Here is a 114,009-nt window from a genome sequence, read left to right as displayed (position 1 = left end):
CCGCGCTGGACAAGGTGGACCTGCTGGGCAAGGCCATGTGCGAACCGCTGGAACTGTCCGGTGGCGAGCAGCAGCGGGTGGCCATTGCACGGGCCATCGTCAACCGTCCGCAGATCATCCTGGCCGACGAACCGACGGCCAACCTGGACCGCGCCAATGCCAACAAGGTGCTGGCGGCCCTGAAATCCTTCCATGGCGTGGGCGTGACCTGCCTGATCTCGACCCATGATGAGCAATTCCTGACCGGTGCCGACCGCATCGTCTACCTGGACCGTGGCCGCATTGTCGATGGCTGGCACAACGGCGTGGCCAATCCGGTGGAGGTATCGCCATGAACTGGTTGAGACAGCATTTCGCCGCCATTGCCGACGCCTTGCGCCACCTGCTGCGCTCGCCGGGCAACTTCGTGCTCAACGTGCTGGTGGTCTCGATTGCGCTGGCGCTGCCCTTCGCGGGCCTGTCGGCGCTGGAAAACGTGCGCCCGATCTCGGACCAGATGTCGGTGGAGCCGGAAATCAGCATCTTCATGAAACCCGAGGCCAGCCGCGATGCTGCACTGGCAGTGGGCAAGACCATCAACCAGGTGTTGAAGGACGGCAACACCAACGGCAAGGTCGAGTTCATCCCGCGCGAAAAGGCCTTCGATGCCTTGAAGAGCAAGACCGGCCTGGCCGATGTGCTCAATACCCTGGGCAGCAATCCGCTGCCGGACAGCTTCGTGGTGCGCCTGCCGGGCTTCGAGAACGCCATGAATGCCGGCCGCGTCGATGACATCGCGCAGCAGCTGAAGAAGCAGGCCGGCGTGGATACGGTGCAGATCGACTCGGAATGGGTCAAGCGGCTGGCGGCGTTGCTGCGCATCCTGCGGCTGGTGCTGCTGTTCCTCGGCATCACGCTGGGTGCGGTGGTGGTGGCGGTGGTGTTCAATACGATCCGCCTGCAGGTGATGACGCAGCGCGACGAGATCGAGGTGTCGCGCCTGTTCGGGGCGACCAATTCCTTCATCTACCGGCCCTTCTATTACACCGGCGCCCTGCTGGGCGGATGCGCCGGACTGGTTGCGCTGGGGCTGGTGGTGGCGGCACAGCAACCGCTCAATGCGGCCATCCTCGATTTCGCGCACCTGTATGCGTCGGAATTCCAGCTGGCCCTGCCCAGCCCCATGGCCATCGCCCTGCTGCTGGCGGTGAGCGCCCTGCTGGGCCTGTTCGGGGCGATGCTGTCGGTGCATCGGCAGCTGGCCCGCAAGGCTTGAGGCTGTTCCTGGCCCCTCCAGATCGAAGCCCGCAGCAGCGGGCTTCGGCTTTTCTGGCATCGGAAACGTCGGTGGAACTCCTCGCCCTGCAATAATTCCAAGTCTCGTACGTCTTCCCAAGGGTGCTCGCCGGCCTTGCCGGCAAGGCGGCACTTCTGTCTGTGCTCCCTTTTTTGCCCTGGCGTCTGCCTCTTTCCAGCCCCGTGGCGCGCTGCAAAAATTGTTACAAGTTTCTCGCCTGCTTTTGACCCGCATCGCAACTTTTGTCGCCCAAAGGCGACTAATATGAAGGGGAAATAATGCAATCAGGGACTGACCAGCAATAGTCGTCGGCTATCAACGCTTCCCAATCATGCTATTAGCACTCTGGGGTGACGAGTGCTAGAATACCTTATCGAATTGCTCCAGTTTTATGTGAGCACTGCAACAAACCGAGACGATGCGCGCCCGCTGCGCATCTGCCGCGCCAAGCCACCGGCGCCGGCCCCCAAGCTTACCGCTTCATACTGTTTCCGCTAGGAACGAGGAGAATCCATGAAAACTGCGTCTGCACAAACTGCACTCATGCCTGCCGAGTCCAATGCACTCGCGCTGGGTTTTTCCGGCAGCCTGGGCAATATCGACGCGTATATTTCCGCAGTGAACCGCCTGCCCATGCTGACCCACGAGGAAGAAATCAAGCTGGCCCGCGACCTGCGCGAAAAGAATGACCTGGGCGCCGCCCAGAAGATGGTGTTGTCGCACCTGCGCCTGGTCGTCTCGATCGCCCGTGGTTACCTGGGCTATGGCCTGCCGCACGCCGACCTGATCCAGGAAGGCAACATCGGCCTGATGAAGGCGGTCAAGCGTTTCGATCCGGCGCAGAACGTGCGTCTGGTGTCCTACGCCATGCACTGGATCAAGGCCGAGATCCACGAGTACATCCTCAAGAACTGGCGTCTGGTGAAGGTTGCTACCACCAAGGCCCAGCGCAAGCTGTTCTTCAACCTGCGCAGCCACAAGGAAGGTCTGGACGCGATGACCCCGGCCCAGGTCGAGGCGCTGGCCAAGACCCTGGACGTCAAGCGCGAAGAAGTGATCGAGATGGAAACCCGTCTGTCCGGTCGCGATATTGCCCTGGAGTCGCCCACCGATGATGAAGATGACAAGTTCGCACCCATCGCCTACCTGTCCTCTGACAATTCGGAACCGACCCGTGTGATCGAGGCCAAGCAGTACGATCGCCTGCAATCGGAAGGTCTGGAAGCCGCACTGTCCAAGCTGGATGACCGCTCGCGCCGTATCGTCGAAGCCCGCTGGCTGGCCAATGACGATGGTTCGGGTGCCACCCTGCATGAGCTGGCTGATGAGTTCGGTGTATCGGCCGAACGTATTCGCCAGATCGAAGCGGTCGCATTGAAGAAGATGAAGACGGCGCTGCAGGCCTATTCCTGAGCCGGCTGATCCGGCTGATCCGACTGATCCGTATCGCAGCAACAAGAAAGGCGCCCTCGGGCGCCTTTCTTTTTTCCAGCTCTGGATGAGCTCTGCGGCTCAGTTCAACAGCAGCTTGATGTCATGCGTTAGGGTCTGCGGTCCCTGGCCGTGCTTGACGAACAGGCGGATGTGGCCCTGGGTATCGAACACATAGCTGCCGGCCGTGTGGTCCATGGTGTAGCTGCCGGGCTGCTTGCCCGGTACCTTCTGGTAGAACACCTTGAATTCCTTGGCGACCTTCTCGGTCTGCGGCAGGTCACCGCGCAGGCCCAGGAAACGCTTGTCGAAGGCTGGCACGTATTGCGACAGCACTTCCTGCGTATCGCGCTCGGGATCGACGGTGACGAAGAGCACTTGCACCTTGTCCGCATCCGGCCCCAGTTCCTTCATGACATTGGCCATCTCGATCATGGTGGTCGGGCAGACGTCCGGGCATTGGGTGTAGCCGAAGAACATGACCACCACCTTGCCCTTGAAATCGGCCAGGGTGCGCGGCTTGCCGTTGTGGTCGGTCAGGGCGAAGTCTTTGGCGTAGTCCAGGCCGGTGACATCGGTATTGTTGAACTTCAGCTCAGGCTTGGACGGGCCGCAGGCCGCCAGCAGCGTTGCGCAGCCGGCCAGCAGCAGTGCCGAGAAAAATCTTTTCATGGGCTCAGAAACCGCGGAACAGGAAATAGTGATCCACCAGCAGCACCGCGAACAGGATGGACAGGTAGACGATGGAATAGGCGAAGGCCTTGCGCGCGATCAGGTCGGTGTAGCGGCGATAGATCTGCCAGGAATACCAGAAGAAGATCGCGCCCAGCACGACCGCCGTGGCCAGATAGATCAGGCCGCTCATGCCGATGGCGAAGGGCAGCAGGCTCACGGCGAAGAGCGCGATGGTGTACATCAGGATGTGCAACTTGGTCACATCCATGCCGTGCGTGATGGGCAACATGGGCAGGCCAGACTTGGCGTAGTCGTCACGGCGGTACATGGCCAGCGCCCAGAAGTGGGGTGGCGTCCAGATGAAGATGATCATCACCAGCACCCAGGCCTGCATCGGTACGTCGTTGGCGATCGCAGCCCAGCCCAGGGCGGGTGGCATGGCGCCGGCCAGGCCGCCGATGACGATGTTCTGCGAGGTGGCGGGCTTGAGGATGATGGTGTAGATGATGGCGTAGCCGACGAAGGTGGCGAAGGTCAGCCACATGGTCAGCGGATTGACCAGGTTGTACAGCACCCACATGCCCAGGCCGCCGAGTACGCCAGAGAACACCAGCGTCTGCGGCACCGTGATTTCGCCGCGCGCCAGTGGCCGGCGGGCGGTGCGGGCCATGCGCGAATCGATCTCGCGCTCGACCAGGCAGTTGATGGCGAAGGCGGCCCCGGCCAGGAGCCAGATGCCGACCGTCCCGAAGATGACCTTGTGCCAATCCGGCAGATCAGGCGTGGAGAGGAACATGCCGATCACGGCACAGAACACGGCCAGCTGCGTCACACGCGGCTTGGTCAGTGCCCAGTACTGGGCGATGCGGTTGGGTTGGGCGGTCAGTGTGGTCATGGCGTGACGGGCCGGGCGGATGCTGGTGGAGCAGCGACGGCCAGGCCGGAGGGTGCGTAACGGACCTTGTAGTTTAACATGACCATGAGGATGACCAGCAGCGCCGCGCCGCCGTTATGGACCACGGCAATGGCCAGCGGCCAGTTCAGATAGATGGTCGCCAGACCGGTACAGAGCTGCAAACCCAGCACGATCAGCATCCAGCGGGCGGTCTTGCGCAAGCCCTCGTCACGCAGGGCGCGGTGTGCCAGCCATACAACATACAAGATCACGACAAAGGCAAAACTGCGGTGCACCCAGTGGATCGCGGTCAGCGCTTCGACCGGCAGGTAGTCGCCGGCCGAGGTCATACCGAGGTGGCGCCACAGGGTAAAGCCGTGCTCGAAGTCCATCTGCGGTACCAGCTGGCCATTGCAGAGCGGGAAATCGGAACAGGCCAGCGCTGCATAGTTGGTACTGACCCAGCCCCCCAGCGCGATCTGCAGCGCCAGCAGGGCGGCGCCGATGGTAGCCGGCACGATCAAGGCGCGCCCGGCCGCAGAGACCGGCACATGGGTCTCCTGCCGCGCGCCCAGCCAGGCCAGCATGGCCAGCAATGTCAGGCCCAGCAGCAGGTGAATCGTGACGATGACGGGTTGCAGCTTCATCGTCACGGTCCAGGCACCGAAGGCCCCCTGCAGGCAGACGAAGCCCAGCAGGGCCGTAGGGAACCAGGGTCGGAACTGCAGCTCGGTCCTGCCCGATCTGATCCAGCGCCGCCACCCCGTCACCATCAGCACGATGATCAGGAAGCCTACCGCCATGGCGAAATAACGGTGGATCATCTCGATCCAGGCCTTGGCCCAGGTGACCGGGCCGAAGGGCATGGCTTCCTGGGCGGCATTGATGTGTTCATGCGCCAGCAGCGGATTGGCGTGGCTGTAGCAACCCGGCCAGTCGGGGCAACCGAGGCCGGAATCGGTCAGGCGCGTGAAGGCGCCGAACATGATCAGGTCGAAGGTAAAGAACAGCGTCACCCACACCAGCTTGCGGTATTTGTTGGCCACGCCCTGTGCGCGCGAGACCAGCGCCAGGGGGATCAGGGCGACCACGAGCCCGGTCAGGCCCAGTTGTATCAGCGTCGTTGCATTCATCTTGATTCAAACTTGCGTCAGCATGCGTGCTGGCCCGGGCATCACCCGATGGCCGAAGCGCGCAGCAGCTTGGAAATGTCCTTCTTCATCTTGCCGGGATCGGGGTCCTTGGGGAAGCGCATCATCAGATTGCCCAGCGGGTCGATCAGGTAGATGTGGTCTTCGACCGAGCTACCGGCATCGACCGGCAACCAGGACTGCAATTTGCCGGCGTCAACCCGAAGGATATCGGTTCCGTCGTATTCGCGCAGGAGCAGGGTCTGGATGGGTGCGCGATCGGTCACCAGCCAGACGCGTTCGACGCGCTCCATCTCCTTGCCCTGCATCAGCCGCAGCTGGCGCATGGTCAGCAGTTTCTGCTGGCAGGGCGCGCCGCATTCGCCGCGATCCACCTGCAGCATCACCCACTTGCCCTTGTAGTCCTCAAGCCTGGCGGGGCCGCCATCGATGGCGCTGCTGCCCAGGTCCGGAATCGGATACTGGCGCGGGTCGATCAAGGCGCCGTAGTTGTTGCGGCTCTGCGGCTTGATCACGTAGTAGGTGAAATAGGAGGCGATCAGCGGCGCAGCACAGACCGCCACGATGGCCAGCATCTTCCAGCGACCGAGGCGGCGACGGCGCGCATCTTCCAGGGACGCCGGCTTGGCCGGGACTTCAGGCTTTGTCATGACGACCACGTTTGTATCCTGTCACGATGAAAAAAATCAATGCCATGGCGGCCAGTGCATACCACTGCACCGCATAGCCGCGATGGCGGTCGATGCCCAGCGAAGGCGCGGGCCAGTCGCGTACCAGCGCATCACCGGGCTTACCGCCCTGCTCTATCACCAGCGGCGAAAGCGCCATGCCGCTGGCCTGCGCCAGTGCGGGGATGTCCAGATTCTGCAGGATGGCCTGCGGCCGGGGCGCATCGGCCTGGCCCAGCTGCAGCACGTGGCCGGCATCATGGCGCAGCACGCCCTCCACTTCCGTCATACCCGCAGGTGGTGCCACCTGCGGTACCCGCGTGCGATCGGCCGCATCACGCGGCGCCCAGCCGCGCGCCACGACCACGGCCTGCGGGCTGCCTTCCGGCTTGAATAGCGTCAACACGTGAAACCCGACGGCGCCATTGTAGGGACGATTTTCCAGATAGAGCGTCCACTGCGGAACGAACTCTCCACGCAGCTTGATATGGCGGAATTCCATATCGCCTGCGACCGCGTCCGCAGGCAGGGTCAGCAATGGCGTTTCGCTGGCACGCGCCTGCATGCGCTGCTGCAGGGCGGTTTTCTCCGCCGCCCGATGACTCTGCCACTGGCCCAGCGCGATACCGGCGGCGGCCACGATCAACGTGGCGCAGAAGGGGATGAGGCGAAAGCGGAATCTGGTCGGCATCGATGAAGTTTGGCCTTACAATGGCCTCGGAAACGGGATGCAAAAACTAAGTAAACCAACGCAGCATACCGCAAGCCAGCGGACCGAGACAGGAATTCTACCGCCATGAAAATCATCGTCGCCATCGCCTTCATCCTGATCCTGGCCAGCCTGGCCTCGGCACTGATCTTCCTCATGCGCGACAAGGGCAAGAGCAATCGCACGGTCCAGGCGCTGACTTTGCGGGTGGGCTTTTCGGTGGCGCTGTTCCTGTTCATCCTGCTGAGCTACAAGCTGGGCTGGATACAGCCGACCGGCATCCGCTGAAACCTTCCCTCACATGAAAAGGCCGCACCGAAGTGCGGCCCTCACCTGACTGGACTACCTGGATTGCCAGGAATTCACCAGGCTTACAGCCAGTACACCACCACGTACAGTCCCAGCCACACCACGTCCACGAAGTGCCAATACCAGGCCGCACCCTCGAAGGCGAAATGGTGGGTCGGTGTGAAGTGCCCCCGCAGCAGGCGATACAGCACCACCGACAGCATGATCGCGCCCATGGTCACGTGGAAGCCGTGGAAGCCGGTCAGCATGAAGAAGGTGGAACCGTAGATGCCCGAGGTCAGCTTCAGGTTCAGCTCATGGTAGGCGTGGATGTATTCGTAGGCCTGGAAGCCCATGAAGACCGCGCCCAGCAGGATGGTGAGGAACAGCCACACCGCCGTCTGCGTACGATGACCGGCGCGCAGCGCATGGTGCGAAATGGTCAGCGTCACGCCGGAGGTCAGCAGCAGCAAGGTGTTGATGGTGGGAATGGGGAACGGTCCCATGGTGGTGAAGTTCTCCACCGTTCCCGCCGGGCCGACATTGCCCCACTGACCGGCGAAGTCGGGCCAGATCAGCTTGTGATCGAGGTCAGCCAGCCAGGGCATGGTGATGCTGCGGGCATAGAACAGCGCACCGAAGAAGGCGGCGAAGAACATCACCTCCGAGAAGATGAACCAGCTCATGCTCCAGCGATAGGAGAGGTCGATGCGCTCGCTGTAGAGACCGGACTCGGATTCGCCGATGGCGTCGCCGAACCAGTAATACAGCACCACCAACACCATCAGGATGCCGAGGATGTTGACATAGGGCGCCCACGACACCCCGTTGACCCAGGCCGAGGCCCCGATCATGGTGATGAGCATGGAAATGCCTGCCATCATCGGCCAGCGCGACGGGCCTGGAACGAAATAATGGGGCGCCTTGGCTTGCTGAGAACTCATGTTCTTCTCCCGGTACGAAATCCGATTACGGTTGCCTGGTCTGGTGCTGCATTCATCTGTGGTGAATGCCATTGCGTTCCAGGTTCACTTTTTCCTAATGCTCAAATCCATCGCTGCCTCTGCCGGCCCGCTCAATGGCCACCCACGTCCCATGCGCCTCCCCACCCACCTAGCCACCCGCCGCACTGGCCACCACCAGCTTGACGATGGTCACCAGGATGGCAATGAAGATGGCCGCGCCGAGGATGCCGGCGATGATCACGTGCACCGGATTGAGCCTGGCGGCATCCGATTCGTAATCCTTGCGCTTGCGCACGCCGAAGAAGGACCAGAACACCGCCTTCATCGTCGCGCCGAACGAGGCCTTGCGCTGCGCCGCCTGTTTCAGCTCATCGTCCAAACCGTCTCCTCGCAGGGCCAACCCTGCTTCAGCCTGCCGTCTTGTCCTTGCCGTTGATCTCGAAGAAGGTATAGGACAGCGTGATCGTGGTCACCTCCTTGGGCAACTTCGGATCGATATAGAACACCACCGGCATCTGCTTGGCCTGGTTGGGCCCCAGCGTCTGCTGGGTGAAGCAGAAGCACTCCACCTTCTTGAAGAAGGCCGCCGATTGCTGCGGCGCATAGCTGGGGATGGCCTGGGCGTCGACATTGCGCGCCTGGGTATTGACCACCTCGTAGGTGACTTGCGTCATCTCACCCGGATGTACCTGCATGCTGGTCACCGTCGGCCGGAAACGCCACGGTCCCTGGGCATTGCCATCGAACTCCACCGTGATCGTGCGCGTCTTGTCGATCTGCGTATTGGCCGGCGCCTCTACCGTCACGTCCTTGGGGGTGAGGAAATTCACCCCGGTCACCTCACAGATCTTGCGATAGACCGGGATCAGCGCGTAACCGAAACCGAACATCAGTACCGCCACCACGACCAGCTTCCTGAGCATCGTGCGGTTCAGGCCACGCTCTTCTGCTTGTTGCTCCTGATCCGATGGACGAGTCATTTGGCGAACCAGATACGGTTGATGAAAATACCCACGAAGAAGGCCAGCGCCACCAGCCCCAGCAGCAGGCCGGTACGCAGGTTGTTGGGCTTCTTGCGTTCGCTCATGGCGGCTCCGTTGACGTAGGTTGTCTTGTCCACAGGCGCTTACTTCACCACCGGCGGTTCTTCAAAGGTGTGGAAGGGCGCCGGGCTGGGCACGGTCCACTCCAGGCCTTCGGCGCCATCCCAGGGCTTGGCTTCGGCCTTCTGGCCGCCCTTGATGGACGGGATCACCACGAAGAACAGGAAGTACACCTGCGACAGGCCGAAACCGAAGGCCCCGATGGAGGCGACCATGTTGAAATCGGTGAACTGCGCCGGGTAGTCGGCATAGCGACGCGGCATGCCGGCCAGACCCAGGAAGTGCATCGGGAAGAAGGTCACGTTGAAGGTGATCAGCGAGGCCCAGAAGTGGAACTTGCCGCGCCATTCGTTGTACATGTAGCCGGTCCACTTAGGACCCCAGTAGTAGTAACCGGCGAAGAGCGCAAACAGGGAACCGGCCACCAGCACGTAGTGGAAGTGGGCCACCACGTAATAGGTGTCCTGCATCTGGATGTCGATGGGCGTGACCGCCAGGATCAGGCCGGTGAAGCCGCCCATGGTGAAGACGAAGATGAAGCCCACCGAGAACAGCATCGGCGTCTCGAAGGTCATCGAGCCGCGCCACATGGTGGCGATCCAGTTGAATATCTTCACGCCGGTGGGCACGGCAATCAACATGGTGGCGTACATGAAGAACAGCTGCGCGGTCACCGGCATGCCGGTGGTGAACATGTGGTGCGCCCAGACGATGAAGGACAGGATCGCGATCGAGGCGGTCGCATACACCATTGAGGCATAGCCGAACAGCGGCTTGCGGGCGAAGGCCGGGATGATCTGCGAGACGATGCCGAAGGCCGGCAAGATCATGATGTAGACCTCGGGGTGACCGAAGAACCAGAAGATGTGCTGGTACATCACCGGGTCACCACCGCCGGCGGCGTTGAAGAAGGAGGTACCGAAGTGACGGTCGGTCAGCGTCATGGTGATGGCACCGGCCAGCACCGGCATGACGGCGATGAGCAGATAGGCGGTGATCAGCCAGGTCCAGCAGAACATGGGCATCTTCATCAGCGTCATGCCGGGCGCACGCATGTTGAGGATGGTGACGATGATGTTGATCGAGCCCATGATGGAAGAGGCACCCATGATGTGCATGGCGAAGATGCCCATGTCCATGCCCGGCCCCATCTGGGTCGACAGCGGCGCATACAGCGTCCAGCCGGCGGCGGTGGCGCCACCCGGCACCAGGAACGAACCCGCCAGCAGCAGGGCGGCCGGTGGCAGCAGCCAGAAGGAGAAGTTGTTCATCCGCGCAAAGGCCATGTCGGAGGCGCCGATCTGCAGCGGGATCATCCAGTTGGCGAAGCCCACGAAGGCCGGCATGATCGCGCCGAACACCATCACCAGGCCGTGCATGGTGGTCAACTGGTTGAAGAATTCGGGACGGAAGAATTGCAGACCGGGATGGAACAGCTCGGCCCGGATCAGTAGCGCCAGCACCCCGCCCGAGAGCAGCATGGTGAACGAGAACCACAGGTAGAGCGTGCCGATGTCCTTGTGGTTGGTGGCGAAGAGCCAGCGCCGCCAGCCGTGGGGGTGATCGTGCGCATGATCGTGGTGATCGTCGTGAGCATGCCCATGCCCGTGATCGTGATCGTGGGAATGGTCGGGGGCGTGGTCGACAGTGGTAGTCATGTCCGGTTCTCCAAACGATTACTTGCGGGCGGCCAGCACTTCGGCCGGCTGCACGATGTTTTCCGCGGCCTTGTTGGACCAGGCGTTGCGCGTGTAGGTGATGACGGCGGCGATCTCGGTGTCGTTGAGCGAGCCCTTCCAGGGCGGCATGGCGTTCTTGCCGTTGAGCACCAGGTGGATCTGGTCAGCCCTGGGGCCATTGACCACCGGGCTGCCATCGAGCGCCGGGAAGGCGCCCGGCAGACCCTTGCCGTTGGCCTGGTGGCAGGTCACGCAGTTGGCGGCATAGACCTTTTCGCCACGCTGCTTCAACTCGTCCACGGTCCAGGTCTTGGTGGGGTCATCGGCCTTGGCGGCCATTTCCTTCTTCTTTTCGTCGACCCACTTCTTGTAGTCGTCATCACTGACCACGTTGACCACGATGGGCATGAAGGCGTGATCCTTGCCGCACAGTTCCACGCACTGGCCGCGATAGGTGCCGATCTTCTCGGCACGGAACCAGGTATCGCGCACGAAGCCGGGGATGGCATCCTGCTTCACGCCGAAGGCGGGGATGGTCCAGGAGTGGATCACGTCGTTGGCGGTGGTGACGATGCGCACCTTCTTGTTGACCGGCACCACGACGGGGTTGTCCACCTCGATGAGGTAGTTGTCGTTCTTCTTCAGCGAGGGATCGGTGATCTGCTCGCGCGGCGTGGCCAGGTTGGAGAGGAAGGAAATGCCTTCCCCTTCGCCCTTGAGGTAGTCGTAGCCCCACTTCCATTGCATGCCGGTGACCTTGATGGTGAGGTCGGCGTTGGAGGTGTCCTTCATGGCGACCACCGTCTTGGTCGCCGGCAAGGCCATGCCGATCACGATCAGGAATGGCACCACGGTCCAGGCGATTTCCACGGTCGTGCTTTCGTGGAAGGTGGCGGCCTTGTGGCCGACCGATTTGCGGTGCTTGATGATGGAATAGAACATCACCCCGAACACCGCCACGAAGATCACCAGGCAGATGATCAGCATCAGGATGTGCAGGTCGTAGATCTGCTCGGCGATCTTGGTCACCGGCGGCTGGAAGTTCATCTGCAGCACGGCCGGTCCCCCCGGACTGTCCACCACTGCCCAGGCCGGCAAGCCGGCTGCCAGCAGCGAGGCACCGAGGGTCAGGGATTGAAGGCGCTTCGCAAGTTTCATGGATTTCCTCAAAAGCCCAAAATTATAAGAATGAGAGTGCAGCCGTCCCGCCGGCCCTGGCGGAGAGTGCGCGCTCCAGCTCCTGCGCGAATTCGTATCGCTTCCACTCGCTCATGAACCGTCCCACTTCCACGCGCTGCCCCCGGCTCTCCAGGGCCACCAGTGCCTGGCGTCCTGCTGGAAAAGCGATGCGCATGCCATGCAACTGCAATTTGCTGCGATGCCGATGACTACCCTGGAAGAGTTCGACCACCAGGCCATCATCGACCAGCATCACTACTTCGCGATCCGTGGCGTGACGGGCGTAGACCAGCATGGCCGCGCCCACCGCCAATAATTCAATGACTGAAAAAAACAGGATGGTCCAGGCGCCGTGGAGCGTGAAGCCCAGCGCGACCGTGAGTGAAACCGTACAAAGGATTGCGAAGACCCACGCCAGCTGACGTGGCGCAATCGAACAATTGCGCTTCAATATCCATTCCCGCGTCTCCATAGCACCTCGCCAGCATGATTGTCGGTCGAGCGTGTCTCTGTTTCGATCCGCTGCAGGATCACTCACTGGATGGCGGGGGCGGCCCGGTCTTGCTGGGTGGCCTGCCTGGTCTTGGCGCTATCCGTGGCTATCCGTTTTGCGGTCTTTATTTATTCTTGCTATTTGTTCGTGCTGGAATTTCTTTGTGTGAATTTTTTTACCCATTTGAGTATAAGGGCTAACGTCGCCATGGATCAAGCACGCACCGCCGCATTGACAACGGCGGCGCTGGCGGCCGCACCAGCGCACCCCGCCGCCTTCCGCACAGCGGCCATGGGCCTGGCTTGGCGGGCAGCAACAGGATATGCAGAGGTGAGGCCGGGCGTCACGATACAGCAACTATGCGCACAGCCAGATAGTGCTGTGCGACTAAGCCTTATATGAAGCAACGGATAAAGTGGCGGACCAAGCGCCTATCGCGGGGGCCGTTCGAAACGGATGATGCTCTCCCCGGCCGCCGTGGTCTTGGGGACCGGACGGAAGGCGTGGCCATAGACGATCTCGAAGGTCAGCGGGATCTTGCCGTCGGGCTTGCGCATGGCGTCGAAGGCCGCCAGCAGGCGCTGGTACTGATGGCGGCTCATCATGCTGCGGCGCCGCGATTCGAGGGGATTGCCGCCCCAGGCACGCACGTCTTCCAGCAGGCGCTGAGGGGTTTCATAGGTCACGGTAATGGTCTCCATGTCCATGACGGGCGTGGAGAAGCCGGCATTGACCAGCATGTCGCCAAAGTCGTGCATGTCGACGAAGGGCAAGGTGTGCGGTGCAAGATCGATGCTCTCGAAGGCGCTGCGGACCTCGCGCAGGGTATCGGGACCGAAACAGGAAAACATCAGCAGCCCTTCCACCCGCAGCACCCGGCGCCACTCGGCAAATACCCGGTCGGGCTGGGGGTGCCAGTGCAGGGCCAGGTTGGACCAGACCAGGTCCAGCGCATTGGCGGCCAGCGGCAGCTGGGCGAAATCGGCGCAGGCCAGTTGCGGACCGTTGGCGCCGGCACCAGGGCCAGCGCCCAGCCATTTGTTGATGGAGCCGAAGAGCCGGTTCATGGCCGTCTGCGCACCACGCTGGTGCTCGGCGGCGCGGGCCAGCATGCCGTAGGCACCATCCAGGCCGATCACGCTGGCCTCGGGGTAACGCTTCTGAAGCACCGGCAGGTCGGCACCTTCGCCGCAACCGGCGTCGAGTACCTCGCGCGGTTCTATCTTCACCAGGGCCAGGCGCTCCTGCATGCGCGCCGACACTTCGCGACGCAGGAAATCGGACTCGGCCACCCGTTGCGGCTGGCCGAAACGGCGACGCACCAGGGGCAGATCGATGGGAGCGCTCAGCTTGGCGCTGGCTGTAGGCGGCGGCAGGGACATCGGGATCGGGTGTAGGGAAACAGAGGGGCAGCAGATCCGGGAGGGCTGATGCGATAATGCGCGTAGTTTAGTCGAAATCCATTTTTCCCGGGCGCCGCACGCATGGACCCCAAACCGCCAACTTCCCCTGCCAAACCGGCCCAGGCCAAGCCTGCCGGCGCTTATCGCGCCGTCACTGGTAAGCCGCTGACGTCGTCGAAGCCGTCCATGTCGTCGAAACAGTCGAAACCGTCGAATTCGGGCAAGCCGGCCGGTCCCGGCTGGCTGCAGCGGCTGCTGGCGCAGATGCCGCAGTTGCTGCCCTCGTCCTGCGCGCTGTGCGGCGCGGCCGGGCGCGAGACGCTGTGCGCGCCCTGTCACAAGCGCTTCTATACCCGCCAGCACCGGCGCTGCATCCAGTGCGCCCTGCCGATGCCGGTGACCGGCAAGGAACTGCGCTGCGGCGCCTGTCTCAAGGATCGCCCGGCCTTCGACGCCACCATTGTCGCCACCGATTACTTCGCGCCGTCCGACCAGCTGGCGCTGGCCCTGAAATTCGGCGCAGACCTGCGCCTGGCGCCCTTGCTGGCCCGCCTGATCTTTGACTCCTCGCGTCGCAACCCGGTCCCCGGCAGTGATGTGCAGCTGGCCATGCCGGTCCTGCTGGCACCGGTACCGCTGGGACTGGCACGGCTGCAGGAGCGCGGCTTCAACCAGGCGCTGGAGATTGCCAAGCCCCTTTCACGGATGCTGGAGATCCCCCTCAATGGCCGCCTGCTGGAGCGCAAGAAGGAAACCCAGGCGCAATCAGCGCTACCGGTAGGCGCACGGGCCCGCAACGTACGCTCGGCCTTCGCCCTGCCCTTCGCAGCGATGGACCAGGTACGCGGCCTGCACGTGGGCATCGTCGACGATGTCATGACCACCGGCGCCACCTTGAATGAAGTGGCGATCGTGCTCAAGCGGCACGGCGCGCGCCGGGTGACCAACCTGGTCTTTGCACGCACCCTGCCGACCTGAGCGGGCTGTTCCCCTTATTCCCTTTATTGCTTGTCCCATTTCCCCGCAGGAGAGTCTTTTGTTCCACGTCGTCCTGGTCGAGCCGGAGATCCCTCCCAATACCGGCAACATCATCCGCCTGTGCGCCAATACCGGCGCGCAACTGCATCTGGTCGAGCCGCTCGGCTTTCCGCTGGACGACGCCAAGATGCGGCGCGCCGGGCTGGACTATCACGAATACGCCAACATGCAGGTGCACCCCGACTGGGACAGCTTCCTGGCGCACCGGCGTGAAGACCCGCAGTTCGATGAAACCCGCATGTTCGCCATGACCACCCATGGCTCGACGCCTTTCGCCGGGCTGGCCTTCCGTCCTGGCGACACCTTCGTCTTCGGCTCCGAAACGCGGGGACTGGCGCCGGAGCGGCGCGAATCCTTCCCCACGACGCAACGCATCCGCCTGCCGATGCGCCCGGGCAATCGCAGCATCAACCTGTCCAATACGGTGGCGGTGGTGGTCTATGAGGCCTGGCGACAGAATGGCTATGACGGCGGTAGCTGATTACCGCTCGCGCCCATGAAAAACGGCTCCCGAGGGAGCCGTTCTCGTTTGCAGCGTCAACTACCGGGGATCACCCCAGCAGCAGGGCATCGTCGGAAAGTTTCTCCCCGCGCGTCTGCTCGAACATCTTCAGCAGGTCCGGCACGTCCAGCCCGGCGCGTTCCGGACCGGAGACGTCCAGCACCACGCGCCCCTGGTGCAGCATCACGGTGCGGTCGCCGTAGTCCAGCGCCTGGCGCATGCTGTGGGTCACCATCATGGTGGTCAGCTTGCTCTCGGCGACGATCTTGGCGGTCAGCTCCAGGACGAAGGCAGCGGTCTTGGGGTCCAGCGCGGCAGTGTGCTCGTCCAGCAGCAGGATGCGCGAGGGTTGCAGCGACGCCATCAGCAGGCTCACCGCCTGGCGCTGGCCGCCGGAGAGCAGGCCGATGCGGTCGGTCAGGCGATTCTCCAGACCCAGGTTGAGAATGGAGAGCTTCTCGCGGAACAGCTCGCGCATCTTGCCGCGAATGGCGAAGTGGAAACCGCGACGGCGACCACGCGCCATGGCCAGGGCCATGTTTTCCTCGATGGTCAGCGCTTCGCAGGTGCCGGCCATCGGGTCCTGGAAGACACGCGCCACCAGACCGGCACGGTCCCATGCCTGCTTGCGGGTGACATCGGTGCTGTCGATCTCGATCTTGCCGGTATCGACCAGCAGGTCACCGGAGATGGCATTGAGGAAGGTCGACTTGCCGGCACCGTTGGAGCCGATCACGGCCACGAACTGGCCGGTCGGGATTTCCAGCGAGAGGCCGCGCAGGGCCGGGTTCTCGATGGGGGTACCGGGATTGAAGGTGATCTTGAGATCGGTGGCTTTCAACATCTCAGGCTCCCTTTCTCAGCAGTTTGAGCTTGCGCTTGCCCATGGGCAGCACCAGCGCCAGCATCACCAGCACGGCCGTCACCAGGTTCAGGTCCTGCGCCTGCAGGCCGATGAAGTCGCTGTTGAGCGCCAGGGCGATGAAGAAGCGATACAGGATGGCGCCCAGGATCACCGCCAGGGTGGTCCACACCAGGCGGCGCGCCGGCAGGATGTTCTCGCCGATGATCACGGCCGCCAGGCCGATGACGATGGTACCGATGCCCATGGAGATATCGGAGCCGCCCTGGGTCTGGGCGAACAGCGCGCCGGCCAGTGCGACGAGGGCGTTGGCCAGCGCCATGCCGGCCAGCGTGGCGCGGCCGGTGGCGATGCCCTGGGCGCGCGCCATGCGGGCGTTGGCGCCGGTGGCACGCATGGCCAGGCCGATCTCGGAGGAGAAGAACCAGTCCAGCATCAGTTTGGCGATGGCCACCACCACCAGCAGGATCAGCGGACGGGCGACGTAGTCGGGGATCGCCTCCGGCTGCAGGATGGTGAAGATGGTCGGCTCGGAAATGAGCGGAACGTTGGGCTTGCCCATCACGCGCAGGTTGATCGAGTACAGCGCGATCATCATCAGGATACTGGCCAGCAGGTCCATGATCTTCAGGCGCACGTTCAGCCAGGCGGTGGTGAAACCGGCCAGGGCGCCGGCCAGCAGCGCCACGAAGGTGGCCAGGAAGGGATTGAAGCCGGCCGCGATCATCGTGGCCGCCACGGCGCCGCCCAGCGGGAAGGAGCCATCGACGGTAAGGTCAGGAAAAACCAGAATGCGGAAGGAAATCAGCACTCCGAGGGCCACCAGGCTGAAGATCAGGCCGATCTCCAGGGCGCCCAAGAGGGTATACAGCGACATAAAAAGGCTTTCTTAAAAAACACATTCGGCACGGCGCGATACGCCATGCCGAATGTCTTCTGCGTTACGCCGGCCGCGGCAAGGGTGATGCAGCCGCCGGCGGTGCATGTCCGGACCGTCAGGACAAGCTTAGTTGAGCACCTTGGTGGCCGACTTCAGGAACTCCGGCGACAGGGTCACGCCCTGCTTTTGCGCCGCCGAGGTATTGACGTACAGCTCCAGGTTCTTGACGGGCGACGAGGCGATATCGCCGGCCTTCTCGCCCTTCAGGATACGTGCCACCACCTTGCCGGTCTGGCGGCCCATATCGTAGAAATTCACGCCCAGCGCCGCCACGGCGCCGCGCTTGACACTGCCGGTATCGGAGGCGATCAGCGGGATCTTGGCATCGTTGCAGACCTTGGCCAGCGACTCGAAGACCGAGACCACGTTGTTGTCGGTGGTGGTGTACATCACGTCGATCTTGCCGATCAGGCTCTTGGCGGCCGGGGCCACGTCCACCGAGCGCGGTGCAGCGGCTTCCACCAGGGTGAAGCCGGCTTTCTGCAGCTCGCCCTTGAGGTTGTTCAGGGCCGACACGGAATTGGCTTCGCCCGGATTGTAAACCACTCCGACGCGCTTGGCCTCGGGCACCACGCGCGTGATCACCTCGACCTGCTTGACCGGGTTCAGCATGTGCGACAGGCCGGTCACGTTGGTACCGGAGGGCTTCCAGTCCTTGACCAGCTGGGCGGCCATGGGGTCGGCGATGGCCGAATAGACGATGGGGATGCTCCTGGTGGCGGCCACCATCGGTTGTGCCGACGGGGTGCCGATGGCGACGATCACGTCGGGGTTGTCACCGACGAACTTCTTGGCGATCTGGCCGGCGGTACCGGCATTGGCCTGGGCACTCTGGAAATCCCACTTCAGGTTCTTGCCGGGCTCGAAGCCTTCGGCGATCAGTTCGTCCTTGGTGCCGTCGCGCACGGCGTCCAGCGCCGGGTGTTCGACGAAGGAAGTGATGGCCACCACCTTCTCGGCAGCCAGGGCCGAGGCACATACGGCGCTCAGCGCCAGCGCACCGGCGATGGCGCGCAGGGATTGGGACAGGGCAAACATGTTCATCTCCTCATGATGGTAGTCGGTGCCTCGGCATGATCGTGGCCGGGCATCCTGTTCGTTCTGGTCGCAGGCAGCAGGGCGCCTGATGTGCCGATCCCGCCTTGCAGCGGGATCGACAGGTTCACTTTATTGCTTGATGACGGTCTTGGCCGAATTCACCAGTTCCGGCGAGAGGGTCACACCCTGCTTCTGCGCGGCGGCGGTATTGACGAACAGCTCCAGCTTGCTGCTGGTGGCCGAGGCGATGTCGCCCGGCTTTTCACCCTTGAGGATGCGGCCGACCACCTTGCCGGTCTGGCGACCCAGGTCGTAGTAATTCACGCCCAGGGCGGCGATGGCGCCACGCTTGACGCTGTCGGTGTCGGAGGCCACCAGCGGGATCTTGGCATCGTTGCCGACCTTGACCAGTGCTTCATAGGCCGAGACCACGTTGTTGTCGGTGTTGGTATAGATCACGTCGACCTTGCCGATCAGGCTCTTGGCGGCCGAACCGACGTCCACCGAACGCGGTGCAGCGGCTTCCACCAGGGTCATGTTGGACTTGGCCAGCAGCTCCTTGAGGGCCTTGACCACCACGGCGGAGTTGGCTTCGCCCGGGTTGTAGACCATGCCCACGCGCTTGGCATTGGGCACTACGCGCTTGATCAGGTCGATCTGCTTGTCCAGTTCCAGCAGGTCGGACACGCCCGTGACGTTGGTGCCGGAGGCCTTCCAGTCCTTCACCAGCTGGGCCGCGACCGGATCGGTCACGCCGGAATAGACCACCGGGATGCTCTTGGTGGCGGCCACCAGGGCCTGGGCCGACGGGGTGGCGATGGCGACGATGACATCGGGCTTGTCACCGACGAACTTGCGGGCGATCTGGGCGGCGGTGCCGGTGTTGCCCTGGGCGCTCTGGTATTCCCACTTCAGGTTCTTGCCGGCTTCGAAGCCTTCTTCCTTCAACTCGTCCTTCACGCCGTCACGCACGGCATCCAGGGCCGGGTGTTCGACGATGGCGGTCACCGCGACCGACTTGTCGGCAGCCATGGCCGGGGCTGCGCAGACGGCAGCCAGGGACAGGGCGGCGACCATTGCGCGCAGTGTCAGCTTGTTGTTGTAGGACATGCAGTCTCCCTAGAAAAATGTGGATGGATTACCCAAAAACCCGAAAGACGGTAAGTCTAGCCTAGCGGATGTGAACAATCAATTTGGAACGGCGCATAAAAGACGCATGTTTGGCCCGCTCCAGAGGCGGCCGTCGGCCCTGCCTGTTGGCAGGATCCGCGCCCGCGAGTGACACACTCGCATTCGTTATGCAGACACCCTGAGCAATCCTGGCGACGCACAGACAGTGCATCAACCGTTGTTATAATCGCAGCCCATGTCTTCGCGCCCTTCTCCATTGACTGCATCGGCTGCATCGCGCCGCCCCTGGCTCGCGGCATGGGCCTGCCTGTCATTGGTGTTAACCATGGTCGCGGCGCCCTGGTGGCAGCAGGCGATGGCGCGCACCGCCCGTGAAGCGCCGGCCATGGCCATCTGCAGCGTGGGCGGCAACACCGGCAACGGCCCCGCCCACCTGGCCGCCAGCCATTGCCCGCTGTGCTGCGGCAGCCAGCATGCGGCGACCGCACCGACCGCCGCCTTCCACGCCGATGCCGTGCCGGGCATCAGTTACCCGCTGGCACTATTGGCCTCCACCGGGCGCTCGGCCAGTCCGACGTCACTGACTCCGCAGGCGCGCGCGCCTCCGGCCTGATCGGATTTCCCCGTACCAGGCTTTCTTACGCGGGCCATGCCATCACGACACGGCTAGCCCGCCCGATCAGGATTCAAATAGGAAAAAAGGACTAAACAATATGAAACATTTCTTCCAACGCTGCGCCGGCCTGGCCCTCACCGCTGCCCTGCTGGCCGCTGCGCCCCTGTCGCAGGCCCACAGCTTCAAGCTGGGCCAACTGGAAATCGGCCATCCCTACGCGCGGGCCACGGTACCCGGCCAGCCGGCCGCCGGCGCCTACATCAGCATCGAGAACAAGGGCAGTGCTGCGGACCGCCTGGTGGGCGTTTCCTCGCCGGTCGCCAAGAGTGGTGAAATCCACACCATGGCCATGGAAGGCAATCTGATGAAGATGCGCGAAGTCGATGGCGGACTGGAAATCAAACCCGGCCAGAAGATCGCCATGCAACCCGGCAATGGCTACCACATCATGCTGATGGGCCTGTCCAAGCCGCTCCAGGCGGGCGAAAAGATCCCGCTCACCCTGAGCTTCGAGAAGGCCGGCAAGATCGAGGTCGTCGTCAATGTCGAGGACCCTGCGGCGGCTGGCGCCAAGGATGACATGAAGGGACACATGCACCACTGAGCCACCCCGGCCCGGCGGGCCATCGCCTGAAACGACAAGGCCGGCAGCGAGCGATGCTCCTGCCGGCCTTGTCGTTTACGTTCTTCAGTGGCGGATTCAGCCGGCCAGCTTGCGCACCTTGGCCAGCAGCTTGCTGGTGGAGCGGTCATGTTCGAAAGCGATCGCCAGTACCTGGCCGCCATAGGCCGCCACCGCCTGGCCTTCGGGGATGGCGTGCATGTCGTAGTCGCCGCCTTTGACATAGATATCCGGATGCGCTTCCTGCACGGCTTCCAGCGCCGTGTCTTCGTCGAAGGGCACCACCAGCGCCACCGATTCCAGCGCCGCCAGCACCGCCATGCGGTCTTCGCAGCTATTGATGGGACGGTCATCCCCCTTGCCCAGCCGCTTGACCGAGGCATCGGTATTGGCCGCCACGACCAGCGAAGCACCCTGGGCGCGGGCCTGGGCCAGATAGGTCACATGGCCGCGATGCAGGATGTCGAACACGCCATTGGTCATCACCACCGGCTTGGGCAGTTGGGCCACGCGGGCCTTGAGTTCTTCGCGGGTGCAGAGTTTGGATTCGAAATCGGCCATCGTGGTGAGCTGGGTTGGCTGTGGGGTGGATCAGATGGGCGCGCCGTGGAGCGGAAGGCGGCGCATCCCATGAAAAAAGCCGCAACCTGGGTTGCGGCTTGCGATTGTACTGCCTGTGCTACCCGGTGTGCTGCATCCGCACTCAGGCTGCGGCAGCGCCCGCCGGCAGGATGCGCTGGGTCACTTCCTTGCGGTAGCGGTTCAGCTCCTGGACGTTGCTGAAGGTACGTTCGAACAGCAGCGACATGTTGTGCAGGATGCGGTCCACGACCTTCTTTTCCCATTCGCCGTCGAACTTGATCTGGTTGTCCAGCCAGCGTTCCAGCCATTCCGGATCGGGCAGGCGGCTTTGCACGGTGTCGTTGGGGAACAGCGCCTGGTTCACGTGCAGGTTGGTCGGGTGCAGCGGCTTCTCGGTGCGGCGGGCCGATGCCATCAAGACACCGATCTTGGCGAAGGCCGCACGGGCCTTGTCGCCCACTTCGTTCAGGGCCTTCTTCATGTAGCGCAGATAGGCGCCACCGTGGCGGGCTTCATCCTGGCTGATGATCTTGTAGATCTGCTTGATGACCGGTTCGGTGTGCCAGTCGGCGGCGCAGCGGTACCAGTGGTTCAGGCGGATCTCGCCACAGAAGTGCAGCATCAGGGTTTCCAGCGGCGGGGCGGGATCGAACTCGAAACGCACGTTGTGCAGTTCTTCTTCGGTCGGGCACATGTCCGGACGGAAACGGCGCAGGTATTCCATCAGCACCAGCGAGTGCTTCTGTTCCTCGAAGAACCATACCGACATGAATGCCGAAAAATCGCTGTCCCCGCGATTGTCGCGCAGGAACATCTCGGTCGCCGGCAGTGCCGACCATTCCGTGATGGCATTCATGCGGATGGTCTGCGCCTGTTCGTCGGTGAGCAAGGAAGCGTCGAACTTGTCCCAGGGAATATCCTTATCCATATTCCAACGGACCTGCTCTAGCGATTTGAACAATTCTGGGTACAGCATCTCAGTAGGGACCTATATGCGTTAAGTGTTTGATTTTAACAAGATTTTCCTGAACCATACTAAAACGCTCAGGTTTCAGCAATATGACAGCCGGCCGGACGCGTCTGCGCCCAGGGCCAGGCAGTGCCATGGCGAGGATCAGGGGGAGATTGGCTTGCGGGAGGCTGGCTTCTTGTTTTGCCGGGATTGTACAACAGCCGTCCGGGCCGGGGCGCTCGTATTTACCGCGCTCTTCGGGGCTTTCTTGACCGGTGGCTTCTTCGGCGCCGCCTTGACCGCTTTGCCAGCCTTGGGAGCGCCAGCCGGCTTGGCTTTGGGGCTGGCCTTGGACTTTGGTGACACTGTCTTATTTTCGCTACGCTTGGCCGGCTTGGGCGCCTTGGCGGGCTTCAACAAGGGCTCCTGGTCGGCCTGGGCGCCGGCCATCACATTGCCGACGGCATGCGTGAATTGCTCCTGCAACACATTCCACCAGGCGTTGGGATTGGCGATGGCGGACTGGAAATCGGGCGCGGGCGGGATAGTGAAACCGCCCTCTTCCCCTGGCGTGGCCGTTTCGGGCTGGCGGTCTGGTCCTGCTGCAAGCTCGGGCTCCGCCTCTGCCGGGGCTTCCTCGGGCTCGTCGGCTGCGGGCTCAGGCTCGGCGTCAGCAGCATCAGCAGCAGCAGCGGCACCGGGCCACAGGGGGAAGCCAAAGGGGAACGGCGGCGGCGTGGCCGCCTCCTCATCGGCATCGTTGCCGGCGGCGGCTTCCGGGGTTCCGCGCGAGGCCATGATGGCGCTCATGGCCTGCAGGGTGGACAAGGTGGCGCTCTGCACTTCCAGGGTCTGGATGGTGGCCTTGAGCATGTTCAGGTTCAGCTCCAGCCAGGAGGCGACGGTCTTGAGGTCGGAGATCTTCTTGTTGATATCCTCCACCGAAAGCGAGGGCGTGGCCATGGCCGGGGCGCCCATGCTGCTCCACATCTTCTTCATGAATTCGATGGTATCGCCTACCGAGCCGGCGCCCGGCATCTTGTCGTGGTTCAGCATTGGTCGCTCCTGTTGTCGTGTTCTGGTCGTCAGCGCGGCGGGCGCTGCATCCGGCATGAGCTCGGCAGTGCGGTCTGCTCGGCCGGGATGAAGCGCTCGGTACGGAATCCATAGCCGCTGCCCTCATTGTCGAAGCGGATGCCGCCGCTATCGGCACGCTGCATCTGCATCAGGTACAGCGGCTGGATCAGCTGGTGATCCTCGGCCCGCATCGTGGCCTGGTGGAAAGCGTTCTGATAATGCGCGCCTTCCAGGGCATATGCAACCGCCTTGGGATCGGTGCTCCTGGCCTTTTCGATGGCCTTGACCAGCATCTCGATCATGACCTGCATGCGCAGGTAGAGGTAGTCATCCTTGGGCTGGGGATAGCGTTTGCGGAATTCCTGATAGTAGGCATCGCTGGGCGAGCCGGGGTTCCCGCCCGCATTGGGATGCCACTCCGCCACCGCCCGCACCACGCCCACGCCGGCCTCGCCAATGGCCGCCGGCGCGCCCAGGCTGTTGGCATAGAAGGTATAGAACTTGGCCTTGAAGCCGGCATCGCGCGCGGCCTTCACCAGCAGGGTGAGGTCATTGCCCCAGTTGCCGGTGATGACGGCGTCCGCCCCGGCGCTGCGCATCTTGGCGATGTAGGGGGCAAAATCCTTGATCTTGCCAATGGGGTGCAGCTCATCGCCGACGATGGCGATGTCGGGCCGCTTGGCCGCCAGTTGCTCACGGGCGGCCTTGGCGACCTGGCGCCCGAAGCTGTAGTCCTGGCCGATCAGGTAGACCTTGCGGGCCGCGGGATCGGCCTTGATGGCCTCGGTCAGGGCCTGCATGCGCATGTCGGCGCTGGCATCGAAGCGGAAGTGCCAGAAGCTGCACTTCTCATTGGTCAGCGTCGGGTCCACCGCCGAATAGTTCAGGAACAGCACGCGGCGATCCGGTTCACGCTGGTTGTGCTTGTTGATCGCGTCGATCAGGGCCGCCGCCACCGCCGAGCTGTTGCCCTCGATCAGGAAGGGGATGCGCTCGTCGGTCAACTGGCGCAATTGCACCAGCGAGTCTTCCACGCCGAGCTTGTTGTCGAAGGTGGAAAGCTGCAGCAGGTGCTTGCCATCGGGCAGGCTGACGCCACCGCGCGCGTTGATCCGTTCGATGGCATAGCTGATATTGCGCACCACGGCCTCGCCGGCATTGGCAAAGGGGCCGGAAAGACCATCGATCATGCCGATGCGTACCGGTGGCAAGGCAGGCGTGCCCTGTACGCCCTGCACTGCATGTGCCGGCGATGACAGTGAAAGCGAGGACGCGAGCAGCGCCGCGAGGGAGAGCAGACGGAAGGACAAGGACAGGTTCATCATTCGAAAGAGACAGCGTCAACAGAACAAAGGCGCAAACGCGCATTGTACGTTGTTTGAATGGCCGCTCTTTTGATCTCCGCCCCCACGACGCTGCCGGCGTGATCCGATAAACTGGCGCACATGAGCGAAGTTTCCCACCCACCCCGGCGCTGGCCGCGCCTGCTGCTGCTGATCGCACTGAGCCTGGCGCTGCACGCCCTGCTGGTGGACTGGGGCCGGCGCCAGATCATCCTGCCGGGTGCCACGCAGGAACAGGCCATGACCGTGGAACTGCGCCCCCTGCCGCCCCCCGAGCAACCGGTGGCGCTGCCGGTTCCCAGACCGACGCAACCGCGTGCAGCCAAGCCGGCCAGTCGTCCAGCCGCGCCGGCGCGTCGCAGCGAGCCCTCCATCGAACCGCCTGATGAACCGATACGGGAGACCGTCGAGCCCATCTATACGCCCGCCCCCGAAGCGCCGCATTCCACGCCCGCCACCGCGACGGCCACGGCATCGGACGATGGCACTGGCAAGACCTCGGATGGCAAGGGCCAGGGCACGGCGGGCGCCGCCGCCGAGGGCGGCCAAGCCCAAGGCGATGCGCCCGGCAAGTCCTACCAGACCAGCGCACCACCCAGCGTACTGCTGCGCTACGACGCCACCGGCACCAAGGATGGACGGGCCAGCTACGGCCGAGGCAGCATCGCCTGGCGCAATGACGGCCCTCACTACAGCGTCGAGGGCAAGGCCAAGGTCCTGGTGTTCACCGTACTCAACTTCACCAGCCAGGGCGACCTGGATGGAAATGGCCTGTCACCCGAGCTGTACACCGAACAGACCGGCTTCAAGTCGGCCACCAACACCCACTTCAACCGCGAGCGCAACGTGGTCAGCTTTTCTGCCTCGACCACCACCTATCCGCGACGCGGCGGCGAACAGGATCGCGGCAGCGTGATCTGGCAGCTGGCTGCGATCGGTCGCGGCGACCCCGCGCAATTCCGGGCCGGTGCGGTGATCGACATGTTCGTGGCGGGCGTGCGCGATGGCGAGGTCTGGCGCATGCAGGTGCAGGGCGAGGAAGACGTGACGCTACCCATCGGGCAGTTGCATACCTGGCATGTGGTCCGTATGCCCAAACCCGGCTCTTATGAGGATCGCGTCGACATCTGGCTGGCGCCCCAGCACGAGTGGTATCCGGTCCGGGTGCGCTATACCGAGCCACCTTCCCGGGGAGGAGATTTCATCGACCTGTCGCTCTCCGGCATGGAAGCCTTGCCGCCATGAGTCCTGCCGCATTCGCGAAGTCCTGTCAAAATCCGAAACAATTGCGCACAATTGCGTTCCCGGGATAGCCGAACCGGCAGCGATGATCGCAGTCGTATCCCTAGTCATAGGATTTCCGACCGCTCCGAAAGCCATCCGCTGTCTGCCATCCCGATGGCCCGAACCCATCCACAGAGACCCCTACGAAGAGCTCGCCATGAACCGTTTCCCCCACCGCCTCCTGACACGATTTTCCGCCCTGACCCTGGCCGGCCTGCTGGCCAGTGGCCCGCTGCTGGCCGCCGACGGCCCGCACCCGGTCGAAAAGCGTCCCTTCAATCTGCCGCCGTCGGCCGAGCTGCACTATGCCATCCAGGCCAAGCAGAGCGGACTCGACCTCAAGGGTGAGGGCCTGGTGAAGTGGACCCAGAGCAAGACCGCCTACAGTGTCACCACCGAGACCCGGGCGATGCTCCTGGGCAAGATCTTGGAAACCAGCAGCGAAGGCACCATCGATGCCTACGGCCTGGCGCCGTCCCGTTTTGTGGAAAAGCGCCTGCGTCGCGAACCCACCACCACCACCTTCAACCGCGAGCAGAACAAGATCACCTTCACCGAATCCGGCGAGAGTTTCCCGCTGCAGGGTGGCGAACAGGATCGCACCGGCATCACCTGGCAGTTCGTGGCCATCGCGCGCGCCAATGCCGCGAAGATGAAGCCGGGTTCGGAGTGGAAGTTCTTCGTGGCCGGCCCGCGTGATGCCGAACAGTGGACCTTCAAGGTGATCGGTCGCGAAAAGATCAAGACCGCCCAGGGCGAAACCGAGGCGCTGCACCTGTTCCGCAACCCGCCGCCGGACGACCAGGCCCAGAAACTCGATATCTGGCTGGCCCCCAAGATGGAGTGGTATCCGGTACGCCTGAAATTCACCGATCCCAATGGCGACTATATCGAGCAGGTGCTGGATTCGGTCAGCAAAACCAACTAAGCTGGGGCCTGTTCACACAAGGTGCGGGGCCTGGCCGGCAGGGATGCCGCCAGGCCCCGCGTCCATCGCCCCACACGCCCATCCTGCCATCCCGCACTGAGCCAGAAAGCCATGTCCGACACCTCCGCCATCGCCCCGACCCTGAACACCCAGAGCGCCCTGGTGCTCTTTTCCGGTGGTCAGGATTCCACCACCTGCCTGGCCTGGGCGCTGTCGCGCTACCAGCGCGTGGAAACCATCGGCTTCGACTATGGCCAGCGCCACGCCATCGAACTGGAAGTGCGTCCGGCCCTGCTGGAGAAGATGAAGGGCTTTTCCGCCGACTGGCAGGCGCGTCTGGGCGAGGATCACATGATCGACCTGTCGCTGATCGGCAAGATTTCCGATACCGCGCTCACCCGCGATGTCGAAATCACCATGCAGGACAATGGCCTGCCCAATACCTTCGTCCCCGGCCGCAACCTGCTGTTCATGACGGTGGCCGCCACCCTGGCCTATCGACGCGGCCTGAACGTACTGGTGGGCGGCATGTGCGAAACCGATTTCTCCGGCTATCCCGATTGCCGTGACGACACCATGAAGGCGCTGCAGGTGGCGCTCAACCTGGGCATGGCCACGCAACTCAAGGTCGAGACTCCGCTGATGTGGATCGACAAGGCCCAGACCTGGGCGCTGGCCGAATCGCTGGGCGGCCAGGCGCTGGTGGACCTGATCCGCGCCGACACCCACACCTGTTACCTGGGCGAGCGCGGCCAGTTGCATGACTGGGGCCATGGCTGCGGCACCTGCCCGGCCTGCCAGTTGCGCGCACGCGGCTATGAGCAATACGTGCAAGACGTACAGAACACGGCAAGCAAAAAGATCGGCTGATCAGGCACAATAGGCTCACTCCAAAAAGAACGAGCCCCATGCCCAGCCCACGTACCTCCCAGCGCCTCGCCCGCGGCGCTGCTGCCCTGCTGATCCTGCTGGCCGGCGCCGAGATCGGGCGTCGTGTCGCCGATCTGCCCAGCCTGCCGGCGCTGGTCGACCTGCAGTTCGACCTGACGCCGCGCAGCCAGAGCTACAAGGTCTTCGACGCCAATCCCATCGCCCGTTCCAGTCATCCGCAAGCGCTGCCGGTGGCGTTGCGGCCGCTGGAAATCAACGTGCCATGGAAGAAGAATGGCCAGCTCGGCATGGCCGATTTCCTCAAGACCACTGCCACCCACGCCTTCGTGGTGGTGCAGGATGGCAGTGTCGTCTACGAGCGCTACATCGACGGCTTCGATGCCAATTCCCGCTTTACGTCCTTCTCGGTGGCCAAATCCTTTGTCTCGGCGCTGACCGGCGTGGCCTTGATGCAAGGCAAGATCAAGTCGCTGGACGAGCCCATCGGTCACTACCTCAAGAGCGATGAACTGGCCCCCGCCTACGCCGGCATTACCATCGGCCAGCTGCTGGACATGCGTTCCGGCATCGACGTCGACGAGCGCTATGCGGGGTCGCTGACCTCACCGGTGGTGCGCATGTTCGTCAGCACCGACCTGCACAGTTTCCTGGCCCGGCGCCATGGCTTGCGCTTCGCGCCCGGCGAACGGTTCGAATATCGCAGCGTCGATACCCTGGTGCTGTCGCGGGTACTGGCGCGCGCGACCGGCATGCCCCTGTCCGACTACGCGCAGCAGGCCTTGTGGGAACCGCTGGGCATGGAGCAGGACGCCAGCTGGAGCGTGGACAGCCGCAAGCACGGCGTGGAAAAGGCGTTCTGCTGCCTCAACACCACCGCGCGCGAATTCGCCCGCCTGGGTCTGCTCTATCTGAACCAGGGACGCATCGGCGAGCGCCAGGTGGTCAGCACCGCATGGGCCAACGAACCGCGCCGTCCGGACAACCGCAGCGACATCCTCGAATACCGCGATGGCTGGTGGATTCCACCCGGCAATGCGCAGGACCAGGACTTCTCGGCCATCGGCGTATTCGGACAGTACATCTACGTCAATCCGGCGACCCGCACCGTCATCGTCAAGCTGAGCGACTACGGCGCCGAACAGGACGAAGTCCTGACCACGCTGGCCATGCGCAGGATCAGTCATTACCTGGCCGGCCGCGACTGAGCTCCTCACTGCAGGCAGCCATAAAAAAACCGCCGGTCACGCTCTCGCGACCGACGGTTTTGCATGGGATCAGCAAAAAATCTAAACGATATAGATCATTATCTGATCGCCCCTTCCAGGCAGACTCAGAACAACTCGTTCTTCATCTGGGTCTTGGCCTTTTCTTCTTCAGGCGTGAGACCACTGCGATCACCCATGCCCAGGTCACGCACCATGGCGCTGGGCGGGAACTCGGCGTAGTAATACTCGCCGCCGGATTCGATCACGCCGTCCGGGACCTTGCGATCCACGTTGGGCACATCCTTGAGCGCCTTGGACATATAGCTGATCCACACCGGCAGGGCCAGGCCGCCGCCGGTTTCGCGGTCGCCCAGGCTCTTGGGCTGGTCGTAGCCGATCCAGGCAATCGCGGTCAGGCCGGGCTGGTAGCCGGCGAACCAGGCATCCATGGAGTCGTTGGTGGTACCGGTCTTGCCGGCCAGGTCGGTCCGCTTCAGCGACAGCGCCTTGACCGCCGTGCCATGACGCACCACATCGCGCAGCATGCTATCCATGATGAAGGCGTTGCGGGCATCGATGACACGGTTTGATTCATCCTCGGCGGTAGCCGGCTTGGCCTGCGAGAGCACTTCGCCATTGCTGTCGGTGACCTTGGTGATCAGATAGGGATTGATCTTGTAGCCGCCGTTAGCGAACACCGAATACGCACCCACCATCTGCAGCGGGGTGACGTTGCCCGCGCCCAGCGCCAGGGTCAGGTAGGGCGGGTTCTTGTCGGCGTCGAAGCCGAAGCGGGTGATGTATTCCTGCGCATACTTCACACCCACGCGCTCCAGGATGCGGATGGACACGAGGTTGATCGACTTCTGCAGCGCGCGGCGCATCGAGATCGGGCCCTCGAACTTGCCGCCGTAGTTCTTCGGCTGCCACACCTGGCCACCGGTCTGGGTGAAGGTCAGCGGCGCATCATTGATGATGGTGGCCGGCGACAGGCCCTTCTCCAGCGAAGAAGAATAGATGAAGGGCTTGAACGACGAACCCGGCTGACGCCAGGCCTGGGTGACGTGGTTGAACTTGTTGCGGTTGAAGTCGAAGCCGCCCACCAGCGAGCGGATCGCGCCATCCTGCGAGTTCACAGAGACGAAGGCCGATTCCACTTCCGGCATCTGGGTGATGATCCAGGCCTTGCCGTCCTGGAAGACGCGGATGATGGCGCCGCGACGGATCTTCTTCTGCGGAGGGGCCTTGTCCGACAACAGATTGGCGCCGAAGCCCAGGCCGGCGCCGGAAATGCTGATCTCCTCGCCGGTGGAGAGCATGGCCGTGATTTCCTTGGGCTTGGCATCCAGCACCACGGCCGCGACCATGTCGTCGCTGTCGGGATGATCGGCCAGCTCCACTTCCACGGCGTCTTCCACGGCTTCCTTGGTGGCGTTGTCCGGCAGGTCCATGTAGCCTTCCGGACCGCGATAGCCATGCCGGCGCTCATAGTCGATGATGCCGCGACGCAGGGCGATGTAGGCCGCATCCTGGTCGGTCTTGGTGATGGTGGTGAAGACGTTCAGGCCGCGGGTGTAGGTCTCGTCCTTGTATTGCGCGTAGACCAGCTGGCGCGCCATTTCGGCCACGTATTCGGCATGCATGCCGAAGGCGGAACTGTCGCCCTTGACCCGCAGTTCCTCGTCCTTGGCTTCCTGGTATTGCGCATCGGTGATGTAACCCAGCTGGCGCATGCGCAGCAGGATGTACTGCTGGCGCGCATGGGCGCGCTTGGGATTGACCACCGGGTTGTAGGCCGACGGCGCCTTGGGCAGGCCGGCCAGCATCGCGGCTTCGGCGATGCTGATGTCCTTCAGTTGCTTGCCGAAATAGATCTGGGCGGCCGAGGCGAAGCCATAGGCGCGCTGGCCCAGATAGATCTGGTTCATGTAGACCTCAAGGATCTGGTCCTTGGTGAGGTTGTTCTCGATCTTCCAGGCCAGCGGGATTTCATAGAAGAACTTGCGCGTGGCCTTCTGCAGGAAGGTCGGCTCGTTGCTGGTCAGGAAGAAATTGCGCGCCACCTGCTGGGTGATGGTGGAAGCACCACCGCCACCGCCGGAGAGATTGGAGAAGGTAGCCCGGGCAATGCCCTGGTAATCGACGCCGCCGTGCTCGTAGAAGCGGTCATCCTCGATGGCCAGCACGGCCTTCTTCATGATCTCCGGGATGTCCTTGAAGTGCACCAGGTTGCGGCGTTCCTCGCCGAATTCGCCGATCAGCACGCCATCGGCCGAGAAGATGCGCAGCGGGATCTTGGGACGGTAATCGGTCAGCGTATCGAGGTCGGGCAGCTTGGGATAGGTCAGCGCGACAATGAAGGTCACGCCCAGCGCCACCATCACGACCAGGCCCAGCACCGTGCCGAACAGGCCCAGGAGGATGCGCAGCGACCAGTGCATGCGCTTGCGCGGGGCCTTTCCTGCGGGTTTATCCGCCGCCGATGCCGGTTGGTGTTGATCGCCGCCGTTGGAAGATGAAGACATTCGAGATAAGCGTTAAAGCAGGCCGGAGCCGGGTTGGAAGAAACAAGCCCGCATTATAGCGGCTCGCCCTGACGGGCCGCGCGGCCAGGTGTTGCAAATAGACCAAAGCACAGGAGCGCGGTTCCGACCAGGATGGCTGGAAGTGAAGCAATTGACATCATTTACTGCAAATTGACAGGCATTCCTCAAGTTTCCGCTATTCCCCCGCCTTCCCGCCGGCCAGACAATTCCCCCTTTTCCCTTGCGAAAGAACCGCGGCATGGCCAGTTCCCTCTTTCCTTCCCGCCGGATGTCGGCGCGCCTGTGCGCCGGAGTCGACATCGGTCCTGACCGGGTCCAACTCGCCCTGCTGCGCCGCTGCGGCCAGCGCGCCCAAGTGCTGCGCCTGGATCAGCGCCTGTCGGCCAGGCCCCTGTGCCGCGATAGCCAGGTGATCGACTTCGATGCACTGGTGCTGATCTGCCGCTCGCTGCTGGACAACCCGGTGTGCCAGGGCGCCACCCTGGCGCTGGCCCTGCCGGCGGCGACCCTGACCGGCCGTCGCCTGGTCCTGCCGGCCGGCTCCAGCGAGGTCCAGCGCCTGGCACAGGTGCGCGCCGAAATGGCCGCCCATGGCGCGTCGGCCGAAGAGCAGGTACTGGATTACCGAATACTCGGTCCGCAACCGGCATCCCCCTCAGACGTGCAGGTGCTGGCGCTGGCCGCCTCGACGCTGGCCATCGAAGACCGGCTGGCACTGGCCGAGGCACTGAACCGCTCCCTGGCGACGCTGGCACCGGAGGACCTGTGCCTGGCCGCCTGGTTGCGCGACGAGCGGCGCGCCGACCAGACTGCGGTCCTGCGACTGGACCGCGGCGGCAACTGGCTGCTGCACGGCAGGGGCCCGGCCCACTACCTGCCGGCACAGGCCGCCGCAGGCGGAGCGCTGCCCCTGCTGGCCAGCGTGGCGCCACTGCTCAAACCCCTGCCGCGCAGATTGCTGCTCAGCGGCGACCACCCTCAGCTGGGCGCCATCGGGCGCGCCTTCGTCAAATATGCCGGCATCGATGCGCAGCTCGCCCCCATCCCCTCACCGCTGATGCTGTCCTCCGCGATCGCCGCGCAAATCCCGGCCGACTATCAGTTGGCCCTGGCCCTGGCGTGGGAGGGCATGGCATGAAGCCAAGCTTCGCAAGTTTCGCAAGTTTCGATTTCTCGCGCACACCGCAGCAGCGTCGCCGCCAGCGCGAACTGGGCTTCTATCGCTGGCTGGCAGTGGCTGCGCTGCTGGGCTGCCTGATCGCCGCAGTACCCGGCCTGCGGGTGTGGTGGCACACGGCCTCGCTGCAGCAGGCCAATGCCATGCTGACCCAGGCGCTGCAAAAGATGGCGCCCCAGGTGCAACAGACCAGCGCACTGCGCGCCCGCATCGAAGCGCTCAACACACAGCTGAGTGCGCAAGAACAACTGGCCCGACGGCGCCAGCAGGCCATCCAGCTGCTGCGCGGCGCGGCCCAGGCCGGCAACCCGCAGACCCGTCTGCAGCGAGTCATGCTGCAAGCCGGGCGGGCCGAGCTGCGCGGCCATGCGACAACCGCGCAAGCGGTGCAGGAATACGCCGCAGCGCTCACCGGTGCCGGCCTGGACGGTGCCACCCTCAATGATCTGCACGCCGAAGATCGTGGTTACGCCTTCAGCATCGTCATCCCCTTGGCGCCGCCCGCCGCGAACGCCACCCAGGAGCCAAAATGAAACGTGCAAGCCTGCGTACCCATCCGGCCCACTGGCCCCGGCCGGCACGGCTGGCGCTGTACCTGCTGACAACGCTGGCGTGTGCGGCCAGCGGGCTGTTGCTGGCGGTCGAAGAACTGGACGAATCGCGCCAGTCTGCCCAACGGCAACAGCAGGACCTGCGCGTGCAGTATCAATCCGCCCTGAGCCAGGTCGCGCTGCGGGATGGCCTGCAGTCGCGCCAGACCGCGCTGGAGATGCAACTGGTCGCGCAACAGGTTCAGCTACCCTCCTCAACGCCGCCGCCCAGCGCTTCCTCAACGTCGAACTCTCGGCCCTGGAAGCCGACGGGCGCGGCAAGATCGTCTCCAGTCCGCGCCTGATCACCGCCGACCAGCAGGCGGCCCTGATCGAACAAGGCGAGGAAATCCCCTACCAGCAGGCCGCCGGCAATGGCACCACCGCCACTGCCTTCAAGAAAGCCAACCTGAAGCTGGAGGTGACGCCCCAGATCACCCCCGACGGCAATGTGATCCTCGACGTCGACCTCAACAAGGACAGCCGGGGCAACGTCACCCCGGGCGGCCTGGCGATCAACACCAAGCACGTCAAGACCAAGGTCCAGGTCGAAGATGGCGGCACGGTGGTCATCGGCGGCATCTATACCCAGACCGACAACGACCATGAAACCCGGGTACCGTTGCTGGGCGACATCCCCATCCTGGGCACCCTCTTCCGCAGCAACAGCCGGGTGCGCGACAAGACCGAACTGCTGATCTTCCTCACACCCCGCATCGTCGCACCACCGCGCCCGTATTGACGCCCGTTGCCCCCCGGCGGGCTGTCCAGCCCGATTTTTCCCGGCGGCGGCACAAAGAACGGTAAAATCGCTGTTCCAGGCCCGTACCGCCGGGCGCAAGCCGGCCGGCGGCCGGCCCGGACACCGCCCACCGGGCGGCGGGTGACCGTGCCGTCAGATGCGCGGCGCCATCGACATTGGCCAGTAGCGCAGAGCGCAGAATTCTTAGATATGACTGGAAGCATCTTCCTTGTCGGCCTGATGGGAGCCGGCAAGACCACCATAGGCCGGGCCCTGGCCAAGAAGCTGAACAAGCGCTTCGTCGATTCGGACCACGAGATCGAGGCGCGCACCGGCGCCACCATCCCGGTGATCTTCGAGATCGAGGGCGAGGAAAGCTTCCGCCGCCGCGAAGCGGAGGTGATCCGCGAACTCTCGGCCCAACCCGACATCGTGCTGGCCACCGGTGGCGGCGCCGTCCTGCGTGCCGAGAATCGTGAAAACCTCAAGAAGGGCGGCACCGTCGTCTACCTGCGGGCCAGCATCAACCAGATTCTCCAGCGCACCGGGCGCGACAAGAACCGCCCGCTGCTGCAGACCGCCGATCCGCGTCGCAAGCTGGAAGAACTCTCGCGCCAGCGTGACCCTCTCTACCGCGAGGTGGCCGACTTCGTGATCGAAACCAACCGGCCCAATGTCCAGTTCCTGGTACAGACCATCATCAGCCATCTGGAACTCTCACCCAAGGAGGGTGCCTGGCAGCCCTCGGCGGAGGCTGATGGAGCGCAGGCCGATGAAACCGTCGTCGTCGAACGCAGCAGCGCGCTGGTCACCCGTACCGCCGACGGTACTACGGTGGTCGCCACCAGCCATTTCTCCCACACCTTCCATGGCGCTGCCGGCGCCGAACCCAGCCATCACCGCATGAACCAGAACACCGCCTCCACCGCCATCCACCCGATCACCCTCAACGTAGACCTGGGCGAGCGCAGCTACCCCATCCACATCGGTCGCGGCCTGCTGGACGATGCGTCCCTGCTGCCGCAATACGTCAAGGGCAAGCGCGTGGCCATCGTCACCAACGATACGGTCGGCCCCCTGTACCTGGACAAGGTCGCCAACGCCCTGCGCGCTGCCGGCAAACAGGTCAGCGAAATCGTGCTGCCCGACGGCGAGGAAGAAAAGAACTGGGCCAGCCTGATGAAAATCTTCGACCGCCTGCTGGCCGACAAGTGTGATCGCAAGACCACCCTGGTCGCCCTGGGCGGCGGTGTGATTGGCGACCTGACCGGCTTTGCCGCTGCCTCCTACATGCGCGGCGTGCCCTTCGTGCAGGTGCCGACTACCCTGCTCTCGCAGGTCGATTCCTCGGTGGGCGGCAAGACCGGCATCAACCATCCGCTGGGCAAGAACATGATCGGCGCCTTCTACCAGCCACAGGCCGTCATCGCCGACACCGCCACCCTGCATACCCTGCCCGCGCGCGAACTGGCCGCCGGCATCGCCGAAGTCATCAAGCATGGCGCCATCATCGATGCGCCCTTCTTCGACTGGATCGAAACCAATATCGCGCAACTGGTCTCCAAGGACGATGCTGCCCTGGCCTACGCCATCCAGCGCTCCTGCGAAATCAAGGCCGACGTGGTGCGCCAAGATGAACGCGAAGGTGGCCTGCGTGCCATCCTCAACTTCGGCCACACCTTCGGCCACGCCATCGAAAACGGCCTGGGCTACGGCCAATGGCTGCACGGTGAAGCCGTCGGATGCGGCATGGTCATGGCGGCCGATCTGTCGCACCGCCTGGGCTATATCGATGCCCGCACGCGTGACCGCATCCAGGCAGTCACCGCCGCCGCCGGCCTGCCGACGGTGGCACCCAGCCTCGGTACCGAACGCTGGCTGGAACTGATGGAAGTGGACAAGAAAAACGAAGGCGGCCAGATCAAGTTCATCCTGATCAAACCGCTGGGCAGCCCCCTGATCACCAACGTGCCGCAGGAATTGCTCTTGCAAACCCTGGCGGCCTGCACCGGAGAGTAAACATGCACGCTGAAGCGCCCCCCCGTCTGGCTCCCTATGCCGCCCACTCGGCAAGCTCGCGGGGCCGGCGCTTCAGTGAAACCCCGCCCGGCTCGCGCAGCGAATTCCAGCGTGACCGCGATCGCATCGTCCACTCCACTGCCTTCCGCCGTCTCGAATACAAGACCCAGGTCTTCGTCAATCACGAAGGCGACCTGTTCCGTACCCGCCTGACCCACAGCATCGAAGTCGCGCAGATTGCCCGCTCCTGCGCCCGCAACCTGCAACTCAACGAAGACCTGGTCGAAGCCATCTCCCTGGCCCACGACCTGGGCCACACGCCGTTCGGCCACGCCGGCCAGGATGAGCTGAACCACTGCATGAAGCAGCACGGCGGCTTCGAGCACAACCTACAGAGCCTGCGCGTGGTCGATGAGCTGGAGCAGCACTATGGCGCCTTCGATGGCCTGAACCTCACCTTCGAAACCCGCGAAGGCATCCTCAAGCACTGCTCGCTGCACAATGCCCGGCAACTGGGGGACATCGGCGTGCGCTTCCTGGAAAAGAAACAGCCCTCGCTGGAAGCACAGCTGGCCAACCTGGCCGACGAGATCGCCTACAACAACCACGACATCGACGACGGCCTGCGCTCGGGCCTGCTGACCATGGAGCTGATGAGCGAAGTGGATTTCTTCGCCCGCCATCTGCGCGAAGTCGAACAGACCTATCCCGGCATCACCGGTCGCCGCGTGATCCACGAGACGGTCCGCCGCATGATCAACGCGCTCATCGTCGACCTGATCCAGACCGCCAGCACGCGCATCGCCGAGCTCGCGCCACGCGACATCGAGGATGTCCGCAACGCCCCGCCGCTCATTGCCTTCTCCGATGCCATGGCCGGCGAAGCGGCAGTGCTGAAGAAATTCCTGCGCGAAAAGCTCTACCGTCACTATCAGGTCAACCGCATGACCGCCAAGGCGCGGCGCATCATTGCCGAGATGTTTGCTGCCTTCATGGGTCAGCCCAGCCTGCTGCCACCGGACTATCAGGTCAAGGCAATGCATGATGACGCCCAGCAGCTGGACAAGCAGGCAAGAAAGGTCGCCGACTACATCGCCGGCATGACCGACCGTTACGCCATCCGCGAACATCGTCGCCTGTTCGTCATGGAATGAGCGGAGCAGGCTTTCCAGCTCATCCACATCCACGTCCATATCTACATCCTCATCGTCACTGAACGCAGCGTTTCGATACGCTGCGTTTTCTCTCAGCTCGGCCTTGGCAGCATGTCATCGTGATTTCATTGCATCACTGCAAATGAAATCCGCCTGCCACCACGGATCGGACATTTCGTTACATTTTTTCTGAAAAATTTTTTAGGGTGAGAGCCACCGTATCGACCCGCATCGGCTCGCCGCAAAGCCTTTACCGAAAAGGCTTTGCGTCAGATCGAACAAATCCACCGCAGTAAGTGCTGCCACCCGGACGAGGAAACTGACACCTGTTAATTTTTGTCAATATCAAGTCCGTCACGACCGGGCCGTTATGCAGGAATGGAGTGGCTCGTCATCCGACGCGCCATCATTTCCAGTGGATCCGTCTTCCCCCTTGATGCCCGGATCCCCTTTTTCTACAGGAGACCGTCATGGCCATCGGCAACACCACCGGCCTGGACAGCAAAACCCTGCTGCCCAGCACCACTTCCTCCAACGCTACCAACGGCGACAGCACTGCCTTGTCTGCCAATGCGTCCGGTACCTCCGGCACCAGCAATGACAAGATCGCCGAAGCCAGAAAGGCGAACCTGTTGACCGAAGCAGGCGCCAAGGCACAGTTCAACCTGTCCATCGTCCAGTCCTCGCTGGAGGTGTCACTGCAGAGCGGCAACGATCCGCTGTCGCTGGTCTACAAGACCGCCATCGAAAACATCAACGACATCCTGCGCCCTCAGTTGGGCGATCAGGCCGTGCAGAACGCAGCGTCCCAGGACAACTCGCCGGAAGGCACGGCCGGGCGCATCGTCTCCTTCATCACCAACATGTTCGACCTCTACAAGCAGAACAATCCCGACAAGGATGACGCGACCAACATCGACGACTACATGAACCTGATCTTCAAGGGCGTCGACCAGGGCTTCAAGGAAGCACGCGGCATCCTGGAAAGCCTGAGCGTCCTGCAGGGCGACATCGCCAGCAACATCGACAAGACCTATGACCTCGTGCAGAAGTCGCTGAATGACTTCATCAACAAGGTCAAGGGTGGCAAGCAGGAGGGTGGGGATAGTGAAGGCGGTGCCGACAACGGTGATGGCCAGGGTGGTACCGTGGTTGCCAGCGAGACCACCGTCAGTATCTCGGTATCGGTGAGCCAGACGCGGATCAGCACCACCGCATAGGATTGACGCCCGTAGATCCGGGCCGCTACGCGAACGAAAAAGAGGCTGTCCCCGCAAGGGAACAGCCTCTTTTCATTGCATCACATTAGCGTCGCCACAATGCCATTGCAGCGACGCGCAGTCAGTTCAACCGCGCAGTTTCGCAAACGCCGCCGCCATGGCATTGTTGCTCGGTGCCTGCTCGCGACCACGCTGGTTCTGGTGCTGCGACAGACGACGCGCATCGTTGCGGTCACCACGTTGCTCGTTGCGTGCACCCGGGGCCGGGGCGGTGTCGTTCAGGCGCATGGTCAGGGCGATGCGCTTGCGCTTCTCGTCCACTTCCAGCACCTTGACCTTGACCACCTGGCCGGCCTTGACCACGGTGTGCGGGTCCTTGACGTAGCTGTTGGACAGCGCCGAGATGTGTACCAGACCATCCTGGTGCACACCGATGTCGACGAAGGCGCCGAAGGCCGCCACGTTGGTGACCACACCTTCCAGGATCATGTCCGGACGCAGGTCCTTGATCTCTTCCACGCCTTCCTTGAAGGTGGCGGTGGTGAATTCCGGACGCGGGTCGCGGCCTGGCTTGTCCAGTTCCTTGAGGATGTCGGTGACGGTGGGCACGCCGAACTTCTCGTCGGCATATTTGGCCGGGGTCAGGCCCTTCAACAGCGAGGTCTGGCCCAGCACGCTCTTCACATCCTTCTTGATGTCGGCCAGGATCTTTTCCACCAGCGGATAGGATTCCGGGTGGACCGCCGACGCATCCAGCGGGTTCTCGCCATTCATTACGCGCAGGAAACCGGCCGCCTGTTCAAAGGTCTTGTCACCCAGGCGCGGCACTTCGCGCAAGGCAGCACGCGAGCTGAACATCCCCTTCATATCCCGATACGACACAATGCTCTGTGCCACGCTGGCATTCAGACCCGACACGCGTGCCAGCAGCGGAGCGGAAGCGGTGTTCACATCCACGCCCACGGCGTTCACGCAATCCTCCACGACGGCATCCAGCGAGCGCGCCAGTTGCGACTGGCTCACATCGTGCTGGTACTGACCCACGCCGATGGACTTGGGATCGATCTTGACCAGCTCGGCCAGCGGGTCCTGCAGACGACGTGCAATCGAGACTGCGCCGCGCAGCGACACATCCAGCTCCGGCAATTCCTTGGAGGCGAATTCCGAGGCGGAATACACCGACGCACCCGCTTCGGACACCACGATCTTGGTCAGCTTCAGTTCGGGACGCAGCTTGATCAGGTCCTGCGCCAGCTTGTCGGTTTCACGCGAGGCGGTACCGTTGCCGATCGAGATCAGCGAGACATTGTGCTTCTCGGCCAGTTGCGAGAGCGAATGCAGCGAACCATGCCAGTCGTTGCGCGGCTGGTGCGGGTAGATGGTATCGGTGGCGACCACCTTGCCGGTGGCATCGACGATGGCGACCTTGACGCCGGTGCGCAGCCCCGGGTCCAGGCCCATGGTGGCACGCGGGCCGGCGGGCGCGGCCAGCAGCAGGTCCTTCAGGTTGCGGGCGAAGACGTTGATGGCTTCAAGCTCGGCCTTCTCGCGCAGGTTGGTCATGAGCTCCGTTTCCAGGTGCATGAAGACCTTCACGCGCCAGGCCCAGCGCACGGTGTCGGACAACCACTTGTCAGCGGCACGGCCCTTGTTGGAGACGCCGAAGCGCGAGGCGATACGACCTTCGCAGGGATTATGGGGAGCATCCCACTTCGGCTTTTCCTCTTCGCTGTCCAGACGCAGAACAACGTTGAGCATCTCCTCGCGACGACCGCGGAACAGCGCCAGCGCACGGTGTGACGGGATGGTGGAATAGGTCTCGGAGTAATCGAAGTAGTCGGCGAATTTTTCGCCAGCGTCCTGCTTGCCATCGATCACCTTGGATTCGACCACGCCATGTTCGGTGATGTACTCACGCAGGCTCTGCAGCAGCTCGGCATCTTCCGAGAAGCGCTCCATGAGGATCTGGCGCGCGCCATCGAGCGCGGCCTTGGTATCGGGCACGCCCGGATTGTCACCGTTGTCGGTGGTGAAGGCGGCCTTGATGTATTTGGCGGCCTCCTCTTCCGGGTTCAGGCTCGGGTCGTTCAGCAGCGCATCGGCCAGTTCGGTCAGGCCGGCTTCGGCGGCGATCTGGGCCTTGGTGCGGCGCTTGGGCTTGTAGGGCAGGTAGAGGTCTTCCAGGCGGGTCTTGTCTTCCGCGTGGGTGATGGCGTCCAGCAGCACCGGCGTCATCTTGCCCTGCTCTTCGATGGACGCGATGATCGCGGCGCGGCGGCTTTCCAGCTCGCGCAGGTAACGCAGGCGCTCTTCCAGCAGGCGCAGCTGGATGTCGTCCAGGCCGCCGGTGACTTCCTTGCGGTAGCGGGCGATGAAGGGGACGGTGGCACCTTCGTCCAGCAAGGCGATGGCGGCAGCGACCTGAACCGGCTTGGCGGCAAGTTCAAGGGCGAGTCGTTGTTCGATAGAAGGCAGCATGGTGAAACCCAGTCAACAGTTAAGCAATTAAGCAGTTATGCGGTGAAGAAAAACAAGCGTTGGATGATACGCAATTCAGCCACCCGCGCCAATCTTGACATTGCCTGATTGCACGGGAAAGCAGGCGGCGCGGGCGCATCCGGGCCGCGCGGGATTGGACGGCGGCGGCCAAAGCCGGGATAATCGGCGCTTCCGCCTCGTGCAGCCCCTCATTTCTTGCAACATGTCCATCCGTCTCATCGTCGGTCTCGGCAACCCCGGCCCGGAATACGAACAAACCCGCCACAACGCCGGCTTCTGGCTGGTCGACAACCTCGCCGGTCCGGTGCGCCTGAGCCGCGAGCAGCGCTTCAACGCCCTGGCCGGCAAGACCAGCATTGCCGGCAATGAGGTGTGGTTGCTGGAACCGCAGACCTACATGAACCGCTCCGGCCAGTCGGTCGGCGCGCTGGCGCGCTTCTACAAGATCAATCCGGACGAAGTACTGGTGGTGCATGACGAACTGGACTTGCCACCGGGCGCGGCCAAGATCAAGAAAGGCGGTTCTTCCGGCGGCCACAATGGCTTGAAGGACATCACCGCCGCACTGGGCACCCAGGACTACTGGCGCCTGCGCCTGGGCATCGGTCATCCGCGCACGCTGGGACTGCAACAGCCGGTCGCCGACTTCGTACTGCACCGGCCGCGCAAGGAAGAACAGGCGCTCATCAACGACGCCCTCGACAAGAGCCTCAACGTCATCCCCCTGCTGGCGCAGGGCAAGTTCGAGGCCGCCATGATGGAACTGCATACGGGGAAATGAGCCTGATGCGCTGAACCACAACGCAACAGGAGCGCCCCAACCTGCGAGGCGCTCCCGTGCGTCATGGACTTATTTCAGCGAAGACAGTTTCTGTTCCAGGCCCTTGGCATCGACCGCGCCAGGAATGCGCGAACCGTCGGTGAAGAAGATGGTCGGCGTGCCGGTCACCTTGAGCTTCTTGCCCAGTGCCAGTACATCCTCATGCGGCGCATTGCAGGAGGCCGCCGCTGCCGGAGCTTCCTTGCCGTTGACCATCCACTCGTTCCAGGCCTTGCTCGGATTGGGCGCGCACCAGATGTTGCGCGACTTCACGATGGAATCCGGCGAAAGGATGTTGTACTGGAAGGTGTAGTAGGTGATGTTGTCCACTTCCTGCAGGGTCTTGTGCAGGCGCTTGCAGTAGATGCAGTTGGGATCTTCGAAGATGGCGATGACGCGCTTGCCATTGCCCTTGACGGTCTTGATCGCCTTGTCCAGCGGCAGGCCCGAGAACGGCACCTGGTTCAGCGAATCGATCTTTTCCTTGGTGTAGTCGCGGTAGCTCTGCGCATCCACCACGCGGCCGATGAACAGGTACTGGGCCTTGGCATCGGTGTAGATCACGTCGCCATCGATCTGGATTTCATAGAGGCCCGAATACGGCGTCTTGGTCACCGCATCGACCTTGGCATCCTTGCCCAGGCGCGGCTCGATGAGCTTCTTGATGGTGGCCTCGGTGCTGTCAGCCGCCTCGGCCTGCGCATGGGCGCTCACGCCGACGACGGTGGAAACCAGCAGCAATGCGGCCATGCTCAGATGGCGCAATGGGCGCGCACCGGCGGTCAGAAATTTTTTCATACTCGTCCTGATTCAAATCAAACGCACACCCAATCCTTGACGCATCGGCCGCAAAGCCTTGCAAAGACTGGGGTTGCAGATGTCTCTCAAAAAAAATCGCGGGGCAGTTTTTCCGGCAACGGCAGGCGCAAATGGCCCTGCTGGCTTGCCAAAGGCCACTACCTTACCTGAAATCGCCGCGCTTCACTGTCCCAACGCGTGGGCAATCAGCCGGCGCTTGAGCAGCGGCAGACGGTTCACCAGGCTCATGCCGATATTGCGCACCAGGCGCACCGGCTCGGCCTCGGTGGAGAAGAGCCGATGCAGACCATCGGTAGCGATCTGCATCAGCAATACTTCTTCCTTGCGGGCGCGGGCATAGCGACGCAGCACACGATCGTCGCCGCAATCGTACTGGGGCTCGCGCTTGAGCAGGATATCGATCAGCGCGGCCACATCGCCAAAGCCCAGGTTCATGCCATGCCCGGCCATCGGATGGACCACATGGGCGGCATCGCCGATCAGCGCCACGCGCGGCGCGATCATCGCATGCGGCTTGATCAGGCGCAGCGGGAAAGCCTTGGCCACTTCCGGCTGCAGCGGCGTGAGCGCACCCAGCACGGGCGCGGCCCACTGCGCCAGACGCTCGGCCAGTGCCGACAAGGGCAGGCGCAGCAGCTGCTCGGCCAGCGCCTGCGGCGCGGACCACACCAGCGAGACGCGATTGCCCGGCAGCGGCAGCAGCGCAATCACCCCTTCTGTTGGGCTGAACCACTGATAGGCCACGCCCCGATGCGGCAGCTCGCAGGTGAAATTGGTGACGATGGCGTTCTGGCCATAGGAGCGGTAATCCAGCCCGATATCGCACTGCCCGCGCACCCAGGAGTTGGCGCCATCGGCCCCCACCACCAGCGAAGCGGACAGGGCCTGGCCGGATTCCAGCGTCAGCGTGGCAGTCTCGCCGCTGACCGCCAGCGCCGTGGCGCGGCCCTGCAGCACGCGCACATTGGGCGCAAAGCGCAGGGCGGCGTCCAGCGCCTGGTCGAGATTGCGGTCTTCGACGATCCAGGCCAGGGCATCGGTGCGGGCGGCGTAGGCATCGAAACTGAGCAGGCCGGGCTGCGCCTTTTCCGGCAGGCCGTCGCCGTGGACGGTCATGTTATCCACCGGCGCGATGCGCGCGGCATCCATGGCATCCCAGACGCGGACCGAGGACAGCAGGCGATGCGCGGTATGGTTCAGCGCATAGACCCGCACGTCCCAGCTGGCCGGGTCGGGTGAGGCAGACTTGGGCGGTGGCGCCAGCAGGGTCACCTTGAAGCCGGCCTGCGCCAGCCCCAGCGCCGCCGTCTTGCCGACCGCGCCGTCGCCGACGATGCAGATATCAGTGCCAGCCGCGGCCGGCGAGGAAGATGGGGAATGTGAATTGGTATTCATGCCGGCGATTATAAACGGGGTGGCGGAAACTATTTTTCAAAAAGGACTTGCATATTTCTTCAAAGCCGCTATACTTGTCCGTCTTGGCCTGGTAGCTCAGTTGGTAGAGCAGAGGATTGAAAATCCTTGTGTCGGTGGTTCGATTCCGCCCCGGGCCACCAAGAATGTTCTAAGCAAAAACGCCAGCCCTTACCGGTTGGCGTTTTTCATTTCTAGGACTGAAAATTCTTGGCTCCGGTCTATTCCCGACAATCACTCCCAAGAAAGTGTGAAGCCAATGAATACCAAGGGAATAAAGGTGGTTTTCAATGCAACTCCGCAGTCCGAAGCAATCTGCTTAGAACTTTGGCCAGAACTATCGATTTGAACGACGTGCAAGTCATCTAATGACTGCTCACATGAATCCAAGGGATTATGCTTCTGTGCGTTGCTCAATGTAGATCGATTCGGCCTCATACGAAGAGAAACGATGTACGGTTTCAACATTGATCAATCGATCTGACATAACGACAAACTCAATTTCACCACCTATACCAACTCTTTCAGTTATTGGCAGGAGATTGTCTTGGCGCTGCTGCTCCAGTACAAGCTCAATTAGAAAGTCGGGGAAGTGAATGTCGTTAGTTGGTGTGACGGGGACGACCGGCTTGAATCCTAGACCATACCGAAGTCTATCCGAGCGAAAGTCATGTTCGGAGCGATAGGCGTAACCAACATACCTTTGCTCTTCGACTGAGTAACCGAAGTGATAGATCGTCGCAGTAAGGCCACTCAAGCCTCCCTGCCCTCGAACGGATGCTCGAAAGATGTCAGGGACCACTCCATCCAAATCATCAATCGTCGCTTCTTGGAAATGAGCCTGTAGATACTGAAAGCATCCCGTGATGAAGCCCGCATGACCTGTGCCGGCAACAATCAAATTACTCCCTGGAAGCGACAGGAATTTTCGTTGAAAATACAGTGGCATTTTGTCGCGAGCACTGACTACCAGAGTGTCCATGGCCACACAAATTTGGTCGTCCTGAAGTGCGAAGACAAGAGCTGTCATAGCTAAACTCAAGAAAGTATTACAAGAATAGAGGGGAGAGGCTTCTGAAGCAGGAGGCCGTTCGATGTGACATTGCTGCTGCGCCTCTCTTTTTGTTTAATTTGCTTGCAAGAATAACCCTCTTGGAGGGAAGACATATGCGCGAATAGACAAAATACTGTCAATCTGTAAGTTGTTGATTTGCATTGAAAACTGACCCACTGGCTGAAGTTTGACCGCCACATTGCCCCGTGCTGGCGGTGCCGGCGAATATTCACAACAACCAGCTCAAGCTACAAACTCCATGATCGTAGCGGCATCCTGCAATGCGTCATCAAACTCGTAGTTAGTTATGGGATGCAACTTGAGGAGCTCAACTAGGCGCTCGCGAATGACAAGTTCCACTTGGTTCGCCAATGCCTGCTCCCGTGCTCCAGACGTAAATCCTTGGTTGGTCACAGCAATCTTGCGGAACCGTGTACCTCGGAACCTTGCCTGGTACCTTGCCGCACCCGCCACCACTTCTTTGACGGCATCCCACCCGAGTTCTGCAGATTTTGAACTCTTGCACTGGATGAGCTCGCCGTCTCGTTTCTTCAAGGCGACGATGTCGATGCCGCCGTCGCCTCCGCGCTTTGGCGTGACGGTTGCTTGAAATCCTTGCTTCTGCCAAAGCAGAGCACAAAAAATCTCGAAGCTGTCTCCGTCCATTCGATCAACATCCTCCATCGTGAGGTGACGCTCTGGCAGAGCTTCCCCAAGTGTCCCATCTCCGACCAGTTCCTTGAAAGACGCATCCTTGCCGGAGCCGTTGAGCATAGCCGCTAACTCGCCATCGTCGAGCGTGGCACCAGCCAATCCGGCCTTCCGCTTCAAAAGCTGGTCCAGCCGCACTTCGAAAGTGGAGAAGTCGTCTGCGACCACGGTTGGGCAATACACGAATACGTCTCGCTCTTGGCCGATGCGATATGCCCGGTCCGTCGCTTGGGACTCCTTTGAGGGATTCCAAGCTCGCGTGAAGTGGAACACGTGGTTCGCGGCAGTGACGTTCAAACCGGCACCTGCGGCTAGTGTAGATAGGATGATGACGTCAAATCCTTCTTTTGCGGAGAACTTGTCAATGTACGCTTGGCGGCCCTGGGAATCGCCGTTGATGATGGATGGACGTAATCCGAACGACTCTTTCAAGAAGTAGTACAGCGCAGCCTGCGCCTCGCGAAGCTCAGTGAATACTATGGCCTTTTCGCCGGCCCGCCGGACTTCCTCGAGGCGTTCGAGCAGCCAGGCCAGTTTCGGCGAATTGGAGAGGTGTGTCTCTCGCCCGGCCTTATCCACAAGGAACTTGGTCCCGGGAAGGCAATAGGGCTCCGCGCAGACCGCCTTCATTAGGTGGAGCGCACCGAATGAGAGTTGTGCACGTTTACGGCCATTGGACTCATTGGCCGCATCTTGCAGCTTCTTCAATCCTCCCTTGTAAAGAATGCGCTGGCGATCGGTGATGGCGATTTCCAGGAGCTCATTCTCAGCCAGCTCTGGTTTGAACTGAAGCGCATCCCCCCCAGCCTTTTTCACTGCAAAAAACTTCTTCTTTAGATCAGCGGCAATGTCAGCCTTAGTTCGACGTAGCGTCTGCGGCGCAATTGCCGCCTGCAGTCTCTTCATCGAAGCAACCTGCTCGCCCGTCTCACATTCGATAGGGCGACGGTAGTTTTTGCCGAAGTCTTCCAGAGCCCCGAGCAGGCCGGGCTGAACTAGGTCAAACAAGCACCAAAGATCGGCAAGGGAATTTTCTACGGGTGTTCCAGTACAAGCGATGCGGAAGTCGGCTTTAAGCTTCTTCGCCGCAAGGGTCACCATCGTGCCCGGCGTCTTGATGCGTTGGGCTTCATCGCAGATAAGGAGCGCAAAAGGCTGCTTGGCCAACGAAAACTCGTATGAGGTCAGCATTTCGTAGGTCGTAACGATGACCTTCGCCGTGCCAGCCCAGTTTGGCTTCAGCAGTTCGACGATACCTTTGTCCTGCAACTGGCTGTCGATGAGTCCGAGTGGTTGCATACGGTCCCTCAGTTCGTCGCCATATAGAACAAGCACTTCCGGGAACGATGCGCTGAAAAACTTTCGAGCTTCGTTCGCCCAGTTCTCCAGCAAACTCTTCGGAGCGAAGATAACGGACGGGGCCGCGTTGGGGTTTAACTCGTAGTACCACGCAAGCACGGACAGCAGTTGGACTGTTTTCCCCAGTCCCATGTCATCGGCGAGAAGGGCACCTCGGCACTCTGCTGGCCCCTTAGACATCAGATGCTGGAACCACGCAATTCCATAGAGCTGGTGTTTCTTGAGCTCAATGGCGGGACGCAGGCATCTCGGTAACTGCGCTGTCCATCCTTCCGGCAAGGCCAGCGACGTGCGGCGCTCTTCCTGGTAGTCGACACCGTGGAAGTTTGTTTTAATCAAGAGAGTCTCCTGAGGCCTCTTCTTCTTGCCCTTGGAGTCACCCTCAACCTTCACTCGATCCTCCTTGCCGAGCATGGAGTTGAATCCATCCGCGAGCGTACGAGCCTGCTCTGTAGATACGGCGGTCGGCAAGCTGGCGTTTCGCACCTCTGACGCTCCAGCCTTCTCCGCCTCATCAACTTGGCGGGTGAAGTCCTTCAGCCACTCCTTAGTGAGGGGGATGACCACCTGTCCTTCATGCCCCTGAAGACTCACAGTCACCATTGGAATTAGGTCGGATGGAAGCCAACCAGAATCGTCATCGCCTCCCTTTCTCTCGCGCTGGAAGACAGGCACATAGATTGTTTTGGCGACACCGATACCTTCGATGCGACTGCTATATCCATCGAGTTGGTAGACATCCTCGAAGCTGATGCGCTCGGCTGGTTGTGTACGCCATAAATGCGCCAACTGTATTCCTTGCTCCAACTGAATCGTCGACTCGGCGTCGACGGTCAGGTCATACTCATCCCACGGAAAACGCTCCCTATCTTGTTCGAGCGCAGACCTAAGCTCTTGCAGAAACGCGTCAAGTTCACTCGGCGTCCTGAACGTAGAACTATTTGTACGAGCAGCACCATCCCCGAAATGCTCCGTCACCAACAGGTCAACTGTGTTGACGCGACCTTGATCTGTTCTACCGATGATGCTGAAGACCGCCGCCACTGCGCCAGCCTCGGCGCGATCCTGTTCGAACTCGTCTTCCCGCAGGACTTCGCGTGCTCCGTCTCCAAGGAAGGCAAAGGGATTGTGAATGAACTTTTCAGCCTTGACGCCAGCAACCTTTCGACCTGGCATCTCCCTCTTGATAACGGCCAGAACCTTTCGCACGGGTTCGGAGACGACTACACGTACGCGACCGGAGCTGCGCGTCAGATCATAGTGCGGTTGCACGGAGTTAAATCCATCAAAGGCCGTGATCCAGCCATCCGGTGCACCCTCAAACGTCGGCGAGACCGTCAGGACCCGGCCAAATGGCGTGTCTTGGCTTGATAACGGCAGGCGCAGGCTGTCCGGGGTGAGGACGAGCGTCGTCTCCAGATACGTGTTAGCGTAAAGTGCTCCAGCTTGGTCTGCAACAAGGCGAATGCGCCCCCATGCCAACTCTTGTTCGTGTTGGTTGCGCTCGCTAGTCGGTCGAATGCGCAGAGCGGCAATCTGAGCGACCGTAGACCATGCACACGGAGAGAGCATCTGCGGTCGGCCACCGACAATAGCAACGGCACCTTCCAGCCGTTCTACCGTGACCGGACGGATCCCATCAGACCACCCCGAAACCTCAAGATCGAAGTCGGCCGAGGACAATGTGCCGGAGCCGTCGATTACTGGCCTAAGCGGCCCTTGAGGCGGAAGCTCGAACAGCTTCAGGGCACCGACGTGCTCAGCGGAAGTCTGCAAGGCAAAGATGTCAGCCCAAGAGACGGTTGCGTTGGTAACTGACAACTGGCAACGACCTTCAGAAGCTAACTGGGCAAGGTAGGCACCAAGTACGGTGTCTTCCACTCCAGCCTCGTGAATGGCATCAAGCAGTCCTTCTGGAGTGGGCTCTGTTAGCTCTTGCGCAAACTCAATGCGTACGCCGGCATCCGTCCAAGCTGTCTTGAGCGTTGGTTCCGAGGACTTGGCTGTCTTAGAACGCTTGAGAAAATCGAATAGGCCCATCAGGTCTCCGGGTAATACCAAGCCTCGCGGCTGTTGGCCCACTTGAATCCAAGTGCCTTCAATTCAGTTGCCAGTTGCGCTCGCTGAAGCGGGTCTTCGATCCAGAGACGCCCTCCATTTGAGGACTTCCGACGGTCGTTGATTGAAGCTCCTCGGAACTGGTCGACGACTGCTTTCAACCTCGCCATGTCAGGCCCTCCAGCAGTCGAGTTCGTTGCATTCGCTCCCGAACGATTTCCGACTCCAGCCATGCGTCCGGTGCTGGCGGTCATATCTGACGCTGAATCAGCCGCAACCCGCCGAGGTCCCGCGGCATCGGGAATAATCCCTAATTGTCGGAGCTCCTGCTCCGCTCGAGATGCCCAACCATCTCGATGCACAATGCGCAGGGCACAACCATCACGGTAACCAGCGCCCAAGTCGGAAGAGCCGCCCTCGTAGTGGCGCGAATACGGCTCGAACGGGAGTTGGTCAGCCTGATAGACATAACAAGCGTTCGGCTTCTTGCTGAATTCGATGATGAGATACGGGCCCAATTGCATCATGAAAGCATCGACCTCAGGCTTACTAGTGAGCTGGGCGTAAGCCCCTTCTTCCCGAGCAATTAGCTCCCGAACGCCTGTATTGGTCCGCTTCAGCGCCATTGTGTCGGCGCCGAATACCAGGCGGGTCCAGGAAATCTGCTTCATGTACTTCGACCAAAAGGCCAACCGCCCCTCATCCGCATTGTTTCGTGCTGCCAGGATGTCGAAGAAGTCTTTGAGGTTCCGCTCGTTGACCCACCCGAGAGCCATTCGCCAAACGGGGTCTGGAACTCTGTTCCAGGCCGTGGCGATACCTGCGGCTTTGAGCTTCGGGTTCTTCCAAATATTCGGTTGGCACACGAAGTCCCGCAACATCTCATCCGGGGGAGCCCCATCGCAAGCGTGATAACGTATGAGGATAACTTCAACAGCCTCGTCTCTGAAGCCAGGCCTGTTCTGGATGAGTTTGATGAGTTGAGGAATATGCCTGCGAAACTCGGCGTCAACCTCCGCAGCGGCCCTGTGGACAGCGCCGAGTACCAGTGAATGCCAGAACCAACTGGACGGCGGGATGCCGAGGTCCGTTGCCAGACGGTCCGTGGCTTCGGTCTCGCCACGTAGATAAGCTCGCGAGTACTTCTCGACTGGCCGCAAGGTGAGTACCTCGGTTTCTTGCCGTAGGACACAGATCCATTCTGGAATTAGGTCTTTGTCCGCTTGGCGGTCAATCAATGGCCACGTACGTTCGAGAAAAGCGCGAAGCGCTTCCCATCCCGCATGCGTCGAGTCGTCCCGTCCTCGGTCAAGGTCGAAGTGGAAGTACGAGTATAGAAGCCCATGCCAAGTTAGGCGCCACAGCTCTCCACGCTTAGCCTCGGCCTCATAAGAGGCTAGTAACGCCGGAAACTGCCTGGATGCCAGAGCCAATGCGCCAGCCTGCTCACGGATGGGCTCTGCGACAGCAGAGGCAACCAAATCACGTTGCCACGGATCAAGCGGTTGGCCACGCACGAAGGTACGCGCGGCGGCATAAGCGTCTTCCTTGCTGGGTTTTGCCTTCGCAAATCCTTGGAATAGTTGCTCTGCTTCGCGTGTCGGCTTCTCGATTAACTCTGGTTTCCCGAACTCCCCAGAATACAAGCCCATTGATGCCATCGACGTAGCTAAGTCAAGACTCAATCGCTGAAGAGCAGATGTGGCTAGCACCGACCAAACTCCTTCCCTTTCAGGACGTCGTTTGCCTTCGGCACCTTCTCGTCCAAGCCCCAGAAATCGATTTTGAACTCGACTCGGCGGCTTTCGGCTTTGTCCATCTTGATCGAATTGAACGAGTAGCCGCCTACAAGAAAGAGCTCTTGAACCTTCCGTAATTGCTCAGCTGTCAATCCGTCTGTCGATCCGCTGCTTTGAAACAGGGAGCAGACCACGCTTCGACTACGGTCGAGACTGAGCTGAAGGTTATAAAGGTAGGTTCCATCCTCGTCGGTGAATCCCTCTATAACGACGCTTCGCATCCAACGCCGACCTTCCTCCGTGTCCTTTGCCCGCAGGAGCACCGGAATGTAGCTGCGGAGAAACTGTCCAGCTGTCAGACTGATTGTGTAACTGCCACTGTCAAACCGAACCTCCTTACCGAGATCGATGCGGAAATTCTGTTGATCAACGCCGACCCCCGTACTCTTAGGGTCTTGCGCAATCATCTGCATCAGATGGCTGATTGCGGCGGTCCGCTCGATATTCGCTCGCGTAGCCGCGTCGATGCTCTGGGTGACCGAAACCAAAGTCACGGCCATTACAACGAGGAAGAGCACCATCAAAGCAGACATGAGGTCGGAGAATGAAATCCAGAACGGACTTTCCCCCTCGTGCTTTGCACCTCGCTTGAGAACTAGTCGCGCCAGCACGTCAGGCTCTCTTCATCCGCTGGACGGCATTGGCTAGTTCTTGCACTACACCGTTCAGGTGACCGGTGCCCTGCGCAAGGTGACGGTCAGTTTCGGCGATGGTCGACTTAACCTGACTGACTAACGAGTTACCGAAGTCGCTAAAAGCCTTTACCAGGGCCGCATTGACCTGGTCCAAGTGCAAACGAGCTTCCGCTTCTGCATCTCTCATAGATTCCGCACTTGACTTGATGCTGTTGATCAACTCCTGCGAAACGCCGGCTTCCTTCTTCACGGATTCGATTAACCCCATCAAGGATGCTACCTGCGCGTCGACTGTCTTGCGCGTGGTGTCGTACTGCTCGAACCCACGCTGAACCGCATTAGATGCTACTTGTAGGGACGCCGCCGTTGAAGCCAGAGTGTCCGTCACCTGAGTAGAGCGCTCAAATACGCCAGTCACAGCGGTTCCAGCGGTCTCGAAGCGCTGGGCTGCAGAGCCCATCGTCAGTGCCCCCTGATTCATGCCATCGATGGCCCGCAACGAGACATCGCCAAGCACGTCGATATTGCGTTGTGTCTTGGAGACTTGATCGGCAACGGCGCCGAGCAGGGACTCGACCTGTGTAGAGAGGCCGCCGACCAGCTGACTCGTCTGCACTGCCAGTCGTTCATTTCGGCTGGACTCCTCTGCAGCAGAGACTTTTCGAACACCTTCTAGCCCCTCCATCGCCATCGCGACTTCGCTGAGGACTTTCATCACGGCGTCATCCATCGCCTTCTTAGAGTTGCTTTGTTCCTCAGACGCAAGGCGACGAAACTCTTGGACAAACTCGCGCATCTGGTCGGTGAGCAGTTGCTGGTTGTCCGCGGCCTTCTTCATGGCGTCCTCGAGCGTTCCACTCATCTGTGAGGCGGCATGTTCATTGGTGTTCTTAATGTCTGCCAACAGGCCCTGCAGTGAGGATTGAACTGCTGCCATAGAGTCCATCGACCTCTGCATCTGTTCGTTGATACCTCGCATCTGTCCGCCGAAGGTATCTTCCAGCTTCGCCATGAAGCCAGTGAGCAGATTCTCCAGCATAGAGTTCACTTGGTCGCCGTTACCGCGAGTAGTAACCTCCATCGCTTCGCTGACACGCTTCATAGGCTCAGCGATGGCTGCCGAGATGGACTCACCAATGTGTTTGCCTAAGGCCAGCGATGACGATTCCTGTGCTGCGATCTGGCGGTCAACAAGGTTAGTCATCATTTTGTGGAGATCTTCGACAAGAGCGTCCTTTAACTGCGCCGTACTGGCAGCGCTCTGCTCAGAAGACTTAACCAGCCTTGCTAGATACTCCTCACCAGCACCGGTCTTGTACAAGCCATCAATGCCGTTAGTCAACTGCTCTGCCAGACGATAGAAGTAGGCGAGGACAAGGCGGCTGAGGAAGACCACCAGCATCGCGCAAAGGATGGCAAAACCAGACGCCACGAAGGCATGCTGGACACCCTCGAGCAGTGGCCCAAGTCCATTTACCGTGTTTTGGATTTTCTCGGGATCCACCTTGAATTTGTCGAGCCCATTCAGCAGGCCGGCAAATGTCCCGATGATACCTAGCCCGGTGAGGACGCCAGGCAGATGACGAGTGAACTCATCGAACAGGCGGCTATCAACCAAGACCTCCTTGGTGAACATTGCCTCGGCGGGAACCGTCGCACGGAACTCGGTCGAGGAGATGGCGCCGGAGCCCGCCAAGCGCACTTCGTGCACTGTATGCGCGTATTCTTCCCATAGATGCCGGAATGGCTCCTTCGAGAACACATCGTTGACGTCATGTGGATTGGGAGCGGAACCTGCTAATTGGCGAACGGCCTTCACCGATGCCTTCAGCTGCAGCCATACTTGGGTACCCTTCACAGCGTATCCAATCATGAAGATGGCCGTGAATACCGCGACCAAAAGAAAAACGTATAGCGGCAATCCTTGAAGGCTTGCGAGCGACGGATGGACTGAGCCCAATGCCTTGGATACTTCGTTCACTTCTTCCCCCTCCCCGACCTACGTTCCCCTTTATTCGACGAGTCTCCCATCTTCTCGGCGATTCCATTGCGCACGCAGAACTCCTCGACAAGGACTTTCGACATGTTGGTCAGCTTCGATACTCGTGGTCGGCAGTTGCAGCTAAAAGCCTTTTGATTCTTTGCTCGACCCTGAACAACCTCCCGATGGCCTTCTCGGAGCCCATATTTTTTTGCGTTGCGCGATATATATACTACAACGTAAAACACGGCCAGGTGACTAAGCCGGCGCGCCACCAGACGTAACTTAACCCACCCCACCGCCATAAGAGTTTGTGAGAAACAGGGGCCAGACGCACGGATAAGTGAGGATGCACTCAACCATTACAGTTAAATACATCGCACTTAACTACCTTTCACCTCTATTCACAAACCTCACCTCCACCCGCCGATTCCGCTCATCACTGGCAGCCAGCCCCGGTAAAGGCTGCGAATCCCCATACCCCGCCACGATCACCCTGCGTGCGGCTTCCGGTGCGCTACGCCCGATCAGCAGCAGTCGCGCTTCGCGCGCACGGGCGGCGGAGAGGGTGATGTTGTCGTCATAGACGGTGCAGTAGGCGCGGACATCCGTCACCGGTGCCTTGACCGGCTTGTCGTCGGTATGGCCTTCCACATAGATGCGGCCTGCCGGGTTCTGCTTCAGGTAATCGGCGATGCGTTGCTCCACCTGCGCAAAGGCGGCCCGGGCTTCTGGTTCCACGCAGGCGCTGCCGCGGCGGAAGGCGCCTTCCTTCAGGGTGATCGTGCCTGCCTCGGTATCGATGGCAACCAATCGGGACGCACCCTGCTGCGCAAATACGTTCTGCACCTGTCGCAATACGCCGGTCACGCCCTGCTCCCGCTGATCCTGTTCCCGCTGTTCCTGCGTCGCCGTGGGCGTGTCGGCTCGCGATGCAGTCGGCGTCGTTGTCGGCTGCGCCGACGCTGGCGCCGTCGAGGGCGTGGGCCGGGGTGGGGTCGGTGTCGGTGCTGGCGTAGTTGCTGGTGTAGTTGCTGGCGGTGATGCCGGCGTCGGCAATGGTGCCGCGGCCGGCACCGTGGCCGAGGCAGGCGGCACGCTCTGCGCTGTACGTTGCTGCGCAAGGGCGGCCTGCGCGGCCTCGGTCCCGCCTGCGCGATGCACGGCCAGCAGCAGCACCAGCACCGCCGCCAGGGCGGCCATCAGGCCGGTGGCAACCACCCATTCGTTGTCTGCCTGTTTCATCGCTGCCTCAGGTCAGGAAGAGCGTGCAGTCTGCCGCTGCAGGGCGTCCATCAACTCGGCATGGCGCAGGTGGGCGCGTTGCGCTTCGGCCTGTTGTGCCGCCAGCAGCGCGTTGCCGCTGTGGGTGATGGCGTCGATCAGGCGCTGCCGGTCTTGCGCCTCCAGTTGTGCGCGGGCGTGTGCCTGTTCGGTATCGACCCGCCTGAGAGTGCTCACGCTCCAGGCCAGGCGCGCCTGTTCGCGCGCGCTGAGGGTGATGCAGATCTTCAGGATCAGGTAGGCCAGGATGCCCCAGGTGGCCATCCTGAACTTGGCGCCCAGCGCATCGATGACCGCTGCCAGTGCGCCCGGTGCCTGTTGCGGGCCGAGTACCGCAGCCGTATCGCCCAGGGCCAGACCCAGGCCGACGAAGCTGCCGAGCAGGCCCAGCATCAACACCATGCCAGGCGCGACCTGCGCCCAGCGTTCCGGCGCGGTCGCGACGGCCTGGCTCAATTCTTCCGGGGTGGTGGGTGCAGGCAGGGCGAGGCGCCCGCCGGTGAGTGCGCCCAGGCGGGCCTCCCATTGCGCCGGGCGGGCGCTGCGCGCCAGCAGCAGCGGCAGCCCGATCACCAGCGCCAGCAATAGCAGGGCCACCACGAGCTGCAGGCCGCCATCGACCGCGCCATTCCATTGCGGCATCAAAAAGTCCAGCACGGATTTATTCATCGCCGGCCCCCGTCTGCATCGTCCATCCCCTCATCCCTTCCCCCTTGTCGCTTGGTCGCTTTTGTCTCATTACCACCTGTAAAGAATGAAGATTAGCAGAAAGACCACACCCAGTGACCAAATGCCGCCTTCAGCAGACTGCTGTAATGAACCGGTCACAAGTCGTCAGCAAAATTTCAGTTCTTTACAATCTGCTATCAACTCTTTGCACATGGCGCGCTCCTCCTTCCCTCTTCGTCTGCTTCCCTTGGTGCTTGCCCTGCAGGCGATCTACGCTCCCGCCCACGCGGCCAACTACACGGTCGGCAACGGCACCACCGACACCACGGCCAAGACGCTGACCAAGAACGGCAGCGACACCATCACCGTCGATGCCGGCGGTACGCTGGCCTCGGGCAGCGCGGCCAGCATCAAGACCTCGCAGGACAACGACAACCTCTCCACCGTCACCATCAACAACGCCGGTACGATCAGCCAGACCAGCGGTCTGTCAGCCATCAGCATCAACAACAAGAAGGTCAACCTGATCCTCAACAATGCGCTGGGCGGGGTGATCACGAGTTCGTCGAGCGCGGCCAAGACGCCGACCATCCTGATCGGCAAGGGCAGCGATAGCTTCTCCATCGTCAACCTCGGCACCATCTCGCAGACCGGGCCGACGCCGACCAATGCGGACAACGGCAAGAACTACGCGATCAATGCCAACGGTGACTACTCCACGACCGGCAACACCATCGTCAACGGCTCGGCCACCAACAGCAGTGCCACCATCAGTTCGTCGAGCTCGACCGCGATCAAGATGGGCTCCAACATCCTGCTGACCAACTATGGGCGTATCTTCACCACCAGCCCGGTCAATACGTCCTGCCCGGATTACCTCAGTGCCTGCGCCAGCGGCTCGCCGCCGAAGGCGGCCGATGGCATCTCCATCGATGATGGCATCAAGAATGCCGTCGTGGTCAACTACGGCAGCATCACCGGCGCGCGCCATGGCATCGATGGTGGTGACCCGGTCGCCGCCACGCCGGACAACAACCTGGCCAATGCCATCCAGCTCACCCCGCACCTGACCACCACCGGCATCAGCTTCGATGCCACCTATGCCGATGGCAGCACGCGCAGCAATGTCACCATCAGCAACAACGTGGTGATCAACCAGGCCGGCGGCGTCATCACCGGCAATAACGGCTCGGGCGTCGGTTTCGACAGTCACGGCGTGGTCTTCAACTACGGCACCATCGTCGGCAACTATGCCGGTAGCGGGCGCGTGTATGACGTGCTGGGCAACGGTGCCACCACCAGCAATGGCGACGGTGACGGCGTGGACATCGACGGTACCGCCTATATCGAGAACTGGGGCAGCATTCGCGGCACTGGCGCCGGTGGTCTGGATTCTACCGGCCAGCCCAATGGCGCCGATGGCGTGGCCGCTGGCGGCGGCACGGTGATCAACCATGCCGGCGCGGTGATCTATGGCGATGCGCACGGCATCCTGATCGACGACGGCAATGACTGGTCCAAGGACGCCAGCAATCCGCTCATCACCTACAACAACGGCAACACCACCGGGCGCGGCACCAGCAGCGTCAATGGCAGCAAGGCCTACATCGTCAACGACGGCAGCATCATCGGCAACAAGGGTGTGGCCGTCGGCCTGGTGGGCAACTACGACGACACCCTGATCAACAATGCCAGCGGCGTCATCACCGGTGGCGCCCAGGCCACGCTGACCGGCCAGGGTGGCAGCACCACGCCGGGCGCGGCGGTGCAGATGGGCGGCGGTAACGACACCCTGATCAACTACGGCCGCATCGAAGGCAAGAACGGCATGGCCATCGACATGGGCGATGGCGACGACTCGCTGCAATTGCTGGGCGGTACCGTGATCGGCACCATCAACGGCGGCGCCGGTACCGACACGCTCACCACTGGCGGCAACCAGACCTTCGCGGCGGGTGTGCTGTCGGGCTTCGAGAACTTCGTCGTGCGCGATGGCGTCACGCGTTTCAACTATGACCTGGGCACGGTCAGCAACATGACTGTCAACCAGGGCGCCGTGCTGCAGGTCAATGGCGCCTTCGGCACCAGCGGCAACCTGGCCGTCAATGGCGTGTTCCAGGCGGCCGATGGGACGGCGGTGCGCAGCATCAATGTCGGCGGCAATTTCTCGCTGGGCAGTGGCGCCACCCTGCAGGTCGGCGTGGCCGGTCCGCAGGCCGACCAGATCGTCGCCGCCGGCCGCGCCACGCTGGCCAATGGCGCCACCGTGCAGCCGGTGGTCAAGACCTACGTCCCCAACAGCGCCCGCTGGACCATTCTGTCGGCGGCCGGCGGCGTCTCGGCCGATGTGTCGCAACTCCAGGTGGCCAACACTGCCACGCTGAACTACAGCCTGCAGCTCAGTGGCAATGACCTGATCCTCAGCGCGCAGCGCACCAGCAGCGTCAGCGATGTCACCGGCAGTCCGCTGGGCCGGGCCCTGGATGCACTGGGCAACAACAGCAACAACGCACAGGTGCAATCGCTGCTGGCCTCGCTGGATGCGCTGCCCACTGCAAGCGCCTATCGCAGCGCGGTGCGACAACTGCAGCCCGAGACCAACCGCGCCAGCCAGCAGGCGGCACAGGTGGCCATGGGCAGCGTGTTCTCGGCGGTGTCCGGGCGCATTGATAGCGCGCGCAATGACAGCCAGGTTGCCAGCGCCTCCGGCATGGATGGCAAGCGCGGCAGCGGCATTTCCACCGGTGAAGCAGCTGCCCGTAGCCGCGTCTGGCTGCAAGGCCTGGGCGCCTGGGGCAGGCAGGATGCACGTGCCGGCGCCGATGGCTACAACATCAATGCCTACGGCATGGCGGCCGGCATGGAAACCGACCTCTCCGCACGCGAAGTGGCCGGCCTCACGCTGGGCTACACCCGCGCCGGTACCCGTGGCAACGACAATGCCAGCGGCAATGATGTCGATGTCGATGCAGTGAACCTGGGCGGCTACCTCGGCCTGGACATGGGTGGCTGGACGCTGGACGGCTCGCTGATGGTGGGTGGCAATCACTACAGCAGCAAGCGCGCCATCAACTTCCTCGGCCAGAACGTGAACGGCAGCTACAACGGCTGGCAGCTCGGCGCACGGGTCGAAGCCGGCCTGCCCTTTGCCATCAGCCAGACCTGGTCAGGCCGTTGGCTGGCGGGCCTGCGCCTGTCGCACCTGGCCAACCAGGGCTATACCGAGAGCGGCAACGCGGCGCTGGCCCAGAACGTGGGCGCGACCAATGCCAATTCCGTACAGCCGACGCTGGGCGTGGAACTGAATCGTGTCAACGACAACGGCGACCGTCTGCAACTGCGCGCACGCTACCTGCGTGAGCTGGCCGGCAATCCGGACGTCACCGCCAGCTTCGTGGCCGGCGGTCCCAGCTTCACCACCGCCAGCGCCGCGCCCAATCGCGATGCCGTGCAACTGGGCGCGAGCTATCGCTTCAATGCCGCCCACGGCAGCTACGGCACGCTGGGCTACGATGCCGAAATCCGCGATCGTGCACTGGTGCATCAATTGACGGCACGGGTGGGCTGGCTGTTCTGATCCGGCCTCATTCCACCAACGGCCCGCAGCGTCAGCTTGCGGGCCGTTTTTACTCGGGGGACAATGCGCGCCATGCGCTTACCCTTCCTACCTCATCTGCCCTATCGGAATTTCCTCGCCGGCCTGGCCATCCTGCTGGCCGGCTGTGCCGGCGATCCCCTGCAACATGCCGATGGACTGGCCTCCGGCGCGGCTTTCCAGCGCGAAGAGATCGACACTGGCCGCTTCGTGCTCACCACCTACGTGAAGGCGCGACCCGCGCCGGCCGTGCTGCGCGTCTATATCGAGGGGGATGGCCGTGCCTGGCTCAGCCGCACCCAGGTCTCGCCCGATCCGACCCCGCATGAAGCGATGGGCCTGCAATTGGCGCTGAGCGATGCCCGCGCCGATACCGCCACAGATGCGGCGAACGGTACCGCCCTGCTCTATCTGGCGCGCCCCTGCCAGTTCACGCCGATGGCACGCAACCCCGCCTGTGGCCCGGCCTACTGGACCGGTCTGCGCTATGCCCCGGAGGTGGTCGATGCCATGAACCAGGCCCTGAGCCAGTACGTGGCACGCTTCAAGCCGGCACGCCTGGAACTGGTCGGGTATTCCGGCGGCGGTGCCATCGCGGTGCTGCTGGCAGCGCGGCGCCAGGATGTCAGTGTCATCCGCACCATCGCCGGCAACCTGGATCACGTGGCCGTGAACCGCTGGCATCAGGTCTCGCAGATGCCGGGCTCGCTCAATCCCATCGACGTGGCGCAGCGGGTGAGGTCTATCCCGCAACGTCACTTCAGCGGCGCCGATGATCGCGTCGTCCCCACCACCATTACCCGCGACTTCGTGGCACAGACCGGGGCCTGCGCTGCCCTGCAGGTGGTGCCGGGCATGGCCCACGAGAGCGACTGGCCGGCCATCTGGCCGGGCCTGCTGCGCCAGCCCTTGCCCTGCACTTCGCACACTGCTGCTGCCGGCGGCAAGACACAATAAAAAAGGGTAGCCACGGCTACCCTGGCTACCCTCTTTCGATTTCCTGGTGTGGGGATCAGGCCGCCGCATCACGGCTTGCCGATTCCGTCACACCGGGGCTGGCACCTTACAGCGCCATGTCGGCTGCGGCATTGGCCTTGGGCTTTTCCATGCTGCCCTTGGCGCTGTCCTTGCCACCGGCCTTGGGGGCGATCACCGGTGGCGGTGCCAGTTGCAGCACCTCGCTGGTATAGGCCCATTCCTTGGCAACCTGGTCGGGATGGTCATTGAGCCTGGTGCCGTAGCTGGGGACGATCTGGCGCACCTTCTGCTGCCATTCGGGCGTGGCCAGCTTGTCCTTGAAGACCTTCTCCAGCACAGTCAGCATGATCGGCGCCGCGGTGGAGGCACCGGGCGATGCGCCCAGCAGGCCGGCCATGCTGCCGTCGGCCGAGGCCACGATCTCGGTACCCAGCTTGAGCACGCCACCCTTGCTGTCGTCGCGCTTGATGATCTGCACGCGCTGGCCGGCCTGCCACAGGCGCCAGTCTTCCTTCTTTGCATTGGGGACGTATTCCTTCAGAGCCGCGAAACGCTGGTCGTCGGACTGCATCAACTGGCCGGCCAGGTATTCCACCAGCGGATACTCGTCGATACCGACGCGGGCCATCGGCCAGACGTTGTGGGTGGTGGCGGTGGAGAACAGGTCCCACAGCGAACCTTGCTTCAGGAACTTGGTCGAGAAGGTCGCAAAGGGTCCGAACAGGATCACCCGCTTGCCATCCAGCACGCGGGTATCCAGGTGCGGCACCGACATCGGCGGCGCGCCCACGGAAGCCTTGCCATAGGCCTTGGCCAGATGGCGCTCGGCGATGGCAGGGTTGTCGGTGATCAGGAACGAACCACCGACCGGGAAGCCTGCGTAGTCACGCGCTTCCGGGATGCCGGATTTCTGCAGCAGCTTCAGCGCGCCGCCACCGGCGCCGATGAAGACGAACTTGGCATCGGTCTCGGTGGTGCTGCCATCCTTGAGGTTCTTGTAGCCGATGCGCCAGCTGCCGTCAGCGTTGCGGGTGATGTCGCGCACTTCGCTGGAGAGCTTCAGCGCGAAATTGGGGCGGCTCTGCAGATAGCCGGCGAACTGGCGGGTGATCTCGCCGAAGTTCACATCGGTACCCAGCGGCGTCCAGGTGGCGGCCATCTTCTGCGCCGGATCGCGACCTTCCATCATCAGCGGTACCCACTTGGCAATCTGCGCGTGGTCTTCCGAATATTGCATGCCGGCAAACAGCGGGCTGGCCTGCAGCGCCTCATAGCGCTTCTTGAGATAGGCCACGTTCTCGTCGCCCCAGATGAAACTCATGTGCGGGGTCGAATTGATGAAGGAGCGCGGGTTCTTCAGCACGCCGTTCTTGACCTGCCAGGACCAGAACTGGCGCGAGATCTGGAAGGCTTCGTTGATCTCGATGGCCTTGGCGATCTGGATCTTGCCGTTCTTGTCTTCGGGCGTGTAGTTCAGTTCGGCCAGGGCCGAGTGGCCGGTGCCGGCGTTGTTCCAGCCGTTGGAGCTTTCCTCGGCCACGCCATCCAGGCGCTCCACCATTTCCATGGACCAACCCGGTTCCAGCTCATTGAGCCAGACCGCCAGGGTGGTGCTCATGATGCCGCCGCCGATCAGCAGCACATCGACCTTCTTGACGTCGGCCGCCTGCGAGGCTGGTACGGTGACCAGCGCAACTACGAATCCCAGCAAGGCCAGGAAAGATTTTTTCAACATTGTCTAAACCGTTTGTGATGGAGAGAGGGCTGCCTCCCTGCGCCAGGCGCGGGAGTCGGACAACCGGTGCGGGACGCTTCCTGCACGCCTGCCGTGGAGGGCAGGCGCGACATGAGGCGCCACGTGCAATACGCGCCACTGCCTGGCGGCGTATCGGCGACCGGGCGTGGCCGCGCGGGGCCACGGCGCACGTCGCGGGTCGCGGGTCGGGGTTCGCTGCCCGCGGCGTGCCTGCCGGATTCAACTGCCTGTCCGATACCTGTCTCCGGCATTTGGGGAATGCCTGTACAAATCGTCTCCGTCAGAGCGGACCGGGATCGGGTCATGTCGAGGGAGCGCAGGGTAGCACGGTGCCGATACCGGTGGCGATTGCGGATATCCCTCATTACCACGCCGGCACAAGCCTGTTCTCGCTCAGGAAATCCCCGATACCGGCAGCACGATGGCTGGCTGACAATGGGAACAGCAAAAACAGTCACCATCCCTCACAGGGATCACCAGAACAGCCAGGGGCCCGTATGCAGACCGTCATCAACAAGCCGGAGAATTTCGCTTCCTACGTCTATCACGACCGGGCCTTCGACTGCGAAACCGCCAAGATCCTGCCGGGCGAGTACTACTACACCGGCGCCGACATGATGATCGTCACCGTACTGGGTTCCTGCGTATCAGCCTGCCTGCGCGATCGCGTCAGCGGCGTGGGCGGGATGAACCACTTCATGCTGCCCGACGGCGGTGGCGAGGCCGATAGCCCCGTCTCGGCCTCGATGCGCTATGGCACCTATGCCATGGAAGTGTTGATCAACGACGTCCTCAAGGCCGGCGCCCGGCGCGAGAACCTGGAATGCAAGGTATTCGGTGGCGGTGCGGTGCTGCGCGGGATGAACGCGATGAATGTCGGCGAACGCAATGCCGCCTTCGTCAGGAGCTTCCTCTCGGCTGAAAAGATCCGCGTGGTGGCCGAAGACCTCAACGACATCTGGCCGCGCAAGGTCCACTTCTTCCCCCGCAGCGGCAAGGTGCTGGTCAAGAAGATCAAGGACGCCGGCGCCGACCTGGCCAGCCGCGAACGCGAATATGCCTCCAAGCTGCAAGCCAAGCCGGTGGGTGGGGAAATCGATCTGTTCTGAATTTCTGCTCCACCAACGCCTCTTCTTCCCCTTCCGTATTGCGTACGACCGGTACGATGCCGGCGTGCGCGCTCGTCATTTCACGATTTTCAGCTTCTGGTAACATGGCGCGTCGGCAGCGACGTATCCATGTGGATACAATTGCGCGCGATATTGCGTTCGATGATCCGGCTGCCTTTCATGTGCATCGTCAAGGAAACAGGAAAGTTCAAGACATGGCTGGCCGGTCTGAAGGACCTGCGGCGCGTTCCAGAATCGTGGCCCGCATCGTACGTGCGGGATCAAGAAGAAGTGATTCGGCCAGGACATCAAGGGAGCCAGCATGACAAGTCGGAAATTCAGCAGCGGGGATCTGCAAGTCTCCGTGTTCGATCCGGTGGACTATCTCGACAGCGACCAGGCAATGGTCGCCTATCTCGAAGCCGCCTTCGAGGAGAACGATCCTGCCTTCCTGATGGGCGCACTCAGTGACGTCATCCGCGCCCGCGGCATTGCGGAAGTTGCCAGCAAGGCCGGGCTGGGACGGGAGAGCCTCTACAAGACCCTGAAGCCGGGCGCCGAACCGAGGCTGGGAACGATCCTGCGCCTGCTGGGCGCGCTTGGCATCCGCTTGAGCATCAGCCCTGCGCGGCCAATTCGCAAAGCGAGAAAACCTGCCGCTGCCAAACCTGCGAAGCCTGCGACGAAAGGCAGGCCCATCAGGAAATCGGCTTCGCCTCAGTCTTCCGTCGCCAAGGCCCGATCGCGGAAGGCCCATGAAGAAAAAGGTCCCACCAAGACCGGGGCCGCGCGAAGTCAGCCCTCCGCCTGAACCCTCTGACCATCAACAAAAAATGCCGCCCGGCACAACACCAGGCGGCATTCCGTTGCATCGACGCCCAACTTGCGGGCGCCTGGGCACTTACTTCTTCAGCGTCGTCAGTCCCTGTTCGGCCAGGGCCTTCAGCCAGCCCAGGCCGGCCGAGGTGGCGCCGGCCGGGTTGTATTCGCAACCGATCCAGCCCTGGTAACCCAGCGAGTCGATCAGTTTCAGCAGGTAGGGATAGTTCAGCTCGCCCACGTCCGGCTCGTGACGTTCCGGCACACCGGCGATCTGGATGTGGCCGATGCCGGGCATGTCGCGCTTGAGCTTCACGGCGACGTCGCCCTCGACGATCTGGCAGTGGTAGCAGTCGAACTGCACCTTCAGATTGGGTGCGCCCACTTCGGCGCAGATGGCTTGCGCATCATCCTGGCGGTTCAGGAAGAAGCCGGGAATGTTGCGGGTGTTGATCGGCTCGATGACCACGGTCAGGCCGGCGGACTCGGCCTGGTGCGCCGCGTAGGACAGGTTGTCCAGGTACACGGCGCGATGCTGTGCGCGATCCTGATCAGGCTTGATCAGGCCGGCCATCACGTGCAGGGTCTGGTTGCCGATCACGGCGGCGTATTCCAGCGCGGTGTCGATGCTGCGCTTGAATTCATCCTGGCGGCCCGGCAGCGAGGCAATGCCGCGCTCGCCGACAGCCCAGTCACCCGGAGGCGCATTGAACAGCGCCTGGGTCAGGCCGTTGGCCTCCAGGCGCGACTTGATCTCTTGCGGCTGATAGTCGTACGGGAACAGGAACTCGACGCCGGAGAAGCCATCCTTGGCGGCGGCGGCGAAGCGGTCCAGGAAATCGTGTTCCACGTACATCATGCTCAGGTTGGCGGCAAAACGCAGCATCGGGTTCTCCTTGATAACGAAGGGGGCCAGTGTAGCGCGAACGCGGATCGCCGCGCAGACACCGACGGTGCAGAAAACGTCAAAGCCCGCAGGCACAGGCATGCGGGCTTCGAACGGGACATCACATTACTTGTTGACCACGCTGGGCTTGGTCATCAGGGTGGCGATCGAACCCACCACCAGCATGATGGCCAGCATGTACATGCCGGTCGCATTGCTCTGGGTCAGGTCCTTGAAGTAACCGATCAGGTAGGGGCTGACGAAACCGGCCAGGTTGCCCACCGAGTTGATGGCGGCGATACCGACGGCAGCAGCAGCACCCGACAGGAAGGAGGTCGGCAGCGACCAGAACAACGGTGCGCAGGTCAGCACGCCAGCGGCAGCCAGCGACAGCGCGGCGATCGACACGGCGGTGTTGTCGGCGAACAGGGCCGCGCCCACGAAGCCCACACCACCCATCAGGGCCGGGATCACCAGGTGCCAGCGACGCTCGCGCAGGCGGTCGGCGCTACGGCCGATCAGGTTCATGGCGATGATGGCGCAGCCGAAGGGGATGGCCGACAGCAGGCCGATTTCCAGGTTGCCCTTCACGCCGGTGGCCTTGACCAGGGTCGGCATCCACAGTGTCAGGCCGTACTGGCCCATCACGAAGGAGAAGTAGATCAGGCACATCAGCCAGACACGCGCATCCTTGACGATGGCGCCGAAGCCGTGCTTGCTCTCCTTGCCCTTGGCGTCGCCGTCGATGTCAGCCTGCAGGGACTTCTTTTCGTCGTCACTGAGCCACTTGGCGCTCTTGACGTCGTTGTCCAGATAGAGGACCGTGGCCACGCCGATCAGCACGGCGGGAATGGCTTCGATCAGGAACATCCACTGCCAGCCTTCCAGGCCGCCATTGTTGTGGAAGGCATCCATGATCCAGCCCGACAGCGGGTTGCCCAGGATACCGGCCACGGGGATGCCGGACATGAACACCGCGATCACCTTGGCACGACGGTGTGAAGGGAACCAGTAGGTCAGGTACAGGATGATGCCGGGATAGAAACCGGCCTCGGCCAGACCCAGCAGAAAGCGCAGGATGTAGAACTGGGTGGCGTTCTGCACGAACATGAAGGCCGCCGAGAGGAGGCCCCAGGTGATCATGATGCGGGCGATCCAGATGCGCGCGCCGACCTTGTGCATCAGGATGTTGCTGGGCACTTCGAAGAGGAAGTAGCCGATGAAGAACAGGCCCGCGCCCAGACCGAAGACGGTCTCGGAAAAGCCCAGGTCCTGCGACATCTGCAACTTGGCGAAGCCGACGTTGACGCGATCCAGGTAGGCGATCACGTAGCACAGCATCAGGAAGGGCATGATGCGCCAGAAGACTTTCTTGTACAGACCGTCCTTGGTCTTGTCGTTGACGTCGAGTCCGACGCCGGTGTTGCTTGCGGTGGTCATGGTGTTACATCTCCCTAAGAGTGTCGCGGCTGCAGCTGCGGCCGCTGGTTGCTTGGTGCCCGTGGTCTGACGGGCAATTTATGGATTCAATCGAGGCGCCAGCTTCCCCTTCCGAAAGAGGCTGACACCCGGCATTGATGGACCGGTCTTGCGCCGGTTTTTTGTCCCATTCCCGCGCCTATCTCCTGACGATGGGCGCAGGCAGGGCATGACGGCCATCGGATGGCCGCCATGATTGCGTTGATGCTGTTGGGTAGCGAGCGCTTCCCTGGACTTGCCTGAATCGTCTGGCTTACCAGCGCGCCTTGAAGGTATCGCGCAGGTCCTGCAGCGCGGGCTCTTCCAGCGGCGTGGCGCGGCCGCCGGCGAGGTGCCACAGCTTGGCGGTTTCTTCCAGTTCTTCCAGGGCAAAGGCGGCCTTGGACACCGAACTCTCCCAGACCACCGGGCCGAGGCGTTCCAGCAGCACGCCGCGCACGCTGGTGGCGATCCTGGCGACCTGCTCGGCCACTTCCGGTGCACCCGGGCGGGCATAGCGGATCAGCGGGATGTGGCCGACCTTCATCACGTAGTACGGGGTGATCGGGGGCAGCACGTCCTGTTCGCTATACACGCCGTTGATGGTCAGCGCGACCAGATGCGTGGAGTGCGTGTGCACCACCGCATGCATCTCGGGATTGTTGTCGTAGATCGCGCGATGCAGTACCAGCGTCTTGGAGGGCTTGTCGCCCGAGACCCATTCGCCGGCCGCGTTGACCTTGGCGATGGCGGCCGGATCGAGGTAGCCCAGGCAGGCGTCGGTGGGCGTGATCAGCCAGCCGTCGTCGAGGCGGGCGCTGATGTTGCCGGCCGAGCCTACGGTGTAGCCGCGCTGGTACAGCGAAGCACCGATGCGACAGATCTCTTCGCGCAGTTGGCTTTCCTGGCTCATGCGGTTTTCCCGTCGAGGTAGCGCAGTGCTTTTTCGAAGAAATCGACGCTGCCGAAATTGCCCGACTTCAGGGCCAGTGCCACCGGTTGTTCATCCAGCGTGGCCGTGGCCGGCACACCCGGATCGATCTGCGGGCCGATACGCAGCGCCCGCACATCCAGCGCCTGCACCACCGCGCCGGAGGTCTCGCCACCGGCCACCACGAACTGGCGCACGCCACGCTGCTTGAGGCTGGCGGCGATGCTGGCCAGCGCCTGCTCGACCAGATGGCCGGCCTTGGCCACGCCCAGTTCCTTCTGCACCGCCTTGACTTCGTCAGGGGTGGCGGTGGCATAGATCAGCACCGGTTCGTTCTTGATGCGCTCGTCGGCGAAGGCCAGGGCCAGGGCCACCACGTCTTCGCCACGGGCCAGGGCCAGCGGATCGATGCGGAAGGCCGGACGCCTGGCCTTCCATTCGGCCACCTGGGCATTGGTCGCCTTGGAGGCGGAACCGGCCAGCACCACCGACAGGCCATCGACCTTGGGCAGTTGCGCGGCTTCGCCGGCGGCGGTGAGCAGGCCGGCGCGGCGGAAGTTCTCGGGCAGGCCCAGGGCCACGCCGGAGCCGCCGGTGATCAGTTTCAGTTCGGCGCAGGCTTCACCCAGGGTGAACAGGTCTTTGTCGGAGACGGCATCGGCAATCGCCATCTTCACGCCTTCGGTGCGCAGCGCGGTGAAGCGCTCCTGGGTGGCAGCCGCGCCACGGGCCACGGTGTCGTAGCGCACCAGGCCGACCTTGGACTCGGTCTGGCGCTGCAGCACGCGCACCAGGTTGGCGTCGGTCATGGGCGTGAGCGGATGGTTTTCCATGCCCGATTCATTCAACAGCGCATCGGCCACGAACAGGTAGCCACGATAGAGGGTGCGGCCGTTTTCCGGGAAGGCCGGGCAGGCGATGGTGAAGTCCACGCCCAGCTCCTTCATCAGCGCATCGGTGACCGGACCGATGTTGCCTTCGTCGGTGGAGTCGAAGGTGGAGCAGTACTTGAAGAAGAACTGCGTGCAGCCCTGTTGCTGCAGCCAGCGCAGCGCGGCCAGCGATTGTTCGATGGCCTCGGCGGCCGGCACGGTGCGCGACTTCAGCGCGATCACCAGCGCGTCGGCGGCGACGCCGGGCATTTCGCTGGGCACGCCGATGGTCTGCACGGTGCGCATGCCGCCGCGCACCAACATGTTGGCCAGGTCGGTGGCGCCGGTGAAATCATCGGCGATGCAGCCCAGCAAGGGTCGGGATTGGGACATGGAAGCTCCTCGATTCTGTGGTGGTGACGGCGTCTTGCCGACGACTTATTTGGCCTTGGCCGGCGGCAGGTCGATGCCCGGGAAGATCTTGATGACGGCAGAGTCATCCTCGCCGCCATGACCGGCGGTGGAGGCCATCATGAACATCTGGTGGGCAGCGGCCGACAGCGGCAGCGGGAATTTGCTGCGGCGGGCGGTATCGAGCACCAGGCCCAGGTCCTTGACGAAGATGTCCACGGCCGACAGCGGGGTGTAGTCGCCATTGAGGATGTGCGGCACGCGGTTTTCGAACATCCAGGAATTGCCGGCGCTATGGGTGATGACGTCGTAGAGCGCATCCGGATTGACGCCTTCGCGCAGGCCCAGGGCCATGGCTTCGGCAGAGGCGGCGATGTGCACGCCGGCCAGCAGCTGGTTGATGATCTTGACCTTGGAACCGATGCCGTGAGTATCGCCCAGGCGGTAGACCTTGCCGGCCATGCCAGCCAGCACGTCTTCGATCTTGGCGTAGACCTCGGCGGGGCCGGAGGTCATCATGGTCATTTCGCCCGAGGCGGCACGCGCGGCGCCACCGGAGACCGGCGCGTCCAGCAGCAGCAGGCCCTTGGCGGCCAGGCGCTGGCCCAGTTCGATGGCGAAGTCCGGCGCCACGGTGGCGCTGGAGATGACCACGCTGCCCGGCTTCATCTGCGCCACGGCACCGTTCTCACCAAAGAGCACGGTCTCGGTCTGGGCAGCATTGACCACCAGGGTGATGACCACATCCACCGACTTGGCCAGTTCGGCCGGATTGGCGCAGGCCACGCCACCGGCGGCGGCGAACTTGTCCAGGACTTCCTTGCGCACGTCACAGGCATGCACGTTGAAGCCGGCACGCAACAGCGAGCTGGCCACGCCATAACCCATGGCACCCAAACCGATCACACCTACATTCCTGGACATAATTGCCTCCGCGTTGTTGGCGCCGCTGCCGATGAATGAGGGCAGGACGTTGCGCCGGGTTGATGATGCGACGCCGGCTCATGCCGGCGTCCGTATTTCCAACTTGGTCTGGAGGGAAGTCCCCGCCAGATCATCGAATCATGTGCTGCTCGTTTGCTGCCTGTTTGCCGCTTCTTTGCTGCCTGTTTGCTTCTTGCGTGCGGCTCATCTGACGCCGCCGGCTTCAGGCCTGGCCCTGGCTCAGGCGACGCGCCGCATTGAACATATGGGTCTGCGCAGCATTGCGCGCGGCCATTTCATCGCCGGCACGGATCGCCTCGACGATGGCTTCATGTTCTTCGCGCACCTGGCGCGAGAAGTCCTCATAACGGGCCTCGTTGCCCCGGGTGACCGCCGTAGCCGCCTCCAGGTACTGCGACAGGAATTCCAGTGTCTTGATGAAGTAGGGATTGCGCGTGGCCTGGGCCAGTGCCCGGTGGAAGGCCACATCGGCCGCCACGCCATCACCGCCACCGGCGACATCGGCGCCGATCTGCGCCAGCGCATCGTCGATGGCGCGCAGATCCTCGGCACTGCGGCGCTTGGCCGCCTGCGCTGCCACTTCGGCCTCGATGGCGCGGCGCAGCTCGACGATCTGCAACACCGCGTCGGGCGAGCTGACTTCGGTGTAATCGATGCGCAAGGGCTTGATGCCTGCCTGCTCGGTGACGAACACCCCACTTCCCTGACGCGGCTCGACCACGCCCTCATGCTTGAGCCGCGCGATGGCCTCGCGTACCACCGTGCGGCTGACGCCGAACTGCTGGGCCAGCACCGCTTCGGTCGGCAGCTTGCTGCCTCGCGGGAAGGCGCCGGCATCGATGTTTTCCAGCAATTGCCGGGCTACCGTGTCGCTCAGGGCCTGGGCGGGGATTTTCTGAAACATGCTGTCTCGCGGTCGTTTTATCGTCAGGTTATCCGGTCATCATACAAATTTATTTTGAGGCCGGCAATCCGATTTTTTCTCTTTACGCGGAGTAACACCCCATTTTTGCAAGAATTTGAAGGAGATGAAAGAAATTGCAGTGTTATATCCAGCCGTTCGCTCCAGACATCAAGAATGTGAATATCTCGACCATAGCTGCATCGCCGGGCCGCTGGCTCTACAATCGACGGTTTCCCGCTACGGATTCGCCGCATGCCCTACGATCTCTCGGACAAGCTCGTCATCGGAATTTCCTCCCGCGCCCTGTTCGACCTGGAGGTGGAAAACGCCATCTACGACGAGCAAGGCGTCGAGACCTACGCCGACTACCAGCGCGCCCACGAGAACGATCCGCTGCAACCCGGCACGGCCTTTCCCTTGGTCAAGGCGCTGCTGCGGTTGAATGAACTGATCCCGGAACGCCGGCTGGTGGAAGTGGTGGTGATCTCGCGCAACACGCCCGATACCGGCCTGCGCGCCTTCAACGCGATCGCCGCCCACAAGCTCGACATCAGCCGTGCTGCCTTCACCGGCGGCGGCCCGACCGCGCCTTACCTGCAGGCCTTCAAGATCGACCTGTTCCTGTCACGCGATACCGGTGACGTGCAGGAAGCCATCGATGCCGGCGTGGCCGCTGCGCAGCTGTATGCGGCACCGCTGGACTACAGCGCGCCGGACAACCAGATCCGCATCGCCTTCGACGGCGACGCCGTGCTGTTCTCGGCGGAGTCCGAACGCATCTTTGCCGAGAAGGGCCTGGAGGCCTTCGCCCGCCATGAACAGCGACATCGCAAGAAGGCCATGAAGGAAGGCCCCTTCGCCAAGCTGCTGCTGGCCCTGTCGGCGATCCAGAAACAGTTTCCGCCCAAGCAGTGCCCGGTACGCATCGCCATCGTCACCGCCCGCAACAGTCCCGCACACCAGCGCGTGATCCACACCCTGCGTACCTGGAACGTGACGGTGGACGAAGCCTTCTTCCTCGGTGGCCTGAACAAGGCAGAAGTATTGCAGGCCTTCGGCGCCCACATGTTCTTCGACGACCAGGAGGGGCATGTGCAGAAGGCGGCGGTGGTGGTGCCGTCGGGACGCGTGCCGTACAAGGGCGGGACGCTGGAGGGAGGACGGGTGGCACGGGGACGGGGCAGCAAGGGCTGAGGTGAGACTAGATGCGGGCGGAGACAAACCCTTCAGCCGCATTCACCCGGTCACACATCGCAGAGCCATGGCAACCTGTGCGACACGGCACGGCTTTTTCAACGTTCCTAGGGCTTCATCTCGCGTACTATCCTTTCGGCATCACGACCGGGAGGACTGCCGAACTCACGTGCGTATTCCCGGCTGAACTGGGTCGCGCTCTCGTAGCCCACTTCGTGGGCGGCGGCGCTGACGTTATAGCGCGCGGCCACCAGCAGGGTACGCGCCTGCAACAGGCGGATCTGCTTCTGGTATTGCAGCGGGCTCATCGCGGTGACCGCCTTGAAGTGGCGATGGAAGGCAGACACGCTCATGGCCACGCCATCGGCCAGGTCCTCGATGCGCAGGGCTTGCGCATAGTCGCGACGTATTCTCTGGATTGCCGCATTGACCCGCGCCAGCGCGCTGTCGGGCAGGGCGATGTCGCGCAGCATCCAGCCCACCGGCCCCTGCAGGACACGATAGAGGATTTCACGTTCATACACCGGGGCCAGCGCGGCAATGTCGGCCGGCTGCCCCATGAGGCGCAACATCCTGATCCAGGCATCGAGCAGTTCCGGCGTCACCGACGCCACCGAAAAACCGGCTGAGTTTCTTGGTCGCCCGATATGGTCCGGCAGGTCGCCCAGCAACTTGACGATGATGCTGGGGTCCAGCGTCAGGCTCACCGCAAGATAGGGATTCCCCTGTGCATCCGGATGGACAGTCCCGGCTGCCGGCAGGTCTACCGACATCACGAAATAGGTGGCAGGATCGTAATGCAGGGTGCTGCCGCCGACGGTCATGGATTTGCTGCCGCGCAGGATCAGGTTGACCATGGGATCGTAGACAGCGGCCAGCTGGTGCTGGGGAATCTCCCCCTGCACCATGGCCACGCGCGCAATGCCGGTCTCGGTACGCCGGTTCTCGGCCCCTGCGGCGAGCTGGCGTAGTTCGTTCAATTGATCTTCCATCTGCGCATTAGAACCGGGATGATGGCGCTCCGGCAATGGAAAAGCAGAAACAGGCAGGCTTGAGGCAGGAACCGGCAAGGCGGGTCTGCGCCTGAGTGGCTAAGCTGGAGGGTCCCGACAAACCCTGCTTCACGAAAGAAACGACGCCATGCTGGATCACCTATTTCTGTCGGTCAGCGACCTTGAACGCTCGATCTCCTTCTACACGGCGACCCTGGCGCCACTGGGCATCACCGCACGCCATGACTATGACGGCAAGGACGGTCCGCCAGGACACCCTGACCTGAAAGGCTTCGGCGCCCACGGGCGCATGTTCTTCTGGTTACGCGAGGGCAAGGTAGAAGGACAGGCCGCCCATGTCGGCTTCGTCGCCAATAGCTGTGATGAAGTACAGGCAGCCTATGCGGCGGCAATGGCCGCCGGTGCCACCGACAATGGCGCGCCGGCAGCACGCACCTATTACGATCCACGCTACTACGCCGCCAATGTACTGGACCCGGATGGCTACAGCCTGGAGTTCGTCTACAAGAGCTGGCAACACCCGGAGGCATGATGGCGCAGGCAATGGAGATCACGCGCTTTCACCTCGCGCCCGGCGTGACGATGAAGCAATTCATCGCGGCCAATGCCGATGTCGACGAGTGGCTCAGGCAACAGCCCGGATTCATCCTGCGGCGCATCTGCGTACAGGACGACGGGATGGTCGTCGACATGCTCCTGTGGACCTCGGTCGCTAACGGCCAGCGGGCGGCCCGGGGCATCGTCACCGAGCTGACCGGTTCACCCGTGCATGCCGCCATCGACCATGCCACGGTCGACTGGTCGGTCAGGTCTTGTCAGCATGCCGTCGACGCTGTGTGACTAGGGCGAGGCAATCACCCGGCCCGGCTTGCCGGCCAGCCAGCCCAGCACACCCATGAGTACCGCACCGGCCGCGCACAAGGCCAGGACCACGGTCCAGTGACCGCTGGCATCGTGCAGGCGACCCATCAGGATGGGACCGGCGGCGGCCAGCAGGTAACCCACGCTTTGCGCCATCGCTGACAGCGCCGCGGCCTGGGGTGGCGTGGAAACCCGGGTACCGACAAAGGCCAGGCCCAGGATCAGCACCGCACCGGTACCAAACCCGAACAGCGGCACCCAGACAATGGAGGCCTGCGGCCAGAAAATCAGACCAACCAGGCTCAGCACGGTGGCCGCCGACATGCTGGCGGCCACCGGACGATGGTCGCGGATGCGCCCGCCCAGCGGGATCAGCAGCAAGCCCGGCAGGGCCGAGGCCAGTTGCATCAGGCCGTGCAGGTTGCCGGCCTCGACTACGCTATGACCATTGGCTGCAAGTATCGAAGGCAGCCAGGCGGTGACCACGTAATACACCAGCGAATTGGTGCCGAGGAAAAAGGTCACCTGCCAGGCCAGAGGCTGGCGCCACATGGACGCAGCGCGGGCCGGCATGGCAGCGGGGCGGGTGGCGCGGCGCAACTGGGGCAACCAGACCAGGATGGCCACCAGCGGCAGCACGATGAAGGTCGCCAGCGCCCATGACCAGCCCAGGGCGCCGGCCAGCGGCACCGCACACACCGAGCCCAGCGCCGAGGCACCACCCATGGTCAGGGCGTAGATTGCGGTCATGCGCGTGAGCTGGTCAGGGAAGTCGCGCTTGAGCAGGCTGGGCAGCAGGACATTGCCGCCGGCGATACCACAGCCGATGATGCAGGTCCCCACCAGGAGCGCGGCCATCGATCCGGTCGAGCGCAATACGATGCCGGCGGCGATCAGCAGCAAGGCCAGCAAGAGGGCGCGTTCCAGCCCCAGGCTTCGGGCCAGCCGCGCTGCCGGTGGCGAGACCAGGGCGAAGCACAGCAGCGGCAAGGTCAGCATCAGTCCGGCCGCCCCTGCCGAGAGCGCAAAGGTCTGCCGCAGCAGTTCCATGACCGGCCCCACGGCCGTGACCGGGGCGCGCAGGTTGGCGGCGATCAGCAGGAGGCCGGCCACCAGCCACAGGCGGCCGGCGCGGCGCACCGCCGACGGGCTGGCGGCTGGGGAAGAGGAATCGGTGTCGGTAGCGTGCATGGCAGCGGGCGAAAAGATGGAGCGCCAAGCTTAGCCAATCGCAGCGTGGACGTATTTGGCTACAATGCCAGGATATTGCTAAAAACGGTCAACCCACCTGCCCTGCCGCCGCATGACCACACGTATGCCCACTCTCTACGCCAGCCTCGTCGAACACGATCCGGACCGCCTGGCCGCCGCCGTGACGGCGCTGCGCGTGCATACCCACGAGAGCGAGCGGGAAACGCCCTTCCACAGCCATCGCAAGGGTCAGCTGGTGGTGGCGCTGCATGGCGCGGTCACCTGCGAGACGGCGCAGGGCATGTGGATCGTGCCGCCGCAATCGGCGGTGTGGATCCCGGCCGGCGTGCCCCACAGCAACCGGGTCACGCTGGACGGCCAGTTGTGCTTCCTGTTCATCGATCCTGATGCGGCGCGCATGCCCACCACCTGCTGCACACTGGCACTGACGCCCCTGCTGGTACAGATGATCTGCCATCTGGCCGAACAGGCACAGGATTACGCCCCCCATGAACGTACTGCGCGCCTGGCGGCGGTACTGGTGGAAGAACTGGAACACAGCCAACGCCAGGCCCAGCCCGCACACCTGCCGCCACCGCTGCCCATGCCCCAGCATTCGCGCCTGCGCGAGATCGCCCGGCGCCTGGCCGAACAGCCGGCCGACCGCAGCACCGTGGCCGAGTGGGGCCAGCGCCACGCCATGAGCGAGCGCAGCTTTGCCCGCTTCGTCCAGGCCGAGACCGGCATGAGCTTTGGCCGCTGGCGGCGCCAGATCCACCTGATGGTGGCGCTGCAGCGCCTGGCTTCGGGCAGTTCGGTGCAACGCGTCTCGCAGGACCTGGGCTATGACTCGGTCAGCGCCTTCATCACCATGTTCAAGAAGACCCTGGGCAAGCCACCGGCGCGCTACATGGCGCAGCGCCAGGCGCACCCGCCGCCGCCCTCGCCAGCTTCGCCACCGCTGCCGACGGCCCCCTACTTTCAACCGAAACGGACTCCCTCATGGAAACCGAACTGAAACTCCTGCTCGCCCCGGCCCACACCAAGGCCTTCATCCGGCATCCGCTGGTCAAGCGCCATGCCCTGGCCGCGCCGCGCATCAAGGACCAGACCGGCACCTACTTCGATACCCCCGACCTGCTGCTGCGTCGTCACGATGCCGGCCTGCGGGTGCGCCGCACCGGCAATGAATTCATCCAGACCCTCAAGGCCGGCGGCGGCGTGTCCGGCGGACTGCATCAGCGCAACGAGTGGGAGTCGCAGGTGGCAGCGGAGACCCCGGACCTGCCCGCGCTGCGTGCGCTGGTGGCCGGCGACGACGAGCAGGTGGCCGAGATCCTGTCCGACGAGGTGGCGGCACGCATCACGCCCATCTTCAGCACCCGCATCCAGCGCATGGTGTGGGACCTGCGGCAGAAAGACGGCACCGAAGTGGAATGCGTACTGGACCAGGGGACGGTGGAACACGGCGCGCTGCAGTCGCCGGTGTGCGAGATCGAGCTTGAGCTCAAGAGCGGTGACGTCAACGCCTTGTTCGACTTCGCGTTGCAATTGCTGCAGGACCTGCCCCTACGCATCGGCATCCAGAGCAAGGCGCAGCGCGGCTATACGCTGTTCCATCAGGCCCGGCGCGGCGATGCGGCACCGGTCTCGTCCGCCAGCCGCGCCACGGCGCTGCAACTGGCGCGCAAGATGCCGGTGGAACAGGCCTTCCTCGCTGTGGTGGGCAATTGCGTAGCGCAGATCCAGGCCAACGACATTGCCGACCAGGACAGCGACGACATCGAACGCCTGCACCAGATGCGCGTAGGCCTGCGACGCCTGCGTTCTGCCTTCAGCCTGTTCGGCGAGGTGATCGCCCTGCCCGCCGCACTAGAGCAGGAATTCGCCTGGATCGCTGAAGCCATCGGCCATGCCCGCGACTGGGACGTGCTGGCCACCCAGACCCTGTCCACCCTGCCGGGCCTGGCAGCAGACAGCATCGCGGGAATCGATCTTGAGGCGGTACGTCACGCCGCCCTGATCCAGGCGCGCAAGCAACATGCGCAGGCGGTCGAGACCGTAGCCTCGCCGCGCTACACCGCACTGGTGCTGCAATTCAGTCGCTGGCTGCTGCAGGCCGGCTGGCGCACGACCGCCACGGAAGACAACCAGCAAGCCCTGGAACAACCCCTGGCACGCTTTGCCCGACAGCATCTGCGTCAGGATGAAAAGCGCCTGAACAAACGCGGCGCGCACATGGACGAAAGCGCTCGCGCCCGTCACCGTACCCGCATCGCTGCCAAGAAGATGCGCTATGACATCGAGTTCTTCCTGGCCCTGTATGGCGAGAAGAAGAGCCGCCCCTATCTCAAGGCGCTGGCCCGCCTGCAGGATCAGCTCGGCCTGCAGAACGACCTGGTCGTGGCCGACGCCCTGCTGCAGCAACTGCAGCGCAGGCAGGTCCGGCTGGCGCCCAGCGTGGCCTGGGTCCGCGGCTTCCTGAGCGGACAGGCCGGGGATGGCCATGCACGGACACGGCGCCTTTGGAAGAAATGGCAGGCGCAGGAGCTGCCGCGTTAAATACCTCAGCCGGAAGTCGCTCAGAAGCAGCTGGAGTCGACCTCTTCCAGTTCCAGCATCAGCAGCCGGGCAGTCTTCATCAAGGCTGGCGCCAGCTGTTCACGGATCACCTCGCGATCCGGCAGCGCTCCCACGGCACTGCAGTTCAGGCCCATGTGCAGCGGTGGATTACCCAGCGCCAGCGGGACGCTGATGGCAAAGGTGTCGCGCTGGTATTCGCCGGCCGCCAGGCAATACCCATGGGCATCGAGCTCGCCGAAGGCACGCTCCATCCGTGCCACCACCTGCGGGCCGTGCTCGCCGCTTTTCTTCCATATGCCGAACAGCAGGCGCTGGCGCTGCTCCGGCGACTGTGACCAGACGTAGGCGCGTCCTATCGAACTGAGCGCCATCGGTACCGAACGTCCCACGCCCAGTCTCAAGGTGGCGATCTTGCGACCATTGCAATACTGGATATAGACCATGTCCAGCTGATCGGCCACGGCCAGCCCGACGGACATGTCGAAGCGGTCGGCGAAGTCCTGCATGATAGGACGGGCCGCATCCTGTACCAGGCTATTGGACAGGTAGCGCTGCCCCAGTCGCAAGCCGCGCACACCCACCTGCACCCGCACGCCATCCGGTGCGCGATCCAGATAGCCCAGGGCCACCAGGGTGGCGGTCAGGCGCGAGACCGACGCCTTGGAGTAGCCACTGCGACGCACCAGTTCGGCATGCGACAAGGGCTTGGCGCTGCCCTGGAAAACCTTCATGAGCAACAGCGCGCGCTCCAGCGAATGGGTGGCGGCCTGTCCGGCCTCGCTACGCTCATCGGTCTGCCCCGCCGCTGCGGCCGGCAATTGACGTACCGCACGCCGGTTTCCCGCAGCGCCACTCATGTCCCCGCCCCCAGGCGCGCACGCACGGCCAGCAGTTGCGGACCGATGCGCTGCTCGACACGGGCCTTGCTGAGACTGCGCGCAGGGCCGGCGCACAAGAGCACCATGGGCATGCGTTGCGCCAGTTGCAGCGGCGCCGCCAGTACGGTGATCTCCGGCCCCCAGTCACCGGTGGAGAGGCAATACGACTTGTCGTCGATCTGCTGCTGGGCATCGGCCAGCTTCTGGCGCAGCAGCATCCATTCGTCACGCTTGTGATAGGGGCGCATGTGGTCCAGCAGGTAATTACGTTCGTTTTCATGCAGGCAGGCCAGCAAGGCCCATCCCACTGGAGAGGATGCCATCGGCAGGTGTTCGCCCACACCCAGTCCCACGGTCGCATTGCTGGAAGCGCTATGGCAGTTCTCGAAGAAGATCATGTCCAGTCCGTCACGTCCGGCCAGCGCCACGAAGACACCATTGTCGTCGGCCAGCTTCTGCATCAGTGCACGCGCCTGCAGGACCACGTCGGCATCGACCATGGCGGCAAAACCCAGGGTGAGTACGGCCACGCCAAGCCGGTACTTGCGCCGCTGTTCGCTGTAGCCGAGATAGCCCAAGGCGGTCAGCGTCTGCGTCAGACGTGACACCGTGGCCTTGGGCAGACCGGTGCGCGCGGCCAGGTCCTGGTTGGCCAGCCACTCGTCGGTACCGAGGAAGGCATCCAGCACGGCGAAGCCGCGTTCGACCGGCTTGATGACCGCACTCTCCCCGACCGTACCGGCATCGGCACCTGCGCGATAGCCGGGCGGATGGGGAGCGCGCAGCACCAGGCGCACATCCTTGATGCGTACGCGCCGCTGCCGTGGGGCCTGCGGGTGAGGCTGGCGGTTCGCCGTGCTCATGCGCGACCGGCGGCCATGGATGCCGCTGCAATGATCAGATTCACCGGGTCTCCTTGCCCTCTATGGTCCGGCCTTGCGCAGAGCGCCAGGCGCGGGATTGTTTCCTGGACGCTACCTTGCGACAACGATCCGCCGAGGGTCAACCGATGAATATTTTATGTTCCGTACTTTGGAATTTCCAATGCAGTTTTGAATTTTCTCTCCAACGGCGCAGATCATCCGCAGATTCCTGACCAGCTTTGATGCGATGCAGCTATCCCAAATCGGCCTTGTATTCTGGGGACTTCTAGAGGCACTCGGATTTTCTCTTGCGGCGCGCAATTGGCCGCTGCCGGCCGGACGATCAGTGACACGGAGGATGGAAGAAAAAAATTCATTCCGATGTACGGAACATCGTCCCCGGCCGGCTTGACACTGTTTTGGCTCTTCCAGACTATACGCACATCGCAGTACCCGCAGCACCGTCAAGCGCATACAAGAACAGCAGAACACACGAGACACCAGCCACACCCGTCGCAGCAGTACGCACGTGTAAGCAACACCATCACGTCGGCATCAGCAGCAGTTCGCTGCCGCCACTCCCGCAGGAGTCACGGCGCACAGCGTTCACCGGATCCCGGTCACGACCGGAACCGGCACCACCGATCAACCGAAACGACAACGCGCAGACCGGCGCGAGGGCGCAGCTTTGCCCGTCGTTTCCCGCACAGGAAAAAAGATGAGCACTCCCCGCATGCTGGAAGGAAAGGTCGTCATCGTCACCGGGTCCGGTGGCGGCATCGGACGTGAAATCGCGTTGGCGATGGCGCAGCAGGGCGCCGCCGTGGTGGTCAACGACATCGGTGTCTCGCTCACCGGTGAAGGCGCCAGTGCCGGTCCGGCGCAGCAGGTGGTCAATGAGATCCGCCAGGCCGGTGGCCAGGCCGTGGCCAACACCGACAGCGTGGCCGACGCCGCCAGCGCGGCACGCATCGTCGAGCAGGCAGTGCAAAGCTTCGGTCGCGTCGATTGCGTGGTCAATAACGCCGGCATCCTGCGTGACGCCCTGTTTCACAAGATGAGTGGCGACGAATGGGATGCCGTGATCAAGGTCCACCTCTATGGCGCCTATCACGTCAGTCGCGCTGCGGCGCTGCACTTCCGCGAACAGCAATCGGGCAGCCTGGTGCACATGACCTCGACCTCGGGCCTGATCGGCAATCTGGGTCAGGCCAACTATTCGGCCGCAAAATTGGGTCTGACGGCATTGTCCAAATCGATCGCACTGGATATGCAGAAATTCAATGTGCGCTCCAACTGCATCGCGCCGTTTGCGTGGAGCCGCATGATCAGTTCCATTCCGGTCAAGAACGAGGAACAGCAGGCCAGGGTGGACAAGATCAAGCGCATGACACCCGACAAGATCGCGCCGCTGGCCACTTATCTGGCCAGCGACGCTGCCGCCGACGTCAATGGCCAGGTCTTCACGGTGCGCAACAATGAGATCTTCCTGATGAGCCAGCCGCGTCCGCTGCGCTCCATCCACCGTGGTGAGGGCTGGACCGCACAGACCGTGGCCGAACATGCCATGCCAGCCCTCAAGGCAAGCTTCGTGCCGCTGGATCGCTCCGCCGATGTCTTCCAGTGGGATCCGGTCTGAACCGGTCACGGCAACGGGCCCATCATGAGCATCGATTACCAGACCCTGAAGAACTGGCAATTCCCGGTCCTGCAGCACGCCTACGACGCCGATGACACCATGCGCTATGCCTTGGCAGTGGGACTGGGAGCCGCCGCCACCAGCGACGACGGGCAACGCGACGGAGCCCTGCGCTACGTCTACGAGGCCCGCCTGCAGGCATTGCCAAGCATGGCGGTGATCCTGGCGCACCCCGGCCTGTGGATGGGCGCGCCGCAAGCCGGGGTGGACCTGCTCAAGGTCGTCCATGGCGAACAGCGCCTGCGTCTGCATCGCCCATTGCCGGCCAGCGGCAGCGTGGTCGGCCGCTCGCGGGTCAGGGCGGTGATCGACAAGGGGCGTGACAAGGGCGCGCTGCTGATCGTGGAGCGCGAATTGCGCGATGCTGGCGGCGAGCTGCTGGCAACGGTGGAACAGACCAGCTTCTGTCGTGGCGACGGCGGCTTCAGCGATGCGCACACGCCAGCCGATGCCCCGTCGGCGCCCATGCCAACGGTCCCGACGCGCGCGCCCGATCTGCATTGTGACCTGCCGACCCGGTCGGAGGCGGCACTGCTGTATCGCCTCTCTTCGGATCGCAACCCATTGCACGCCGATCCACAGACCGCCCTGCGTGCCGGTTTCGGGCGGCCCATCCTGCACGGCCTGGCGACCTATGGCATCGCCTGCCACGCCCTGCTACGCAGCTGCTGCGATTACGACGCCAGTCGCCTGTGCGCCCTGGCCACGCGCTTTTCCGCCCCGGTCTACCCGGGTGAAACCCTGCGTACCGAAATCTGGCGTGACGGTCGCCATCTGCAGTTCCAGATGCGTGCGCTGGAACGCGATGTGATCGTGCTCGCCAACGGTACCGCCGAAATGACCGATGCCACGCCTTCGAACTTCTCCACGGAGACCCCATGACCAGCAACAACCAGCCGATCCGCTCCGACATCGCCTTCAGCACGGCCGACCGCATCGTGGTGCGCGGCAAGAGCCTGCCCGACGACATCCTGGGCAAGATGAACCTGGGCGACTTCGCCTACCTGCAATTGACCGGCAAGACTGCCACGCCGCAACAATCCAACATGTTCAACGCCCTGTTGATCACGCTGGTGGAACACGGCATCACCCCCAGTGCGATCGCCGCACGCATGACCTATGCCGGTGCGCCGGAGTCGCTGCAGGCGGCAGTGGCAGCCGGCCTGTGCGGACTGGGTACGGTCTTCGTCGGCACCACCGAAGGCGCCGCCCGGATGCTCTACGAAGCCTTCGAACAGGCCGGCGACGAAGCTGACCTGCCGACCCTGGCAGTGCAGACGGTGGCACACTATCGCGAGCGCCGGCAGATCATCCCCGGGCTGGGCCATCCGGTGCACAAGCCCATCGATCCACGTACCCCACGCCTGTTCGCGCTGGCGCAGGAGAACGGCATGGCGGGACGCTATGTGCAACTGATCCAGCTGATCCAGCAGGAGGCCGAACGGGCCTCCGGCAAGCAGCTGCCCATCAATGCCACCGGCGCGCTGGGCGCCATCTGCTGCGAGTTCGGCTTTCCCTGGAAGATCGTGCGCGGCTTCGGCGTGATGGCGCGCGCCATCGGCCTGGTCGGCCATCTGCTGGAGGAATCGGAGTCGCCCATGTCCTATCAGCTGTGGCACGAGATCGAAGCCCGCGCCAGCGCCCACCTGCGCGAGCAGGAGTAAGGGATGAGCGCCATGGAGGACAGTTCCGTACTGTGCAGCTTCGAGCAGGGCGTGGCCAGCATTACGCTGAACCGGCCGGAGCGACTCAACAGCTTCAACGACGCCATGCATGAGCAGATTCGTGCCTTCCTTGATCGCATCGAAGGAGAGTCGGGCTTGCGGGTGCTGGTGTTGACCGGTCGCGGACGCGCCTTCTGCGCCGGCCAGGACCAGAGCGACCGCGCGCCGCTGCCGCCCGGCCAGCAGCGCGATCTCGGTGCGGCCCTGGAGCGTTACTACAAACCCCTGATGCTGCGCCTGCGTGCCTTGCCGGTGCCCGTGGTGTGCCTCATGAATGGACTGGCGGTGGGCGTAGGCGCCACCCTGGTGCTGGCTTGCGACATCGTCATCGCCACTCGCTCGGCCTACTTCATGCAGGGTTTCTCGCGACTGGGCTTGATGCCAGACGGTGGTGCCACGCAGTTTCTGCCACAGCGCATCGGCACGGCGCGTGCCCTGGGGCTGTGCCTGCTCAACGAGCGGCTGGATGCCGAACAGGCGGCCAACTGGGGCCTGATCTGGCGCTGCGTGGACGACGCGCAGTTCGAAGCGACCAGCCAGGCGCTGGTGCAGCAGCTGGCCGGCAGCGCCACCCGTGCCCTGGGTCTGACTAAGGCCGCCATCCATGCCGCCGCCCACAACGACCTGGCGCGCCAGCTCGACCTGGAGACCGAGGGTCAACGTGCGCTCGGCCATACCGATGACTACCGGGAGGGCGTGAGCGCTTTCCGCGAAAAACGCAGCCCCGTCTTTCGGGGGCATTGACGGTACAAACCGGCGCGGCCATCCGACCAGCGCCTATCACAAGCGAGGAGACAAGGAGATGAACATGAGCAAGTGGAACAAGGCATGGACGGCCGGGATCATGGCCTGCGCACTGACAATGTCTGCCGCACCGGGTCTGGCGCACGCGGGGGACATGAGCATCGGCGCGCTGTTCCCGATGAGTGGCCCGAACGCCTCCTATGGCGACATCTTCGGTTCAGGTGCCAATCTGGCAGCCGAACACATCAATGCCGACCAGATGCTGGGCGGCAAGCTGAGCATCCAGTACGAAGACAGCCAGGCGCTGCCGCAACAGGGGGTGATCGGCATGAACAAGCTGGTCAACGTGGAGAAGGTTCCTTATGTACTGTCGGCCTTCACCGGCGTTTCCAAGGCTATTTCCACCATTGCCGGACGCAGCAAGACGGTCGCCGTCAACGGTGGCGGCGTCGGGCCGGACCTGGCCGAACTCGGCCCCTATTTCTGGAACATCATCCCGCTGGCCAACTATGAAGTGCGGGCCATCATTCCCTACCTGATCAACGAGCGCAAGCTGAAGAACTTCGTGCTGGTCTATGTCGATGATCCGCTCGGCCAGGCCATCCGCAAGGAAATGGAAAGCGTGCTGCCCGGTGCCGGTGGCAAGCTGGTAGAAGCCCTGTCGGTGCCGGCCACGGCGCAGCAGTTCGGCGGCATCGCCGCGCGTGTGCGGGCCGCCAATCCGGACGTGATCTACGTGGCCTCCTACGGCTCGCAGCAGTCGCAGATCGTCAAGCAGTTCCGCGACAACGGCATCAAGCAGCAGTTCGCCAGCTATACCGCCTTCTCGATTCCGGAGATCAATGCCCTGCCCGAGGCCGCCGGCTCGCTCTACACCTCGCAGAACATCGACTGGAATTCACAGGACCCGGTGACGCGACGCTTCGTCGACGACTACCGCAAGAAGTACAACAAGATGCCCACGGCCTATATCGCCAACTACTACAACGCGGTACGCATGTTCGGCCTGCTGGCACAGCAGCTGATCAAGAAGGGACTGCCTGTCACCGGTGAGAACCTGCTCAAGCAGCGCATCGAGAGCGCCAGCTTCGACCTGGTCGGCGGCAAGGTCAGCTTCGCGGCCAACGGTACGGTCACCATGCCGATGCAGATCAACGAGATCGACGGCAAGGGTGGCAAGGTGGTCAGCACCTCGACCCGCTGAGCCGATATCTCGGCCATCGGTGCAACTACAGGAGCGTGCCGTCCGTCGCCGGACGGCACCCGGAGGATCCAGACATGCTATTGCTACAGCTATTGATCAATGGAGTACAGGTGGGCGCCCTGTATGCGCTCATTGCGGTGGGGTTTTCGCTGATCTTCGGCTCCACCCGCATCTTCCATTTCGCCCACGGCTCCACCTTTACCATCGCCGCCTACGTCTTCTATGACCTGCTGTCCATCGCCCAGTGGCACTGGAGCCTGGCGGTACTGGCTTCGGCTGCAGCGGCGGTCCTGTTCGGACTGGCGCTGAACCGCTTCGTGTATGTACCGATCCAGAAGCACGAGGGATCGTTCTTCACCGTCTTCGTCGCTTCCTTCGGGGTCGGCATCGTGGTACAGAACCTGTGCGGCATGCTGTTCGGACGCAGCTTCGTGGCCGTCAGCACACCGCTCTCGCGCAGCGTCGAATGGCTGCCGGGGCTGTATGTGTCACCGCTGGCCGGCATCGCCATCGTGATCGCGCTGCTGTTCTTCTTCGCACTGCAGCTCTTCCTCATGCGCACCCATACCGGCATGGCCATGCGCGCCCTCTCGGAGAACCCGGAACTGGTGCGCGCCTACGGCCTGTCGCCGCGCCGGCTGTCGATGATGGTGTTCGCACTCGGTTCGCTGCTGGTGGTGCCGGCAGCGCTGCTGTCGGCAGCCGGCTCGGGACTCAATCCAGCCATCGGTCACCACGTCATGCTCATCAGCCTGGCCGCCACCATCGTGGGCGGTGTGGGCAGCCTGCGTGGCGCCGCCTGCGCCGGCCTGTTGCTGGGCCTGGCCGAAAACCTGGCGCTGGCCTGGTTCGAGCCGCAATGGAGCGAGGCCATCACCTTCATCGTGCTGTTCCTGTTCATCCTGTTCCGCCCCTCCGGCTTCTTCGGTCGGGTCGCCACCAGCTGAGGCCACCATGCTTGCCTATCTCCTGAACCTGGCCACGCTCATGTGCATCAATGCGGTGCTGGCCATCACGCTCAATTTCATCATGGGCTATGCCGGCATCTTTTCGATCGCCCATGCCATCTTCTTCGGCGTAGGGGCCTATAGCGCGGCCTGGCTGGCGCTCCACGCCAGCGCCAACATCTTCCTGGTGATCCCGCTGGCCATGCTGGTGGCCGGCGCCCTGTCGCTGGTACTGGCACTGCCGGCGTTGCGGGTACGCGGCGAATATTTCGTGGCCGCCTCGCTGGGGCTGCAGGTCCTGGGGGTGACCGTGTTCTCCGAATGGAAGTCGGTCACCGGCGGGCTGGGCGGCATGATCGGCATCCCGCCCGCCGAACTGTTCGGGCATGCCGTGGCCGATCCGGTGCAGTTCCTGCTGCTGGCACTGTGCTGCCTGATCCCGGTACTGCTGCTGACCGGCGTGCTGTTGCGCTCCTCGTTCGGTCGCAATCTCAAGGCCATCCGCGACAGTGAATCGGCCGCGCATGCCTGCGGCAAGAACGTGGCCGTGATCAAGACGCTGTCGGTGGTGATCTCGGCCATGCTGGCCGCGGTGGCGGGCGCCCTCTACGCGTTCTACATGGGCTTCATCAATGTCGAGAGCTTCATGCTCGACACCTCGGTACTGCTGATGGCCATGGTCATCATCGGTGGCACCGGCACCCTGCTCGGCCCCCTGGTGGGCACGGTGCTGCTGATGCTGCTGCCGGGCGTGTTCAGCTACATGTCCTTCCTGCCGCAGACCGAGATCGGCTCGATCCAGCAGATCGCCTATGGCCTGGCCATGGTGCTGCTGATGATCTATCGCCCCGGCGGCATCGTCGGTTCCTCGTCCGCACGACCCGCCAAGGAGAAGGCCGCATGAACGCCATCACCGAACACGAAGGCGCCATGCAGGCTGCGCTTGCACCGCAGGGCGATGGCGAAGTGCTGCTGTCGATACGCCACCTCAACAAGAGCTTCGGCGGCTTGAAGGTGACCAACGATGTGAGCCTGGATCTGCGCGCCGGCATCGTCACCACGCTGGTCGGCCCCAATGGCGCGGGCAAGACCACGCTGTTCAACCAGATCACCGGCCATCTGGTCCCGGATGACGGGGAGATCCTGTGGCGCGGTCAATCCCTGATCGGTCGCCGCCACTTCCAGATCGCGCGCATGGGCATCGCCCGTACCTTCCAGGACCTGCGCCTGTTCAACCAGATGAGCGTGGAAGAAAATGTGCTGACCGTGATGGAGCCGGTGTCGTGGATCTGGCAACCGGGTGGGTGTGCCGCGCGCCAGCAGCGCCTGGAACGGGTGCACGATATCCTGGCACGCACCGGCCTGGCGACCAAGGCGCGCACCCGTGCCCTCGACCTCTCCTATGCGGAACGCAAGTTTCTCAGCATGGCCCGCATCATGGCCGCCGATGCCCGCATCTGGCTGCTCGACGAACCGGCCTCGGGCCTGGACCGCAGCTCCTACGAGCGCTTCCTCGGACTACTGCGCAGCGAGGTCGCCAAGGGCGTGACGGTGTGCATCATCGAACACAACCTCGATATCGTGGTCGGCATTTCCGACCGCATCGCCTTCCTCGATCAGGGCAAGCTGCTGGCCGATGGCCTACCGGACGAGGTACTGAAGAATCCGCACCTCGCCGCCATCTATTTCGGAGACCAGACCTCATGAATGCCCAAGTCCATCCCGACCCTGCCCCGGCCCTGCTGGAGACCCGCCAGCTGGTGGTGGGCTATGGCGGTCGTCCGGTATTGCGCGATTTCGATTTCCGCCTGCTGCCGGGCGAAGTGCTCTGCCTGATCGGACATAACGGCGCCGGCAAGTCGACCCTGTTGAAGACGCTGTTCGGTCTGGTCGCCCGCCAGGAAGGCCAGGTGCTGCTGGACGGCCAACCGCTGGCGGTAGTGGAGCCGCGTCGCCTGTGTGCGGCCGGTGTCTCGCTGGTGCCTGAGGGGCGCGGAGTGTTTCCCGGACTGACGGTGGCCGAGACCATGAAGATGGGGCTGTGGGCCGCCGGCGTAGCCGAAGGCGAACGCCAGGCACGACTGGACTGGGTGATGTCGGTCCTGCCAGCGCTACGGCAGTTCTACGGGCGCCGCGCCGGCACCCTCTCGGGCGGTCAGCAACAGATGGTCTCCATCGGCCGCGCACTGCTGTCGCGGCCGCGCTGCCTGCTGATGGACGAGCCCTCGATCGGTCTGGCACCCAAGTTGTTCCAGGACCTGCTGCAACCGATCCGGCAGCTGCAGCGCGAGACCGGCATGGCGATCCTGCTGGTGGAGCAGAACGTCAAGCAGGCCCTGAAGATCTCGGATCGGGTGGTGGTCATGAAGTCCGGTGCCATCATCCGCGAAGCCCTGCCCGCCGAACTGGACGACAACGCCAAGCTGATGGAGCTTTACTGATGCCCGACCAAACTCCGCAAACTCCGCAGACCCTGCTGACCCTGCCCGCGCTGCTGGCCCGTCATGTGGCCGAACGCGGCGACGCCACCGCCTTCATTGTCGATGAAGAGCGCATTACCTACGCACAATTCGATGACATGGTCCGACGCAGCGCAGCCTGGCTGCAGGCGCGCGGCGTCAAGCCCGGCGACCGGGTGGCGCTGTGGCTGGTCAACCGCATCGAGTGGTTGGCGCTGTACTTCGCACTGGCGCGCCTGGGCGCGGCCGTGATGACGGTCAATACCCGCTATCGCTCGCACGAGCTGGCCTACATCCTGGAACGTTCCCAGGCCAGTCTGCTGGTGTTGCAACTGAACTTCCGCAAGATCGATTTTCCGGCGGTGCTGGCCGATGTGCCGCCGCAAGCTGCAGCAGCGCTGCGTGAGGTGGTGGTACTGGATGCCGGCGATACGCCACCCGCGCAGGTACTGGGCAAACCCGCAGTGCGCTTCGATCTGCATCGGCTGCCGCCGGTGGCCGCCGACGACCCCATCACGGCCGCCGCACCGGATATGGCCAGTATCCTCTTCACCACTTCAGGGACCACCAGTGGTCCCAAGCTGGTGCTGCATAGCCAGCGCACGATCTGCCTGCACAGCCAGCGCGCGGCGCCGGCCTATGGCTTCAGCGAGGACGGGGTGCGGCTGCTGGCGGCCCTGCCCTTCGCCGGCGTGTTCGGATTCAATGCGGCGATGGCGACCTTCGTTGCCGGCCAGCCCATCGTGATGATGGATACCTTCGATGGAGAACAGGCCGCGCAGCTCATCGTCCGCCACGCGGTCACGCATGTCTTCGGCAGCGACGAGATGTTCCGTCGCGTCATCGAACACGGACAGGGCGAACGCCCCTTCCCCAGTGCACGCGTGTTCGGTTTTGCCTGCTTCCATCCGGGCGTGGTGGAATTCACCGAGGCCGCCTGGGCCAGAGGCATCCCCCTGATCGGTCTGTACGGCTCGTCCGAGGTGCAGGCACTGTTCTCGCTGCAAGCGCGCGCGCTGCCACTGTCGGAGCGCATTCTCGGCGGTGGCCTGCCGGCCAGTCACGCTTTCGGCGTGCAGATCCGCATCCGCGACATCGACAGCGGCGAGCTGCTGGGTCCAGGCCAGAGCGGCGCCATCGAAATCCGCGCCGATACCAACTTCGTGACTTATCTGAACAACCCCGAAGCCAGCGCCCGCGCAATGGACGCCGAAGGCTACTTCCGTACCGGCGACGTCGGATACCTGCGCGCCGATGGCAGCTTCGTCTATCTGACTCGCCAGGGCGACGCCATGCGGCTGGGCGGCTATCTGGTCAGCCCGGTGGAAATCGAGGATGTCATCAAGACCGTGGCCGGGGTCGCCGATGTGCAGGTGGTCTCGGTGGATATCGGCTGCCAGGCGCGGCCGGTGGCCTTCGTCATCGCCGCGCCCGACGCCCGTCCCGATACGCAGGCCATCCTGCGCAGCGCCAGCCAGAACCTGGCGCCCTTCAAGGTGCCGGCGCATGTCTGGTTGGTCGATGCCTTCCCGACCACCCAGAGTTCGAACGGCACCAAGATCCAGCGCGCCAAGCTGCGCGACATGGCGCTGCAACGGCTGACCGCAGCCGCCTGACCCTTTTGCCCACGGAGCCCGCATGCCTTCCCTCTACCTCGAAGATTTCCAGCCCGGTCAACGCTTCACCAGCGGCGGACGCACCCTCACGGAGACGGACCTGACCATGTTCTCGATGCTGTCCGGTGACTGGAACCCGATCCACGCCGATGCCGAATTTGCGCGCCACACGCGCTATGGTCAGCGCCTGGTGCATGGCACCCTGGGCATCGCCCTGTGTACCGGGATGCTGCACCAGCTGGGCATCTTCGAACACTCCGTGATTGCCATGCTGGGCTTGCGCCAGTGGGAGTTCAAGCAACCCATCCTGGTGGGCGACACACTGCACCTGGAGCTGGAGATCCTGACGGTGGAAGCCGGCAAGAGCGGACGCAGCGGCAAGCTGGGACGGCGCTTCCGGCTGCTGAACCAGCGCGGCGAGGTCGCCCAGGAAGGCGACAGCGAGGTCCTCGTCCTCACCTGCGAAGGCGCGCGCCAGCAGGCGCAGGCGGCGCAGTCATGAGCGCGCAGGTGTTGCGGGAGGACTGCGATGGGCTATGCACGCTGACACTGAACCGGCCCGATAAGCTCAATGCCCTGACGGTAGAGATGTTCCAGCAGTTGCATGCCCACCTGGGTGCGCTGGAGCAGCAGCAGGAGCACATCGGTGCGGTACTGCTGCGTGGTGCCGGCCGCTGCTTCTCGGCCGGCAACGATCTGCACGACATCGCCGCCGGCCAGGCCCTGCCGCTGCCACATCTGCAGGCGCGCACCATCGATCGCCTGGCGCGGCTGCCGCAGGTGGTAATCGTGGCGGTGCACGGCCATTGCTACACCGGTGCGCTGGAACTGGCGCTGGCCGGCGACCTGATCGTCTGCAGCCGCTCGGCCAGCTTTGCCGATACTCATGCGCGCTGGGCGCTGACGCCGTTATGGGGCATGAGTCAGCGCCTGCCAAGACGCATCGGCGTGGCCCGTGCGCGCGAGATGATGTTGCTGGGCCGGCGTTACGACGGTCAGCGCGCCGCAGAGATGGGCTTGGCCAATCTCTGCTTCGACGATGCGCAGTTCGAGACCGAACTCCAGGCACTGGTACGCGAGCTGCTGGCCGGCTCCTGGTTCTCTCACCGCGCCACCAAGCGCCTGCTGGAAGAGACCGATGGCCTGCCCCTGGCGGCCGGACTGGCGCACGAAGTATTCCGCAATGCCGGCAAGGGCCCGGACATGGCCGCACGCATCGCCGCCTTCGGCCAGGCCAGCGGGAGGACGGCATGAGCGCCGCCACCCTGGCGGCACGGCTGCGGCTGCCGGTGATCGGCTCGCCCATGTTCCTGGTGTCCAATCCTGCGCTGGTGACGGCGCAATGCGGGGCCGGCATCGTCGGCGCCTTCCCGGCCCTCAATGCCCGTCCGCAGGAACAACTGGAGCAATGGCTGTGCCGCATCGAAGAGGACCTGGACGCCCTGCGCCAGGCCCATCCTTCGCGCATCATTGCGCCCTATGCAGTGAACCTGATCGTGCATCCATCCAACCAGCGCCTGCAGGATGACCTGGCCACCTGCGTGCGCCACCGCGTGCCGATCGTCATCACCTCGCTGCATGCGCCCGAGCAGGTAGTGGCTGCGATACATGCCTATGGCGGTATCGTGCTGCACGATGTGACCACGCTGCGCCATGCGCGCAAGGCCATCGCCGCCGGTGTGGATGGCCTGATCCTGGTCTGCGCCGGGGCCGGAGGGCATGCCGGCGCGCTCAGTCCGTTCGCCCTGGCGGCCGAGGTGCGCCGCCTGTTCGACGGGCTGCTGGTACTGGGCGGCGCCATTTCCGATGGACGCGGCATCCTGGCGGCACAGGCCCTGGGCTGCGACCTGGTCTATATGGGAACACGCTTCATCGCCTCGGAAGAATCGGCGGCGGCACCGCTGTACAAGCAGATGATCGTGCAGGGCAGCGCCGAGGATATCGTCCATACCCCCTATTTCTCCGGCGTCCCCGGCAATTACCTCAAACCGAGCATCCGCGCCGCCGGCCTCGATCCCGACCAGCTTCGAGAGGCGCCGGCGCAAGGCATGGATGTGGCCCGCCCCAAGCGCTGGAAGGACATCTGGGGCAGCGGCCAGGGGCTGGGCGCCGTCAGTGAAGTGCTGCCGGCCGCACGCATTGTGGAGCAGCTGATCGAGCAATACCGGCAAGCCAGGGAAGCGCTGGGCCGGCTGCCTTAGGGCCATCGTCCCGCAGGCCGGGACAGGCCCGGCGTCGCCCGCCACCAACGATGGCATGACGACAATGCAATGCACAAAACCGGGGCGGTAGCGATGACCCCGGCGTATCTTTTCCTGCACCAAAAAGCAGCAAAAGGTGCAGTATTAAGCTTCACCTCCACTCGCATCGCACTGCAGCACACTTCACCCCCGCAGTATTCCCCCCGCCCTGCACCCAGCGAAAATCCTTGCCACACAAGCTTTTCGCCACCAATAATCGTCGCCGTGTGTTGTATGCCAATCTTGTATATCAGCGTGGCACACAACTTGCTGATGAGGGGACATGAGCACCAATCCTTCCGTCAAGTCGTCGTCGCAGATTGCGATCCGCATCACCGAGGCCATCCTCGCCAAGCAATTGGCGCCGGGTACCCGGCTGGGCGAGCAGCAACTGGCCGACCTGTTCGGCGTTTCGCGCACCCAGGTGCGGGAAGCGCTGACGCGGCTCATGGCACGCGGCATCGTCACGGTCAGTGCGCGGCGCGGCTGGTTCGTCATCGAACCCACGCCGGAGCAGGCGCGCGAGGCCTTCGAGGCGCGCCGCGTGATCGAGCTGGGTCTGCTGCGACAGGCGCGGGTACGTCCGGTCAGCGGCGAGGCAATCCGGCAGCTGCGCGAGCACATCGCCCGCGAAGAGGCCGCCATTGCCGGCGCCGACGTCGGGGCGCGCAGCTATCTGCTGGGCGATTTCCACGTCTGCCTGTGCGAATGCCTGGGCAACTCGCTGCTGTCGGAAACGCTGCGCGACCTGACCGCCCGCACCACGCTGACGGCGATGCTGCACCAGTCGTCGGAGCAGGCGGAGGATTCGTGTTCGGAACATGTCCTGATCGTCGAGGCGCTGGAACGCGGCGATCTGGAACAGGCTGAGCACCTGATGCAGGTCCACTTGCAACACGTGGAATCAGGTCTCAACCAGGTGCGCAGCAGCGATCCGCTGGAACCGCTGCGGCAGGCACTGGCATCGGTCTCGCGGCAGGGGGCCGCCGCGGGGACCGACGTCTCGGGCCCGCCAGGCAAACGGCCGCAGTAAGCGCCAGCACCGCGCAGGGCCACTCATCAACGTCGTCAACACTAGGGAAACTGCTATGAAACTGACCAAACTCCTGCTCGGCCTGATGGCCGGCGCCATGATGTTCTCCGCTTCGGCTGCCCGTGCCGACGCCCTGGACGATATCCAGAAGAACGGCACGCTGCGCGTGGCCGTGCCGGCCGACTTCCCGCCGTTCGGCTCGGTCGACTCCGACCTCAAGCCACTGGGCCTGGACATCGATGTGGCCACCCTGATCGCCAAGAAGCTGGGCGTGAAGGTGGAACTGATCCCGGTCTCCAGCGCCAACCGTATCCCCTACCTGACCACCAAGAAGGTCGACCTGGTCATCTCCAGCATGGGCAAGAACGCAGAGCGTGAGAAGGTGATCGACTTCTCGGCCGCCTATGCACCGTTCTTCAACGGTGTGTTCGGCCCGGCCGACCTGTCCGTCAAGGGTGCGGCCGACCTGGCCGGCAAGACCATCGCGGTCACCCGTGGTTCGGTGGAAGACCTGGAACTGACCAAGATCGTCCCGCCCACTGCGACAGTGAAGCGCTACGAAGACAACAACAGCACCATCAGCTCCTTCCTCTCGGGCCAGGTGCAACTGGTGGCCACCGGCAACGTGGTGGCCGCTGCCATCATCGCCAAGAACCCGCCCAAGAAGCCCGAAACCAAGTTCCTGATCAAGGATTCGCCTTGCTTCATCGGTCTGAACAAGGGTGAGAAGAAGCTGCAGGACAAGGTCGACGCGATCCTGGCCGAAGCCAAGAAGGATGGCAGCCTCAACGCCATCTCGCAGAAGTGGCTGGGCCTGCCGCTGCCGGCTGGCCTGTAAATTGCAATAGCCCCGCAGTACCCTGCATCGCCGGTCCGATTCCGCCCGGAACCGGCGATGCACGCAGCACCAGATACACGTTTTCAGAGCAAGAGCACCATCGCAGGGCAGGCGGACAACCCGGCAGCACGCAGCACATAAAGGCAGGGCAGACACGACATCATGGCTTATCAATTCGATTTCCTTTCCACCCTCGACTACACCGACGTCATCGTCAAGGGTGTGGTGACCACCATCGAGCTCATTGCCATCGGCGGCGTGCTCGGCGTGGCCGTGGGCATCTTCGGCGCCTGGGCGCGCACGCAGGGACCGGGCTGGCTCAAGCCCATCGTCAGCGCCTATGTGGAGATGATCCGCAACACGCCCTTCCTGGTGCAATTGTTCTTCATCTTCTTCGGCCTGCCTTCGCTGAATGTCCATATCAGTGAAATCAGCGCCGCCATCCTGGCCATGGTGATCAACCTGGGCGCGTACAGCACCGAAATCATCCGTGCCGGCGTGCAGGCCATCCCGCGCGGCCAGATCGAGGCAGCGCAATCCTTGTCGATGTCGCGCATGCAGATCTTCCGCCACATCATCCTGCGCCCGGCGCTGCAGAAGATCTGGCCGGCGCTGTCCTCGCAGGTGGTGATCGTGATGCTGGGCTCGGCCGTGTGCTCGCAGATCGCGGTGGAAGAACTGTCGTTCGCTGCCAACTACATCCAGGGTCGCAACTTCCGCGCCTTCGAGGCCTACATCGTGGCCACCGCCATCTATCTGGTACTGGCCATCCTGTTGCGCCAACTGCTGCGCCTGATCGGTCAACACTTCATCACCGCCCGGAGGACCGCATGATCTCGTTCACCACCTGGGACATCGTCCGCAACCTGATGCTGGCGTGGCGCTGGACCATCCTGCTCTCGCTGGTCACCTTCCTGCTCGGCGGCGCGCTGGGCCTGATCATCCTGTTCATGCGCACCTCGCGCCAGAACTGGCTGCGTCAGGTGGCGCGGCTGTACATCGAACTGTTCCAGGGCACGCCGCTGCTGATGCAGCTGTTCCTGGTCTTCTTCGGCATCGCGCTGTTCGGCATCGAAGTGCCGGCCTGGCTGGCGGCAGGACTGGCCTTGATGTGCTGGAGCGCCTCGTATCTCGCCGAAATCTGGCGCGGCTGCGTGGAAGCCGTACCCAAGGGGCAGTGGGAAGCCTCCTCGGTGCTGGCCATGGGCTACTTCCAGCAGATGCGCTACATCGTGCTGCCGCAGGCCTTCCGTATCGCCATTGCGCCCACCGTCGGCTTCGGCGTGCAGATCATCAAATCCACTGCGGTGACCTCCATCATCGGCTTCATCGAACTGTCCAAGGCCGGCACCGTCATCACCAACGCCACCTTCCGCCCCTTCACGGTGTTCGCCATCGTGGGCGCCTTCTACTTCGTGCTTTGCTGGCCGCTGTCCAAGTACAGCCAGTCTTTAGAAAGGAAATACAATGCCGCTCATCGCCATTGACAACGTCAAGAAACGCTTCGGCGACAACGAGGTCCTCAAGGGCATCAGCCTGGATGTCGAGCCCGGCGAAGTGATCGCCATCATCGGCAAGAGCGGCTCGGGCAAGTCCACCCTCCTGCGCTGTATCAACGGCCTGGAGAGCATCGACGAAGGCAACATCAGCGTGGCCGGTGCCAAGCTGGGCGCCAGCGAACTGGAACTGCGCAACCTGCGCCTGAAGGTCGGCATGATCTTCCAGCAGTTCAACCTGTTCCCGCACCTGTCGGTGGGTCGCAACGTGATGATCGCGCCGATGATCGTCAAGGGCACGTCCGAAGCCGACGCCATGGCCACGGCCAAGGCCAACCTGGAAAAGGTCGGCCTGGGTCACAAGTTCGACGCCTTTCCCGACCAGCTCTCCGGCGGCCAGCAGCAGCGCGTGGCGATTGCGCGCGCGCTGTCGATGAGCCCGCAGGCCCTGCTGTGTGATGAAATCACCTCGGCGCTGGATCCGGAACTGGTCAATGAAGTGCTGACCGTCATGCGCGGTCTGGCCAAGGAAGGCATGACCCTGCTGATGGTGACCCACGAAATGCGCTTCGCCCGCGAGGTCTGCAATCGCCTGGTCTTCATGCACCAGGGCAAGGTCCATGAGATCGGACCGCCGGAAGAACTGTTCGGCAATCCGAAGACACCGGAACTGCAGCAGTTCATTGGCATGACGCAGGGCGCCTGAGCGACTGCACTGCATCGATTGCCGGATAGGAGACACCCCAGGTACGGAAGATTTTCCGGACCTGGGGTGTTTTTATTGGACGATGGCGGACTCGAAAGGGGATGGCTGCTATTGTGCACGCGCCTTCGTCTACGTCCGCTTCATCGGCACGCACGCCCAGCACGATCGCATCGACGCGCAGACGATTAAGGGAAAGACCATGGAGATCAAGCCGATCAAGACAAAGGCCGACTATCGTGCCACGCTGGTGGAAATCGACGGCCTCATGTCGGCCAGGCGGAACACGCCTGAAGGGGATAGGCTGGACGTCCTGGTGACGCTGGTCGAGGCCTACGAAGCAAAGCATTTCCCTATCATCAAGCTGGCAAGACCCTGAAGCCAGGCCCTGCCTGCCGGGCGCGTGCTTCAGCCAGTGCCGCCGTTCAACGGTCTAGCTCACACACCTTGCGATCATTCTCATAGAACACCACCGGTCCGGTGGTGAAGCGTTCCTTGGGAATGGCCACCATCAGGTAATCCTTGATCCGGTAGGAAGCGCCCGAGGCCGGGGCACGATAGAGGTAGTTCAGGCGCAGCCGGCCATCGCGCAGGCGGACCGACAGCGGCGTGAAGACATGCGGACGTTCGGCCGCATCCGGGGCGCTCATGGTGCGGGCCACCAGCAGGTATTGCTTGCGTTCGAAGTGATCGGCCGAGGGGCCGGTGGGGCGCTGGTCACCGTTGGTCGGGGCCGGCTGCATCCAGCGGTCCCATTCGCTGCGGCTGCGGATCAGGGCGCAGAAGACCGGTTGGCGCTGGTCATCCCAGTTCTTCAGGAAGCCCTGGTAGGAACCGCTGAGAATGGTCTTGTAGGGGACCACGGTGGGGTCCTCCTCGTCGGTCCACGGCATCATGGAACAGCCGGCCATGGTGGCCAGCATGGTTCCGGTCAACATCCACTGCACAGTACCCCTGATCGTGTTGCGCATTCGTTTCCCCCAAGAAGCTTAGCATTTAAACATGTCTTGCCGGTCGCTGGCGATATTTCCTTGCATCCCCGTCAAAGTCCCGTCTGGCGGGATGCCTGTTGCCGTGCTACTCAGAGCACGGCGCCTGCGGATGGTTCAGCATCGCGTACGCAGATGGAGCCCGGTATGGGATTTGCGTGATAATGCGGGGTCCGGAAGGCGGCCATACTGGCGCGAACCCCGTTTGCTTGAACTGGCCCGGGGCCAGCCTATGCCCGCCTCCCCTGTTACCGCCATTTTTGAAGGGTCGTTTCCATGAGCTCAGCAGCCATTTCCTCCACCGCCACCGGCACCGCCCTCGACGGCTTCATCGCCGGCATGCCGAAAACCGAACTGCATCTGCATATCGAAGGCACGCTGGAACCCGAGCTGATGTTCGCCCTGGCCCAGCGCAACCAGGTCGATCTGCCCTACGCCTCGGTGGAAGACCTGCGCGCCGCCTACAACTTCAGCGACCTGCAGTCCTTCCTCGACCTCTACTACGCCGGCGCCAACGTGCTGCGCACCGAGCAGGACTTCTACGACATGACGGCTGCCTACATCGCCCGCGCCCAGGCCGACCAGGTGCGTCATGCAGAGATCTTCTTCGATCCGCAGACCCATACCGAGCGCGGCATTCCAATCGCCACCGTATTTGCCGGCATCGCCGGTGCGCTGCGCGATGCGCGTCGTCGCGATGGCTTCGGCAGCGTGATGATCATGTCCTTCCTGCGCCACCTGTCGGAAGAAGATGCCTTCGCCACCCTGGAGGCCGCCCTGCCGCTGCGCGAGCAATATGCCGACCTGTGGCTGGGCATCGGCCTGGATTCCTCCGAGCGCGGCAACCCGCCGGAGAAGTTCGAACGCGTCTATGCGCGCTGCCGCGAACTGGGCTTCCGCCTGGTGGCCCATGCCGGCGAGGAAGGCCCGGCCGCCTACGTCATCGGTGCGCTGGACGTGCTGCACGTGGAGCGCATCGACCATGGCGTGCGCAGCGAGGAAGACCCGGCCCTGATGCAGCGCCTGGCGCAGCAGCGCACGCCGCTGACGGTCTGCCCGCTGTCCAACCTGAAGCTGTGCGTGGTCAAGGACATGGCCGAACACAACCTGGCGCGCCTGCTCGATGCCGGGCTGGCGGTGACGGTCAACTCCGACGACCCGGCCTACTTCGGTGGCTACATGAATGCCAACTACCACGCCGTGGCGCGTTCGCTCGATCTGTCGCGCCAACAGGTACTGCAACTGGCACGCAATGGCATCGACGCCTGCTTCCTGTCCGACGAAGACAAGGCCATCCTGCATCAGGAACTGGAACAGTACGCCGCCGCCCACTGAGCGCAGCCCGCTTTGCCCCGCTTTCCGCCTTCCACGCCCGGCCCCGGCCGGGCGTTTTTGTTGGGCGAGACGCCGGCAAGCACGCTTCTTGCATGCGTGTGGCCCTGAATTGGCAACCGTCCCGTCCGTGAATGACGGCAACTGAACTACGCCATTGAGCAGGATTTTTGCCGGGAATCACGAGACGGATTGCCGACAATCTGTGGAACGCAGATCATGCCCTGCAACATGCCGACAAGCACTGGCCTTCAAGGCAGTACAGGCTGACGGGCGCTGCAGCGCAGCATCGAAACGCGGTAGATGGCTGAACCAAAGGGGGACACATTCCTCTCTTTTTGGTGCAGAATAAGCCCCGTTTTGTTGCATATCTGTTCCACGATTGTTGACGATTCCTGCACTCCCTCGTCATCCGGCGAAGACCTTCCAGACCAGAATGACCAGCCAGAGCACGATCACCATGAACAAAGCCAACAAGACCGCCCGCCCCCCTGCCCCCGCCACGCGTGCCAGTGCCAGTGCCAGTTCCGGTACCAGCGCCCGGGAGCGTGAACACACCGGGGCGGTCGAGGAGAGGATGTACCAGGACATCTACGACGCCATCATGGAACACCGGCTGCCGCCGCGGACCAAGCTGACCGAGCAGACGCTGTGCCAGATCTACGACACGGCCCGCCACACGGTGCGCAAGGTGCTCTCGCGACTGGCCTCGGAGGGCATGGTGGACCTGGAAGCCAATCGCGGCGCCTTCATCGCCAGTCCCTCGCACGCCGAGGTGCGCGACATGTTCGAGTTGCGCAACATCCTCGAACACGCGGTGCTGGAAAAGGTCGGGCAGGCCGCCGGGACGCGCCAGATCGCCGGCCTGCGGCGCATGGTGGAAGAAGAACGGGATTGCTATCTCAACGGCGACCGGCCGCGCTGGATCAGGCTCTCGGCCCAGTTCCACCTGGCGCTGGCGGAACTGACCGGCAACGCGTTGCTGGTGGAGACGCTGCGCAAGCTGGTCTCGCGCACCACGCTGATGATTGCCAAGACGGAGGCGCCGGGCCACAACGCCTGCTCCTTCGATGAACACGAGACCGTGCTGGAAGCGCTGGAACAGGGCGACATCGCCGCAGCCCAGTCGCATATGGCACATCACTTGCATTTGTGCGAGGACCGGGTACGGCCGGATGCGGATGACCAGTTCGATCTGCGCGCCGTGCTCGGCAAGGGACTGTGAACCACGGGCCGGCGCGCACATCCTGATTTCCCCCGACGGGGACCTCAGGAAGATGGAAGAAGGAAGTGAAAAAGGAAGTCAGCAACAGACAGGGCCACGTCGCGCGGCTCGCTGCAGTACCGACCGTGTGACCACCACCATGCCGCCAAGAGCATGCAGGAAGTCCGTTGAACAGCCCGGCCCCGGCCGGGCGTGATTCGTTTCGCCCCACCCTTTCTCTCTGATGGAGACCGGCCATGACTACCGATGCTTCCCCCGCCCCCTCTGCTTCCGGCCCTGCGCTTGCCGGCGCCACCGGCGGCAATGATGCGCGCCTGACCAATGAAGATCTCGCCCCGCTGAAAAAACAGACCTGGGGTTCCTACAACATCTTCGCCTTCTGGATGTCCGATGTGCACAGCGTGGGCGGCTATGTCTTCGCCGGCAGCCTGTTCGCACTGGGCCTGACCAGCTGGCAGGTGCTGATCTCGCTGCTGATCGGCATCAGCATCGTCTACCTGCTGTGCAATCTGGTGGCGCGTCCCAGCCAGGCGCATGGCGTGCCCTATCCGGTGATGAGCCGCTTGTCCTTCGGCGTGCTGGGGGCCAACGTGCCGGCCATGATCCGCGGCCTGATCGCGGTGGCCTGGTACGGCATCCAGACCTACCTGGCCTCGGCCGCCTTCGTGGTGGTGGTGCTGAAGTTCTTCCCCGAACTGAAGCCCTATGCCGATGTCCACGTGCACTCCTTCGCCGGCCTCTCGGCGCTGGGCTGGGGTGGCTTCCTGCTGCTGTGGGTGCTGCAGGCGCTGGTGTTCTGGAACGGCATGGAGACCATCAAGAAATTCATCGACTTTGCCGGACCGGCGGTGTACGTGGTGATGTTCCTGCTGGCCGGCTGGATGATCTACAAGGCCGGCTGGCAGAATGTCGGCCTGAACCTGGGCGAGATCAAGTACAGCGGCTGGGCGGCAGTCTCGGTGATGATCACGGCCATCTCGCTGGTGGTGTCCTACTTCTCCGGGCCGATGCTCAACTTCGGCGACTTTTCGCGCTACTGCCATAGCTTCGCCGATGTGAAGCGCGGCAACTTCTGGGGCCTGCCGGTGAACTTCCTGGCGTTCTCGATCGTCACCGTGGTGACCACCTCGGCCACCATTGCCGTCTTCGGTGAACTCATCACCGACCCGGTGGAAACCGTTTCGCGCATCGACAGCACCACGGCCGCGGTGATCGGTGCACTGACCTTCCTGACGGCCACCATCGGCATCAACATCGTGGCCAACTTCGTCTCGGCCGCCTTCGACTTTTCCAACCTCTCGCCCAGCCGCATCAGCTGGCGCGCCGGCGGCATGATCGCGGCCACGGCCTCGATCTTCATCACGCCCTGGAACCTGTTCGGCAATCCGGAAGTGATCCACTACACCCTGGATGTACTGGGCGGCTTCATCGGCCCGCTGTACGGCATCCTGTTGGCGGACTACTACCTGGTCAAGCAACGCCAGGTCAAGGTCGAGGACCTGTACACCATGCGTCCGGAGGGTCGCTACTGGTACACCAACGGGATCAACCGCGACGCCGTCAAGGCGCTGGTGCTGGCCGCTGCCGTCTGCGTGGCCTGCGTCATGCTGCCGCAATTGCGCAAGGCAGCCGACTTCTCCTGGTTCATCGGCGCGGCGCTGGGCTCGGTGTTCTACCTGATGTTCACGCGCAAGCGCTGAACGCCGTCGACATCGTCTCCCCTTGCATCAAGGAACAAGCATGCGCATCAAGCTGATCAATCCCAACACCACCATGAGCATGACCGAGGCCATGACCGCCTGCGCCCGCCAGGTGGCCGCGCCCGGCACCGAGATCACGGGCGTGAGCCCGCAGATGGGGCCGGCCTCGATCGAGAGCCACTATGACGAGGCGCTGGCCGTGCCGGGACTGCTGCAGGAAATCGACGAGGGCGAGCGCGCCGGCATGGATGCCTACGTGATCGCCTGCTTCGGCGACCCGGGACTGTCGGCGGCACGCGAGCTGGCCCGTGGTCCGGTGATCGGGATTGCCGAAGCGGCCATGCACATGGCCAGCCTGGTCGCCCCGTCCTTCTCGGTGGTGACCACGCTGGCACGCACCAGCGGCATGGCCTGGCACCTGGCCGAGCGCTACGGCATGCAGCGCTTCTGCCGCAACGTGCGCGCCTGCGAGATTGCGGTGCTGGAGCTGGAGAACCCGGCCTCCGATGCGCGTGCCCGCATCACCGAGGAATGCCGGCGTGCGCTGGCCGAAGACGGCGCCGAGGCCATCGTCCTGGGCTGTGCCGGCATGGCCGACCTGTGCGCGGCGATCGGTCGCGACATCGGTGCGCCGGTGATCGATGGCGTCACCGCCGCCGTCAAGCTGGCCGAGTCGCTGGTGGCACTGGGCCTGGGCACGGCCAAGGGTGGCGAATGGGCGCGCCCGCTGCCCAAGGCTTATCATGGTTTGCTCAGCGGTTTTGCACGCATCTGATTTCCCACGCGGCGCCGTTGTCGGGCGCTGCGGTTTTCTTTCTTGATAGCCAAACGAAGAACTTATGTCACAGCAACAAACTTACCCACGCGACCTCGCCGGCTACGGCCGCAACCCGCCGCACGCACACTGGCCCGGCCAGGCAAGGGTGGCGCTGCAATTCGTGCTGAACTACGAAGAAGGCGGCGAGAACTGCGTATTGCACGGCGACCCCGCCTCGGAGCAGTTCCTCTCGGAGATCGTGGGCGCGGCGGCGTATCCGGCGCGGCACATGTCGATGGAATCGATCTACGAATACGGCTCACGGGTGGGTGTCTGGCGCATCCTGCGCGAATTCGAAAAACGCGGCCTGCCCATGACCATCTTCGGCGTGGCCATGGCATTGCAGCGTTCACCCGACGTCACGCAGGCGTTCCAGGAGCTGGGTCATGAGATTGCCTGCCATGGCCTGCGCTGGATTCATTACCAGAGCATGGACATCGAGACCGAACGCGCCCACATGCGCGAGGCCGTGCAGATCTTCCGTGAACTCACCGGATCGGCCCCGCTGGGCTGGTACACCGGCCGCGATTCACCCAATACCCGGCAACTGGTGGTGGAGCATGGCGGTTTCGCCTATGACTCGGATTACTACGGCGACGACCTGCCGTTCTGGATCGAAGTCCAGACCGCCAGCGGCGAAAAGCGTCCACATCTGGTCGTCCCCTATACGCTGGACTCCAACGACATGCGCTTTGCCACGCCGCAGGGCTTCAACACCAGCGAGCATTTCTACCAGTACCTGAAGGATAGTTTCGACGTGCTGTACGAGGAGGGAGAAGAAGCGCCGAAGATGCTCTCCATCGGCATGCATTGCCGCCTGCTGGGACGTCCGGGGCGCTTCCGCGCCTTGCAGCGCTTCCTGGATTACGTGCAGTCACACGACAAGGTCTGGATCTGCCGCCGCATCGATATCGCCGAGCACTGGCAGAAGACGCATCCCTTCGCGCAACGCTGAAGAGAAGGGCGTCGGATGGCCGGACGCCCTGCATGACATCCTGCATCAGGACCGATGCCGCCAGCTTCTGCTGGCGGCATTTCTACTTGATGGAGGCGCCGCTCTCGAACCACTTGCCGATCACCGCCCGCTCGTCATCGGTGATGTGGGTCATGTTCCCCAGTGGCATGGACTTCTGCACCACGGCCTGTTGATAGATCTGCTGCGCATGCTGGGCGATGTTGTCGGGGCTATCCAGCAGCACGCCCTTGCCCGGCACCGGCATCAGCGTCGGCTTGGCCGCATGGCACTGGATGCAGCGCGCCTGTATCACCTGCTGCACCTGGGCAAACCCGCCAGCCGATGGCGATGTCGATGCCGCTGTTGCCGCGCCAGCAGCCTCGGCAGGCGTGGCAGCAGCAACCGGGGCAGCCGGGCTGGCCTGCATCGCCGGGCTCATCCAGATGATCACCGCCAGCAGCAACAACACGGCAGCTCCGGGATACCACCAGTTGTAGACACCCTTGTGGCGCAACACGAAGAACTGCCGGATCAGGGCGCCGGCGGCCATGATGAACAGCAGCACCAGCCAGTTATGCGGCGCGCTGTAGGTCATGCTGTAGTGATTGGACAGCATCGCGAACAACACCGGCAGGGTGAAGTAGGTGTTGTGCACGCTGCCCTGCTTGCCGCGCTTGCCGTGGATGGGGTCGGGCGCCTGCCCGGCACGCATCGACGCCACCATCTTGCGCTGGCCCGGGATGATCCACATCAGCACGTTGGCACTCATGATGGTGGCCAGCGAGGCACCGCTGATGAGGAAGGCCGCCCGTCCCGAGAACAGATGGCAGGCCGCCCATACCGAGACGATCACCTGCAGACCCACCAGCAGGTTGACCAGCCGGTCCGCACCGGGACGGTCACCGATGGTGCTGCAGATGGCGTCGTAGATCAGCCAGTTGAAAAGCAGGAAGGCGATGGCAGTGCCGCCGGCCATCGAGGCCGACATGTCGAACACGTTGCGGTCCACCAGGAACACGTTGGCATTGAACAGGTACAGCAGTGAAAACAGGGCGAAGCCCGACAACCAGGTACTGTAGGACTCCCAGTAGAACCAGTGCAGATGCTCCGGCAAGGCCTTGGGCGCGAGCAGGTATTTCTGCGGATTGTAGAAGCCGCCACCGTGGACCGCCCACAGTTCGCCACCGACGCCTTTTTCCTTCAGCTCGGGATCGGTGGGCGCCACCAGGCTGTTGTCCAGCCAGACGAAATAGAAGGACGAACCGATCCAGGCAATGGCCGTGATCACGTGCAGCCAGCGCAGCAGCAGGTTCAGCCAGTCGAGTAGATATGCTTCCATGATGTTCCGCTCTCAAGTACCGCCGATCATTCCCCCATCACGACCAGGGGTGATCCATTTCCGGGATTGCCGCCCCGCCGTTCCGGGCGCGCCATCCATGCACCCGGGGACCGACAGTGTAGCCAATTCCGGCTCGCGCCACGCAGGCGGCGCGCCAACAAAAAATGCCGGATCGAATGATCCGGCATCGCCATGATGCTGCCAGCAGCGGCAGCGACCGGACCGCTTAGAAGTGGTACTCGGCGCGCACCATCGGGGTCTTGGCCAGCGAGCCCGGGACGTTGGACGGGTTGCCGAACTTGTTGCGCCAGTACTGGTATTCCAGACCGACGCGGAAGGTGTTCTTGCCCATGCCCAGCGGGGTGCCGACGTCATACATGATCTGGCCGTCGAAGTTGACTTCGGGACCGGTGGAACCACCGAACTCGTTCTTGCCCTTGGCGGCGATATAGTTCATGTAGCCTTCGAAGGCCAGGCCGGTCGAACCCAGCGGGATACCCCAGGCCAGGTTCAGCATCGGGTGGGTATCGTAGGTATAGCGGCTGCTGATGCCCTTGGGCTGGTTGCTTTCGAACAGTGCCAGCACGCTCACGTTGAGGAAGCCAGGCACATCCATCATCAGGGTCGGACCGACCACCAGCATGCGCTTCTTGGAGGCATAGCTGTTGTCGTTCTTGGTGTTCCAGTCGAAGCCCAGGGTCAGGCCCACGCTGCGTGCCGGGCCGAAGGCCAGGTTCTTGCCGCTGATCTTGCTGAAATCGAGGGTATGACGATAGGTGATGTAGGCTTCCTGCGCATTGTCATCCTTGCTGTCGGACATCAGCAGGTCGACGTTGAGGAAGTTGGTACCGTACTTGTAGCCGCTGGCGTGCTGGAAGTTGACGATGTTCTTGGTGATGTCCTGCGAGTTGTACGGCTCGGCGAAGCGGGTGCCGTAGCGATAGCCAATCGAGTTGTCAGCCCAGTCGGCGGCCTGCGCCGACATGCTGCCGGCTGCCGAGGCGACCACGGCCGCCATCATCCAGTACTTCCCCTTGATACCCTTGTTCATAAGTTTCTCCCTGTATTGCTACTGTAAAAAATGCTGTTGGACCGGATCTCCGTGTTCATCCCGTGGCGTCCTGCACTCTCCCCGCCACCGGATGAAACCGGCCATTCCGCTGTGCTTACCTGTCAAATAAGGCCTGGCAAATTGCTGACAGCACTGCCGACACCCGCACCGACGGCAGCCATTACGCAAAGCCCGTGCCAGCCCTTCCGAGGGCTTCGGTTGACTTGTCTGCGGCGGTCAAAAACACGAGTCGCTTTCCCCCGAAAGGACAGGCATCGGCCCGCGCAGGGGCGCAATCCTAGCCGAGTCCGGGCCGAATCCCAAGGGCCCGCGGGCGACACCCCGGGTCCGTCGCTTCGATTGTCAACAATCAACCCGCTCTTCCCGCAACCGACAGGGAACAGGCAAAGGCGCAGCCGATAAGCCTTCCAGCCCCGTCATCGCATTTTTTTTAGTGCATTTTTATCTATGAAGGTGCAGACAAGCACCAAATTGTCGCAAATGGATTTTTTGATTGTCGACAAAAAATCCAGGCGCTGTCGATCATTGCCCTGCGGCTTGCTGACCGGCCTGCCGACCGGATTACGCTTGCGGCCGCGAGCCGCAGGGAGCGTGAGGGTACTCGGCGGGGTCGGTCGGCGCTTGGCACATTAAATGCTTTTAGCCGGTGGGAATCTGCCATTCAAACGAACCAGGAAGGGAAGTCCACCGTGCATTCCAGCAAGTTCTTCAAATTCGGCATCAGCCTGCTGCTGGGCGCCAGCTGCGCCCTCGCGGCCGCCCAGGAAACCAGGATCAAGTTCCAGCTCGACTGGCGTTTCGAGGGTCCGTCGGCCCTGTTCCTGGTGGCCAAGTCCAAGGGTTACTTCGCCCAGGAAAAACTGGATGTCACCATCGACGCCGGCAATGGCTCGGGCAATGCGGTCAACCGCGTGGCCTCGGGCACCTATGACATGGGCTTCGCCGACATGGCCGCGCTGATGGAATTCACCGCCAACAACCCGGATGCGCCGGGCAAGCCGGTGGGCGTGATGATGGTCTACAACGACACGCCGGCGGCGATCTTCTCGCTCAAGAAATCCGGCATCAAGAAACCGGCCGACCTGGTCGGCAAGAAGCTGGGGTCACCGGTATTCGACGCCGGTCGCCGTGCCTATCCCATCTTTGCCAAGGCCAACGGCCTGGATGCCACCAAGACCCAGTGGACCAGCATGGACCCGCCGCTGCGTGAAACCATGCTGGCCCGCGGCGATGTGGATGCCATCACCGGTTTCTACTTCACCTCGCTGCTGAACCTCAATGCCCGCGGCATCAAGGATGAAGACATCAACGTGATGATGTATCCGGACTATGGCGTGCGTCTGTACGGCAACGCCATCATCGCCTCCGACGCCATGGTCAAGCAGAAGCCGGAAGCCATCAAGGGCTTCCTGCGCGCCTTCGCCAAGGCCAGCCGTGACGTGATGGCCAATCCGGACGCCGCCATCAAAGTGCTCAAGGAGCGCGACGGCCTGATCGACGAAAAACTCGAACTGCGTCGCCTCAAGCTGGCCATCGCCAGCGCCATCGCCACGCCGCATGCCAAGTCGGAAGGCTATGGCCAGGTGTATGGCCCGCGCCTGACGCTGATGGCCTCGCAGGTCTCGGATGCCTACGGCACCAAGACCCGGGTCAATGCCGACAAGATCTGGAATGCCAGCTTCCTGCCCTCCAAGGCCGAGCTGGACGTGTTCCCGAAGTAAATCATTTATATTTTTTCCGGCCACGACCCTGGCTGGCCACAACAGGCCAGCCAGGATCAAGGCCGCATCCTTGGCAGACCGTTTCCATGAGCGAACCCTTCGTCGATTTCCGCCACGTCTACCTGGCCTATGATGGCGCCACCGATTTTGCGGTGGAAGACATCGACCTGCAGACCCGTGCGGGCGAATTCATCGCCATCGTCGGCCCCTCCGGCTGCGGCAAGTCGACCTTCATGAAACTGGCCACGGGCCTGAAGCAAGCCAATCGCGGCAGCGTCGTCATCGATGGTCAGCCGGTGACCGGGCCGCTGAAGTTCGTGGGCATGGCCTTCCAGGCGCCGACCCTGTTGCCGTGGCGCACTACGCTGGACAACGTGCTGTTGCCGCTGGAGATCGTCGAGCCCTACCGGCGCGACTTCAAGCAGAAGAAGGCCGAATACACCGAGCGCGCCCTGGAACTGTTGAAGACCGTAGGCCTGGAAGGCTATGCCGACAAGTTTCCCTGGCAACTGTCGGGCGGCATGCAGCAACGCGCCTCGATCTGCCGGGCGCTGATCCACGAACCCAAGATGCTGTTGCTGGACGAGCCCTTCGGCGCGCTCGACGCCTTCACTCGCGAGGAACTGTGGTGCGTGCTGCGCGACCTGTGGGCCGAGCGCCGCTTCAACGTCATCCTGGTCACGCATGACCTGCGCGAAGCCGCCTTCCTGGCCGACACCATCTACGTGATGAGCAAGCGCCCGGGGCGCATCGTGGTGCGCCGCGAAAACCCGCTGCCGCGCCCCTGCGAGCTGGAAACCACCTATACCGACGGCTTCAACGCGCTGGTGCATGAACTGCGCGAGCACATCGGCCATGTGCGCAATACCTGACCCTGATCGACCGGCCAAGGACCCAACATGAAAACACCGTTCAAGGGCAAGCTCAACCAGGCCGCCACCACCCTCGCGCCGTGGTTCCTGCTGATCGTCATCCTCGGCATCTGGCAGTTCATCTGCAGTGTCTGGCAGGTCTCGGACTTCATCTTCCCCAGTCCGGCCTCCATCCTGCAGGCCATGGTGGACTATGCCGGGCCGATCACCGAGCATGCGCTCTCGACCTTCTGGGTCACCATGGTGGGCTTTGCCATTGCGGTGTTCGTGGGGGTGACGCTGGGCTTCGTGATCGGCTCCTCGCCCATGCTGTATGCCGCCGCCTATCCCCTGATGACGGCCTTCAATGCCCTGCCCAAGGCGGCCTTCGTGCCGGTACTGGTGGTCTGGTTCGGGATCGGGGCGGGGCCGGCGATCCTGACGGCCTTCCTGATTTCCTTCTTCCCCATCATGGTCAACATCGCCACCGGGCTGGCCACGCTGGAGCCAGAGCTGGAGGACGTGCTGCGCGTGCTGGGCGCACGCCGCATGGATATCCTGCTCAAAGTGGGCCTGCCGCGCTCGATGCCCTACTTCTTCGCCTCGCTGAAGGTGGCCATCACGCTGGCCTTCGTGGGTTCCACGGTTTCCGAGATGAATGCCTCCAACCAGGGCATCGGCTATCTGCTGGTGTCGGCCGGGTCGTCGATGAAGATGCCGCTGGCCTTTGCCGGGCTGGTGGTGATCGGCGCCATGGCCATGGCGATGTACGAACTGTTTGCGATCATCGAACGGCGCACCACCGGCTGGGCGCATCGCGGAAAATGAAACAAATCGGGCTTTGCGCCACAGCGCCGGAGCCAACACGGCGAAAGCGGTATGCGGCGCGGCCCAATTTGTCTATGATGTCGCGCGGGCGCGCCGGCTGCTGGCGACCGGCACGGTAGGCCGCAGCAGGCAGTTGAAGAAACCGGGGCAGAGGGGCTGCCCGCGACCATCGAAGCAACAACGATACGAAACCACAGGGAAATCACGTGAGCGCAGTTCCACTCCGTCTTGAAATCAGCCATGTGCGCAAGTCCTATCCAGGCGTGCTGGCCAACGACGATGTCAGCCTGGCGGTCGCGCCTGGCGAGATCCACGCCGTGCTCGGAGAGAACGGCGCGGGCAAGTCCACCTTGATGAAGATCATCTTTGGCGCGGTCAAGCCCGATGCCGGCGAACTCCGCTGGAACGGCGAGACCGTGCAGATCGCCAATCCGCAGGTGGCGCGCAAGCTGGGCATCGCCATGGTGTTCCAGCATTTCTCGCTGTTCGATACCTTGACGGTGACCGAGAACATCGCCCTGGGCCTGGATGCCAAGACCGACCTGAAGGAACTGGCCGAGCGCATCACCCGTACCGGCGAGAAATACGGCCTGGAACTGGAACCGCAACGTCATGTGCACACCCTGTCGGTGGGCGAGCGCCAGCGCGTGGAAATCGTGCGCGCCCTGCTGACCGAGCCGCAACTGCTGATCCTGGACGAGCCGACCTCGGTGCTGACGCCGCAGGCGGTGGAAAAACTCTTCGTCACACTGCGTCGCCTGGCCGACGAGGGTTGCAGCATCCTCTACATCAGCCACAAGCTCGACGAGATCCGCGCCCTGTGCCATAGCGCCACGGTGATGCGCGGCGGTCGCGTGACCGGCAACTGCGATCCGCGCAATGAAAGCAGCGCCAGCCTGTCGCGCATGATGATCGGCGACGAACTGGTGCGCCTGCAGCGCGAGCGCAATCCGGATTCGCAGCGCAATGAGCGCAAGCTGCACGTTAATCGCCTGTCGCTGCCCAAGGCCCACCTGTTCGCCACCGAACTGAAAGACATCGAGTGCGAAGTGCGGGCTGGCGAGATCGTCGGCATCGCCGGGGTGTCCGGCAATGGTCAGCAGGAATTGCTGGCGGCGCTGTCGGGCGAGGACCAGCGCGCCGCGCCCAACATGATCATGCTGGGCGGCAAGGCGGTCGGCGATCTGTCGCCCAACCCGCGTCGCGCCGCCGGCCTCGGCCTGGTGCCGGAAGAACGCCTGGGACGCGGTGCCGTCCCCACGCTCTCGCTGACGGCCAACATGTTGCTGTCACACCAGAAGGCGCCTTACGTGAAGCGCGGCATGATCGATTTCGCCTTCACCCGGCGCGCCGCAGCCTCCATCATCGAACGCTTCAAGGTCAAGGCGGCAGGCCCCGATGCGCCGGCCAAGAGTCTCTCGGGCGGCAATCTGCAGAAATTCATCGTCGGCCGCGAGATGGAGCGCAAGCCCGCCGTCTTCGTGGTGGCACAGCCGACCTGGGGCGTGGACGTGGGCGCGGCGGCACAGATCCACGGCGAAATCTTGAAACTGAAACAGGAAGGGTGTGCGGTGCTGGTGATCTCGGAAGAACTTGACGAATTATTCGCGTTATGTGATCGCCTGCACGTCATCGCCAAGGGTCGGCTGTCGCCCTCCATTCCCATCGAGCAAGCCACCCGCGAGCAGGTCGGCGTGTGGATGAGCGGCTTGTGGGATGCGCCCGCCGCCACGGAGGTGGGTCATGGCTGAGCGCTTGGGTTTCCCGCTGCGCCTGGAGCTGCGTGGCGCACCGTCGAAGACGATGACCTACCTCTCGCCGGTGATCGCCATCGTCGCCACGCTGCTGCTGGGCGCGCTGCTGTTCCTGGCACTGGGCAAGGACCCGCTGGCCGGGTTGAAGGTGTTCCTGGTCGATCCCTTCAGTGGCAAGCGCGCCATCAGCGAACTGTTGCTCAAATCGATACCGCTGATCCTGTGTGCGCTGGGACTGGCAGTGTGCTTCCGCGCCAGCATCTGGAACATCGGCGCAGAGGGCCAGTTCACGGTCGGCGCGCTGTGCTCGGGCGCCATGCTGGTCTGGCTGGATGTGCCGGGACATGGCATCTCCGGCGGCATGGGTCTGGTGCTCATGATCCTGGCCGGCGTGGTCGGCGGGGCGCTGTGGGCGGCGGTGACGGCCTACCTGCGCGACCAGTTCAATGCCAATGAAATCCTGGTGTCGCTGATGCTGACCTATGTGGCGCAGCTGTTACTGATGTGGGCCGTCAATGGTCCGCTGAAGGACCCCAATGGCATGAACTTCCCGCAATCGAAGGTGTTCTCCAGCGAATTCATGCTGCCCATGCTGCTCTCCGGCACGCGCCTGCATGTGGGCTTTGCGGTGACCATCGTGCTGGCGGTGCTGATGGCGATCTTCATGATGCGCAGCCTGCGCGGCTTTTCGCTGATGGTGGGCGGGGTGGCGCCGCATGCGGCGCGCTACGCGGGCTTCTCGGCACGTTCGGCGCTGTGGGTGTCGCTCTTGATCTCGGGAGCCTTCGCCGGCCTGGCCGGGGCGTTCGAGATCGCCGGGCCGATCGGCCAGTTGCTGCCGTCGGTATCGCCGGGCTATGGCTTCGCGGCGATCATCGTGGCCTTCATCGGCCGCCTGCATCCGATCGGCGCGATCCTGGGCGGGCTGATCATGTCGCTGCTGTATCTGGGCGGCGAGCTGGCGCAGTCGCGCCTGGGCCTGCCATCGGCCATCACCGGGGTCTTCCAGGGCATGCTGCTGTTCCTGCTGCTGGCCTGCGATACCTTGATCGATTACCGCCTGGCGTGGAAAAAGAAAGTCTAAGGAATCAGGACAGGACATGGAACAACTCGCTCCTCTCATCGCAGCCTCCATCAATGCCGGCACACCCTTGCTGCTGGCGGCCATCGGGCTGTTGATCAATGAACGCTCCGGCGTGCTCAACCTGGGCGCCGAGGGCATGATGCTGGTGGCGGCCATCGCCGGTTTCGCTGTCGGCTACGCCACCAAGAGCCCGCTGCTGGGCTTCATGGCCGGTGCCGTGTGCGGCATGCTGATGGCTACGCTGTTCGCCTGGCTGGCGCTGCGCCTGGCCACCAACCAGGTGGCTACCGGCCTGGCGCTGTCGATCTTCGGCGCGGGGCTGTCGGCGTTCGTCGGCCAGCGCTTCGTCGGACTGGCGCTGCCGGCCCAACCCAATTCGATTCCCCTGCTGGCAGACATTCCCTTCCTGGGCAAGGCGCTGTTCCACCAGCACTGGATGAGCTACGTGGCGCTGGCGCTGTGCCTGGCCAGCATCTGGTTCCTGTATCGCACGCGCGCCGGCCTGGTGCTGCGCGCGGTGGGCGAGTCGCCGGAGTCGGCCCATGCGCTGGGCTATTCGGTACGCGGCATCCGCTATCTGGCGCTGCTGTTCGGCGGTGCCTGCTGCGGACTGGCCGGGGCCTATATGTCGCTGGTCTATACCCCGATGTGGGTGGAGGGCCTGGTGGCCGGACGTGGCTGGATCGCGCTGGCCCTGACCGCGTTCGCCACCTGGCGTCCGGCGCGGGTGCTGCTGGGTTCACTGCTGTTCGGCGGCGTCACCATCGCCCAGTTCTACCTGCAGGGCATGGGCGTGACGGTGCCGTCGCAGATCCTGTCGATGGCGCCCTACCTGGCCACCATCGTGGTGCTGGCGCTGATCTCGCGCAACCCCGACTGGATCCGCCTGAACATGCCGGCTTCGCTGGGCAAGCCCTTCCGTCCGGGGGCGTCCTGATCGGCGCAGATGGTCTTTGCGGCCTTCGTTTTTTGTTTTCGTTTCGTTCCGTTTTTGTAGCAGCACCTGTATTTATCCACTGACCTTGAGGGAGAACACAATGAAGATTTCGCGCAGGGCATCCTTGACGATGCTCGCCACCCTGGCGGCAGCAACCCTGATCGGTTGCGGCAAGAAGGAAGAACCTGCTGCCGCCGCGCCTGCTGCTGCGCCGGCCGCCGCCGCTCCCGTCGCCGATCCGCTGAAGGTAGCCTTCGTCTACATCGGCCCGGTGGGCGATGCCGGCTGGACCTTCGCCCACGACAAGGGTCGCAAGGCCGTCGAGGAAAAGTTCGGCGACAAGGTCAAGACCACCTTCGTGGAAAACATTCCTGAATCCGCAGCCGACGCCGAGCGCGTGTTCCGCCAGCTGGCCACCGATGGCAACAAGCTGATCTTCGGCACCACCTTCGGCTACATGGAAGCCATGCTGAAGGTCGCCAAGGAATTCCCGGACGTCAAGTTCGAACACGCCACCGGCTTCAAGACCGCCGACAACCTGGCGCAATACGACGTGCGTACCTATGAGGGCGCCTACCTGGCCGGCGTGGTCGCGGGCAAGATGAGCAAGTCCGGCAAGCTGGGCGTGGTGGCTTCGGTGCCTATCCCCGAAGTGATCCGCAATATCGACTCCTTCACCCTGGGTGCGCGTTCGGTGAACCCCAAGGCGACCACCGCCGTGGTCTGGGTGAACAAGTGGTTCGATCCGGGCAAGGAACGTGAAGCCGCCACCACCCTGATCGGCCAGGGCGTGGACGTGCTGATGCAGAACACCGACTCCGCCGCCGTGGTCCAGACCGCGCAGGAAAAGGGCGTCTATGCCTTCGGTTGGGACAGCGACATGACCAGCTTCGGCCCCAAGGCCCACCTGGCCGCCTCGATGATCAACTGGGGCGTGTACTACACCGCCCGCGTGCAGGCAGTGCTGGATGGCTCGTGGAAGAGCAGCACCAGCTGGATCGGCCTGAAGGAAAACGGCATCGACCTGGCCGCCTTCAATCCGGAACTGCCGGCTGACGTGAAGACCCTGGTGGAAGAGCGCAAGAAGGGCATCGTCGATGGCTCCGCGCCGATCTGGAAGGGTCCGATCAAGGACAACGCCGGCAAGGAAGTGCTGGGCAAGGACGCCGTGGCCGATGACGGCTTCCTGCATGGGATCAAGTTCTACGTCGAAGGCGTGGACGGCAAGGTTCCGGGCTGATTGTTACGGTATTACCGTGGTACGGGCGCAGTCACGGCGCCCGTACCGGGAGTGAGCATGAAAGGCCGCTGGCACCGCGAGGTGTCGGCGGCTTTTTTTTGGCAAATCGGCATTCCACAGAGGATGCCTCTCGTCTATATATTGCCTCCCTACAATTTTTTGATGCGCGATTTCGGCCTGTGGGCGGTGCGGCGGATATCCGCTGAAAGCCGCGATCCACCGCTATCGCAGCCGCATCCTGCCTGTATAATGCACAGCCATCCCGGGCGGAAAGCTGGCTTTTTCCTTCACTTTCTGCCGCATTGAACTACAGGATTTATGCAAAAAGCCCGCAAACCGATCGAAATCAAAATTTCCACTGTGGTTGCCATTTCGGCAATCCTGCATGAAACTGATCCGACTTCGCTGGAATCCGCCTTGAAGGAAATGACCGGTGGCGTGGCCGACTTCTTCGAGGACGAGTTCGCGGTCCTCGATATCGGCTCCCTGGACGCCGAGGCGGCTGCCGGCATCGACTGGAGCGCCGTGGTGGCGCTGTTCAAGCGCTTCCGCCTGAACACGGTGGCGGTGCGCAACGCGCCCGAGCAATTGCACGCCGGCATCGTCGGCCACGGACTGGCCATCGATACCTCGGCGGTGTCCGGCGCCGGTGCGGCCAATGCCCGCGCCCAGGAGGCCGCCCAGGAATCCGTGGCTGCCCCCGCACCGGCTCCCGCGCCTGTCGCTGCTGCACCGGCACC

General features: G+C 63.1%; 105 protein-coding genes, 1 tRNA gene and 3 pseudogenes (1 of these 109 only partly in view). 63 read left to right on the top strand and 46 right to left on the bottom strand.

Annotated elements, in window-relative coordinates:
• From HBH1_RS17240 to rpoH, 3 genes are all read left to right on the top strand, one after another.
• On the top strand, positions 1-335 hold the 3' end of the coding sequence (locus HBH1_RS17240) for a cell division ATP-binding protein FtsE (RefSeq protein ID WP_006461527.1). It extends 358 nt beyond the left edge of the window; the window shows 335 of its 693 coding nt (coding positions 359-693); its start codon lies off the left edge, out of view; its stop codon occupies positions 333-335.
• The gene (ftsX, locus tag HBH1_RS17235) at positions 332-1,255 is read left to right on the top strand and encodes a permease-like cell division protein FtsX (protein ID WP_102663726.1); all 924 of its coding nucleotides are present in this window, start codon (positions 332-334) and stop codon (positions 1,253-1,255) included. The genes HBH1_RS17240 and ftsX overlap by 4 nt, the downstream gene beginning before the upstream one ends.
• Positions 1,256-1,789: 534 nt before the next feature.
• Positions 1,790-2,689 carry an RNA polymerase sigma factor RpoH gene (gene rpoH, locus HBH1_RS17230; RefSeq protein ID WP_077236081.1) on the top strand — a complete coding sequence of 300 codons (900 nt, stop codon included), beginning with the start codon at positions 1,790-1,792 and terminating at the stop codon, positions 2,687-2,689.
• A 99-nt stretch (positions 2,690-2,788) separates the two neighbouring features.
• Here rpoH and HBH1_RS17225 read toward each other — a convergent pair whose 3' ends face one another.
• Genes HBH1_RS17225 through HBH1_RS17205 form a run of 5 tightly spaced genes read right to left on the bottom strand, consistent with a single transcriptional unit; the run spans position 2,789 to position 6,787 of the window.
• Positions 2,789-3,379: an SCO family protein gene (locus HBH1_RS17225; RefSeq protein WP_077236082.1), complete on the bottom strand. Its 591-nt coding sequence runs from the start codon at positions 3,377-3,379 to the stop codon at positions 2,789-2,791.
• 4 nt (positions 3,380-3,383) lie between these two features.
• Complete coding sequence (gene cyoE / locus HBH1_RS17220) at positions 3,384-4,277, bottom strand: heme o synthase (protein WP_006461523.1); 894 nt, start codon at positions 4,275-4,277, stop codon at positions 3,384-3,386.
• A complete protein-coding gene (locus tag HBH1_RS17215) occupies positions 4,274-5,410 on the bottom strand; it encodes a COX15/CtaA family protein (protein ID WP_102663725.1) in 1,137 nt (378 codons plus the stop codon). Before HBH1_RS17215 ends, cyoE begins: the two co-directional genes overlap by 4 nt.
• A gap of 41 nt (positions 5,411-5,451) precedes the next feature.
• A complete protein-coding gene (locus tag HBH1_RS17210; protein WP_102663724.1) occupies positions 5,452-6,078 on the bottom strand; it encodes an SCO family protein in 627 nt (208 codons plus the stop codon).
• On the bottom strand, positions 6,065-6,787 hold the full coding sequence (locus tag HBH1_RS17205) for an SURF1 family protein (protein ID WP_102663723.1): 723 nt from the start codon (positions 6,785-6,787) through the stop codon (positions 6,065-6,067). The genes HBH1_RS17210 and HBH1_RS17205 overlap by 14 nt, the downstream gene beginning before the upstream one ends.
• A 105-nt stretch (positions 6,788-6,892) precedes the next feature.
• Between HBH1_RS17205 and HBH1_RS17200 the strand changes: the two genes are divergently transcribed.
• A complete protein-coding gene (locus tag HBH1_RS17200) occupies positions 6,893-7,093 on the top strand; it encodes a twin transmembrane helix small protein (RefSeq protein WP_006461519.1) in 201 nt (66 codons plus the stop codon).
• An 83-nt stretch (positions 7,094-7,176) separates the two neighbouring features.
• On the opposite strand, the gene HBH1_RS17195 is transcribed toward HBH1_RS17200, so the two are convergent.
• From HBH1_RS17195 to HBH1_RS17165, 8 genes are all read right to left on the bottom strand, one after another.
• Complete coding sequence (locus HBH1_RS17195; protein ID WP_039873976.1) at positions 7,177-8,037, bottom strand: cytochrome c oxidase subunit 3; 861 nt, start codon at positions 8,035-8,037, stop codon at positions 7,177-7,179.
• 169 nt (positions 8,038-8,206) lie between these two features.
• The gene (locus tag HBH1_RS17190) at positions 8,207-8,437 is read right to left on the bottom strand and encodes a DUF2970 domain-containing protein (RefSeq protein ID WP_006461517.1); all 231 of its coding nucleotides are present in this window, start codon (positions 8,435-8,437) and stop codon (positions 8,207-8,209) included.
• A 28-nt stretch (positions 8,438-8,465) separates the two neighbouring features.
• Positions 8,466-9,038 carry a cytochrome c oxidase assembly protein gene (locus tag HBH1_RS17185; RefSeq protein WP_039873973.1) on the bottom strand — a complete coding sequence of 191 codons (573 nt, stop codon included), beginning with the start codon at positions 9,036-9,038 and terminating at the stop codon, positions 8,466-8,468.
• Positions 9,035-9,145 carry a cytochrome oxidase small assembly protein gene (locus tag HBH1_RS25475; RefSeq protein ID WP_006461515.1) on the bottom strand — a complete coding sequence of 37 codons (111 nt, stop codon included), beginning with the start codon at positions 9,143-9,145 and terminating at the stop codon, positions 9,035-9,037. Before HBH1_RS25475 ends, HBH1_RS17185 begins: the two co-directional genes overlap by 4 nt.
• A 39-nt stretch (positions 9,146-9,184) precedes the next feature.
• The gene (gene ctaD / locus HBH1_RS17180) at positions 9,185-10,819 is read right to left on the bottom strand and encodes a cytochrome c oxidase subunit I (protein ID WP_102663722.1); all 1,635 of its coding nucleotides are present in this window, start codon (positions 10,817-10,819) and stop codon (positions 9,185-9,187) included.
• Positions 10,820-10,837: 18 nt separating this feature from the next.
• Positions 10,838-11,998, bottom strand: coding sequence for a cytochrome c oxidase subunit II (gene coxB, locus HBH1_RS17175; RefSeq protein WP_077236087.1), 1,161 nt, complete (start codon positions 11,996-11,998; stop codon positions 10,838-10,840).
• Between the two features lie 22 nt (positions 11,999-12,020).
• Complete coding sequence (locus HBH1_RS17170; RefSeq protein ID WP_006461512.1) at positions 12,021-12,491, bottom strand: DUF2244 domain-containing protein; 471 nt, start codon at positions 12,489-12,491, stop codon at positions 12,021-12,023.
• A gap of 452 nt (positions 12,492-12,943) precedes the next feature.
• Positions 12,944-13,894, bottom strand: a complete 951-nt coding sequence (locus HBH1_RS17165) for a methyltransferase domain-containing protein (RefSeq protein WP_077236089.1) — start codon at positions 13,892-13,894, stop codon at positions 12,944-12,946.
• A 102-nt stretch (positions 13,895-13,996) separates the two neighbouring features.
• Between HBH1_RS17165 and HBH1_RS17160 the strand changes: the two genes are divergently transcribed.
• Together HBH1_RS17160 and HBH1_RS17155 are read left to right on the top strand one after the other, a co-directional pair.
• On the top strand, positions 13,997-14,893 hold the full coding sequence (locus HBH1_RS17160; protein ID WP_102663721.1) for a ComF family protein: 897 nt from the start codon (positions 13,997-13,999) through the stop codon (positions 14,891-14,893).
• 58 nt (positions 14,894-14,951) lie between these two features.
• The gene (locus HBH1_RS17155) at positions 14,952-15,434 is read left to right on the top strand and encodes a tRNA (cytidine(34)-2'-O)-methyltransferase (RefSeq protein ID WP_006461509.1); all 483 of its coding nucleotides are present in this window, start codon (positions 14,952-14,954) and stop codon (positions 15,432-15,434) included.
• Positions 15,435-15,504: 70 nt separating this feature from the next.
• On the opposite strand, the gene HBH1_RS17150 is transcribed toward HBH1_RS17155, so the two are convergent.
• The 4 genes from HBH1_RS17150 to HBH1_RS17135 all read right to left on the bottom strand — a co-directional run bounded on the left by HBH1_RS17150 (position 15,505) and on the right by HBH1_RS17135 (position 19,405).
• Positions 15,505-16,299: an ABC transporter ATP-binding protein gene (locus tag HBH1_RS17150; RefSeq protein WP_102663720.1), complete on the bottom strand. Its 795-nt coding sequence runs from the start codon at positions 16,297-16,299 to the stop codon at positions 15,505-15,507.
• Between the two features lies 1 nt (position 16,300).
• A complete protein-coding gene (locus HBH1_RS17145; RefSeq protein ID WP_006461507.1) occupies positions 16,301-17,194 on the bottom strand; it encodes an ABC transporter permease in 894 nt (297 codons plus the stop codon).
• Between the two features lie 129 nt (positions 17,195-17,323).
• A complete protein-coding gene (locus HBH1_RS17140; protein ID WP_102663719.1) occupies positions 17,324-18,295 on the bottom strand; it encodes an ABC transporter substrate-binding protein in 972 nt (323 codons plus the stop codon).
• A 129-nt stretch (positions 18,296-18,424) separates the two neighbouring features.
• The gene (locus HBH1_RS17135; protein ID WP_102663718.1) at positions 18,425-19,405 is read right to left on the bottom strand and encodes an ABC transporter substrate-binding protein; all 981 of its coding nucleotides are present in this window, start codon (positions 19,403-19,405) and stop codon (positions 18,425-18,427) included.
• Between the two features lie 256 nt (positions 19,406-19,661).
• On the opposite strand from HBH1_RS17135, the gene HBH1_RS17130 reads away from it, so the two are divergent.
• Entirely contained in the window at positions 19,662-20,039 is a 378-nt protein-coding gene (locus tag HBH1_RS17130) for a DUF2946 family protein (RefSeq protein WP_102663717.1), read from the top strand.
• Between the two features lie 100 nt (positions 20,040-20,139).
• The gene (locus tag HBH1_RS17125) at positions 20,140-20,646 is read left to right on the top strand and encodes a copper chaperone PCu(A)C (RefSeq protein WP_102663716.1); all 507 of its coding nucleotides are present in this window, start codon (positions 20,140-20,142) and stop codon (positions 20,644-20,646) included.
• A 96-nt stretch (positions 20,647-20,742) separates the two neighbouring features.
• Here HBH1_RS17125 and rfaE2 read toward each other — a convergent pair whose 3' ends face one another.
• From rfaE2 to HBH1_RS17105, 4 genes are all read right to left on the bottom strand, one after another.
• The gene (gene rfaE2, locus HBH1_RS17120; protein ID WP_006461502.1) at positions 20,743-21,225 is read right to left on the bottom strand and encodes a D-glycero-beta-D-manno-heptose 1-phosphate adenylyltransferase; all 483 of its coding nucleotides are present in this window, start codon (positions 21,223-21,225) and stop codon (positions 20,743-20,745) included.
• A 142-nt stretch (positions 21,226-21,367) separates the two neighbouring features.
• Positions 21,368-22,222, bottom strand: coding sequence for a diiron oxygenase (locus HBH1_RS17115; RefSeq protein ID WP_006461501.1), 855 nt, complete (start codon positions 22,220-22,222; stop codon positions 21,368-21,370).
• A gap of 138 nt (positions 22,223-22,360) precedes the next feature.
• A complete protein-coding gene (locus HBH1_RS17110; RefSeq protein WP_102663715.1) occupies positions 22,361-23,254 on the bottom strand; it encodes a PhaM family polyhydroxyalkanoate granule multifunctional regulatory protein in 894 nt (297 codons plus the stop codon).
• A gap of 29 nt (positions 23,255-23,283) precedes the next feature.
• Entirely contained in the window at positions 23,284-24,597 is a 1,314-nt protein-coding gene (locus tag HBH1_RS17105) for a branched-chain amino acid ABC transporter substrate-binding protein (protein ID WP_102663755.1), read from the bottom strand.
• A 123-nt stretch (positions 24,598-24,720) separates the two neighbouring features.
• Here HBH1_RS17105 and HBH1_RS17100 point away from each other — a divergent pair, with 123 nt between their 5' ends.
• The 4 genes from HBH1_RS17100 (at position 24,721) to HBH1_RS17085 (ending at position 28,926) form a co-directional block, all read left to right on the top strand.
• The gene (locus HBH1_RS17100) at positions 24,721-25,863 is read left to right on the top strand and encodes a DUF3108 domain-containing protein (protein ID WP_102663714.1); all 1,143 of its coding nucleotides are present in this window, start codon (positions 24,721-24,723) and stop codon (positions 25,861-25,863) included.
• A 196-nt stretch (positions 25,864-26,059) separates the two neighbouring features.
• Positions 26,060-26,830, top strand: a complete 771-nt coding sequence (locus HBH1_RS17095; protein ID WP_102663713.1) for a DUF3108 domain-containing protein — start codon at positions 26,060-26,062, stop codon at positions 26,828-26,830.
• 111 nt (positions 26,831-26,941) lie between these two features.
• The gene (queC, locus tag HBH1_RS17090; RefSeq protein WP_102663712.1) at positions 26,942-27,700 is read left to right on the top strand and encodes a 7-cyano-7-deazaguanine synthase QueC; all 759 of its coding nucleotides are present in this window, start codon (positions 26,942-26,944) and stop codon (positions 27,698-27,700) included.
• A 38-nt stretch (positions 27,701-27,738) separates the two neighbouring features.
• Complete coding sequence (locus tag HBH1_RS17085; protein WP_102663711.1) at positions 27,739-28,926, top strand: serine hydrolase domain-containing protein; 1,188 nt, start codon at positions 27,739-27,741, stop codon at positions 28,924-28,926.
• A 125-nt stretch (positions 28,927-29,051) separates the two neighbouring features.
• On the opposite strand, the gene HBH1_RS17080 is transcribed toward HBH1_RS17085, so the two are convergent.
• Positions 29,052-31,367, bottom strand: coding sequence for a penicillin-binding protein 1A (locus HBH1_RS17080; RefSeq protein ID WP_102663710.1), 2,316 nt, complete (start codon positions 31,365-31,367; stop codon positions 29,052-29,054).
• Between the two features lie 343 nt (positions 31,368-31,710).
• Between HBH1_RS17080 and pilM the strand changes: the two genes are divergently transcribed.
• The 7 genes and pseudogenes from pilM (at position 31,711) to HBH1_RS17050 (ending at position 38,374) form a co-directional block, all read left to right on the top strand.
• On the top strand, positions 31,711-32,610 hold the full coding sequence (gene pilM, locus HBH1_RS17075; protein ID WP_102663709.1) for a pilus assembly protein PilM: 900 nt from the start codon (positions 31,711-31,713) through the stop codon (positions 32,608-32,610).
• Positions 32,607-33,182 (top strand): PilN domain-containing protein, encoded by a 576-nt coding sequence (locus HBH1_RS17070; protein ID WP_102663708.1) that lies wholly within the window; start codon positions 32,607-32,609, stop codon positions 33,180-33,182. The genes pilM and HBH1_RS17070 overlap by 4 nt, the downstream gene beginning before the upstream one ends.
• Positions 33,179-33,544 carry a hypothetical protein gene (locus HBH1_RS25245; RefSeq protein WP_199181614.1) on the top strand — a complete coding sequence of 122 codons (366 nt, stop codon included), beginning with the start codon at positions 33,179-33,181 and terminating at the stop codon, positions 33,542-33,544. The genes HBH1_RS17070 and HBH1_RS25245 overlap by 4 nt, the downstream gene beginning before the upstream one ends.
• Positions 33,427-33,981: pseudogene (locus HBH1_RS17065) on the top strand (type IV pilus secretin PilQ); the annotation flags it as partial. The gene HBH1_RS25245 and the pseudogene HBH1_RS17065, both read left to right, overlap by 118 nt.
• A gap of 210 nt (positions 33,982-34,191) precedes the next feature.
• Positions 34,192-36,000 carry a bifunctional shikimate kinase/3-dehydroquinate synthase AroKB gene (gene aroKB, locus HBH1_RS17060; protein WP_102663707.1) on the top strand — a complete coding sequence of 603 codons (1,809 nt, stop codon included), beginning with the start codon at positions 34,192-34,194 and terminating at the stop codon, positions 35,998-36,000.
• A gap of 2 nt (positions 36,001-36,002) precedes the next feature.
• Positions 36,003-37,154 carry a deoxyguanosinetriphosphate triphosphohydrolase gene (locus tag HBH1_RS17055; protein ID WP_102663706.1) on the top strand — a complete coding sequence of 384 codons (1,152 nt, stop codon included), beginning with the start codon at positions 36,003-36,005 and terminating at the stop codon, positions 37,152-37,154.
• A gap of 470 nt (positions 37,155-37,624) precedes the next feature.
• Positions 37,625-38,374 (top strand): DUF5610 domain-containing protein, encoded by a 750-nt coding sequence (locus tag HBH1_RS17050; protein WP_102663705.1) that lies wholly within the window; start codon positions 37,625-37,627, stop codon positions 38,372-38,374.
• Between the two features lie 126 nt (positions 38,375-38,500).
• Here HBH1_RS17050 and HBH1_RS17045 read toward each other — a convergent pair whose 3' ends face one another.
• Positions 38,501-40,852, bottom strand: coding sequence for a Tex family protein (locus HBH1_RS17045; protein WP_102663704.1), 2,352 nt, complete (start codon positions 40,850-40,852; stop codon positions 38,501-38,503).
• 223 nt (positions 40,853-41,075) lie between these two features.
• Between HBH1_RS17045 and pth the strand changes: the two genes are divergently transcribed.
• Positions 41,076-41,654 (top strand): aminoacyl-tRNA hydrolase, encoded by a 579-nt coding sequence (pth, locus tag HBH1_RS17040; RefSeq protein ID WP_102663703.1) that lies wholly within the window; start codon positions 41,076-41,078, stop codon positions 41,652-41,654.
• 69 nt (positions 41,655-41,723) lie between these two features.
• On the opposite strand, the gene HBH1_RS17035 is transcribed toward pth, so the two are convergent.
• Both HBH1_RS17035 and HBH1_RS17030 read right to left on the bottom strand, forming a co-directional pair.
• On the bottom strand, positions 41,724-42,491 hold the full coding sequence (locus tag HBH1_RS17035) for a DsbC family protein (protein ID WP_102663702.1): 768 nt from the start codon (positions 42,489-42,491) through the stop codon (positions 41,724-41,726).
• A 183-nt stretch (positions 42,492-42,674) separates the two neighbouring features.
• Positions 42,675-43,907 (bottom strand): UbiH/UbiF family hydroxylase, encoded by a 1,233-nt coding sequence (locus HBH1_RS17030; RefSeq protein WP_102663701.1) that lies wholly within the window; start codon positions 43,905-43,907, stop codon positions 42,675-42,677.
• Between the two features lie 85 nt (positions 43,908-43,992).
• Between HBH1_RS17030 and HBH1_RS17025 the strand changes: the two genes are divergently transcribed.
• A tRNA-Phe gene (locus tag HBH1_RS17025) sits at positions 43,993-44,068 on the top strand.
• Between the two features lie 251 nt (positions 44,069-44,319).
• Here the strand turns inward: HBH1_RS17025 and HBH1_RS17020 are convergent.
• The 7 genes from HBH1_RS17020 to HBH1_RS16990 form a co-directional block, all read right to left on the bottom strand.
• The gene (locus HBH1_RS17020) at positions 44,320-44,955 is read right to left on the bottom strand and encodes a hypothetical protein (RefSeq protein ID WP_102663700.1); all 636 of its coding nucleotides are present in this window, start codon (positions 44,953-44,955) and stop codon (positions 44,320-44,322) included.
• Between the two features lie 267 nt (positions 44,956-45,222).
• Positions 45,223-49,089: an SNF2-related protein gene (locus HBH1_RS17015; RefSeq protein WP_102663699.1), complete on the bottom strand. Its 3,867-nt coding sequence runs from the start codon at positions 49,087-49,089 to the stop codon at positions 45,223-45,225.
• Complete coding sequence (locus HBH1_RS17010) at positions 49,089-50,819, bottom strand: EH signature domain-containing protein (protein WP_102663698.1); 1,731 nt, start codon at positions 50,817-50,819, stop codon at positions 49,089-49,091. Before HBH1_RS17010 ends, HBH1_RS17015 begins: the two co-directional genes overlap by 1 nt.
• On the bottom strand, positions 50,813-51,517 hold the full coding sequence (locus tag HBH1_RS17005; RefSeq protein ID WP_102663697.1) for an OmpA family protein: 705 nt from the start codon (positions 51,515-51,517) through the stop codon (positions 50,813-50,815). The genes HBH1_RS17010 and HBH1_RS17005 overlap by 7 nt, the downstream gene beginning before the upstream one ends.
• Position 51,518: 1 nt before the next feature.
• Positions 51,519-53,522, bottom strand: coding sequence for an anti-phage ZorAB system protein ZorA (zorA, locus tag HBH1_RS17000; RefSeq protein WP_102663696.1), 2,004 nt, complete (start codon positions 53,520-53,522; stop codon positions 51,519-51,521).
• A gap of 387 nt (positions 53,523-53,909) precedes the next feature.
• On the bottom strand, positions 53,910-54,767 hold the full coding sequence (locus HBH1_RS25470; RefSeq protein WP_233207639.1) for an OmpA/MotB family protein: 858 nt from the start codon (positions 54,765-54,767) through the stop codon (positions 53,910-53,912).
• Positions 54,768-54,779: 12 nt separating this feature from the next.
• Positions 54,780-55,475 (bottom strand): hypothetical protein, encoded by a 696-nt coding sequence (locus HBH1_RS16990; RefSeq protein ID WP_102663695.1) that lies wholly within the window; start codon positions 55,473-55,475, stop codon positions 54,780-54,782.
• A 250-nt stretch (positions 55,476-55,725) separates the two neighbouring features.
• Between HBH1_RS16990 and HBH1_RS16985 the strand changes: the two genes are divergently transcribed.
• Complete coding sequence (locus HBH1_RS16985) at positions 55,726-59,052, top strand: autotransporter outer membrane beta-barrel domain-containing protein (RefSeq protein WP_233207643.1); 3,327 nt, start codon at positions 55,726-55,728, stop codon at positions 59,050-59,052.
• Between the two features lie 72 nt (positions 59,053-59,124).
• On the top strand, positions 59,125-60,027 hold the full coding sequence (locus HBH1_RS16980; RefSeq protein WP_102663753.1) for an alpha/beta fold hydrolase: 903 nt from the start codon (positions 59,125-59,127) through the stop codon (positions 60,025-60,027).
• A gap of 106 nt (positions 60,028-60,133) precedes the next feature.
• Here the strand turns inward: HBH1_RS16980 and mqo are convergent, their stop codons facing one another.
• Complete coding sequence (mqo, locus tag HBH1_RS16975) at positions 60,134-61,783, bottom strand: malate dehydrogenase (quinone) (RefSeq protein WP_102663693.1); 1,650 nt, start codon at positions 61,781-61,783, stop codon at positions 60,134-60,136.
• Positions 61,784-62,301: 518 nt separating this feature from the next.
• Here mqo and cheD point away from each other — a divergent pair.
• Together cheD and HBH1_RS16965 are read left to right on the top strand one after the other, a co-directional pair.
• Entirely contained in the window at positions 62,302-62,913 is a 612-nt protein-coding gene (cheD, locus tag HBH1_RS16970) for a chemoreceptor glutamine deamidase CheD (protein WP_102663692.1), read from the top strand.
• A gap of 322 nt (positions 62,914-63,235) precedes the next feature.
• Complete coding sequence (locus tag HBH1_RS16965; RefSeq protein ID WP_102663691.1) at positions 63,236-63,724, top strand: addiction module antidote protein; 489 nt, start codon at positions 63,236-63,238, stop codon at positions 63,722-63,724.
• A gap of 90 nt (positions 63,725-63,814) precedes the next feature.
• On the opposite strand, the gene otnI is transcribed toward HBH1_RS16965, so the two are convergent.
• The 6 genes from otnI to HBH1_RS16935 all read right to left on the bottom strand — a co-directional run bounded on the left by otnI (position 63,815) and on the right by HBH1_RS16935 (position 70,139).
• Entirely contained in the window at positions 63,815-64,618 is an 804-nt protein-coding gene (gene otnI, locus HBH1_RS16960; RefSeq protein ID WP_102663690.1) for a 2-oxo-tetronate isomerase, read from the bottom strand.
• A 126-nt stretch (positions 64,619-64,744) separates the two neighbouring features.
• Entirely contained in the window at positions 64,745-66,058 is a 1,314-nt protein-coding gene (locus HBH1_RS16955) for an MFS transporter (RefSeq protein ID WP_102663689.1), read from the bottom strand.
• Between the two features lie 292 nt (positions 66,059-66,350).
• Positions 66,351-66,989: a 3-oxo-tetronate 4-phosphate decarboxylase gene (locus tag HBH1_RS16950; RefSeq protein ID WP_006461464.1), complete on the bottom strand. Its 639-nt coding sequence runs from the start codon at positions 66,987-66,989 to the stop codon at positions 66,351-66,353.
• On the bottom strand, positions 66,986-68,272 hold the full coding sequence (otnK, locus tag HBH1_RS16945) for a 3-oxo-tetronate kinase (RefSeq protein ID WP_102663688.1): 1,287 nt from the start codon (positions 68,270-68,272) through the stop codon (positions 66,986-66,988). The genes HBH1_RS16950 and otnK overlap by 4 nt, the downstream gene beginning before the upstream one ends.
• 45 nt (positions 68,273-68,317) lie before the next feature.
• The gene (gene ltnD / locus HBH1_RS16940; RefSeq protein ID WP_102663687.1) at positions 68,318-69,214 is read right to left on the bottom strand and encodes an L-threonate dehydrogenase; all 897 of its coding nucleotides are present in this window, start codon (positions 69,212-69,214) and stop codon (positions 68,318-68,320) included.
• Between the two features lie 223 nt (positions 69,215-69,437).
• The gene (locus HBH1_RS16935; RefSeq protein WP_006461461.1) at positions 69,438-70,139 is read right to left on the bottom strand and encodes a FadR/GntR family transcriptional regulator; all 702 of its coding nucleotides are present in this window, start codon (positions 70,137-70,139) and stop codon (positions 69,438-69,440) included.
• Between the two features lie 252 nt (positions 70,140-70,391).
• Between HBH1_RS16935 and HBH1_RS16930 the strand changes: the two genes are divergently transcribed.
• Positions 70,392-71,333, top strand: coding sequence for a 5'-nucleotidase (locus HBH1_RS16930; protein ID WP_102663686.1), 942 nt, complete (start codon positions 70,392-70,394; stop codon positions 71,331-71,333).
• Positions 71,334-71,440: 107 nt separating this feature from the next.
• On the opposite strand, the gene HBH1_RS16925 is transcribed toward HBH1_RS16930, so the two are convergent.
• The gene (locus tag HBH1_RS16925; protein WP_199181610.1) at positions 71,441-72,313 is read right to left on the bottom strand and encodes an AraC family transcriptional regulator; all 873 of its coding nucleotides are present in this window, start codon (positions 72,311-72,313) and stop codon (positions 71,441-71,443) included.
• Between the two features lie 160 nt (positions 72,314-72,473).
• Between HBH1_RS16925 and HBH1_RS16920 the strand changes: the two genes are divergently transcribed.
• Positions 72,474-72,878: a VOC family protein gene (locus HBH1_RS16920; protein WP_102663684.1), complete on the top strand. Its 405-nt coding sequence runs from the start codon at positions 72,474-72,476 to the stop codon at positions 72,876-72,878.
• On the top strand, positions 72,878-73,186 hold the full coding sequence (locus tag HBH1_RS16915; protein ID WP_233207638.1) for a hypothetical protein: 309 nt from the start codon (positions 72,878-72,880) through the stop codon (positions 73,184-73,186). Before HBH1_RS16920 ends, HBH1_RS16915 begins: the two co-directional genes overlap by 1 nt.
• Here the strand turns inward: HBH1_RS16915 and HBH1_RS16910 are convergent, their stop codons facing one another.
• Positions 73,187-74,398 carry an MFS transporter gene (locus HBH1_RS16910; protein WP_102663682.1) on the bottom strand — a complete coding sequence of 404 codons (1,212 nt, stop codon included), beginning with the start codon at positions 74,396-74,398 and terminating at the stop codon, positions 73,187-73,189.
• Between the two features lie 124 nt (positions 74,399-74,522).
• On the opposite strand from HBH1_RS16910, the gene HBH1_RS16905 reads away from it, so the two are divergent.
• Positions 74,523-75,416, top strand: coding sequence for an AraC family transcriptional regulator (locus HBH1_RS16905; RefSeq protein WP_102663681.1), 894 nt, complete (start codon positions 74,523-74,525; stop codon positions 75,414-75,416).
• Positions 75,401-76,960 (top strand): CYTH and CHAD domain-containing protein, encoded by a 1,560-nt coding sequence (locus HBH1_RS16900; protein WP_102663680.1) that lies wholly within the window; start codon positions 75,401-75,403, stop codon positions 76,958-76,960. Before HBH1_RS16905 ends, HBH1_RS16900 begins: the two co-directional genes overlap by 16 nt.
• Before the next feature lie 20 nt (positions 76,961-76,980).
• On the opposite strand, the gene HBH1_RS16895 is transcribed toward HBH1_RS16900, so the two are convergent.
• Both HBH1_RS16895 and HBH1_RS16890 read right to left on the bottom strand, forming a co-directional pair.
• Positions 76,981-77,838, bottom strand: coding sequence for an IclR family transcriptional regulator (locus tag HBH1_RS16895; RefSeq protein WP_233207637.1), 858 nt, complete (start codon positions 77,836-77,838; stop codon positions 76,981-76,983).
• Positions 77,835-78,722, bottom strand: a complete 888-nt coding sequence (locus tag HBH1_RS16890; RefSeq protein WP_102663678.1) for an IclR family transcriptional regulator — start codon at positions 78,720-78,722, stop codon at positions 77,835-77,837. The genes HBH1_RS16895 and HBH1_RS16890 overlap by 4 nt, the downstream gene beginning before the upstream one ends.
• 733 nt (positions 78,723-79,455) lie before the next feature.
• Between HBH1_RS16890 and HBH1_RS16885 the strand changes: the two genes are divergently transcribed.
• The 19 genes and pseudogenes from HBH1_RS16885 to HBH1_RS25650 all read left to right on the top strand — a co-directional run.
• A complete protein-coding gene (locus HBH1_RS16885; protein WP_102663752.1) occupies positions 79,456-80,361 on the top strand; it encodes an SDR family NAD(P)-dependent oxidoreductase in 906 nt (301 codons plus the stop codon).
• A gap of 24 nt (positions 80,362-80,385) precedes the next feature.
• Positions 80,386-81,303, top strand: coding sequence for a MaoC family dehydratase (locus tag HBH1_RS16880; RefSeq protein WP_102663677.1), 918 nt, complete (start codon positions 80,386-80,388; stop codon positions 81,301-81,303).
• Entirely contained in the window at positions 81,300-82,085 is a 786-nt protein-coding gene (locus HBH1_RS16875) for a citryl-CoA lyase (protein ID WP_077236147.1), read from the top strand. Before HBH1_RS16880 ends, HBH1_RS16875 begins: the two co-directional genes overlap by 4 nt.
• Positions 82,086-82,088: 3 nt before the next feature.
• Complete coding sequence (paaG, locus tag HBH1_RS16870; protein ID WP_006461448.1) at positions 82,089-82,889, top strand: 2-(1,2-epoxy-1,2-dihydrophenyl)acetyl-CoA isomerase PaaG; 801 nt, start codon at positions 82,089-82,091, stop codon at positions 82,887-82,889.
• A 64-nt stretch (positions 82,890-82,953) separates the two neighbouring features.
• The gene (locus HBH1_RS16865) at positions 82,954-84,093 is read left to right on the top strand and encodes an ABC transporter substrate-binding protein (protein ID WP_102663751.1); all 1,140 of its coding nucleotides are present in this window, start codon (positions 82,954-82,956) and stop codon (positions 84,091-84,093) included.
• Positions 84,094-84,167: 74 nt separating this feature from the next.
• Positions 84,168-85,040, top strand: a complete 873-nt coding sequence (locus HBH1_RS16860) for a branched-chain amino acid ABC transporter permease (RefSeq protein ID WP_039873933.1) — start codon at positions 84,168-84,170, stop codon at positions 85,038-85,040.
• 7 nt (positions 85,041-85,047) lie between these two features.
• Positions 85,048-85,944 (top strand): branched-chain amino acid ABC transporter permease, encoded by an 897-nt coding sequence (locus tag HBH1_RS16855; RefSeq protein ID WP_102663676.1) that lies wholly within the window; start codon positions 85,048-85,050, stop codon positions 85,942-85,944.
• Positions 85,941-86,747: an ABC transporter ATP-binding protein gene (locus tag HBH1_RS16850; protein ID WP_102663675.1), complete on the top strand. Its 807-nt coding sequence runs from the start codon at positions 85,941-85,943 to the stop codon at positions 86,745-86,747. The genes HBH1_RS16855 and HBH1_RS16850 overlap by 4 nt, the downstream gene beginning before the upstream one ends.
• Positions 86,744-87,481 carry an ABC transporter ATP-binding protein gene (locus HBH1_RS16845; RefSeq protein WP_077236153.1) on the top strand — a complete coding sequence of 246 codons (738 nt, stop codon included), beginning with the start codon at positions 86,744-86,746 and terminating at the stop codon, positions 87,479-87,481. Before HBH1_RS16850 ends, HBH1_RS16845 begins: the two co-directional genes overlap by 4 nt.
• Positions 87,481-89,115, top strand: a complete 1,635-nt coding sequence (locus tag HBH1_RS16840; RefSeq protein WP_102663674.1) for an AMP-binding protein — start codon at positions 87,481-87,483, stop codon at positions 89,113-89,115. The genes HBH1_RS16845 and HBH1_RS16840 overlap by 1 nt, the downstream gene beginning before the upstream one ends.
• Before the next feature lie 22 nt (positions 89,116-89,137).
• Positions 89,138-89,617: a MaoC/PaaZ C-terminal domain-containing protein gene (locus HBH1_RS16835; RefSeq protein WP_102663673.1), complete on the top strand. Its 480-nt coding sequence runs from the start codon at positions 89,138-89,140 to the stop codon at positions 89,615-89,617.
• Positions 89,614-90,369 carry an enoyl-CoA hydratase/isomerase family protein gene (locus HBH1_RS16830; RefSeq protein ID WP_006461436.1) on the top strand — a complete coding sequence of 252 codons (756 nt, stop codon included), beginning with the start codon at positions 89,614-89,616 and terminating at the stop codon, positions 90,367-90,369. The genes HBH1_RS16835 and HBH1_RS16830 overlap by 4 nt, the downstream gene beginning before the upstream one ends.
• Complete coding sequence (locus HBH1_RS16825; protein WP_102663672.1) at positions 90,366-91,316, top strand: NAD(P)H-dependent flavin oxidoreductase; 951 nt, start codon at positions 90,366-90,368, stop codon at positions 91,314-91,316. Before HBH1_RS16830 ends, HBH1_RS16825 begins: the two co-directional genes overlap by 4 nt.
• 322 nt (positions 91,317-91,638) lie before the next feature.
• Positions 91,639-92,388, top strand: a complete 750-nt coding sequence (locus HBH1_RS16820) for a GntR family transcriptional regulator (protein WP_102663671.1) — start codon at positions 91,639-91,641, stop codon at positions 92,386-92,388.
• Positions 92,389-92,443: 55 nt separating this feature from the next.
• Positions 92,444-93,226 carry a transporter substrate-binding domain-containing protein gene (locus HBH1_RS16815; protein ID WP_006461433.1) on the top strand — a complete coding sequence of 261 codons (783 nt, stop codon included), beginning with the start codon at positions 92,444-92,446 and terminating at the stop codon, positions 93,224-93,226.
• A 162-nt stretch (positions 93,227-93,388) separates the two neighbouring features.
• Entirely contained in the window at positions 93,389-94,060 is a 672-nt protein-coding gene (locus HBH1_RS16810) for an amino acid ABC transporter permease (RefSeq protein ID WP_102663670.1), read from the top strand.
• The gene (locus tag HBH1_RS16805) at positions 94,057-94,713 is read left to right on the top strand and encodes an amino acid ABC transporter permease (protein WP_006461431.1); all 657 of its coding nucleotides are present in this window, start codon (positions 94,057-94,059) and stop codon (positions 94,711-94,713) included. The genes HBH1_RS16810 and HBH1_RS16805 overlap by 4 nt, the downstream gene beginning before the upstream one ends.
• Positions 94,694-95,428 carry an amino acid ABC transporter ATP-binding protein gene (locus HBH1_RS16800; RefSeq protein WP_102663669.1) on the top strand — a complete coding sequence of 245 codons (735 nt, stop codon included), beginning with the start codon at positions 94,694-94,696 and terminating at the stop codon, positions 95,426-95,428. Before HBH1_RS16805 ends, HBH1_RS16800 begins: the two co-directional genes overlap by 20 nt.
• Positions 95,429-95,627: 199 nt before the next feature.
• Positions 95,628-95,783 (top strand): annotated as a pseudogene (locus HBH1_RS25650) (type II toxin-antitoxin system HigA family antitoxin); the annotation flags it as partial.
• A gap of 67 nt (positions 95,784-95,850) precedes the next feature.
• Here the strand turns inward: HBH1_RS25650 and HBH1_RS16790 are convergent.
• Complete coding sequence (locus tag HBH1_RS16790; RefSeq protein WP_102663668.1) at positions 95,851-96,396, bottom strand: hypothetical protein; 546 nt, start codon at positions 96,394-96,396, stop codon at positions 95,851-95,853.
• 294 nt (positions 96,397-96,690) lie between these two features.
• Here HBH1_RS16790 and HBH1_RS16785 point away from each other — a divergent pair, with 294 nt between their 5' ends.
• From HBH1_RS16785 to puuE, 5 genes are all read left to right on the top strand, one after another.
• The gene (locus HBH1_RS16785; RefSeq protein WP_077236166.1) at positions 96,691-97,749 is read left to right on the top strand and encodes an adenosine deaminase; all 1,059 of its coding nucleotides are present in this window, start codon (positions 96,691-96,693) and stop codon (positions 97,747-97,749) included.
• A 457-nt stretch (positions 97,750-98,206) separates the two neighbouring features.
• Positions 98,207-98,971 (top strand): GntR family transcriptional regulator, encoded by a 765-nt coding sequence (locus tag HBH1_RS16780; RefSeq protein ID WP_102663750.1) that lies wholly within the window; start codon positions 98,207-98,209, stop codon positions 98,969-98,971.
• A gap of 236 nt (positions 98,972-99,207) precedes the next feature.
• Positions 99,208-100,671: an NCS1 family nucleobase:cation symporter-1 gene (locus HBH1_RS16775; protein WP_102663667.1), complete on the top strand. Its 1,464-nt coding sequence runs from the start codon at positions 99,208-99,210 to the stop codon at positions 100,669-100,671.
• Positions 100,672-100,711: 40 nt separating this feature from the next.
• Complete coding sequence (locus HBH1_RS16770) at positions 100,712-101,446, top strand: aspartate/glutamate racemase family protein (protein WP_102663666.1); 735 nt, start codon at positions 100,712-100,714, stop codon at positions 101,444-101,446.
• A gap of 64 nt (positions 101,447-101,510) precedes the next feature.
• Positions 101,511-102,443 (top strand): allantoinase PuuE, encoded by a 933-nt coding sequence (gene puuE / locus HBH1_RS16765; RefSeq protein ID WP_102663665.1) that lies wholly within the window; start codon positions 101,511-101,513, stop codon positions 102,441-102,443.
• Positions 102,444-102,525: 82 nt separating this feature from the next.
• Here puuE and HBH1_RS16760 read toward each other — a convergent pair whose 3' ends face one another.
• Together HBH1_RS16760 and HBH1_RS16755 are read right to left on the bottom strand one after the other, a co-directional pair.
• Positions 102,526-103,782 carry a urate hydroxylase PuuD gene (locus HBH1_RS16760; RefSeq protein WP_102663664.1) on the bottom strand — a complete coding sequence of 419 codons (1,257 nt, stop codon included), beginning with the start codon at positions 103,780-103,782 and terminating at the stop codon, positions 102,526-102,528.
• Positions 103,783-104,008: 226 nt separating this feature from the next.
• A complete protein-coding gene (locus HBH1_RS16755) occupies positions 104,009-104,833 on the bottom strand; it encodes an outer envelope protein (RefSeq protein WP_102663663.1) in 825 nt (274 codons plus the stop codon).
• Positions 104,834-105,543: 710 nt separating this feature from the next.
• Here HBH1_RS16755 and HBH1_RS16750 point away from each other — a divergent pair.
• The 9 genes and pseudogenes from HBH1_RS16750 to HBH1_RS16715 form a co-directional block, all read left to right on the top strand.
• Positions 105,544-106,575 (top strand): ABC transporter substrate-binding protein, encoded by a 1,032-nt coding sequence (locus tag HBH1_RS16750; protein WP_102663662.1) that lies wholly within the window; start codon positions 105,544-105,546, stop codon positions 106,573-106,575.
• Positions 106,576-106,661: 86 nt separating this feature from the next.
• Positions 106,662-107,447 (top strand): ABC transporter ATP-binding protein, encoded by a 786-nt coding sequence (locus tag HBH1_RS16745; RefSeq protein ID WP_102663661.1) that lies wholly within the window; start codon positions 106,662-106,664, stop codon positions 107,445-107,447.
• A 27-nt stretch (positions 107,448-107,474) separates the two neighbouring features.
• On the top strand, positions 107,475-108,254 hold the full coding sequence (locus tag HBH1_RS16740; protein WP_102663660.1) for an ABC transporter permease: 780 nt from the start codon (positions 107,475-107,477) through the stop codon (positions 108,252-108,254).
• A 206-nt stretch (positions 108,255-108,460) separates the two neighbouring features.
• Complete coding sequence (locus HBH1_RS16735; protein ID WP_039873925.1) at positions 108,461-110,005, top strand: ABC transporter ATP-binding protein; 1,545 nt, start codon at positions 108,461-108,463, stop codon at positions 110,003-110,005.
• Positions 109,998-111,092, top strand: coding sequence for an ABC transporter permease (locus tag HBH1_RS16730; RefSeq protein ID WP_102663659.1), 1,095 nt, complete (start codon positions 109,998-110,000; stop codon positions 111,090-111,092). The genes HBH1_RS16735 and HBH1_RS16730 overlap by 8 nt, the downstream gene beginning before the upstream one ends.
• A 16-nt stretch (positions 111,093-111,108) precedes the next feature.
• Positions 111,109-112,029, top strand: a complete 921-nt coding sequence (locus HBH1_RS16725; protein ID WP_077236177.1) for an ABC transporter permease — start codon at positions 111,109-111,111, stop codon at positions 112,027-112,029.
• A gap of 100 nt (positions 112,030-112,129) precedes the next feature.
• Complete coding sequence (locus HBH1_RS16720; RefSeq protein WP_102663658.1) at positions 112,130-113,269, top strand: BMP family ABC transporter substrate-binding protein; 1,140 nt, start codon at positions 112,130-112,132, stop codon at positions 113,267-113,269.
• A 57-nt stretch (positions 113,270-113,326) separates the two neighbouring features.
• Positions 113,327-113,575: a hypothetical protein gene (locus HBH1_RS24985; protein ID WP_146012874.1), complete on the top strand. Its 249-nt coding sequence runs from the start codon at positions 113,327-113,329 to the stop codon at positions 113,573-113,575.
• Positions 113,576-113,587: 12 nt separating this feature from the next.
• Positions 113,588-114,009 (top strand): annotated as a pseudogene (locus tag HBH1_RS16715) (septum site-determining protein MinC); the annotation flags it as partial.

Source organism: Herbaspirillum sp. BH-1 (assembly GCF_002870055.1).
Classification (GTDB): domain Bacteria; phylum Pseudomonadota; class Gammaproteobacteria; order Burkholderiales; family Burkholderiaceae_D; genus Herbaspirillum; species Herbaspirillum frisingense.
This window is presented reverse-complemented; position numbering and strand designations above follow the sequence as displayed.

Excerpts from the sequence above, each read along its gene's own strand:
- ftsX (WP_102663726.1), top strand. The coding sequence starts at position 332 with ATGAACTGGTTGAGACAGCATTTCGCCGCCATTGCCGACGCCTTGCGC.
- HBH1_RS16885 (WP_102663752.1), top strand. The coding sequence starts at position 79,456 with ATGCTGGAAGGAAAGGTCGTCATCGTCACCGGGTCCGGTGGCGGCATC.
- HBH1_RS17140 (WP_102663719.1), bottom strand. The coding sequence starts at position 18,295 with ATGTTTGCCCTGTCCCAATCCCTGCGCGCCATCGCCGGTGCGCTGGCG.
- HBH1_RS16915 (WP_233207638.1), top strand. The coding sequence starts at position 72,878 with ATGGCGCAGGCAATGGAGATCACGCGCTTTCACCTCGCGCCCGGCGTG.
- HBH1_RS16855 (WP_102663676.1), top strand. The coding sequence starts at position 85,048 with ATGCTTGCCTATCTCCTGAACCTGGCCACGCTCATGTGCATCAATGCG.
- HBH1_RS17035 (WP_102663702.1), bottom strand. The coding sequence starts at position 42,491 with ATGAAAAAATTTCTGACCGCCGGTGCGCGCCCATTGCGCCATCTGAGC.
- HBH1_RS17195 (WP_039873976.1), bottom strand. The coding sequence starts at position 8,037 with ATGAGTTCTCAGCAAGCCAAGGCGCCCCATTATTTCGTTCCAGGCCCG.
- cyoE (WP_006461523.1), bottom strand. The coding sequence starts at position 4,277 with ATGACCACACTGACCGCCCAACCCAACCGCATCGCCCAGTACTGGGCA.
- HBH1_RS17070 (WP_102663708.1), top strand. The coding sequence starts at position 32,607 with ATGAAGCCAAGCTTCGCAAGTTTCGCAAGTTTCGATTTCTCGCGCACA.
- HBH1_RS17100 (WP_102663714.1), top strand. The coding sequence starts at position 24,721 with ATGAGCGAAGTTTCCCACCCACCCCGGCGCTGGCCGCGCCTGCTGCTG.
- HBH1_RS16905 (WP_102663681.1), top strand. The coding sequence starts at position 74,523 with ATGCCCACTCTCTACGCCAGCCTCGTCGAACACGATCCGGACCGCCTG.
- paaG (WP_006461448.1), top strand. The coding sequence starts at position 82,089 with ATGAGCGCCATGGAGGACAGTTCCGTACTGTGCAGCTTCGAGCAGGGC.
- rfaE2 (WP_006461502.1), bottom strand. The coding sequence starts at position 21,225 with ATGGCCGATTTCGAATCCAAACTCTGCACCCGCGAAGAACTCAAGGCC.
- HBH1_RS16850 (WP_102663675.1), top strand. The coding sequence starts at position 85,941 with ATGAACGCCATCACCGAACACGAAGGCGCCATGCAGGCTGCGCTTGCA.
- HBH1_RS16875 (WP_077236147.1), top strand. The coding sequence starts at position 81,300 with ATGACCAGCAACAACCAGCCGATCCGCTCCGACATCGCCTTCAGCACG.
- HBH1_RS25470 (WP_233207639.1), bottom strand. The coding sequence starts at position 54,767 with ATGAAACAGGCAGACAACGAATGGGTGGTTGCCACCGGCCTGATGGCC.
- HBH1_RS17170 (WP_006461512.1), bottom strand. The coding sequence starts at position 12,491 with ATGGAGACGCGGGAATGGATATTGAAGCGCAATTGTTCGATTGCGCCA.
- otnI (WP_102663690.1), bottom strand. The coding sequence starts at position 64,618 with ATGCTGCGTTTTGCCGCCAACCTGAGCATGATGTACGTGGAACACGAT.
- HBH1_RS16810 (WP_102663670.1), top strand. The coding sequence starts at position 93,389 with ATGGCTTATCAATTCGATTTCCTTTCCACCCTCGACTACACCGACGTC.
- HBH1_RS16950 (WP_006461464.1), bottom strand. The coding sequence starts at position 66,989 with ATGAGCCAGGAAAGCCAACTGCGCGAAGAGATCTGTCGCATCGGTGCT.
- HBH1_RS16980 (WP_102663753.1), top strand. The coding sequence starts at position 59,125 with ATGCGCTTACCCTTCCTACCTCATCTGCCCTATCGGAATTTCCTCGCC.
- HBH1_RS16775 (WP_102663667.1), top strand. The coding sequence starts at position 99,208 with ATGACTACCGATGCTTCCCCCGCCCCCTCTGCTTCCGGCCCTGCGCTT.
- HBH1_RS25245 (WP_199181614.1), top strand. The coding sequence starts at position 33,179 with ATGAAACGTGCAAGCCTGCGTACCCATCCGGCCCACTGGCCCCGGCCG.
- HBH1_RS16935 (WP_006461461.1), bottom strand. The coding sequence starts at position 70,139 with ATGTTTCAGAAAATCCCCGCCCAGGCCCTGAGCGACACGGTAGCCCGG.
- HBH1_RS17080 (WP_102663710.1), bottom strand. The coding sequence starts at position 31,367 with ATGCACTGGTCGCTGCGCATCCTCCTGGGCCTGTTCGGCACGGTGCTG.
- HBH1_RS16770 (WP_102663666.1), top strand. The coding sequence starts at position 100,712 with ATGCGCATCAAGCTGATCAATCCCAACACCACCATGAGCATGACCGAG.
- HBH1_RS17045 (WP_102663704.1), bottom strand. The coding sequence starts at position 40,852 with ATGCTGCCTTCTATCGAACAACGACTCGCCCTTGAACTTGCCGCCAAG.
- HBH1_RS17185 (WP_039873973.1), bottom strand. The coding sequence starts at position 9,038 with ATGACTCGTCCATCGGATCAGGAGCAACAAGCAGAAGAGCGTGGCCTG.
- HBH1_RS16785 (WP_077236166.1), top strand. The coding sequence starts at position 96,691 with ATGAGCTCAGCAGCCATTTCCTCCACCGCCACCGGCACCGCCCTCGAC.
- HBH1_RS16745 (WP_102663661.1), top strand. The coding sequence starts at position 106,662 with ATGAGCGAACCCTTCGTCGATTTCCGCCACGTCTACCTGGCCTATGAT.
- HBH1_RS16910 (WP_102663682.1), bottom strand. The coding sequence starts at position 74,398 with ATGCACGCTACCGACACCGATTCCTCTTCCCCAGCCGCCAGCCCGTCG.
- queC (WP_102663712.1), top strand. The coding sequence starts at position 26,942 with ATGTCCGACACCTCCGCCATCGCCCCGACCCTGAACACCCAGAGCGCC.
- ltnD (WP_102663687.1), bottom strand. The coding sequence starts at position 69,214 with ATGTCCAGGAATGTAGGTGTGATCGGTTTGGGTGCCATGGGTTATGGC.
- HBH1_RS16845 (WP_077236153.1), top strand. The coding sequence starts at position 86,744 with ATGAATGCCCAAGTCCATCCCGACCCTGCCCCGGCCCTGCTGGAGACC.
- HBH1_RS16920 (WP_102663684.1), top strand. The coding sequence starts at position 72,474 with ATGCTGGATCACCTATTTCTGTCGGTCAGCGACCTTGAACGCTCGATC.
- cheD (WP_102663692.1), top strand. The coding sequence starts at position 62,302 with ATGCAGACCGTCATCAACAAGCCGGAGAATTTCGCTTCCTACGTCTAT.
- HBH1_RS17055 (WP_102663706.1), top strand. The coding sequence starts at position 36,003 with ATGCACGCTGAAGCGCCCCCCCGTCTGGCTCCCTATGCCGCCCACTCG.
- HBH1_RS17085 (WP_102663711.1), top strand. The coding sequence starts at position 27,739 with ATGCCCAGCCCACGTACCTCCCAGCGCCTCGCCCGCGGCGCTGCTGCC.
- HBH1_RS17135 (WP_102663718.1), bottom strand. The coding sequence starts at position 19,405 with ATGTCCTACAACAACAAGCTGACACTGCGCGCAATGGTCGCCGCCCTG.
- HBH1_RS16840 (WP_102663674.1), top strand. The coding sequence starts at position 87,481 with ATGCCCGACCAAACTCCGCAAACTCCGCAGACCCTGCTGACCCTGCCC.
- coxB (WP_077236087.1), bottom strand. The coding sequence starts at position 11,998 with ATGAAACTTGCGAAGCGCCTTCAATCCCTGACCCTCGGTGCCTCGCTG.
- HBH1_RS17050 (WP_102663705.1), top strand. The coding sequence starts at position 37,625 with ATGGCCATCGGCAACACCACCGGCCTGGACAGCAAAACCCTGCTGCCC.
- HBH1_RS17110 (WP_102663715.1), bottom strand. The coding sequence starts at position 23,254 with ATGCTGAACCACGACAAGATGCCGGGCGCCGGCTCGGTAGGCGATACC.
- HBH1_RS16895 (WP_233207637.1), bottom strand. The coding sequence starts at position 77,838 with ATGAGTGGCGCTGCGGGAAACCGGCGTGCGGTACGTCAATTGCCGGCC.
- puuE (WP_102663665.1), top strand. The coding sequence starts at position 101,511 with ATGTCACAGCAACAAACTTACCCACGCGACCTCGCCGGCTACGGCCGC.
- HBH1_RS17115 (WP_006461501.1), bottom strand. The coding sequence starts at position 22,222 with ATGCTGTACCCAGAATTGTTCAAATCGCTAGAGCAGGTCCGTTGGAAT.
- HBH1_RS17205 (WP_102663723.1), bottom strand. The coding sequence starts at position 6,787 with ATGCCGACCAGATTCCGCTTTCGCCTCATCCCCTTCTGCGCCACGTTG.
- HBH1_RS16725 (WP_077236177.1), top strand. The coding sequence starts at position 111,109 with ATGGAACAACTCGCTCCTCTCATCGCAGCCTCCATCAATGCCGGCACA.
- HBH1_RS16835 (WP_102663673.1), top strand. The coding sequence starts at position 89,138 with ATGCCTTCCCTCTACCTCGAAGATTTCCAGCCCGGTCAACGCTTCACC.
- pilM (WP_102663709.1), top strand. The coding sequence starts at position 31,711 with ATGGCCAGTTCCCTCTTTCCTTCCCGCCGGATGTCGGCGCGCCTGTGC.
- HBH1_RS16730 (WP_102663659.1), top strand. The coding sequence starts at position 109,998 with ATGGCTGAGCGCTTGGGTTTCCCGCTGCGCCTGGAGCTGCGTGGCGCA.
- HBH1_RS16930 (WP_102663686.1), top strand. The coding sequence starts at position 70,392 with ATGCCCTACGATCTCTCGGACAAGCTCGTCATCGGAATTTCCTCCCGC.
- otnK (WP_102663688.1), bottom strand. The coding sequence starts at position 68,272 with ATGTCCCAATCCCGACCCTTGCTGGGCTGCATCGCCGATGATTTCACC.
- HBH1_RS16815 (WP_006461433.1), top strand. The coding sequence starts at position 92,444 with ATGAAACTGACCAAACTCCTGCTCGGCCTGATGGCCGGCGCCATGATG.
- HBH1_RS17015 (WP_102663699.1), bottom strand. The coding sequence starts at position 49,089 with ATGGGCCTATTCGATTTTCTCAAGCGTTCTAAGACAGCCAAGTCCTCG.
- HBH1_RS17165 (WP_077236089.1), bottom strand. The coding sequence starts at position 13,894 with ATGTCCCTGCCGCCGCCTACAGCCAGCGCCAAGCTGAGCGCTCCCATC.
- HBH1_RS17095 (WP_102663713.1), top strand. The coding sequence starts at position 26,060 with ATGAACCGTTTCCCCCACCGCCTCCTGACACGATTTTCCGCCCTGACC.
- HBH1_RS16740 (WP_102663660.1), top strand. The coding sequence starts at position 107,475 with ATGAAAACACCGTTCAAGGGCAAGCTCAACCAGGCCGCCACCACCCTC.
- HBH1_RS16965 (WP_102663691.1), top strand. The coding sequence starts at position 63,236 with ATGACAAGTCGGAAATTCAGCAGCGGGGATCTGCAAGTCTCCGTGTTC.
- aroKB (WP_102663707.1), top strand. The coding sequence starts at position 34,192 with ATGACTGGAAGCATCTTCCTTGTCGGCCTGATGGGAGCCGGCAAGACC.
- ctaD (WP_102663722.1), bottom strand. The coding sequence starts at position 10,819 with ATGACTACCACTGTCGACCACGCCCCCGACCATTCCCACGATCACGAT.
- HBH1_RS16780 (WP_102663750.1), top strand. The coding sequence starts at position 98,207 with ATGAACAAAGCCAACAAGACCGCCCGCCCCCCTGCCCCCGCCACGCGT.
- HBH1_RS17215 (WP_102663725.1), bottom strand. The coding sequence starts at position 5,410 with ATGAATGCAACGACGCTGATACAACTGGGCCTGACCGGGCTCGTGGTC.
- HBH1_RS17105 (WP_102663755.1), bottom strand. The coding sequence starts at position 24,597 with ATGAACCTGTCCTTGTCCTTCCGTCTGCTCTCCCTCGCGGCGCTGCTC.
- HBH1_RS16900 (WP_102663680.1), top strand. The coding sequence starts at position 75,401 with ATGGAAACCGAACTGAAACTCCTGCTCGCCCCGGCCCACACCAAGGCC.
- HBH1_RS16860 (WP_039873933.1), top strand. The coding sequence starts at position 84,168 with ATGCTATTGCTACAGCTATTGATCAATGGAGTACAGGTGGGCGCCCTG.
- HBH1_RS17210 (WP_102663724.1), bottom strand. The coding sequence starts at position 6,078 with ATGACAAAGCCTGAAGTCCCGGCCAAGCCGGCGTCCCTGGAAGATGCG.
- pth (WP_102663703.1), top strand. The coding sequence starts at position 41,076 with ATGTCCATCCGTCTCATCGTCGGTCTCGGCAACCCCGGCCCGGAATAC.
- mqo (WP_102663693.1), bottom strand. The coding sequence starts at position 61,783 with ATGTTGAAAAAATCTTTCCTGGCCTTGCTGGGATTCGTAGTTGCGCTG.
- HBH1_RS16955 (WP_102663689.1), bottom strand. The coding sequence starts at position 66,058 with ATGACCACCGCAAGCAACACCGGCGTCGGACTCGACGTCAACGACAAG.
- HBH1_RS17130 (WP_102663717.1), top strand. The coding sequence starts at position 19,662 with ATGTCTTCGCGCCCTTCTCCATTGACTGCATCGGCTGCATCGCGCCGC.
- HBH1_RS16830 (WP_006461436.1), top strand. The coding sequence starts at position 89,614 with ATGAGCGCGCAGGTGTTGCGGGAGGACTGCGATGGGCTATGCACGCTG.
- HBH1_RS16720 (WP_102663658.1), top strand. The coding sequence starts at position 112,130 with ATGAAGATTTCGCGCAGGGCATCCTTGACGATGCTCGCCACCCTGGCG.
- HBH1_RS16790 (WP_102663668.1), bottom strand. The coding sequence starts at position 96,396 with ATGCGCAACACGATCAGGGGTACTGTGCAGTGGATGTTGACCGGAACC.
- HBH1_RS17030 (WP_102663701.1), bottom strand. The coding sequence starts at position 43,907 with ATGAATACCAATTCACATTCCCCATCTTCCTCGCCGGCCGCGGCTGGC.
- rpoH (WP_077236081.1), top strand. The coding sequence starts at position 1,790 with ATGAAAACTGCGTCTGCACAAACTGCACTCATGCCTGCCGAGTCCAAT.
- HBH1_RS16800 (WP_102663669.1), top strand. The coding sequence starts at position 94,694 with ATGCCGCTCATCGCCATTGACAACGTCAAGAAACGCTTCGGCGACAAC.
- HBH1_RS16755 (WP_102663663.1), bottom strand. The coding sequence starts at position 104,833 with ATGAACAAGGGTATCAAGGGGAAGTACTGGATGATGGCGGCCGTGGTC.
- HBH1_RS16990 (WP_102663695.1), bottom strand. The coding sequence starts at position 55,475 with ATGAATAAATCCGTGCTGGACTTTTTGATGCCGCAATGGAATGGCGCG.
- HBH1_RS25475 (WP_006461515.1), bottom strand. The coding sequence starts at position 9,145 with ATGAGCGAACGCAAGAAGCCCAACAACCTGCGTACCGGCCTGCTGCTG.
- HBH1_RS17225 (WP_077236082.1), bottom strand. The coding sequence starts at position 3,379 with ATGAAAAGATTTTTCTCGGCACTGCTGCTGGCCGGCTGCGCAACGCTG.
- HBH1_RS17020 (WP_102663700.1), bottom strand. The coding sequence starts at position 44,955 with ATGACAGCTCTTGTCTTCGCACTTCAGGACGACCAAATTTGTGTGGCC.
- HBH1_RS24985 (WP_146012874.1), top strand. The coding sequence starts at position 113,327 with ATGAAAGGCCGCTGGCACCGCGAGGTGTCGGCGGCTTTTTTTTGGCAA.
- HBH1_RS17200 (WP_006461519.1), top strand. The coding sequence starts at position 6,893 with ATGAAAATCATCGTCGCCATCGCCTTCATCCTGATCCTGGCCAGCCTG.
- HBH1_RS16880 (WP_102663677.1), top strand. The coding sequence starts at position 80,386 with ATGAGCATCGATTACCAGACCCTGAAGAACTGGCAATTCCCGGTCCTG.
- HBH1_RS16890 (WP_102663678.1), bottom strand. The coding sequence starts at position 78,722 with ATGAGCACGGCGAACCGCCAGCCTCACCCGCAGGCCCCACGGCAGCGG.
- HBH1_RS16805 (WP_006461431.1), top strand. The coding sequence starts at position 94,057 with ATGATCTCGTTCACCACCTGGGACATCGTCCGCAACCTGATGCTGGCG.
- HBH1_RS17160 (WP_102663721.1), top strand. The coding sequence starts at position 13,997 with ATGGACCCCAAACCGCCAACTTCCCCTGCCAAACCGGCCCAGGCCAAG.
- HBH1_RS17125 (WP_102663716.1), top strand. The coding sequence starts at position 20,140 with ATGAAACATTTCTTCCAACGCTGCGCCGGCCTGGCCCTCACCGCTGCC.
- HBH1_RS16865 (WP_102663751.1), top strand. The coding sequence starts at position 82,954 with ATGAGCAAGTGGAACAAGGCATGGACGGCCGGGATCATGGCCTGCGCA.
- HBH1_RS16825 (WP_102663672.1), top strand. The coding sequence starts at position 90,366 with ATGAGCGCCGCCACCCTGGCGGCACGGCTGCGGCTGCCGGTGATCGGC.
- HBH1_RS17145 (WP_006461507.1), bottom strand. The coding sequence starts at position 17,194 with ATGTCGCTGTATACCCTCTTGGGCGCCCTGGAGATCGGCCTGATCTTC.
- HBH1_RS17150 (WP_102663720.1), bottom strand. The coding sequence starts at position 16,299 with ATGTTGAAAGCCACCGATCTCAAGATCACCTTCAATCCCGGTACCCCC.
- HBH1_RS16820 (WP_102663671.1), top strand. The coding sequence starts at position 91,639 with ATGAGCACCAATCCTTCCGTCAAGTCGTCGTCGCAGATTGCGATCCGC.
- HBH1_RS16760 (WP_102663664.1), bottom strand. The coding sequence starts at position 103,782 with ATGGAAGCATATCTACTCGACTGGCTGAACCTGCTGCTGCGCTGGCTG.